Origin of the sequence: Kitasatospora sp. GAS1066B, assembly GCF_041262605.1 — a bacterium.
Classification (GTDB): Bacteria; Actinomycetota; Actinomycetes; order Streptomycetales; family Streptomycetaceae; genus Kitasatospora.
Genome location: NZ_JBGCCO010000009.1, coordinates 1 through 111,892, shown reverse-complemented (window position 1 = coordinate 111,892; position 111,892 = coordinate 1). Strand labels below are relative to the sequence as shown.

Annotated in this window: 113 protein-coding genes (1 of these 113 cut by a window edge); 42 read left to right on the top strand and 71 right to left on the bottom strand. The window is 71.8% G+C overall.

Translation table 11 applies throughout. From position 1 onward, the window contains the following. The 5 genes from ABH937_RS12420 to ABH937_RS12400 all read left to right on the top strand — a co-directional run. A protein-coding gene (locus tag ABH937_RS12420; protein ID WP_280689637.1) for an AAA family ATPase crosses the window boundary here: on the top strand, nt 1-519 show its 3' portion. The gene continues 96 nt to the left of window position 1, outside the view; only the last 519 of its 615 coding nucleotides appear in the window; its start codon lies beyond the left edge, outside the window; its stop codon occupies nt 517-519. A gap of 28 nt (nt 520-547) precedes the next feature. Beyond that, a complete protein-coding gene (locus ABH937_RS12415) occupies nt 548-985 on the top strand; it encodes an NUDIX domain-containing protein (protein WP_280689638.1) in 438 nt (145 codons plus the stop codon). A 68-nt stretch (nt 986-1,053) separates the two neighbouring features. Then, nucleotides 1,054-1,599, top strand: a complete 546-nt coding sequence (locus tag ABH937_RS12410; RefSeq protein WP_280689639.1) for an NUDIX hydrolase — start codon at nt 1,054-1,056, stop codon at nt 1,597-1,599. A gap of 204 nt (nt 1,600-1,803) precedes the next feature. Beyond that, nucleotides 1,804-2,685, top strand: a complete 882-nt coding sequence (locus tag ABH937_RS12405) for a hypothetical protein (protein ID WP_280689640.1) — start codon at nt 1,804-1,806, stop codon at nt 2,683-2,685. Between the two features lie 50 nt (nt 2,686-2,735). Beyond that, on the top strand, nt 2,736-3,290 hold the full coding sequence (locus tag ABH937_RS12400) for a Uma2 family endonuclease (protein ID WP_280689641.1): 555 nt from the start codon (nt 2,736-2,738) through the stop codon (nt 3,288-3,290). Between the two features lie 8 nt (nt 3,291-3,298). Here the strand turns inward: ABH937_RS12400 and ABH937_RS12395 are convergent, their stop codons facing one another. After that, nucleotides 3,299-5,935 (bottom strand): bifunctional FO biosynthesis protein CofGH, encoded by a 2,637-nt coding sequence (locus tag ABH937_RS12395; RefSeq protein WP_280689642.1) that lies wholly within the window; start codon nt 5,933-5,935, stop codon nt 3,299-3,301. Nucleotides 5,936-6,121: 186 nt separating this feature from the next. Here ABH937_RS12395 and ABH937_RS12390 point away from each other — a divergent pair, with 186 nt between their 5' ends. The 3 genes from ABH937_RS12390 to ABH937_RS12380 are packed head-to-tail and all read left to right on the top strand — an operon-like array spanning nt 6,122 to nt 9,346. Beyond that, nucleotides 6,122-7,438 (top strand): outer membrane lipoprotein carrier protein LolA, encoded by a 1,317-nt coding sequence (locus ABH937_RS12390; RefSeq protein WP_370218208.1) that lies wholly within the window; start codon nt 6,122-6,124, stop codon nt 7,436-7,438. Nucleotides 7,439-7,440: 2 nt separating this feature from the next. Next, the gene (locus tag ABH937_RS12385) at nt 7,441-8,463 is read left to right on the top strand and encodes an ABC transporter ATP-binding protein (RefSeq protein ID WP_280689644.1); all 1,023 of its coding nucleotides are present in this window, start codon (nt 7,441-7,443) and stop codon (nt 8,461-8,463) included. After that, the gene (locus ABH937_RS12380; protein WP_280689645.1) at nt 8,450-9,346 is read left to right on the top strand and encodes an ABC transporter permease; all 897 of its coding nucleotides are present in this window, start codon (nt 8,450-8,452) and stop codon (nt 9,344-9,346) included. Before ABH937_RS12385 ends, ABH937_RS12380 begins: the two co-directional genes overlap by 14 nt. Nucleotides 9,347-9,401: 55 nt before the next feature. On the opposite strand, the gene rarD is transcribed toward ABH937_RS12380, so the two are convergent. The 22 genes from rarD to ABH937_RS12270 all read right to left on the bottom strand — a co-directional run bounded on the left by rarD (nt 9,402) and on the right by ABH937_RS12270 (nt 35,073). Beyond that, nucleotides 9,402-10,370: an EamA family transporter RarD gene (gene rarD, locus ABH937_RS12375; RefSeq protein ID WP_280689646.1), complete on the bottom strand. Its 969-nt coding sequence runs from the start codon at nt 10,368-10,370 to the stop codon at nt 9,402-9,404. A gap of 124 nt (nt 10,371-10,494) precedes the next feature. Next, nucleotides 10,495-11,508 (bottom strand): hypothetical protein, encoded by a 1,014-nt coding sequence (locus ABH937_RS12370; RefSeq protein ID WP_280689647.1) that lies wholly within the window; start codon nt 11,506-11,508, stop codon nt 10,495-10,497. Between the two features lie 47 nt (nt 11,509-11,555). Beyond that, nucleotides 11,556-12,479, bottom strand: coding sequence for an RNA polymerase sigma-70 factor (locus ABH937_RS12365; RefSeq protein WP_370218207.1), 924 nt, complete (start codon nt 12,477-12,479; stop codon nt 11,556-11,558). A gap of 77 nt (nt 12,480-12,556) precedes the next feature. After that, on the bottom strand, nt 12,557-13,600 hold the full coding sequence (locus ABH937_RS12360; RefSeq protein ID WP_370218206.1) for a 2-oxoacid:ferredoxin oxidoreductase subunit beta: 1,044 nt from the start codon (nt 13,598-13,600) through the stop codon (nt 12,557-12,559). Further along, nucleotides 13,593-15,542, bottom strand: coding sequence for a 2-oxoacid:acceptor oxidoreductase subunit alpha (locus ABH937_RS12355; protein ID WP_280689650.1), 1,950 nt, complete (start codon nt 15,540-15,542; stop codon nt 13,593-13,595). Before ABH937_RS12355 ends, ABH937_RS12360 begins: the two co-directional genes overlap by 8 nt. 204 nt (nt 15,543-15,746) lie before the next feature. Then, on the bottom strand, nt 15,747-16,406 hold the full coding sequence (locus ABH937_RS12350; RefSeq protein WP_280689878.1) for a response regulator transcription factor: 660 nt from the start codon (nt 16,404-16,406) through the stop codon (nt 15,747-15,749). Nucleotides 16,407-16,444: 38 nt separating this feature from the next. Continuing rightward, a complete protein-coding gene (locus tag ABH937_RS12345) occupies nt 16,445-17,455 on the bottom strand; it encodes a polyprenyl synthetase family protein (RefSeq protein WP_280689651.1) in 1,011 nt (336 codons plus the stop codon). A gap of 187 nt (nt 17,456-17,642) precedes the next feature. Further along, a complete protein-coding gene (gene nuoN, locus ABH937_RS12340; RefSeq protein WP_280689879.1) occupies nt 17,643-19,262 on the bottom strand; it encodes an NADH-quinone oxidoreductase subunit NuoN in 1,620 nt (539 codons plus the stop codon). Nucleotides 19,263-19,306: 44 nt separating this feature from the next. Beyond that, nucleotides 19,307-20,923, bottom strand: coding sequence for an NADH-quinone oxidoreductase subunit M (locus ABH937_RS12335; protein ID WP_370218205.1), 1,617 nt, complete (start codon nt 20,921-20,923; stop codon nt 19,307-19,309). Nucleotides 20,924-20,954: 31 nt separating this feature from the next. After that, nucleotides 20,955-22,850 carry an NADH-quinone oxidoreductase subunit L gene (gene nuoL, locus ABH937_RS12330; RefSeq protein ID WP_370218204.1) on the bottom strand — a complete coding sequence of 632 codons (1,896 nt, stop codon included), beginning with the start codon at nt 22,848-22,850 and terminating at the stop codon, nt 20,955-20,957. Between the two features lie 9 nt (nt 22,851-22,859). Then, nucleotides 22,860-23,159 carry an NADH-quinone oxidoreductase subunit NuoK gene (gene nuoK / locus ABH937_RS12325; RefSeq protein ID WP_280689654.1) on the bottom strand — a complete coding sequence of 100 codons (300 nt, stop codon included), beginning with the start codon at nt 23,157-23,159 and terminating at the stop codon, nt 22,860-22,862. Next, nucleotides 23,156-24,037 (bottom strand): NADH-quinone oxidoreductase subunit J, encoded by an 882-nt coding sequence (locus tag ABH937_RS12320; RefSeq protein WP_280689655.1) that lies wholly within the window; start codon nt 24,035-24,037, stop codon nt 23,156-23,158. Before ABH937_RS12320 ends, nuoK begins: the two co-directional genes overlap by 4 nt. Then, nucleotides 24,034-24,609 (bottom strand): NADH-quinone oxidoreductase subunit NuoI, encoded by a 576-nt coding sequence (nuoI, locus tag ABH937_RS12315; protein WP_280689656.1) that lies wholly within the window; start codon nt 24,607-24,609, stop codon nt 24,034-24,036. Before nuoI ends, ABH937_RS12320 begins: the two co-directional genes overlap by 4 nt. A 6-nt stretch (nt 24,610-24,615) precedes the next feature. Further along, a complete protein-coding gene (nuoH, locus tag ABH937_RS12310; RefSeq protein WP_280689657.1) occupies nt 24,616-26,019 on the bottom strand; it encodes an NADH-quinone oxidoreductase subunit NuoH in 1,404 nt (467 codons plus the stop codon). Continuing rightward, nucleotides 26,016-28,493: an NADH-quinone oxidoreductase subunit G gene (locus ABH937_RS12305; protein ID WP_280689658.1), complete on the bottom strand. Its 2,478-nt coding sequence runs from the start codon at nt 28,491-28,493 to the stop codon at nt 26,016-26,018. The genes nuoH and ABH937_RS12305 overlap by 4 nt, the downstream gene beginning before the upstream one ends. After that, complete coding sequence (gene nuoF / locus ABH937_RS12300; RefSeq protein WP_280689659.1) at nt 28,490-29,854, bottom strand: NADH-quinone oxidoreductase subunit NuoF; 1,365 nt, start codon at nt 29,852-29,854, stop codon at nt 28,490-28,492. The genes ABH937_RS12305 and nuoF overlap by 4 nt, the downstream gene beginning before the upstream one ends. Then, nucleotides 29,854-30,594 (bottom strand): NADH-quinone oxidoreductase subunit NuoE, encoded by a 741-nt coding sequence (gene nuoE / locus ABH937_RS12295; protein WP_280689660.1) that lies wholly within the window; start codon nt 30,592-30,594, stop codon nt 29,854-29,856. The genes nuoF and nuoE overlap by 1 nt, the downstream gene beginning before the upstream one ends. Next, nucleotides 30,591-31,937 (bottom strand): NADH-quinone oxidoreductase subunit D, encoded by a 1,347-nt coding sequence (locus ABH937_RS12290; RefSeq protein WP_280689661.1) that lies wholly within the window; start codon nt 31,935-31,937, stop codon nt 30,591-30,593. Before ABH937_RS12290 ends, nuoE begins: the two co-directional genes overlap by 4 nt. Further along, nucleotides 31,937-32,686 (bottom strand): NADH-quinone oxidoreductase subunit C, encoded by a 750-nt coding sequence (locus ABH937_RS12285; RefSeq protein ID WP_370218203.1) that lies wholly within the window; start codon nt 32,684-32,686, stop codon nt 31,937-31,939. The genes ABH937_RS12290 and ABH937_RS12285 overlap by 1 nt, the downstream gene beginning before the upstream one ends. Beyond that, a complete protein-coding gene (locus ABH937_RS12280; RefSeq protein WP_280689663.1) occupies nt 32,683-33,237 on the bottom strand; it encodes an NADH-quinone oxidoreductase subunit B family protein in 555 nt (184 codons plus the stop codon). Before ABH937_RS12280 ends, ABH937_RS12285 begins: the two co-directional genes overlap by 4 nt. A 67-nt stretch (nt 33,238-33,304) precedes the next feature. Further along, a complete protein-coding gene (locus ABH937_RS12275) occupies nt 33,305-33,664 on the bottom strand; it encodes an NADH-quinone oxidoreductase subunit A (RefSeq protein WP_280689664.1) in 360 nt (119 codons plus the stop codon). Between the two features lie 473 nt (nt 33,665-34,137). Next, a complete protein-coding gene (locus ABH937_RS12270) occupies nt 34,138-35,073 on the bottom strand; it encodes a DMT family transporter (RefSeq protein ID WP_370218201.1) in 936 nt (311 codons plus the stop codon). Nucleotides 35,074-35,318: 245 nt separating this feature from the next. Between ABH937_RS12270 and ABH937_RS12265 the strand changes: the two genes are divergently transcribed. Beyond that, complete coding sequence (locus tag ABH937_RS12265; protein ID WP_348533647.1) at nt 35,319-35,873, top strand: Uma2 family endonuclease; 555 nt, start codon at nt 35,319-35,321, stop codon at nt 35,871-35,873. A gap of 350 nt (nt 35,874-36,223) precedes the next feature. Beyond that, nucleotides 36,224-36,733 (top strand): DinB family protein, encoded by a 510-nt coding sequence (locus tag ABH937_RS12260; protein ID WP_280689667.1) that lies wholly within the window; start codon nt 36,224-36,226, stop codon nt 36,731-36,733. A gap of 39 nt (nt 36,734-36,772) precedes the next feature. On the opposite strand, the gene ABH937_RS12255 is transcribed toward ABH937_RS12260, so the two are convergent. Beyond that, the gene (locus ABH937_RS12255; RefSeq protein ID WP_280689669.1) at nt 36,773-36,985 is read right to left on the bottom strand and encodes a DUF397 domain-containing protein; all 213 of its coding nucleotides are present in this window, start codon (nt 36,983-36,985) and stop codon (nt 36,773-36,775) included. Next, nucleotides 36,961-37,803, bottom strand: coding sequence for a helix-turn-helix transcriptional regulator (locus tag ABH937_RS12250; RefSeq protein WP_280689670.1), 843 nt, complete (start codon nt 37,801-37,803; stop codon nt 36,961-36,963). The genes ABH937_RS12255 and ABH937_RS12250 overlap by 25 nt, the downstream gene beginning before the upstream one ends. A 125-nt stretch (nt 37,804-37,928) precedes the next feature. On the opposite strand from ABH937_RS12250, the gene ABH937_RS12245 reads away from it, so the two are divergent. The 4 genes from ABH937_RS12245 (at nt 37,929) to ABH937_RS12230 (ending at nt 40,578) form a co-directional block, all read left to right on the top strand. Next, nucleotides 37,929-38,252 carry a hypothetical protein gene (locus tag ABH937_RS12245; RefSeq protein WP_280689671.1) on the top strand — a complete coding sequence of 108 codons (324 nt, stop codon included), beginning with the start codon at nt 37,929-37,931 and terminating at the stop codon, nt 38,250-38,252. Next, the gene (locus ABH937_RS12240; RefSeq protein ID WP_280689672.1) at nt 38,249-38,455 is read left to right on the top strand and encodes a hypothetical protein; all 207 of its coding nucleotides are present in this window, start codon (nt 38,249-38,251) and stop codon (nt 38,453-38,455) included. The genes ABH937_RS12245 and ABH937_RS12240 overlap by 4 nt, the downstream gene beginning before the upstream one ends. A 173-nt stretch (nt 38,456-38,628) precedes the next feature. Then, a complete protein-coding gene (locus ABH937_RS12235) occupies nt 38,629-39,513 on the top strand; it encodes a helix-turn-helix transcriptional regulator (protein ID WP_280689673.1) in 885 nt (294 codons plus the stop codon). Between the two features lie 81 nt (nt 39,514-39,594). Then, complete coding sequence (locus ABH937_RS12230; protein WP_280689674.1) at nt 39,595-40,578, top strand: hypothetical protein; 984 nt, start codon at nt 39,595-39,597, stop codon at nt 40,576-40,578. 26 nt (nt 40,579-40,604) lie between these two features. On the opposite strand, the gene ABH937_RS12225 is transcribed toward ABH937_RS12230, so the two are convergent. Beyond that, nucleotides 40,605-40,877 (bottom strand): hypothetical protein, encoded by a 273-nt coding sequence (locus tag ABH937_RS12225; RefSeq protein WP_370218200.1) that lies wholly within the window; start codon nt 40,875-40,877, stop codon nt 40,605-40,607. Between the two features lie 117 nt (nt 40,878-40,994). On the opposite strand from ABH937_RS12225, the gene ABH937_RS12220 reads away from it, so the two are divergent. After that, nucleotides 40,995-41,690, top strand: coding sequence for a peptidylprolyl isomerase (locus tag ABH937_RS12220; protein WP_280689676.1), 696 nt, complete (start codon nt 40,995-40,997; stop codon nt 41,688-41,690). Nucleotides 41,691-41,769: 79 nt separating this feature from the next. On the opposite strand, the gene ABH937_RS12215 is transcribed toward ABH937_RS12220, so the two are convergent. From ABH937_RS12215 to ABH937_RS12185, 7 genes are all read right to left on the bottom strand, one after another. Beyond that, on the bottom strand, nt 41,770-43,053 hold the full coding sequence (locus tag ABH937_RS12215; RefSeq protein ID WP_280689677.1) for a geranylgeranyl reductase family protein: 1,284 nt from the start codon (nt 43,051-43,053) through the stop codon (nt 41,770-41,772). A 74-nt stretch (nt 43,054-43,127) separates the two neighbouring features. Beyond that, on the bottom strand, nt 43,128-44,105 hold the full coding sequence (locus ABH937_RS12210; RefSeq protein ID WP_280689678.1) for a DUF6879 family protein: 978 nt from the start codon (nt 44,103-44,105) through the stop codon (nt 43,128-43,130). A gap of 75 nt (nt 44,106-44,180) precedes the next feature. Next, nucleotides 44,181-45,116: an SCO2521 family protein gene (locus ABH937_RS12205; protein WP_280689679.1), complete on the bottom strand. Its 936-nt coding sequence runs from the start codon at nt 45,114-45,116 to the stop codon at nt 44,181-44,183. 53 nt (nt 45,117-45,169) lie between these two features. After that, a complete protein-coding gene (locus ABH937_RS12200) occupies nt 45,170-46,126 on the bottom strand; it encodes an SCO2522 family protein (RefSeq protein WP_370218199.1) in 957 nt (318 codons plus the stop codon). Nucleotides 46,127-46,139: 13 nt separating this feature from the next. After that, nucleotides 46,140-47,060: an SCO2523 family variant P-loop protein gene (locus tag ABH937_RS12195; RefSeq protein WP_280689681.1), complete on the bottom strand. Its 921-nt coding sequence runs from the start codon at nt 47,058-47,060 to the stop codon at nt 46,140-46,142. A 3-nt stretch (nt 47,061-47,063) separates the two neighbouring features. Next, on the bottom strand, nt 47,064-48,905 hold the full coding sequence (locus ABH937_RS12190; RefSeq protein ID WP_370218198.1) for an SCO2524 family protein: 1,842 nt from the start codon (nt 48,903-48,905) through the stop codon (nt 47,064-47,066). Between the two features lie 45 nt (nt 48,906-48,950). Beyond that, complete coding sequence (locus ABH937_RS12185) at nt 48,951-49,718, bottom strand: SCO2525 family SAM-dependent methyltransferase (protein WP_280689683.1); 768 nt, start codon at nt 49,716-49,718, stop codon at nt 48,951-48,953. 228 nt (nt 49,719-49,946) lie between these two features. Between ABH937_RS12185 and ABH937_RS12180 the strand changes: the two genes are divergently transcribed. Then, nucleotides 49,947-50,387: a GNAT family N-acetyltransferase gene (locus ABH937_RS12180; RefSeq protein ID WP_280689684.1), complete on the top strand. Its 441-nt coding sequence runs from the start codon at nt 49,947-49,949 to the stop codon at nt 50,385-50,387. 12 nt (nt 50,388-50,399) lie between these two features. Here the strand turns inward: ABH937_RS12180 and ABH937_RS12175 are convergent, their stop codons facing one another. The 5 genes from ABH937_RS12175 to ABH937_RS12155 form a co-directional block, all read right to left on the bottom strand. Then, nucleotides 50,400-51,092, bottom strand: a complete 693-nt coding sequence (locus ABH937_RS12175) for a demethylmenaquinone methyltransferase (protein ID WP_280689685.1) — start codon at nt 51,090-51,092, stop codon at nt 50,400-50,402. A gap of 43 nt (nt 51,093-51,135) precedes the next feature. Further along, nucleotides 51,136-51,714 (bottom strand): hypothetical protein, encoded by a 579-nt coding sequence (locus ABH937_RS12170; protein ID WP_280689686.1) that lies wholly within the window; start codon nt 51,712-51,714, stop codon nt 51,136-51,138. 192 nt (nt 51,715-51,906) lie between these two features. Then, the gene (locus ABH937_RS12165; protein WP_280689687.1) at nt 51,907-52,494 is read right to left on the bottom strand and encodes a hypothetical protein; all 588 of its coding nucleotides are present in this window, start codon (nt 52,492-52,494) and stop codon (nt 51,907-51,909) included. Nucleotides 52,495-52,498: 4 nt separating this feature from the next. Next, entirely contained in the window at nt 52,499-53,719 is a 1,221-nt protein-coding gene (gene mqnC, locus ABH937_RS12160; RefSeq protein WP_280689688.1) for a cyclic dehypoxanthinyl futalosine synthase, read from the bottom strand. Nucleotides 53,720-53,888: 169 nt separating this feature from the next. Next, nucleotides 53,889-54,788: a menaquinone biosynthesis protein gene (locus ABH937_RS12155; RefSeq protein WP_280689880.1), complete on the bottom strand. Its 900-nt coding sequence runs from the start codon at nt 54,786-54,788 to the stop codon at nt 53,889-53,891. Between the two features lie 370 nt (nt 54,789-55,158). On the opposite strand from ABH937_RS12155, the gene ABH937_RS12150 reads away from it, so the two are divergent. Next, nucleotides 55,159-55,362, top strand: coding sequence for a cold-shock protein (locus tag ABH937_RS12150; protein WP_030235313.1), 204 nt, complete (start codon nt 55,159-55,161; stop codon nt 55,360-55,362). 281 nt (nt 55,363-55,643) lie between these two features. Continuing rightward, nucleotides 55,644-56,882, top strand: a complete 1,239-nt coding sequence (locus tag ABH937_RS12145) for an IS701 family transposase (RefSeq protein ID WP_370218197.1) — start codon at nt 55,644-55,646, stop codon at nt 56,880-56,882. Nucleotides 56,883-56,954: 72 nt separating this feature from the next. Here the strand turns inward: ABH937_RS12145 and ABH937_RS12140 are convergent, their stop codons facing one another. The 3 genes from ABH937_RS12140 to ABH937_RS12130 form a co-directional block, all read right to left on the bottom strand. Further along, nucleotides 56,955-57,710, bottom strand: a complete 756-nt coding sequence (locus ABH937_RS12140) for an SDR family NAD(P)-dependent oxidoreductase (protein WP_370218196.1) — start codon at nt 57,708-57,710, stop codon at nt 56,955-56,957. A 4-nt stretch (nt 57,711-57,714) separates the two neighbouring features. Further along, nucleotides 57,715-58,428 carry an HAD family phosphatase gene (locus ABH937_RS12135; RefSeq protein ID WP_280689691.1) on the bottom strand — a complete coding sequence of 238 codons (714 nt, stop codon included), beginning with the start codon at nt 58,426-58,428 and terminating at the stop codon, nt 57,715-57,717. A gap of 83 nt (nt 58,429-58,511) precedes the next feature. Then, a complete protein-coding gene (locus ABH937_RS12130; protein ID WP_280689692.1) occupies nt 58,512-59,144 on the bottom strand; it encodes a ScbR family autoregulator-binding transcription factor in 633 nt (210 codons plus the stop codon). Between the two features lie 132 nt (nt 59,145-59,276). Between ABH937_RS12130 and ABH937_RS12125 the strand changes: the two genes are divergently transcribed. Then, a complete protein-coding gene (locus ABH937_RS12125; RefSeq protein ID WP_280689693.1) occupies nt 59,277-60,248 on the top strand; it encodes a ScbA/BarX family gamma-butyrolactone biosynthesis protein in 972 nt (323 codons plus the stop codon). 132 nt (nt 60,249-60,380) lie between these two features. On the opposite strand, the gene ABH937_RS12120 is transcribed toward ABH937_RS12125, so the two are convergent. Continuing rightward, a complete protein-coding gene (locus ABH937_RS12120; protein ID WP_280689694.1) occupies nt 60,381-61,169 on the bottom strand; it encodes an amidohydrolase family protein in 789 nt (262 codons plus the stop codon). A 66-nt stretch (nt 61,170-61,235) separates the two neighbouring features. Here ABH937_RS12120 and ABH937_RS12115 point away from each other — a divergent pair, with 66 nt between their 5' ends. Beyond that, a complete protein-coding gene (locus ABH937_RS12115; protein ID WP_280689695.1) occupies nt 61,236-61,676 on the top strand; it encodes a MerR family transcriptional regulator in 441 nt (146 codons plus the stop codon). Nucleotides 61,677-62,139: 463 nt separating this feature from the next. Here the strand turns inward: ABH937_RS12115 and ABH937_RS12110 are convergent, their stop codons facing one another. Then, nucleotides 62,140-62,349 (bottom strand): NUDIX domain-containing protein, encoded by a 210-nt coding sequence (locus ABH937_RS12110; protein ID WP_280689696.1) that lies wholly within the window; start codon nt 62,347-62,349, stop codon nt 62,140-62,142. Between the two features lie 87 nt (nt 62,350-62,436). Between ABH937_RS12110 and ABH937_RS12105 the strand changes: the two genes are divergently transcribed. Beyond that, nucleotides 62,437-62,856 (top strand): hypothetical protein, encoded by a 420-nt coding sequence (locus tag ABH937_RS12105; RefSeq protein ID WP_280689697.1) that lies wholly within the window; start codon nt 62,437-62,439, stop codon nt 62,854-62,856. A 187-nt stretch (nt 62,857-63,043) separates the two neighbouring features. On the opposite strand, the gene ABH937_RS12100 is transcribed toward ABH937_RS12105, so the two are convergent. Then, nucleotides 63,044-63,391 carry a hypothetical protein gene (locus ABH937_RS12100; RefSeq protein WP_280689698.1) on the bottom strand — a complete coding sequence of 116 codons (348 nt, stop codon included), beginning with the start codon at nt 63,389-63,391 and terminating at the stop codon, nt 63,044-63,046. Between the two features lie 619 nt (nt 63,392-64,010). Here ABH937_RS12100 and ABH937_RS12095 point away from each other — a divergent pair. Together ABH937_RS12095 and ABH937_RS12090 are read left to right on the top strand one after the other, a co-directional pair. Continuing rightward, entirely contained in the window at nt 64,011-64,838 is an 828-nt protein-coding gene (locus tag ABH937_RS12095) for a helix-turn-helix transcriptional regulator (protein ID WP_280689700.1), read from the top strand. A gap of 2 nt (nt 64,839-64,840) precedes the next feature. Beyond that, on the top strand, nt 64,841-65,041 hold the full coding sequence (locus ABH937_RS12090) for a DUF397 domain-containing protein (protein ID WP_280689701.1): 201 nt from the start codon (nt 64,841-64,843) through the stop codon (nt 65,039-65,041). A 326-nt stretch (nt 65,042-65,367) separates the two neighbouring features. On the opposite strand, the gene ABH937_RS12085 is transcribed toward ABH937_RS12090, so the two are convergent. Next, a complete protein-coding gene (locus ABH937_RS12085; RefSeq protein ID WP_280689702.1) occupies nt 65,368-66,180 on the bottom strand; it encodes a hypothetical protein in 813 nt (270 codons plus the stop codon). Next, the gene (locus ABH937_RS12080) at nt 66,177-66,839 is read right to left on the bottom strand and encodes an RNA polymerase sigma factor (RefSeq protein ID WP_370218194.1); all 663 of its coding nucleotides are present in this window, start codon (nt 66,837-66,839) and stop codon (nt 66,177-66,179) included. The genes ABH937_RS12085 and ABH937_RS12080 overlap by 4 nt, the downstream gene beginning before the upstream one ends. Before the next feature lie 399 nt (nt 66,840-67,238). Here ABH937_RS12080 and ABH937_RS12075 point away from each other — a divergent pair, with 399 nt between their 5' ends. After that, nucleotides 67,239-67,652 (top strand): hypothetical protein, encoded by a 414-nt coding sequence (locus ABH937_RS12075; RefSeq protein WP_370218193.1) that lies wholly within the window; start codon nt 67,239-67,241, stop codon nt 67,650-67,652. 211 nt (nt 67,653-67,863) lie between these two features. Here ABH937_RS12075 and ABH937_RS12070 read toward each other — a convergent pair whose 3' ends face one another. Continuing rightward, nucleotides 67,864-68,289, bottom strand: coding sequence for a nuclear transport factor 2 family protein (locus tag ABH937_RS12070; RefSeq protein ID WP_280689705.1), 426 nt, complete (start codon nt 68,287-68,289; stop codon nt 67,864-67,866). A gap of 227 nt (nt 68,290-68,516) precedes the next feature. On the opposite strand from ABH937_RS12070, the gene ABH937_RS12065 reads away from it, so the two are divergent. Further along, nucleotides 68,517-69,464 (top strand): GlxA family transcriptional regulator, encoded by a 948-nt coding sequence (locus tag ABH937_RS12065; protein ID WP_370218192.1) that lies wholly within the window; start codon nt 68,517-68,519, stop codon nt 69,462-69,464. A 219-nt stretch (nt 69,465-69,683) separates the two neighbouring features. Here ABH937_RS12065 and ABH937_RS12060 read toward each other — a convergent pair whose 3' ends face one another. Beyond that, nucleotides 69,684-71,030: a dicarboxylate/amino acid:cation symporter gene (locus ABH937_RS12060; RefSeq protein WP_370218191.1), complete on the bottom strand. Its 1,347-nt coding sequence runs from the start codon at nt 71,028-71,030 to the stop codon at nt 69,684-69,686. Between the two features lie 440 nt (nt 71,031-71,470). On the opposite strand from ABH937_RS12060, the gene ABH937_RS12055 reads away from it, so the two are divergent. After that, the gene (locus tag ABH937_RS12055; RefSeq protein ID WP_370218190.1) at nt 71,471-72,688 is read left to right on the top strand and encodes an MFS transporter; all 1,218 of its coding nucleotides are present in this window, start codon (nt 71,471-71,473) and stop codon (nt 72,686-72,688) included. A 111-nt stretch (nt 72,689-72,799) separates the two neighbouring features. On the opposite strand, the gene ABH937_RS12050 is transcribed toward ABH937_RS12055, so the two are convergent. Next, nucleotides 72,800-73,213: a PIN domain-containing protein gene (locus tag ABH937_RS12050; RefSeq protein WP_280689709.1), complete on the bottom strand. Its 414-nt coding sequence runs from the start codon at nt 73,211-73,213 to the stop codon at nt 72,800-72,802. Continuing rightward, nucleotides 73,195-73,398: a hypothetical protein gene (locus ABH937_RS12045; protein WP_370218266.1), complete on the bottom strand. Its 204-nt coding sequence runs from the start codon at nt 73,396-73,398 to the stop codon at nt 73,195-73,197. The genes ABH937_RS12050 and ABH937_RS12045 overlap by 19 nt, the downstream gene beginning before the upstream one ends. A 173-nt stretch (nt 73,399-73,571) precedes the next feature. Between ABH937_RS12045 and ABH937_RS12040 the strand changes: the two genes are divergently transcribed. Next, nucleotides 73,572-74,414 carry an alpha/beta fold hydrolase gene (locus ABH937_RS12040; protein ID WP_370218188.1) on the top strand — a complete coding sequence of 281 codons (843 nt, stop codon included), beginning with the start codon at nt 73,572-73,574 and terminating at the stop codon, nt 74,412-74,414. 1 nt (nt 74,415) lies between these two features. Here the strand turns inward: ABH937_RS12040 and ABH937_RS12035 are convergent, their stop codons facing one another. The 4 genes from ABH937_RS12035 to ABH937_RS12020 all read right to left on the bottom strand — a co-directional run bounded on the left by ABH937_RS12035 (nt 74,416) and on the right by ABH937_RS12020 (nt 77,869). Then, a complete protein-coding gene (locus ABH937_RS12035) occupies nt 74,416-75,444 on the bottom strand; it encodes a LacI family DNA-binding transcriptional regulator (protein WP_280689712.1) in 1,029 nt (342 codons plus the stop codon). Nucleotides 75,445-75,449: 5 nt separating this feature from the next. Beyond that, a complete protein-coding gene (locus tag ABH937_RS12030) occupies nt 75,450-75,854 on the bottom strand; it encodes a DUF4229 domain-containing protein (protein ID WP_280689713.1) in 405 nt (134 codons plus the stop codon). 93 nt (nt 75,855-75,947) lie between these two features. Continuing rightward, on the bottom strand, nt 75,948-76,487 hold the full coding sequence (locus ABH937_RS12025; RefSeq protein ID WP_370218187.1) for a GNAT family N-acetyltransferase: 540 nt from the start codon (nt 76,485-76,487) through the stop codon (nt 75,948-75,950). An 11-nt stretch (nt 76,488-76,498) separates the two neighbouring features. Then, the gene (locus tag ABH937_RS12020) at nt 76,499-77,869 is read right to left on the bottom strand and encodes an MFS transporter (RefSeq protein WP_370145494.1); all 1,371 of its coding nucleotides are present in this window, start codon (nt 77,867-77,869) and stop codon (nt 76,499-76,501) included. Nucleotides 77,870-77,972: 103 nt separating this feature from the next. Between ABH937_RS12020 and ABH937_RS12015 the strand changes: the two genes are divergently transcribed. Next, entirely contained in the window at nt 77,973-78,953 is a 981-nt protein-coding gene (locus ABH937_RS12015; protein ID WP_280689715.1) for a GlxA family transcriptional regulator, read from the top strand. A gap of 339 nt (nt 78,954-79,292) precedes the next feature. Here ABH937_RS12015 and ABH937_RS12010 read toward each other — a convergent pair whose 3' ends face one another. After that, nucleotides 79,293-79,742: an ATP-binding protein gene (locus ABH937_RS12010; protein WP_280689716.1), complete on the bottom strand. Its 450-nt coding sequence runs from the start codon at nt 79,740-79,742 to the stop codon at nt 79,293-79,295. A gap of 222 nt (nt 79,743-79,964) precedes the next feature. On the opposite strand from ABH937_RS12010, the gene ABH937_RS12005 reads away from it, so the two are divergent. After that, nucleotides 79,965-80,462, top strand: a complete 498-nt coding sequence (locus tag ABH937_RS12005; RefSeq protein WP_370218185.1) for a sigma-70 family RNA polymerase sigma factor — start codon at nt 79,965-79,967, stop codon at nt 80,460-80,462. Between the two features lie 68 nt (nt 80,463-80,530). Then, nucleotides 80,531-81,700 carry a maleylpyruvate isomerase N-terminal domain-containing protein gene (locus ABH937_RS12000; RefSeq protein ID WP_370218184.1) on the top strand — a complete coding sequence of 390 codons (1,170 nt, stop codon included), beginning with the start codon at nt 80,531-80,533 and terminating at the stop codon, nt 81,698-81,700. 13 nt (nt 81,701-81,713) lie between these two features. Here the strand turns inward: ABH937_RS12000 and purU are convergent, their stop codons facing one another. Together purU and ABH937_RS11990 are read right to left on the bottom strand one after the other, a co-directional pair. After that, nucleotides 81,714-82,592, bottom strand: coding sequence for a formyltetrahydrofolate deformylase (purU, locus tag ABH937_RS11995; protein ID WP_280689719.1), 879 nt, complete (start codon nt 82,590-82,592; stop codon nt 81,714-81,716). 91 nt (nt 82,593-82,683) lie between these two features. Further along, nucleotides 82,684-83,202 (bottom strand): hypothetical protein, encoded by a 519-nt coding sequence (locus ABH937_RS11990; RefSeq protein ID WP_280689720.1) that lies wholly within the window; start codon nt 83,200-83,202, stop codon nt 82,684-82,686. 157 nt (nt 83,203-83,359) lie between these two features. On the opposite strand from ABH937_RS11990, the gene ABH937_RS11985 reads away from it, so the two are divergent. After that, nucleotides 83,360-84,673, top strand: coding sequence for an ABC transporter substrate-binding protein (locus ABH937_RS11985; RefSeq protein WP_280689721.1), 1,314 nt, complete (start codon nt 83,360-83,362; stop codon nt 84,671-84,673). Nucleotides 84,674-84,741: 68 nt separating this feature from the next. On the opposite strand, the gene ABH937_RS11980 is transcribed toward ABH937_RS11985, so the two are convergent. Beyond that, nucleotides 84,742-86,088, bottom strand: a complete 1,347-nt coding sequence (locus tag ABH937_RS11980; protein ID WP_370218265.1) for a tetratricopeptide repeat protein — start codon at nt 86,086-86,088, stop codon at nt 84,742-84,744. 140 nt (nt 86,089-86,228) lie between these two features. Here ABH937_RS11980 and ABH937_RS11975 point away from each other — a divergent pair, with 140 nt between their 5' ends. After that, nucleotides 86,229-87,050, top strand: coding sequence for a neprosin family prolyl endopeptidase (locus tag ABH937_RS11975; protein WP_370218183.1), 822 nt, complete (start codon nt 86,229-86,231; stop codon nt 87,048-87,050). Nucleotides 87,051-87,062: 12 nt separating this feature from the next. On the opposite strand, the gene ABH937_RS11970 is transcribed toward ABH937_RS11975, so the two are convergent. Continuing rightward, nucleotides 87,063-88,214 (bottom strand): hypothetical protein, encoded by a 1,152-nt coding sequence (locus tag ABH937_RS11970; RefSeq protein ID WP_370218182.1) that lies wholly within the window; start codon nt 88,212-88,214, stop codon nt 87,063-87,065. Nucleotides 88,215-88,504: 290 nt separating this feature from the next. Further along, a complete protein-coding gene (locus ABH937_RS11965; RefSeq protein ID WP_280689724.1) occupies nt 88,505-89,881 on the bottom strand; it encodes a transcriptional regulator in 1,377 nt (458 codons plus the stop codon). Between the two features lie 450 nt (nt 89,882-90,331). Between ABH937_RS11965 and ABH937_RS11960 the strand changes: the two genes are divergently transcribed. Then, a complete protein-coding gene (locus ABH937_RS11960; protein ID WP_370218181.1) occupies nt 90,332-91,072 on the top strand; it encodes a bifunctional DNA primase/polymerase in 741 nt (246 codons plus the stop codon). A 384-nt stretch (nt 91,073-91,456) separates the two neighbouring features. Here ABH937_RS11960 and ABH937_RS11955 read toward each other — a convergent pair whose 3' ends face one another. Then, nucleotides 91,457-92,149: a metal-dependent transcriptional regulator gene (locus ABH937_RS11955; protein WP_280689726.1), complete on the bottom strand. Its 693-nt coding sequence runs from the start codon at nt 92,147-92,149 to the stop codon at nt 91,457-91,459. 174 nt (nt 92,150-92,323) lie between these two features. On the opposite strand from ABH937_RS11955, the gene ABH937_RS11950 reads away from it, so the two are divergent. The 3 genes from ABH937_RS11950 to ABH937_RS11940 all read left to right on the top strand — a co-directional run bounded on the left by ABH937_RS11950 (nt 92,324) and on the right by ABH937_RS11940 (nt 95,100). Next, nucleotides 92,324-93,088: an SIS domain-containing protein gene (locus ABH937_RS11950; protein ID WP_280689727.1), complete on the top strand. Its 765-nt coding sequence runs from the start codon at nt 92,324-92,326 to the stop codon at nt 93,086-93,088. Nucleotides 93,089-93,256: 168 nt separating this feature from the next. Next, complete coding sequence (locus ABH937_RS11945) at nt 93,257-94,183, top strand: DUF4231 domain-containing protein (RefSeq protein ID WP_370218180.1); 927 nt, start codon at nt 93,257-93,259, stop codon at nt 94,181-94,183. 38 nt (nt 94,184-94,221) lie between these two features. Beyond that, nucleotides 94,222-95,100: an alpha/beta fold hydrolase gene (locus tag ABH937_RS11940; protein WP_280689729.1), complete on the top strand. Its 879-nt coding sequence runs from the start codon at nt 94,222-94,224 to the stop codon at nt 95,098-95,100. Between the two features lie 3 nt (nt 95,101-95,103). On the opposite strand, the gene fxsT is transcribed toward ABH937_RS11940, so the two are convergent. The 6 genes from fxsT to pdxH form a co-directional block, all read right to left on the bottom strand. Further along, nucleotides 95,104-99,177 carry an FxSxx-COOH system tetratricopeptide repeat protein gene (gene fxsT / locus ABH937_RS11935; RefSeq protein ID WP_370145485.1) on the bottom strand — a complete coding sequence of 1,358 codons (4,074 nt, stop codon included), beginning with the start codon at nt 99,175-99,177 and terminating at the stop codon, nt 95,104-95,106. After that, a complete protein-coding gene (locus ABH937_RS11930) occupies nt 99,167-100,525 on the bottom strand; it encodes a TIR-like protein FxsC (protein ID WP_280689730.1) in 1,359 nt (452 codons plus the stop codon). The genes fxsT and ABH937_RS11930 overlap by 11 nt, the downstream gene beginning before the upstream one ends. Before the next feature lie 122 nt (nt 100,526-100,647). Then, nucleotides 100,648-101,484: an AAC(3) family N-acetyltransferase gene (locus ABH937_RS11925; RefSeq protein ID WP_280689731.1), complete on the bottom strand. Its 837-nt coding sequence runs from the start codon at nt 101,482-101,484 to the stop codon at nt 100,648-100,650. A 1-nt stretch (nt 101,485) separates the two neighbouring features. Continuing rightward, nucleotides 101,486-103,921, bottom strand: a complete 2,436-nt coding sequence (locus ABH937_RS11920) for an FxsB family cyclophane-forming radical SAM/SPASM peptide maturase (protein ID WP_370218179.1) — start codon at nt 103,919-103,921, stop codon at nt 101,486-101,488. 63 nt (nt 103,922-103,984) lie between these two features. Continuing rightward, nucleotides 103,985-104,167 (bottom strand): hypothetical protein, encoded by a 183-nt coding sequence (locus tag ABH937_RS11915; RefSeq protein ID WP_280689733.1) that lies wholly within the window; start codon nt 104,165-104,167, stop codon nt 103,985-103,987. Nucleotides 104,168-104,434: 267 nt separating this feature from the next. After that, complete coding sequence (gene pdxH, locus ABH937_RS11910) at nt 104,435-105,058, bottom strand: pyridoxamine 5'-phosphate oxidase (RefSeq protein ID WP_370218263.1); 624 nt, start codon at nt 105,056-105,058, stop codon at nt 104,435-104,437. Nucleotides 105,059-105,443: 385 nt separating this feature from the next. Between pdxH and ABH937_RS11905 the strand changes: the two genes are divergently transcribed. Both ABH937_RS11905 and serC read left to right on the top strand, forming a co-directional pair. Next, nucleotides 105,444-106,544, top strand: coding sequence for a citrate synthase 2 (locus ABH937_RS11905; protein ID WP_280689734.1), 1,101 nt, complete (start codon nt 105,444-105,446; stop codon nt 106,542-106,544). A 117-nt stretch (nt 106,545-106,661) separates the two neighbouring features. Further along, nucleotides 106,662-107,783, top strand: a complete 1,122-nt coding sequence (serC, locus tag ABH937_RS11900; RefSeq protein WP_280689735.1) for a phosphoserine transaminase — start codon at nt 106,662-106,664, stop codon at nt 107,781-107,783. Nucleotides 107,784-107,972: 189 nt separating this feature from the next. Here the strand turns inward: serC and ABH937_RS11895 are convergent, their stop codons facing one another. Beyond that, a complete protein-coding gene (locus ABH937_RS11895; protein WP_280689736.1) occupies nt 107,973-108,737 on the bottom strand; it encodes an SDR family NAD(P)-dependent oxidoreductase in 765 nt (254 codons plus the stop codon). A gap of 79 nt (nt 108,738-108,816) precedes the next feature. On the opposite strand from ABH937_RS11895, the gene ABH937_RS11890 reads away from it, so the two are divergent. Beyond that, nucleotides 108,817-109,425 (top strand): TetR/AcrR family transcriptional regulator, encoded by a 609-nt coding sequence (locus tag ABH937_RS11890; protein ID WP_280689737.1) that lies wholly within the window; start codon nt 108,817-108,819, stop codon nt 109,423-109,425. Here the strand turns inward: ABH937_RS11890 and thpR are convergent. From thpR to ABH937_RS11875, 3 genes are read right to left on the bottom strand one after another with little or no spacing between them, the layout of a single operon-like run. Continuing rightward, nucleotides 109,412-109,987: an RNA 2',3'-cyclic phosphodiesterase gene (thpR, locus tag ABH937_RS11885; RefSeq protein ID WP_370218178.1), complete on the bottom strand. Its 576-nt coding sequence runs from the start codon at nt 109,985-109,987 to the stop codon at nt 109,412-109,414. The two genes, ABH937_RS11890 and thpR, sit on opposite strands and share 14 nt — an antisense overlap. A gap of 3 nt (nt 109,988-109,990) precedes the next feature. Beyond that, nucleotides 109,991-110,176, bottom strand: a complete 186-nt coding sequence (locus tag ABH937_RS11880) for a DUF397 domain-containing protein (protein WP_370218262.1) — start codon at nt 110,174-110,176, stop codon at nt 109,991-109,993. Then, nucleotides 110,088-111,038 carry a helix-turn-helix transcriptional regulator gene (locus tag ABH937_RS11875; RefSeq protein WP_280689739.1) on the bottom strand — a complete coding sequence of 317 codons (951 nt, stop codon included), beginning with the start codon at nt 111,036-111,038 and terminating at the stop codon, nt 110,088-110,090. The genes ABH937_RS11880 and ABH937_RS11875 overlap by 89 nt, the downstream gene beginning before the upstream one ends. 149 nt (nt 111,039-111,187) lie before the next feature. Between ABH937_RS11875 and ABH937_RS11870 the strand changes: the two genes are divergently transcribed. The 3 genes from ABH937_RS11870 to ABH937_RS11860 form a co-directional block, all read left to right on the top strand. Then, complete coding sequence (locus ABH937_RS11870) at nt 111,188-111,514, top strand: hypothetical protein (RefSeq protein WP_370218177.1); 327 nt, start codon at nt 111,188-111,190, stop codon at nt 111,512-111,514. Continuing rightward, the gene (locus ABH937_RS11865; RefSeq protein ID WP_370218176.1) at nt 111,511-111,714 is read left to right on the top strand and encodes a hypothetical protein; all 204 of its coding nucleotides are present in this window, start codon (nt 111,511-111,513) and stop codon (nt 111,712-111,714) included. Before ABH937_RS11870 ends, ABH937_RS11865 begins: the two co-directional genes overlap by 4 nt. Continuing rightward, nucleotides 111,711-111,892, top strand: a 182-nt coding sequence (locus ABH937_RS11860; RefSeq protein ID WP_370218175.1) for a hypothetical protein, incomplete at its 3' end; no start/stop codon positions are given. The genes ABH937_RS11865 and ABH937_RS11860, both read left to right, overlap by 4 nt.

Below are 111,892 nucleotides of genomic sequence, written 5' to 3'. Positions count from 1 at the left end.
TTGGGCATCCACGTGGAGTGCACCGGTGAGCCCGCACGGGTCAGTCCGTTCCTTGAAGCCATCACCCTGCACCACGACGGCGAATTCGACCTCACGGCGGAACTCGACCTGTTCGCCGCCCAGCTGACCGCCGCCCTGCGCGCGACCCGCAACCACCGGCTGCTGATCTGCGACAAGACCCCTGCCAACGTTCTGGCCTACGCCCGCCTCGTGCTCGACCAGTCCGATCCCCAAGTCACTCAAGTCCTGGAAGCCATCGAGGCGTTGTGCCGCGCCTGGATGCCGAACGCCTACGACGCGGTGGTCTACTGCCGCGACCGCTTCGACCAGCAGGCCGGCGGGGACCACTACCGAGACAAGGTCCTGCACCTTCAGGCGCAGGTCGATGACGCGGTCTACGATGCCCTGACGCAGACCGGGGTGAAGCTCCTCGACCTGCCCAGTGGCATCGACACGACCTCCCGGGTCCGCTGGATCGCCGACCGCGTTACCGACTTGGGCCTGCTCATCGCCAGCTGAACCTGCGAGGCCCGGAAGGGCCTGCATCATGACCACCCAACGCCCCGTCATCGACGTCATGCTGATCCTGGAGCGTGCCGACGGCAGGATCCTGCTCGCCGAACGCGCCAACACCGGCTACGCCGACGGCCAACTCAACCTCCCCTCTGGGAAGGTCGACCACGGCGAGAGCGTGGCCGAGGCGGTCATCCGCGAAGCGGCCGAGGAGATCGGCATCAAACTCGACCGGGACGACCTGCGCACCGTCCACGTCGTCCACTTCCGCAACCCCGAAGGCCAACCTCGCGTCGGCTGGTTCTTCGCCGCCAGCCGCTGGGACGGAGAGCCCGTCAACACCGAACCGCACAAGTGTGCGGGGCTCCTCTGGGTGTGCCCGGAGCAGCTCCCCGAGAACACCGTCCCCTACAACGCCGGCGGTATCGCCGCCTACCTGGACGGCCGGCCTCACGCCATTGAGGGCTGGTGAGCTGCGGAGCGCCGTCCAGGCCAACAGCAGCCCGCACCCGCAGCGCTACCGCGAGGAGAACCATCCCGATGAGCACCGACCAAGAGCCCACATCCGAGGAGCCGTTCAGCAGGATCAAGGTCCGCGTCACCGGCCTGGTCTTCTGCGGTGACGACGTCGCGCTGCTGCGCCGCGACCGCGCCGACTCCGTGCACTACAGCACCATCGGCGGCAATGTGGAGCCCGGTGAGGACTTCCGCGAGGCGGTGGTGCGCGAGTTGGCGGAGGAGCTCGGCCTGGGCGCCGAACAGGCCGACACGGTCCAGCTGATCGGGACGATGGATGCCCGGGTCACCCGGCCCGGGTCGACGCCCTCGCCCCGGAAGATCCACCTGATCTATCGGACATTCGTCACGCCCGAGGTTCGTGCCGGCCTCGCGACTCAGGAGTTCGACGAGCTGCCGGACGGCAGCCACGAGGTCGGCAGCGTCGAATGGATCGACTTCCGCGCCGTCGGCAACCTGCCGCTGTTCCCGCCGATCGGCAAGGTTCTCGCTCAACTTCCCTCGCCGGACGCACCGCTGCCGGAGTTCGAGCTGGAGCCGGTCACCGACTGGAACTACACCTGGATCTGAGCGGGCGGCCTTCCTGGGGCGTGAGCGCGCCGAGCCGGCGCGACTGGGCTGTCGCACGCCCCCAATGGCCGCCCGTTCGAGTGAATGCGCGGTAGCGCAAGGTGGTTGGCGTGTTACGTTCCGTGCGAAAGGTCAACACAACACAGTTGACCCCGGCGGTGCGCCAACACCCCGGGGCCCGACACCCGGAGAGAACAGCTCCCGATGCACATTCACCTTAGCGCGCACTCACGCGACTTCACGGTTGTCTCCAACCGTGTGGCGCAGAACCGCCGTCTCACCTACACCGCTCGCGGCCTGCTCCTCGACATGCTCTCCCGCCCGCCCGGGTGGCGTGAGGACGGGCGCCACATGGCCGACTCCAGCCCGCAGGGGCGGGTCGCGACCTACAAGGCCCTCAAAGAGCTGCGGGATGCCGGCTACTACTGGGTCCTGACGCTACGAATGCCCGACGGGACGCTCCGGACCGAGGTGCACGTCTTCGACACCCCTCAGCTGGTGGCTCCGACTCCCAGCATTCTGGGACCCGGTGAGGCGAGTACCGGATCCCGTGTCATCCAAAAGAGAAAGAACCGGGAGAAAGAACCAACCCCCCGCCCCACCCGCGAGGTCGACCCGGTTCTGCGCGAGGCTGTGGCCGCGCTGTACCGGGTGATCCGGCCCGAGCGGCGCCTTCGCCTCGGCGAGGCCGAGGCGCTGCAGCTGGCGCCGCTGGTGGCGAGCTGGCTGGCGCGCGGCAGCACGCTCGCCGACCTCGCCCAGGCGCTACTACCGGGCCTGCCCGAGGTGCTGGCATCGCCACTGGGCCTGCTGCGCAACCGGCTGCAGCGCAAGATGCCGCCGGAACCGGGCGCAGGCGCCGTGGCCGAGCGGCCCGGACACGCCGACCGCTCGGAGTGCGTGGAGTGCCGCGATCCGGTGCCCCGGCCGGGCCGATGCCACGTCTGCGCCGGGCGCGGCGCACCGGCGATCGGGATCGGCGGCGGCTACGCCGCGACGGCCACCGGTGCCGCGAACGCCCGGGCGGCGCTACGGGCGACGAAGGAGGGACTGAGCGGCGCGGAGCGGGAGCCCGCAGCGGCGTGACGGCTCGGCGTCGGCAGCGTGGGAACCGGAGGGGTGAAGGGGCGGCGAGTGTGAGCGCACAGCCCATCGCGTACGGGGACGTGGATCACGAGGCAGCGCTGAAGTACGCAGTCCAACTCATCGACCACCCCTGGGCCCAGGTCGTCGAGGGGCGGATCGTCCTGGCATCACCGGACTGGGACCACGAGAAGGTGGCCGCCGGGATCAGCCGCCAGCTCGATGCCAAAGCGGACGAGCTCGGCTGCATCATCGGCTCGGGCAACCTCGACCTGCCCGGCTCGCCGAACTGGTACATCCCCGACCTCGCCGTCATGCCGGAGGAGCTGGCCACCGGGGCCGGTGCCCTGCTCCCCCACCAGACCCTCCTGGTGGTCGAGGTGACGTCGGAGTCCAACGGCGACACCGACCGGGTCGTCAAGCGCAAGCGCTACGCCCAGTACGGCGCGCCGCTCTACCTCCTGGCTGACCGTCAGAACCGCATGTGCACCCTGTTCTCCGAGCCGAACGACCTCGGTTATGCGGTGGTCGACGGCCCGCATCCGTTCGGCACCCCGCTGCACCTTCCCGAGCCGTTCGGCCTCACCCTGGACACCTCGGGCTTCTGAGCCGCCCCCTACTCCACCACCGGCAGCAGCACCGGCAGATGCCCGTCCGAGGCCAGCGCCACCGCGCGCCGCTCCTCGCTCACCTCGCCGTACAACGTGGTGCGCTGGCGCGACGGACGGCCGGCGGCGGTGGCGATCGCCTCCAGGTCGCGGATGGACTTGTAGCTGCCGTAGGCGGAGCCCGCCATCCGGGAGATGGTCTCCTCCATCAGCGTGCCGCCCAGGTCGTTGGCGCCGGAGCGGAGCATCTCGGCCGCGCCCTCGGCGCCCAGTTTGACCCAGCTGGTCTGGATGTTGGGGATGTGTGGGTGCAGCAGCAGCCGGGCCATCGCGACGACGGCGCGGTTGTCCCGGTGGGTGGGGCCGGGGCGGGCGATGCCGGCCAGGTAGACCGGGGCGTTGGTGTGGATGAACGGGAGGGTGACGAACTCGGTGAAGCCACCGGTCTTTTGCTGGATGGCGGCGAGCAGGCGCAGGTGGCCGAGCCAGTGGGCGGGGGTGTCGACGTGGCCGTACATCATCGTCGAGGAGGAGCGGATGCCCAGTTCGTGCGCGGTGGTGACGACCTCGACCCAGGTGTCGGCCGGGAGCTTGCCCTTGGTGAGGACCCAGCGGACCTCGTCGTCCAGGATCTCGGCGGCGGTGCCGGGGATGGTGTCCAGGCCGGCCTCGCGCGCGGCCGTGAGCCAGTCGCGGATCGAAAGGCCGGTCCGGGTGGCGCCGTTGACCACCTCCATCGGCGAGAAGGCGTGTACGTGGATGCCGGGCACCCGGTCCTTCACGGCCCGGGCGATGTCGAAGTAGGCGGTGCCCGGCAGGTCGGGGTGGATGCCGCCCTGCATGCAGACCTCGGTGGCGCCCACCTCCCAGGCCTGGGCGGCACGGTCGGCGACCTGGTCGAGCGAGAGGCTGTAGGCGTCGGCGTCGGTGCGGCGCTGGGCGAAGGCGCAGAAGCGGCAGCCGGTGTAGCAGACGTTGGTGAAGTTGATGTTCCGGGTGACGCAGTAGGTGACGGTGTCGCCGACCGTCGAGCGGCGGACGTCGTCGGCGATCCGGCAGAGCGCGTCCAGTCCCGGGCCGTCGGCCTGGAAGAGGGCGAGCGCCTGGTCGTCCGTCAGGCGGGTCGGGTCGTCGGCGGCCACGGCGAGCGCGGCGCGCACGTCACCGGGCAGGCGGGCGGGCGATGCGGCGGGCAGGGCGGCGGCCTGCTCGCGCAGCGCGCCCCAGTCCCCGTACACGTCGTCGAAGTCGCCGCGCCGGTCGCCGGTGCGCCCGTCGGTGTCGATCTCGCGGTGCAGGTCGGTGCGGCCGGCCGAACCCAGGTCCTCGGGCTCCTGCCAGGGCCGTCCGAGCACCGGCGCGTCCTCGCGGGCCAGCCCGGTCTCCGGCTCCAGCAGGCCCTCCACGTGCGGCCGGATCCGCGGGTCCAGCCAGGGCTCGCCGCGGCCGAGGAACTCCGGATAGACCGTCAGCCGCTCGCGCAGCCGGTAGCCCTGCTCGGCGGTGCGGGCGGCCAGTTCGGCGATCTGCGGCCAGGGGGCCTCGGGGTTCACGTGGTCCGGGGTGAGCGGCGAGACGCCGCCCCAGTCGTCGATGCCCGCACCGATGATCAGCTGGTACTCCCCCGCCAGCAGGTTCGGCGGCGCCTGCAGCCGCATGCTCGGGCCCAGCACCACCCGGGCGACCGCGATGCAGGCGGCGATCTCCTGCAGTTCCGCGTTCGGCATGCCGCGCATCGCGGTGTCCGGCTTGGCACGGAAGTTCTGGATGATCACCTCCTGGATGCCGTGGTACTGACGGGAGATGCCGCGGATCGCGAAGAGCGAGTCGGCCCGCTCCTCGAAGGTCTCGCCGATGCCGATCAGCAGGCCGGTGGTGAACGGGACGGCGCTGCGCCCCGCGTCCTCCAGGGCGCGCAGCCGGACGGCGGGCTCCTTGTCGGGCGAGCCGTAGTGCGGGCCGTCGGGCTCGGACCACAGGCGGGTGGCGGTGGTCTCCAGCATCATGCCCATGCTGCCGGAGACCGGCTTCAGGCGCTGGAAGTCGGTCCAGCTGCAGACGCCCGGGTTGAGGTGCGGCAGCAGGCCGGTCTCTTCCAGGACCCGGATCGAGATCGCCCGCAGGTAGGAGATGGTGTCGTCGTAGCCGTGCGCGTCCAGCCACTCACGGGCCTCGGGCCAGCGGTCCTCGGGGCGGTCGCCGAGCGTGAACAGGGCCTCCTTGCAACCCATCGCGGCGCCCTGGCGGCAGATCTCCAGGACCTCGTCGGGCGACAGGAACATCCCCTGCCCCGCGCGGCGCAGCTTGCCGGGGACGGTGACGAAGGTGCAGTAGCGGCAGCGGTCCCGGCAGAGCCGGGTGAGCGGGACGAAGACCTTCTTGGAGTAGGTGATGACGCCCTCGCGCCCGACCGCCGCCAGGCCCTGGTCGCGCAGCCGGGCGGCCGTGGCGCACAGGTCGGCCAGGTCCTCGTCCCGGGCCTGGAGCAGCACCGCCGCCTCGCCTCTGTCCAGCGCCACACCGTCGCGGGCGCGGCGCAGCGCCCGGCGCATCGCGCTCGCGGTCACCGTCGTGGTCGGCTTCAACGTCACAGGCGGCTGCGCGGTCGACTGCGCGGTCGGCGCTGGGAGGGGCGTGGCGTCCATGGGCCGACCCTACGCCAGCAGGAGGACCCCGGGTCCCCGACAACCCTGATAAGGACTCAGGGTTGCTTGCACCACGGGATGTACGGCGGATTACCTCTGCGGGGCGATGTGGCAGCGGCCTCATAGGTCTCTAATGGATGTCATGACGGCAGGCACAACTCGGAGTGCTACGGAGGGGCTGACACCATGACGACCAAGTACGCGGGTTTCGAGGAGCCGGAGCCGGCCGGCGGTGACGAGCCGATCGGCGTGCCCTACCGGGGCCGACGCCGCACCGCGGCGCGGGTGCTGGTGCCGGTGGCGATCGCGGCCGTCGCGGCGGCCGGCGTGGCCGTGGTGCCGGCGCTGGCCAGCCCGGGCACCCCGACGCTGCCTCAGGTCACGGCCCAGCAGCTGGTCACCAAGGTGCTGGCCAACCGGACCACCGCGCTGAGCGGCACCGTGCAGGTCTCCACCGACCTCGGCATCCCGAGCCAGGTGCTGGACATGGCGAGCCAGGGCGCGGTGGCCGGGGTGACCGGCGCCGCGGGGGCGGCCGGGGGCAGCGGCCAGGCCAAGGAGGGCGCCGCCAACGCGGCGAGCGCCGGTCCACAGGCCAAGCTGACCACCCTGCTGGCCGGTGACCACACGCTGCGCGTCGCGGCGGACGGCCCGGACAAGCAGCGGGTCGCGCTGGTCGAGCCGCTGGCCGAGTACGACCTGATCCACAACGGCGACCAGGCCTGGGCCTGGGACAGCGCGAGCAACCAGGCCGTGCACCTGAGCGACGGCACGGGCGGCGCTGCCGCGAAGGACGCGAAGGAGCAGCCGAAGACCCCGCTCGACGGCGTGCCGACCACCCCGCAGCAGGCCGCCCAGCAGTTCCTGGCCGGCAGCGCGAGCAGCTCGGACGTCAGCGTGGCCGGCACCGTCTCGGTGGCCGGGCGGGACGCCTACCAGCTGAGCGTCAAGCCCAAGCAGTCCGGCTCGACGATCCGCGAGGTGAAGATCGCGGTGGACTCCGCGACCGGCACCCCGCTCGCGGTGGTGGCGACTTCGACCTCCGGCAGCACCGTGCTGGACGTGCACTTCAGCGATGTCTCCTTCGCCGTGCCGAGCGCGAGCACCTTCGACTTCACCCCGCCGAAGGGCGCCACGGTGGTCCAGCCGGCGCAGCAGCGGAAGTGGGACAACGGCATCCAGCCGCAGCCGGAGGCGTCGAAGGCCGGCTCGAAGGTGACCGGCACCGACTGGACGGCGGTGGTCTCCTTCACGCTGCCCACCCAGAGCGGCTCCACCCAGACCGGCTCCACACAGACCGGCGGCGGCAAGGCCGCGAGCGGCCACCACCGCAAGCAGGCGCTGCCCGACTCCACCACGCTGATCAAGTCGCTCGGCAAGCCGGTGGCCGGCGGCACCCTGATCAGCACCAAGGTGATCAACGTCCTGATCACCGACGACAACCACGTCTACGCCGGCGCGGTGACCCTGCCGGTGCTCCAGGCAGCGGCGGGAGTGAAGTAACGATGACGCAGTCTCCGACCGTGGACACGGCGGAGACCACCGAGGGGGGCCGGACCGCCGAGGCGGCCGCGGCCCCTGTCGGCGGTCCGCCGGTGATCCGGACGCAGGGCCTGACCAAGCGCTTCGCCGGCGGCCAACTGGCCGTGGACGGACTGGACCTGACCGTGCCGCGGGGCAGCGTCTTCGGGTTCCTCGGCCCGAACGGCTCGGGCAAGACCACCACGATCCGGATGCTGATGGGCCTGATCGCCCCGACCTCCGGCGTGGCCACGGTGCTCGGCGCGCCGATGCCGCAGTCGGTGGGCAGGGTGCTGCCCCGGGTCGGCGCACTGATCGAGGGGCCCGCGCTGTACGGGTTCCTCTCCGGGCGGGACAACCTGATCCGCTACGACTCGGCGGACCCCACCGCCGACCCGGGCACCCGCAAGCAGCGCGTGGCGCAGGCGCTGGACCGGGTCGGGCTGGCCGCCGCGGCGGGCAAGAAGGCGCGGGCCTACTCCCTGGGCATGAAGCAGCGGCTCGGGCTGGCCGCCGCGCTGCTGCAGCCGCGCGAGCTGCTGGTGCTGGACGAGCCGACCAACGGCCTGGACCCGCAGGGCATGCGGGAGATCCGCGCGCTGGTGCGCGAGGTCGCGGCGGAAGGGACCACCGTCTTCCTCTCCTCCCACCTGCTGGACGAGATCGAACAGGTCTGCACGCACGCCGCCGTGATGTCCAAGGGCCGGCTGGTGGTGCAGGGCACGGTGGCCGAGCTGGCCGCCCGGGCGCAGGGCCGGCTGGTGGTCCGGACGGCGGACACCGAGGCGGCGCTGGCCGTGCTGACCGAGCATCAGGTGACCGATCTGCGGGTCGGCGAGGGCCAGGTGGACGGCGAGTCGACCGCGCTGTCCGAGGACGCGCTGCCCAGGCTGTGCGCGGCGCTGGTCGAGGCCGGCGTGCGGGTGCGCGGGTTCGGGGTCGAGCGGGGCACGCTGGAGGACGCCTTCGTGGCGCTGACCGGGGAGGGATTCGATGTCGCGGGTTGAGACTGTGCCGGTCACGGCGGCCGGACCGGGGGCGGTGGCCGGGCCGAGGCCGCAGACGGTGCCCGGGTTCCTGGCGCTGTTCCGCAGCGAGCTGACGCTGACCTTCCGCCGGGCCCGCACGCTGGCGCTGCTGGGTGTGCTGGCCGTGGTGCCGATCCTGATCGGCGTGGTGGTGAAGATCGAGACGGGCAACATGCACGGCGGTGACGGCGGACCGGCGTTCATCACCCAGGTCACCCAGAACGGCGTCTTCCTGACCTTCACCGCGCTGGCCACCTCGCTGCCGATCTTCCTGCCGATGACGGTGGGCGTGGTGGCGGGCGACTCGGTGGCCGGTGAGGCCGCCACCGGCACGCTGCGCTACCTGCTGGTCGCGCCGGCCGGGCGGAGCAGGCTGCTGGCGGCCAAGTTCACCGCGGCCATGGCGTTCTGCCTGGCGGCGACGCTGGCGGTCGCGGTCTCCGGGCTGCTCATCGGGTCGATCCTCTTCCCGGTCGGCGATGTCACGTTGCTCTCCGGGGACACCATCGGGCTGGGCGCGGCGCTGCTGCGGGTGGTGCTGATCTCGGGCGTGGTGGCGCTCTCGCTGGCCGGGCTGGCGGCGGTCGGACTCTTCATCTCCACCCTGACCGGCAGCGGGATCGCCGCGATGGCCAGCACGGTCGGCCTGGTGATCATCGTCCAGGTGCTGGACAGCTTCCCGCAGTTGCACGCGATCCAGCCGTGGCTGCTCACCCACTACTGGCTCTCGTTCGGCGACCTGCTGCGGCAGCCGATGTACTGGCACGCGGTCTGGCAGGACCTGGGCCTACAGGCGCTCTACGTGGCGGTCTTCGGCTCGGCGGCCTGGGCGCGGTTCACCACCCGCGACATCACCGCCTGAGGCCGCCGGGTCCGCGAGGGTGAGGCCCGGCCCGGCCCGCGAGGGTGAGGCCGGGTCAGCTGGTGACGCTGGGGGCGGGCGCCGGCACGGCCGCGGGGACCGGCACCGACCCGAGCCGGTCCACCCGCAGCTGGCGCAACGCGTCCCAGGTGAGCACCGCCAGCGCCGCCCAGACCAGTGCGAAGCCGGCCCAGCGCTCGGGCGGCATCGTCTCGTGGAAGTAGAGGACGCCGCAGAGGAACTGGAAGACCGGCGCCAGGTACTGCAGCAGGCCCATGGAGGAGAGCGGGATCCGGATCGCGGCGGCGCCGAACATGAGCAGCGGCACCGCGGTGATCGGGCCGGTCAGCAGCAGCAGCGTGAAGTGGCCCGCGTCGTGGCCGAAGACGGCGTGGCCGGTGGTCGAGCGGTAGACCAGGTACCCCACGGCGAACGGGAAGATGAACGCCGTCTCCAGCGCGAAGCTCTCCAGCCCGCCGAGCGCGATCTTCTTCTTCAGCAGCCCGTAGACGGCGAAGCTGAACGCCAGGGTGAGCGCGATCCACGGCAGCCGCCCGTACCCGGCGGTCAGCACCAGCACCGCGAGCGCGCCGACCCCCACCGCCACCCACTGCGCGCGGCGCAGCCGTTCCCGCAGCAGCAGCACGCCGAAGGCGATGGTGACCAGCGGGTTGATGAAGTACCCGAGGCTGCCCTCCACCACGTGCCCGGAGTTCACGGCCCAGATGTAGACGCCCCAGTTGACCGAGATCGCGACCGCCGCCAGCGCCGAGAGGGCCAGCCGGCGCGGCTGGCGCAGCAGCGGGGGCAGCCAGCCCCAGTGCCGACGGACGGTGAGGACGGCGATCACGACCACCAGCGACCAGGCCATCCGGTTGGCCAGGATGTCACCGGAGGCGGTGGGCTCCAGCAGCGGCCAGTAGAGCGGGAAGAGCCCCCAGATGCCATAGGCGGCGGCACCGAGCCACACACCGCGACCGGCCTCGGAGTGGAGTTCCTGGCCGCCCGGGGTTTCTGCTGCCATGGCAGGGCTCTCCTCAGCTCAGTACACGTGTGTCGTGGTGACCGTAGCGGTCGGAGAGGTGGGTTGTCATCTCCGTTCTCGCATTTTGGTCATGACATCGGGCGGGCGTCGACGGGACGCGGGCTCAGTCCTCGTACAACTCGGAGTTGACGTCGCGGATGCGCAGGTGCCAAGGGTCGGTGTCCTCGTGCATCTTGACCACCAGCAGACCCGGGCGCAGGACGGTGAGCACCTCGATGGCCTCGTAGGAGGCGCTCACCGTCCTGGCGACATAGCCGAGCTCCCGCCCCGTCGTGCAGGCGCACTCGTCGCCCGCCCAGCAGCCGCAGACGAACTCGATGCTCCAGGACGAGGAGGACTTGGCGTGTACCACCACCTCGACCGGCGTCTGCGGGCGCACCGCCAGGATCGGGCTGCCGGTGCCCCGGCGCTCGTCCACCAGCTCGTCCAGCTCCGAGGGGGCGAGCAGGCGTACCGACCAGGTCGCGCCGCCCTTTTCCGACTGCACCTTGAGATGGGTCATGTCCGGCGTCAGCACACCACGCGTCCGGACCTGACCCTCGTAGTCGAACACGTAGGCGAGCTTGCTGTGGGTGTGGACCCGGGTGCGGGTGCGGGTCATCGGGACGATGGTCAGCTGCTTCGCCTCGGCCGCGACCTCGGCGATCGCGACGGCACCGGGCTCGGGCCACTCGATCGGGTACTCCTCCTCGCTCGCGGCGGTGAGGACACCGGAGTAGTGGAAGCGCTCATCGGCCTGGCGCTGGGGGACGGGGCCGGCGGAGTCGCGCGGGCCACCGGCGGGGGTGAGCCGCGCGAGGCCGTCGCCGCCGCTGGGGGCCGGGGCGGGCACCACGTCCTGCGGCACGGCATCCACCGGCGCCGCCCGCAGCTCACTCGCCGCGCGCCGGCCCAGCACCTGCACCAACTCGCTGTGCAGCACCGCGAGTTGCTGCTGTCGCCCCGGCAGCGGCGCCTTCGTGAGCGAGACCACGGCCGCTGCCCGGATCGCCTTGATCTCCGCCAGTGCCGCCGCCGCCTCGGCCGCCGACTGCGCCGCCCGCCGCTCGGACTTCGCCACCCGCGTCCCGTGCGCGATCACCCCGACTACCGCGCAGCCCAGCAGAAATGTGTCCACGCCGACCATGGCTCCCCCGAATGACGCGCTCCCGTATCGCCCAGAGGCTACGCGCCCCGCGCCGGCACCCGCTCCCAGGGGGCCGGGGCGCGCAGGCCGGCCAGCTTCTCGGGGTTGAGCTGGGCCCGCAGGGCGTGCACCCGGCCGTCGAGCAGTTCGAGGCTGAGCGCGCCCAGGGTGACCCCGTCCTTGTGGAAGACCAGCGCCTGCTCGCCGTTGAGCCAGACGACCTCGGGCACCATGCCGACCGCGTCCGGCTTGGCCAGCACCCCGAGCAGCCAGCGCGCCACGTGGTCGGGCCCGTGCAGCGGGCGCCGGGCGGCGCGCACCACGCCGCCGCCGTCCGACCAGGCGGTCACGTCGGGCGCCAGCAGCTCCATCACGTTCGCCGCGTCGCCGCTCGCGCAGGCGGCCAGGAAGCGCTCGGTGACCTGGCGGCGCTCGCCCGGGTCGGTGTCGAACCGGGGCTGCCGGGCCGCCACGTGGGCCTTGGCCCGGTGCGCGGTCTGCCGCACGGCGGCCTCGGACCGCTCCAGCGCCTCGGCGATCTCGGCGGTGGAGTAGCTGAAGACCTCGCGCAGCACGAAGACCGCGCGCTCCAGCGGGCTGAGCGTCTCCAGCACCACCAGCATGGCCAGCGAGACGGAGTCGGCCAGTTCAGCGGTCACCGAGGCGTCCGGCGCGGCCAGTCGCGGGTCGGTCAGCAGCGGCTCGGGCAGCCAGGGGCCGACGTAGGCCTCGCGCCGGGCCCGGGCCGAGGTGAGCCTGTTGAGCGCCAGGTTGGTGACGGTCCGCACCAGGTACGCCTTCGGGTGGTTGACCGTGGCGCGGTCCACCGCGGCCCACTTGAGCCAGGCGTCCTGCAAGGTGTCCTCGGCATCGGCCACGCTGCCCAGCAGTTGGTAGGCGGTGCCGAAGAGCAGCCGCCGGTGTTCGAGGAACGGGTCGTCCAACGCGGAGTCGATCACCACTCCAGGCTGCCAGTCGCCCCGGCCCCGGACAAGCACCGGGGTCGGGGCGAAGAAGGCTCAAGACGGCCCAAGACGGCTCAGACGACCGTCCAGGTGTCCTTCCCCGACAGCAGGTCGGCCAGCTCGCCCGCGCCGTGCTGCTCGACGGCGGTGGCCAGCTGATCGGCCATCAGCGTGTCGTAGACCGGCCGCTCGACGCTGCGCAGCACGCCGATCGGGGTGTGGTGCAGCGTGTCGTTGTCGGCCAGGCGGGAGAGCGCGAACGCGGTGACGGGGCTGGCCGCGTGGGCATCGTGCACCAGCACGTCGGCCTGGTTGGTCTCGGTGACCTGGGCGACGGTCAGCTCGCCGCTGGCCGGGTCGCGGAAGACGCCCTGGTCGGCGAAGGTGATCGGCTGTCCGTGCACCAGCCGGATCAGCGCCCGGTCGGCGCCCGCCGGGTCCTTGAGCGCGTCGAAGGCGCCGTCGTTGAAGATGTTGCAGTTCTGGTAGATCTCCACCAGCGCGGTGCCCTGGTGCTCGGCGGCCGCGCGCAGCACCGAGGTGAGGTGCTTGCGGTCGGAGTCGAGGGTGCGGGCGACGAAGGTGGCCTCGGCGCCGAGCGCGAGCGAGACGGGGTTGAACGGCGCGTCCAGCGAGCCCATCGGGGTGGACTTGGTGATCTTGCCGACCTCCGAGGTCGGCGAGTACTGGCCCTTCGTCAGGCCGTAGATCCGGTTGTTGAAGAGCAGGATCTTCAGGTTGACGTTGCGGCGCAGCGCGTGGATCAGGTGGTTGCCGCCGATCGAGAGCGCGTCGCCGTCGCCGGTGACCACCCAGACGCTCAGGTCGCGCCGGGTGGCGGCAAGGCCGGTGGCGATCGCGGGGGCCCGGCCGTGGATCGAGTGCACCCCGTAGGTGTTCATGTAGTACGGGAACCGCGAGGAGCAGCCGATCCCGGAGACGAAGACGGTGTTCTCCCGCCGGATGCCCAGCTCCGGCATGAAGGACTGCACGGCCGCCAGGATCGCGTAGTCCCCGCAGCCGGGGCACCAGCGCACCTCCTGGTCGGTCTTGAAGTCCTTGGCGCTCTGCAGGGCGTCCGCCTTCGGCACCAGAGACAAGGACCTGAACTCACTCATCGTCGTCGCTCCCGTCCAACGTCCCGATCGCCGCCCACAACACGTCCGCCAACTGCGCCGCCTTGAACGGCAGTCCGCGCACCTGGTTGTAGGACTGGGCGTCCACCAGGTACTTGGCCCGCAGCAGCAGGGCGAGCTGGCCGAGGTTCATCTCCGGCACGATGACCTTGTCGTAACTCCCCAGCACCGTGCCCAGGTTGGCCGGGAAGGGGTTGAGATTGCGCAGGTGCGCCTGGGCGACCTTGCCACCGTCCGCCCGCACCCGGCGCACCGCCGCGGTGATCGGGCCATAGGTGGAACCCCAGCCGATCACCAGCACCTCGGCCTCGCCGTCCGGGTCGTCGACCTCGATCGGGCGCACCTCGATGCCGTCCACCTTGGCCTGCCGGGTGCGGACCATCAGGTCGTGGTTGGCCGGGTCGTAGGAGATGTTGCCGGTGCCGTCCTGCTTCTCGATGCCGCCGATCCGGTGTTCCAGGCCCGCCGTGCCGGGCACCGCCCAGGGGCGGGCCAGGGTCTGCGGATCGCGCTTGTAGGGCCAGAACTCGCCCTCGGGGGTGTTCGGGCCGGTGGCGAAGTCGGGCTCGATGACCGGGAGTTCGGCTACCTGCGGGATCCGCCAGGGCTCCGAGCCGTTGGCCAGGTAGCCGTCCGAGAGCAGCAGCACCGGGGTCCGGTAGGTGACCGCGATCCTGGCCGCCTCCAGCGCCGCCTCGAAGCACTCGGCCGGGGTCGCCGGAGCCACGATCGGCACCGGGGCCTCGCCGTTGCGCCCGAACATCGCCTGCAGCAGGTCGGCCTGCTCGGTCTTGGTGGGCAGCCCGGTGGACGGGCCGCCGCGCTGGATGTCCACCACCAGCAGCGGCAGTTCGAGCGAGACCGCGAGACCGATGGTCTCCGACTTCAGTGCCACGCCCGGGCCCGAGGTGGTGGTGACGCCCAGCGAGCCGCCGAACGCCGCGCCCAGCGCGGCCCCGATGCCGGCGATCTCGTCCTCGGCCTGGAAGGTGCGCACGCCGAAGTTCTTGTGCTTGGACAGCTCGTGCAGGATGTCGGAGGCCGGGGTGATCGGGTAGGAGCCGAGGAAGAGCGGCAGGCCCGAACGCTGCGAGGCGGCGATCAGGCCGTAGGAGAGCGCCAGGTTGCCGGAGATGTTGCGGTAGGTGCCGGGCGGCAGCTTGGCCGGCGGCACCTCGTAGGAGACCGCGAAGTCCTCGGTGGTCTCACCGAAGTTCCACCCCGCCTTGAACGCCAGCACGTTGGCCTCGGCGATCGCCGGCTTCTTGGCGAACTTGGTGCGCAGGAACGATTCGGTCCCCTTGGTGGGGCGGTGGTACATCCAGGAGAGCAGCCCGAGCGCGAACATGTTCTTGGCCCGCTCGGCGTCCTTGCGGGCCAGCCCGCTCTCCTTGAGCGCCTCCAGGGTCAGCGTGGTCAGCGGCACCTTGTGCAGGTGGAAGCCGTCGAGCGAGCCGTCGCCGAGCGGGTCTGCGGCGTAACCCACCTTGGCCAGCGCCCGCTTGGTGAACTCGTCGGTGTCGACGATGATCTCCGCGCCCTTCGGCAGGTCGGGCAGGTTCGCCTTGAGCGCGGCCGGGTTCATCGCGACCAGCACGTTCGGCGCGTCGCCCGGGGTGAGGATGTCGTGGTCGGCGAAGTGCAGTTGGAAGCTGGAGACGCCCGGCAGGGTGCCCTGTGGGGCCCGGATCTCGGCTGGGAAGTTCGGCAGCGTGGAGAGGTCGTTGCCGAAGGAGGCGGTCTCGGACGTGAAGCGGTCCCCGGTGAGCTGCATGCCGTCACCGGAGTCGCCGGCGAACCGGATGATCACCCGGTCCACCCGCCGGATCGGCTTGACGCGCCGGGGTGCGCCTGGCGCTGGTCGGCCGTTCGGCGCGTCCGGGCCACCGCTCGCTGTCTCTGCCTGATCGACCTCGCTGGTCACTGCCGCGAACCTCCCTCAGGGGTACCAGCCGCGGGCGTGAGCCGTGTGCCCCGTCCGCCTGGTGCACCGATCGCATCCTATGCGGGTCGCGAATCCCTAGGCTGGAACTAAAGCAATCCGGCGCCACGGTGTATTCCGTACACACCCGGGCGGTCGATACCCACCCGACCCACCCGGGCGCCGGGAGTGCCCTGGGGTGACCGGTCAGGAGTTCAGGTAGGTGAGCACCGCGAGCACCCGGCGGTGGTCCTCCGGGCCGGCCGCCAGGCCCAGCTTGAGGAAGATGTTGCTGATGTGCTTCTCCACCGCGCCGTGCGAGACCACCAGCTGCTTGGCCACCGCGGCGTTGGTCCGGCCCTCGGCCATCAGGGCGAGCACCTCGCGCTCGCGCGGGGTCAGCCCGGCCAGCACGTCGCCCTTGCGGCTGCGGCTGAGCAGCTGCTGCACCACCTCGGGGTCCAGCGCGGTGCCGCCGCCGGCCACCCGGACCACCGCGTCCACGAACTCGCGCACCTCGGCGACCCGGTCCTTGAGCAGGTAGCCCACTCCCCGGGTGGAGCCGGCCAGCAGCTCGGCTGCGTACTGCTGCTCGACGTGCTGGGAGAGCACCAGCACCCCGAGGTCCGGGAAGCTCGCCCGCAGCTCCACGCAGGCCCGCACGCCCTCGTCGGTGTGGGTCGGCGGCATCCGCACGTCGGCCACCACCACGTCCGGCAGCGCACCGGCGCCGGCCAGCTCGTGGATGGTGCGGATCAGCGCCTCGCCGTCACCCACCCCGGCGACCACCTCCAGGCCGCGGTCGGTGAGCAGCCGGATCAGGCCTTCCCTGAGCAGGACCGAGTCCTCGGCGATGACGACGCGCAGCATGGAGCTTCTCCCCCGGAGCAGTGGGCAACGACCGCTCACATGGTACGGATCGCCACCGCGTCGCAGAGCCCCTGCAGGGCCGCCTTGGCCGGTCCGTCCGGCAGCGGGGCGAGCAGCGCGCGGGCCTCCTCGGCGTAGCGCAGCGTCTCGCGGCGGGCGCGCTCCAGGGCGGGGTGACGGCGCAGCAGGCGCAGCGCCTCGGCGTGCGCCTGATCGTCCGTCAGGTCCTGCTGGAGCAGCTCGCGCAGCCGGGCGTCCTCGGGGTCGCTCTCGTCCAGCGGCATCGACTGCAGCAGCAGCACCGGCAGCGTGGGCACGCCCTCGCGCAGGTCGGTGCCGGGGGTCTTGCCGGACTCGTGGCCGTCGCTGGCGATGTCCAGCACGTCGTCGGCCAGCTGGAAGGCGATGCCCATCTTCTCGCCGTACTCGGTGAGGATCTCCACCACGTGCGGCTCGGCGCCGGCCATCAGCGCGCCGAACCGGCCCGAGACGGCGATCAGCGCGCCGGTCTTGCCGGCCAGCACCTCCAGGTAGTGGGCCAGCGGGTCGTCCTCGAGGCCCGGCCCTGCGGTCTCCAGGATCTGGCCGGTGACCAGCCGCTCGAAGGCGTCGGCCTGGATCCGGACCGCCTCGGGGCCGAGGTCGGAGAGCACCTGGGAGGCCTTGGAGAAGAGGAAGTCGCCGGTCAGGATGGCCACCGAGTTGTCCCAGCGGGCGTTCACCGTGGGCACGCCGCGGCGCACCGGGGCCTCGTCCATCACGTCGTCGTGGTACAGGGTGGCCAGGTGGGTCAGCTCGACCACCACGGCGGCCGGCACCACGCCGGGCGCGGTCGGGTCGCCGAACTGCGCGGCCAGCATCACCAGCAGCGGGCGGAAGCGCTTGCCGCCGGCCTTGATCAGGTGGCTCGCGGTGATGGCGATCAGCGGCCGGTCGCTCTGCACGGCCTCGGCCATCGCGGCCTCCACCGCCTCGAGTCCGGCCTGGACGTCACGGGTCAGATCGCGGTCCTGCACGCTGAGCCCGAAGGGTTCCACGACGGTCACGAAGACCACTCCTGTCGCCGGTCGATCATGCGGTCCGGTCCCTGTTGCGGCCGCTGCCATCCCCAGCAGCGTATCCGGTCACGAGTGGATCACTGTACGGGCGTGCGGGTAGCGCGGCGAAGATGGCGCCGGGCCCCGGGCGATCAACGCCCGGAACCCGGCGCACGAGCCGGTGAACTGCGCTGTCTCAGTGGGTGAACTGCGCCGCCTTGGACGCCAGGTCCAGGAAGTACTGCGGCAGCAGGCCCAGGCCCAGCGTGACGATCACGCCGAACGAGATGGCCATCGTGGTGAAGACGCTGGGGATCGCCACCGCCGGGCCGTTCGGCTGCGGGTCGGAGAAGAACATCAGCACGATCACCCGGATGTAGAAGAACGCGGCCACCGCCGAACTCAGCACACCGACGATCACCAGCGGGGTCGCACCGCCCGCCGCCGCGGCCTGGAAGACTGCGAACTTACCGGTGAATCCGCTGGTCAGCGGGATCCCGGCGAAGGCCAGCAGGAAGAGCGCGAAGACCGCCGCGAGCAGCGGCGAGCGGCGCCCGAGCCCGGCCCAGCTGGACAGGTGGGTCGCCTCGCCCTTGGAGTCGCGCACCAGGGTGACCACCGCGAAGGCGCCCAGGGTGACGAAGGAGTAGGCCAGCAGGTAGAAGAGGACCGCACCGAGGCCCTGCCGGTTGGTGGCGATCACGCCGGTCAGGATGAACCCGGCGTGCGCGATCGAGGAGTACGCCAGCAGCCGCTTCACGTCCTGCTGGGTCACCGCGAGGATCGCGCCGACCACCATGGTGAGGATCGCCACCGCCCACATCACCGGGCGCCAGTCCCAGCGCAGCCCGGGCAGCGCGACGTAGAACAGGCGCAGCAGCGCGCCGAAGGCGGCGACCTTGGTGGCGGCGGCCATGAAGCCGGTGACCGGGGTCGGCGCGCCCTGGTAGACGTCCGGGGTCCAGGCGTGGAACGGGACGGCGCCGACCTTGAAGAGCAGGCCGACCGCCACCAGCGCCAGGCCGATCAGCAGCAGCGCGTCGTTGTGGGTGCTGATCGCGAGCCCCGCGGTGGTGGTGGCGGTGCCGTTGACCGCGTCGGCGATCTCCGGCAGCCGGAAGCTGCCCGCGTACCCGTACAGCAGCGCGCTGCCGAACAGGAAGAAGGCCGAGGCGAAGGAGCCGAGCAGGAAGTACTTGACCGCCGCCTCCTGCGAGAGCAACCGGCGCCGGCGGGCCAGCGCGCAGAGCAGGTAGAGCGGCAGCGAGAAGACCTCGAGGGCCACGAACATGGTCAGCAGGTCGTTGGCGGCCGGGAAGAGCAGCATGCCGCCGACCGCGAACAGGGTGAGCGGGTAGACCTCGGTGGAGGCGAAGCCCGCCCGGGTGGCCTGCCGCTCCTGCTCGCCGCCGGGGGTGGCGGAGCCCTGCGGGGTGAAGGCGTCGCGCGGCCCGCCCTCGGTGCGCGGGTCCAGGCCGCGCTCGGCGTAGAGCAGCACGGCGACCACGGCGGCCAGCAGGATCACGCCCTGCAGGAAGAGCGCGGGGCCGTCCTCGGCCACCGAACCCATCGCGATCAGCCCGCTCTTGGTCGAGCCGTAGCCCTGCGAGGCGAGCACGATCAGCGCGATGAAGGCACCGGCCAGGCCGGTCAGTGCCAGGCCGACCTGGGTGGTGTAGCGGGCCCGGCGCGGCACGAAGGCCTCGGCCAGGATGCCCGCGACGGCCGCGCCGAAGACGATCAGCATCGGGGAGAGCTGGCCGTACTCGAGCTGCGGCGCCGGGATGCTCGGTGTGTTGCCGCCGGCCGCCGCCATCCACACGCTGTGGACGGACCCCGCGCCGTGGAGAAGGGGGACGCTCACTGCTGCTCACCTCCGGCAGGGATGGCCACCGGGTGGGCCGGGGCCGGGTCGGTCCGGTGGACCTGGGAGAGGGTGTCGGCCACCGCCGGGTTCACCAGGTCGGTGAGCGGCTTGGGGTAGACCCCGAGGACCACGGTCAGCGCGATCAGCGGGGCGGCCACCAGCAGTTCTCGCGCCTTCAGGTCGGGCATCTTGCTGACGCTCTCCTTGACCGGCCCGGTCATGGTGCGCTGGTAGAGCACCAGGACGTAGAGCGCGGCCAGCACGATGCCCAGGGTGGCGATCACGCCGAGCGCCGGGTAGCGGCTGAAGGTGCCGACCAGCACCAGGAACTCGCTGACGAACGGGGCGAGTCCGGGCAGCGACAGGGTGGCCAGGCCGCCGATCAGGAAGGTGCCGGCCAGCACCGGGGCGACCTTCTGCACGCCGCCGAAGTCGGCGATCAGGCGCGAGCCGCGCCGCGAGATCAGGAAGCCGGCGATCAGCATCAGCAGGGCGGTCGAGATGCCGTGGTTGACCATGTAGAGGGTGGCACCGCTCTGGCCCTGGCTGGTCATCGCGAAGATGCCCAGGATGATGAAGCCGAAGTGCGAGATCGAGGCGTAGGCGACCAGCCGCTTGATGTCCTTCTGACCCACCGCCAGCAGCGCGCCGTAGATGATCCCGATCACCGAGAGCACCAGGATCGCGGGAGCGAAGAACTTCGAGGCGTCCGGGAAGAGGCCCAGGCAGAACCGCAGCATCGCGAAGGTGCCGACCTTGTCCACCACGGCGGTGATCAGCACGGCGGTGCCGGCCGTGGCCTCGCCCATCGCGTTCGGCAGCCAGGTGTGCAGCGGCCAGAGCGGGGCCTTGACGGCGAAGGCGAAGAAGAAGCCGAGGAAGAGCGCCCGTTCGGCGGTCGGGTTGATCACCAGCTTGCCGTCGGCCACCGCCGAGGTGAGCGTCTGCAGGTCGAAGGTGCCCTGGCCCTGGTCCTGCGCGATCACGTACAGGCCGATCACGGCGGCCAGCATGACCAGGCCGCCGAGCAGGTTGTAGAGCAGGAACTTGACGGCCGCGTACGAGCGTTGGCGGGACGCCTCGGGGCCGCCGGCCCGGTCGCCGAAGCCGCCGATCAGGAAGTACATCGGGATCAGCATGGCTTCGAAGAAGACGTAGAAGAGGAAGACGTCGGTGGCCAGGAAGGAGACGATCACCATTGCCTCGACGGCCAGGATCAGGGCGAAGAAGCCCTGGGTGCGGCGCCTGTTCTCGAAAGTGCCGTCCGGGCTGGGGGCCGGGTCCGCGTCGTGCCAGGAGGCAAGCATCACCAGCGGCACCAGCACCGAGGTGAGCAGCACCAGCACGGCGGCGATGCCGTCCACCCCGAGCGAGAAGTTGATCCCGAAGGAGCGGATCCAGCTGTGCGACTCGGTGAGCTGGTAGCGCGCCCCGCCGGGCTTGAAGTCGGCGGCGATCAGCGCGGTGAGCGCGAGGGTGACCACCGAGACGCCGAGCGCGATGGCCTTGGTGGTGCGCCGCCTGGCCTCGTTGGTGCCGGCGGGCAGCGCGGCGGTCAGGATCGCCCCGGCGGCGGGGACGGCGCAGGTGACGGCCAGCAGGTAGCTCATGGCCTTGCCTCCTGACGATGCGTCATGTCTTTCATACCGACCTCATCAGGAGAGTCGTGGCGACCAGGACCAGCGTGCCGCCGAACATGGAGAGGGCATAGGAGCGGACGTAACCGTTCTGCACCCGGCGCAGCCGACCGGAGATGCCCCCGATGCTCGCGGCCAGGCCGTTGACGAAGCCGTCGAGCCCCTTGCTGTCGAAGAAGACCAGCGCCGCGGTGAGCGCGGAGCCGGGGCGCACCAGGACGGCGTGGTTGAAGTCGTCCTGCAGCAGGTCGCGGCGGGCCGCCCGGGTGAGCGCCGAGCCGACCGGCGGGACGGCCGGGACCGGCGAGCGCCCGTACACCACGTAGGCGAGCCCGGCGCCGGCCAGCATGCAGGCGATGCTGAGCGCCATGACCACGCCGGACGACAGCGGGGAGTTGCCCTCGCTGAACCCGGTGACCGGCTCCAGCCAGTGCTGGAAGTTGTTGTTCAGGACGAAGAGCCCGCCCGCGAAGACCGAGCCGAAGGCCAGCAGGATCATCGGGACGGTCATCGACTTGGGCGACTCGTGCGGGTGCGGCTCGTGGCCCTCGGCGTCGGGCTGCCAGCGCTTCTCGCCGAAGAAGGTCATGATCATCACCCGGGTCATGTAGAACGCGGTGACCGCCGCGCCGATCAGGGTGACCGCGCCGAGGATCCAGCCCTCGGTGCCGCCCTTGGCGAAGGCGGCCTCGATGATCCGGTCCTTGGACCAGAAGCCGGACGGGCCGGGGAACCCGATGATCGCCAGGTAGCCGAGCCCGAAGGTGACGTAGGTGATCGGCATGTACTTGCGCAGGCCGCCGTAGTGACGCATGTTCACCTCGTCGTTCATGCCGTGCATGACCGAGCCGGCGCCGAGGAAGAGCCCCGCCTTGAAGAAGCCGTGGGTGACCAGGTGCATGATCGCGAAGACGTAGCCGATCGGCCCCAGGCCGGCGGCCAGGATCATGTAGCCGATCTGCGACATGGTCGAGCCGGCCAGCGCCTTCTTGATGTCGTCCTTGGCGCAACCGACGATCGCACCGAAGATCAGCGTCACGGCGCCGACGCAGACCACCGCGAGCTGCGCGGTCGGCGCCAGGTCGAAGATGGCGTTCGACCGGGTGATCAGGTAGACGCCGGCGGTCACCATGGTGGCCGCGTGGATCAGCGCGGAGACCGGGGTCGGGCCCTCCATCGCGTCGCCGAGCCAGCTCTGCAGCGGCACCTGGGCCGACTTGCCGCAGGCGGCGAGCAGCAGCAGCAGGCCGATCGCGGTGAGCCGGCCCTGGCTCGCCTGGTGCGCGGTGGCGAAGACCGGCCCGAAGGCGAAGCTGCCGAACTGGGTGAACATCAGCATGATCGCGATGGACAGGCCCATGTCGCCGACCCGGTTGACGATGAACGCCTTCTTGGCGGCGGTGGCCGCGGCCGGCTTGTGCTGCCAGAAGCCGATCAGCAGGTACGAGGCGAGCCCGACGCCCTCCCAACCGACGTACAGCAGCAGGTAGTTGTCCGCCAGCACCAGCAGCAGCATGGCGGCCAGGAACAGGTTGAGGTACCCGAAGAAGCGGCGGCGGCGCTCGTCGTGCGCCATGTAGCCGACCGAGTAGACGTGGATCAGCGTGCCGACGCCGGTGATCAGCAGCACGAAGGTCATCGAGAGCTGGTCGAGCTGGAAGGAGACGTCGGCCTGGAAGGTGCCCACCGAGATCCAGCTGAACAGGTGCTCGTGGACCGGGCGTTGGTCGACGCTGCGGCCGAGCATGCTGCTGAACAGCAGCAGCGCGAAGACGAAGGAGAGCAGCGACGCGAACGTGCCCAGCCAGTGGCCGAACCGGTCCAGCGCGCGGCCGCCGAGCAGCAGCAGGGCAGCCCCGACCAGCGGCGCTGCGATGAGCAGCGGAATAAGAGAGTTCACCCTGGGCCCCTACAGCTTCATCAGGTTGCTGTCGTCGACCGAAGCCGAGTGCCTGGTACGGAAGATGCTCACGATGATCGCCAGGCCCACCACGACCTCGGCCGCCGCGACCACCATGGTGAAGAAGGCCAGGATCTGGCCGTCCAGGTTGTCGTGCAGCCGGGAGAAGGTGACCAGGGCCAGGTTGGAGGCGTTGAGCATCAGCTCCACGCACATGAACAGGACGATCGCGTTGCGCCGGATCAGCACCCCGGAGGCTCCGATGGTGAACAACAGGGCTGCGAGATAGAGGTAGTTGACCGGGTTCACTCGCCCTCCTCCTGGCGCTTCGCGGCGTCGTCCGTGGTCTTCTGGTGGTTCGGCACCGGCTCCAGCTCGGGGCGCGGTTGGCTGGGGAGCGCCGGCCGCTCGGAGGACGGGCGGCCCAGCCACTCGGCCGTGCTGTTCTCCAACTCGGCCATCCGGCGCAGCATGTCCTGGCTGACGTCGCGCATCTGGCCGCGCTCGCGCAGGGTGTTCATCACCGAGTCCTCGGCGATGGTGCCGTCCGGCAGCAGGCCCGCGATGTCCACCGCGTTGTGCCGGGCGTAGACGCCGGGCGCCGGCAGCGGCGGGACCTGCTTGTTCTCCCGGATCCGCTGGGCCGCCAGCTCCCGCTGGGTGCTGGGCGCCGTCACGTGCTCGCGGTGGGTCAGCACCATCGCGCCGACCGCCGCGGTGATCAGCAGCGCGCCGGTGACCTCGAAGGCCCAGACGTACTTGGTGAAGATCAGCCGGGCCAGGCCCTGCACGTTGCCCTCGGCGTTGGCCTCGGCCAGGCCGGGGAAGTGGCCCAGCTTCGCGTGCGCGATGCCGGCGATCAGCAGCACGCCGAAGCCCAGGCCGCAGAGCACCGCGGCCACCCGCTGGCCCTTGAGCTGCTCCTTGAGCGAGTCCTCGGAGGTGACGCCGACCAGCATCACCACGAAGAGGAAGAGCATCATGATCGCGCCGGTGTAGACCACGATCTGCACCACGCCGAGGAAGACCGCGCCCTGGGCCAGGTAGCAGATCGCCAGCGCGATCATGGTGGCGGCCAGGCAGAGCGCGCTGTGCACCGCCTTGCGCATCAGCAGCATGCCGAGCGCGCCGCCGACCGCGATCACCGCGAGTACCCAGAACTGGACCGCTTCGCCGGTGGAGGTCATGAACTCGCCTCCTTCTCGTGCTGCTCCTGGGTGAGGGTCCCGGGCGCGGCGTGGGTGACCTCGCCGCGGTAGTAGGCGCCCTCCTCGGTGCCCGGGTACATCGCATGCGGCGGCGCGACCATGCCCTCGGTCAGCCCGGAGAGCAGCTGCTCCTTGGTGAAGATCAGGTCGGCCCGCGAGGAGTCGGCCAGCTCGTACTCGTTGGTCATGGTCAGCGCGCGGGTCGGGCAGGCCTCGATGCACAGCCCGCAGAGGATGCAGCGCGCGTAGTTGATCTGGTAGACCGCGCCGTACCGCTCGCCCGGGGAGTAACGCTCCTCCTCGGTGTTGTCGGCGCCCTCCACGTAGATCGCGTCCGCCGGGCAGGCCCAGGCGCACAGCTCGCAGCCGACGCACTTCTCCAGGCCGTCGGGGTGACGGTTGAGCTGGTGGCGGCCGTGGAACCGGGGGGCGGTGGGCTTCTTCTGCTCCGGGTACTGCTCGGTCAGCCGCTTCTTGAACATGGCCGTGAAGGTCACGCCGAAGCCTGCGGCCGGGCCCAGCAGCGACGGCTTGTCGTCGGACTCTGGCATCTCGGTTCAGCTCCCTTCGGACTGGTTGGCGCCGCTGTTCGCACTGCCGTTGGCGCCGTTCAGCGCGTCTTCCAACTGCTGCTGCGGCGCAGTTGCCTGGGGCACCCGGCTGCGCCGACGCGGCACCGGGGGCAGTTGCTGGCCCGGCAGCGGCGGGACGGGGTAGCCGCCCGCCATCGGGTCGAACTCACCCTCGGGCGGGGTGCCTTGCGCTGCCACGGCGCCGCCCTGCGGCTCCTCCTTGGACCGGAACGCGTCCCAGAGCAGCGAGAGCAGCAGCACCGCGGCCACCGGCGCGCCCACGTAGAGCACCACCCGGCCGAAGCCCTCGCCCTCGTTGCGCAGCGCCCGGACGCTGGCCACCATCACCAGCCAGACCAGCGAGACCGGGATCAGCACCTTCCAGCCGAGCTTCATGAACTGGTCGTAGCGCAGCCGGGGCAGCGTGCCGCGCAGCCAGATGAAGAAGAAGAGCAGCAGCTGGATCTTGATGATGATCCAGAGCATCGGCCACCAGCCGTGGTTGGCGCCGGCCCAGAAGGTGGAGATCGGCCACGGGGCCCGCCAGCCGCCCAGGAAGAGCGTGCTGGCGACCGCCGAGACGGTGACCATGTTGACGTACTCGGCCAGCATGAACATCGCGAACTTCAGCGAGCTGTACTCGGTGTTGAAGCCGCCGACCAGCTCGCCCTCGGCCTCCGGCAGGTCGAACGGCGCCCGGTTGGTCTCGCCGACCATCGCGATGATGTAGACGATGAACGAGACCGGCAGCAACACCGCGAACCAGGTGGGCTGTTGCGAGTCGACGATCTGCGAGGTCGACATCGAGCCGGAGTAGATGAAGACCGCCGCGAACGAGAGCCCCATCGCGATCTCGTAGGAGATCATCTGGGCCGCCGACCGGACGCCGCCGAGCAGCGGGTAGGTCGAGCCGGAGGACCAGCCGGCCAGCACGATGCCGTAGATCCCGATCGAGGCGGTGGCCAGGATGTAGAGCAGCGCCACCGGCAGGTCGGTGAGCTGCATCGGGGTACGGGTGCCGAAGATCGAGATCTCGTCGTTGGCCGGGCCGAACGGGATCACCGCGATCGCCATGAAGGCCGGGATCGCGCAGATCACCGGGGCCAGGATGTAGACCACCTTGTCCGCCCCGGAGACCACCAGGTCCTCCTTGAGGGCGAGCTTCACACCGTCGGCCAGCGACTGCAGCAGGCCCCAGGGGCCATGCCGGTTGGGGCCGATCCGCAGCTGCATCCAGGCGACGACCTTGCGCTCCCAGACGATCGCGACCAGCACGGTGATCAGCAGGAAGGCGAAGCAGAAGACCGCCTTGATGACGACCAGCCACCACGGGTCCCGCCCGAAAAAGCCGAGCGTCTGGTAGCCGGCGGCCAATGTCCAGTGCGTCATTGCTCCTCCCCTCCTGCCGGGGCGATGGTGACCAGGTGGCCGACCGTGGTGCCGAGCGTGCGGTGCACGCCCTGGTCGGTGGAGTTGAGCGGCAGCCAGACGGTGCGCTCCGGCATCTCCGCGGTGATCTCCAGCGGCAGCACCAGCGAGCCCGCCGGGCCGCTGACCCGCAGCCGGCCCCCGCTCGCGCCGATCTCGGCGGCGGTGCCGGGCGAGAGCCGGGCGACGGCGGCGTGCCGGGTGCCGGCCAGGTGCTCGTCGCCCTGCTGGAGGGTGCCGCGGTCCAGCAGCAGCCGCCAACCGGCCAGCACCGCCTGCCCGGTGGCGGGCCTGGGCAGCGGGGCCGGGTGACCGGCCGGCGCGGCCGGGCGGTCACCGGTCCACGGGGTGAAGGCGTCCAGCTCGCGCCGCGCGGCCCGCAGGTCGGGCAGTGCGAGCCGGTGGCCGAGTGCGTCCGCCAGCATGTTCAGCACCCGGACGTCCGACTGGAGATGACGGCCCATCTGCTGATCCGGCTTCAGCGCGGCCTCGAAGAGCCGGACCCGGCCCTCCCAGTCCAGGAAGGTGCCGGCCTTCTCGGCGACGGCGGCCACCGGCAGCACCACGTCGGCGTGTTCGGTGACGGCCGAGGGCCGCAGCTCCAGCGAGACCACGAAGCCGACCCGGGTCAGGGCCTCCTCGGCGAGCTGCGGGTCGGGCAGGTCGTCGGGGTCGACGCCGCCGATCAGCAGCGCGTCCAGATCGCCGTGCGCGGCGGCGGCCAGGATCTGGCCGGTGTCGCGGCCCAGCCGGGCGGGCAGTTCGGCCACACCCCAGGCGGCGGCGGTCTCGGCCCGCGCGGCCGGGACGCCGACCGGACGGCCGCCCGGCAGCAGGCCGGGCAGCGCACCGGCCTCCAGCGCGCCGCGCTCGCCGGCCCGGCGCGGGATCCAGGCAAGCTTGGCGCCGGTGGCGTGCGCCAGGCGCAGCGCCGAGGTCAGCGCGCCGGCCGTCTGGGCGAGGCGCTCGCCGAGCAGGATCACCGCGCCGGGCTGCCGCAGCAGTTCGGCGGCCCGTCCGGCCTCGTCGCTCAGCGGCTCCTCGGCCGCCAGCGCGCCGAGCCACTCGGCCTCGGTGCCGGGGGCGGCCGGCAGCAGCGCGCCGCCGAGCTTGCCCAGGCCCCGCGAGTGGTGGTCGGCGATCGCGAAGACCTTCAGGCCCTTGCGGCTCGCCTTGCGCAGCCGCAGGAAGACGATCGGCGACTCCTCCTCGGGCTCGAAGCCCGCGAGCAGCACGCCCGGAGCCGCTTCCAGCGCCGCGTACGTGACACCGCTGCCGTCCAGATCGACGCCGCGCCCGGCAACGGCGACGGCCAGGAAGTCCGCCTCCTCACCGCTGTGCGGGCGGGCCCGGAAGTCCACGTCGTTGGTGCCGAGCACCACCCGGGCGAACTTGGCGTAGCCGTAGGCGTCCTCGACCGTCACCCGGCCGCCGGTCAGCACGGCGGCGCGGGCGCCGGTCAGGCCCTCGGCGGCGGCGGCCAGCGCCTGCGGCCAGGAGGTGGCCACCAGCTCACCGGTGGCCTGGTCGCGGACCAGCGGGCTGGTCAGCCGGTCGCGCTGCTGGGCGTAGCGGAAGGCGAACCGGCCCTTGTCGCAGTTCCACTCCTCGTTGACGTCCGGGTCCTCGCCGGCCAGCCGGCGCAGCACCTTGCCGCGCCGGTGGTCGGTGCGCTGCGCGCAGCCCGAGGAGCAGTGCTCGCAGACGCTGGGCGAGGAGACCAGGTCGAAGGGGCGGGAGCGGAACCGGTAGGCGGCCGAGGTGAGGGCGCCGACCGGGCAGATCTGGATGGTGTTGCCGGAGAAGTACGACTCGAAGTCGTCGCCCGCGCCGATGCCCACCTGCTGGAGGGCGCCGCGCTCCAGCATCTCGACGAACGGGTCGCCGGCGATCTGCTCGGAGAAGCGGGTGCAGCGGGCACAGAGCACGCAGCGCTCGCGGTCCAGCAGCACCTGGCTGCTGATCGGGATCGGCTTCTCGTAGGTCCGCTTCATGCCCTCGAAGCGGGAGTCGGCCGAGCCGGTGGACATCGCCTGGTTCTGCAGCGGGCATTCGCCGCCCTTGTCGCAGACCGGGCAGTCCAGCGGGTGGTTGATCAGCAGCAGCTCCATCACGCCGCGCTGCGCCTTCTCGGCGACCGGCGAGCTGACCTGGGTGCGGACCACCATGCCCTCGGCGACCGGGATGGTGCAGGAAGCGACCGGCTTGCGCTGGCCCTCGATCTCCACGATGCACTGCCGGCAGGCGCCGGCCGGATCGAGCAGCGGGTGGTCGCAGAACCGCGGCACCTGGGTGCCGATCTGCTCGGCCGCCCGGATCACCAACGTGCCCTTGGGGACCTGGACTTCGACGCCGTCGATGGTGAGCGTGACGAGCTCGACCGAAGTCTTCGGACCCGCGGCGGAGCCGCTGATGTCACCAGTCGTGATGGTCACGCGTGCACCTCCCTCTCGGTGGCGGGCTGGGGGGCCTTGGCCTGCTTGGCGTCGGCCCAGACGGTGGCGGCGGCCGGGTCGAACGGGCAGCGGCGCTCGGCCAGGTGCTGCTCGTACTCGGCGCGGAAGTACTGCAGCGAGGAGGAGATCGGGCTGGCCGCGCCGTCGCCGAGCGCGCAGAAGGACTTGCCGTTGATGTTGTCGGCGATGTCCAGCAGCTTCTCCAGGTCGCCCGCCTCGCCGGCGCCGGCCTCGATCCGCTTGAGCAACTGGACCAGCCAGTAGGTGCCTTCGCGGCACGGGGTGCACTTGCCGCAGGACTCGTGGGCGTAGAACTCGGTCCACCGGGTGACCGCGCGCACCACGCAGGTGGTCTCGTCGAAGATCTGCAACGCCTTGGTGCCGAGCATCGAGCCGGCCGCGCCCACGCCTTCGTAGTCGAGCGGGACGTCGAGGTGCTCGTCGGTGAACATCGGGGTGGAACTGCCGCCCGGGGTCCAGAACTTGAGCCGGTGACCGGACCGCACCCCGCCGCTGATGTCCAGCAGTTGACGGAGCGTCACGCCCAGTGGCGCCTCGTACTGCCCGGGGTTGGTGACGTGCCCGGAGAGCGAGTAGAGGGTGAATCCGGGCGACTTCTCGGTGCCCAGCGAGGTGAACCACTCCTTGCCGCGGGCCAGGATCGACGGCACCGAGGCGATCGACTCCACGTTGTTGACCACGGTCGGGCAGGCGTACAGGCCCGCGATCGCCGGGAACGGCGGGCGCAGCCGCGGTTGGCCGCGCCGGCCCTCCAGCGAGTCGAGCAGCGCCGTCTCCTCGCCGCAGATGTAGGCGCCGGCGCCCGCGTGCACGGTGATGTCGAGGTCGACGCCGGAGCCGAGGATGTCCCGGCCCAGGTAGCCCGCCTGGTACGCCTCGGCGACGGCCGCGTGCAGCCGGCGCAGCACCGGCACCACCTCGCCGCGCAGGTAGATGAAGGCGTGCTCGCAGCGGATCGCGTAGGAGGCGATCACCATGCCCTCGATCAGCGCGTGCGGATTGGCGAAGAGCAGCGGGATGTCCTTGCAGGTCCCGGGCTCCGACTCGTCCGCGTTGACCACCAGGTAGTGCGGCTTGCCGTCGTTCTGCGGGATGAACTGCCACTTCAGCCCGGTCGGGAACCCGGCGCCGCCGCGACCGCGCAGGCCGGACTCCTTGACCAGGGCGATCAGCGCGTCGGGGTCCATCGCCAGCGCCTTGCGCAGGCCCTGGTAGCCCTCGTGGCGGTGGTAGGTCTCCAGCGACCACGGGCGGTGGTCGTCCCAGGAGGCGGAGAGCACGGGGCTGAGCAGCTTCTCGGCCGGCTCGGTGGCGGTCATCACGCCTCCGTCCCTTCGGCTCGGGGGGAGACCACGCGGGCGCCCGGGGCGCCCGGCAGCGACTCGCCCTTGGCGAGGCGCAGACCGGCCAGCGACGGGGCGCCGCCCGCGCCGGACTCCTCGTTGGCGCCCTCCCGGGTGTCGGGGAAGCCCGACAGGATCCGGGCCGTCTGCTTGAACGAGCAGAGCTTGGCGCCACGGGTGGGACGCACCTCGGCGCCCGCCCGCAGGTCGTCGACCAGCTGCTTGGCGCTCTGCGGCGTCTGGTTGTCGAAGAACTCCCAGTTGACCATCACCACCGGCGCGTAGTCGCAGGCCGCGTTGCACTCGATGTGCTCGATCGAGAGCTTGCCGTCCTCGGTGGTCTCGTTGTTGCCGATCCCGAGGTGCTCCTGGAGTTCCTCGAAGATCTGGTCGCCGCCGAGCACCGCGCAGAGCGTGTTGGTGCAGACCCCCACGTGGTACTCCCCGGCGGGCCGGCGCCGGTACATGGTGTAGAAGGTGGCGACCGCCGTGGCCTCGGCCGTGGTGAGCTCCAACTGCTCGGCGCAGAACCGGATCCCGGTCGCGCTGACGAAGCCCTCCTCGGCCTGGACCAGGTGCAGCAGCGGCAACAGCGCGGAGCGGGCCTGCGGATAGCGGGCGATCAGCTCCTTCGCGTCCACGGCGAGGCGCGCGTGCACCTCCGGTGGATACGGCTTGGCCGGCAGCGCCGGCAGGCCGAGGTCAGTGCTGTTCAACGGTCCACGCCTCCCATCACCGGGTCGATCCCGGCCACCGCCACGATCACGTCGGCCACCTGGCCGCCCTCGCACATCGCCGCCATCGACTGCAGGTTGGTGAACGACGGGTCCCGGAAGTGCACCCGGTACGGGCGGGTCCCGCCGTCGCTCACCACGTGCACGCCGAGTTCGCCCTTCGGCGACTCGACCGCCACGTACGCCTGGCCGACCGGGACCCGGAAGCCCTCGGTGACCAGCTTGAAGTGGTGGATCAGGGCCTCCATCGAGGTGCCCATGATCTTCCGGATGTGGTCCAACGAGTTCCCCAGGCCGTCCGGCCCGAGGGCCAGTTGGGCCGGCCAGGCGATCTTCTTGTCGGCCACCATGACCGGCCCCGGGCGCAGCCGCTCCAGGCACTGCTCGACGATCCGCAGCGACTGCTTCATCTCCTCCAGGCGGATCAGGAACCGCCCGAAGGAGTCCGCGGTGTCCGCCACCGCGACGTCGAAGTCATAGGACTCGTAACCGCAGTAGGGCTCCGACTTGCGCAGGTCGTGCGGCAGGCCGGTGGCCCGCAGGATCGGCCCGGTGGCGCCGAGCGCCAGGCAGCCGGCCAGGTCCAGGTGGCCGACGTCGACCAGCCGGGCCTTGAAGATCGGGTTGCCGGTGGCCAGCTTGTCGTACTCGTGCATCCGGGAGCGGAAGAGCTTCACGGCCTCGCGGATCTGGTCGACCGCGCCCGGGGGCAGGTCCTGGGCCAGGCCGCCGGGGCGCACGTAGGCATGGTTCATCCGCAGCCCGGTGACCAACTCGAAGATGTCCAGGATGAGTTCGCGGTCCCGGAAGCCGTAGATCATCAGCGTGGTGGAGCCGATCTCCATGCCGCCGGTGGCCAGGCAGACCAGGTGCGAGGAGATCCGGTTCAGCTCCATCATCAGCACCCGGATCACGGTGGCGCGGTCCGGGACCTGGTCGGTGATGCCGAGCAGCTTCTCCACCGCCAGGCAGTACGCGGTCTCGTTGAAGAGCGGGGTGAGGTAATCCATCCGGGTGACGAAGGTGGTGCCCTGCACCCAGGAGCGGAACTCCATGTTCTTCTCGATACCGGTGTGCAAGTAGCCGATGCCGCACCGGGCTTCGGTCACCGTCTCGCCGTCGATCTCCAGGATCAGCCGCAACACCCCGTGGGTGGAGGGGTGTTGCGGACCCATGTTGACGATGATGCGCTCGTCGTCGGCCCGCGCGACGGCGTCGACCACCTCGCCCCAGTCGCCACCGGTGACGGTGAAGACCCGGCCCTCGGTGGTCTCGCGCGCTCCCGCTTCGTATTCGGCCGTCTTGTTCTCAGAAGACTTGGGCATCAGGAGTACGACCTCCGCTGGTCGGGTGCCGGGATCTGGGCGCCCTTGTACTCGACGGGAATCCCGCCGAGCGGGTAGTCCTTGCGCTGCGGGTGGCCCAGCCAGTCGTCCGGCATCATGATCCGGGTCAGCGCCGGGTGGCCCTCGAAGACGATGCCGAAGAAGTCGTAGGTCTCGCGCTCGTGCCAGTCGTTGGTCGGGTAGACGCTCACCACCGACGGGATCCGCGGGTCGGCGTCCGGCGCGGTGACCTCGATCCGGATCAGCCGGGTGTGGGTGATCGACCGCAGGTGGTAGACGGCGTGCAGCTCGCGCCCCGTCTCGCTCGGGTAGTGCACGCCGCTGACGCCCAGGCAGAGTTCGAAGCGCAGCGCCGGGTCGTCGCGCAGGATCCGGACGGTCTGCAGGAGGTGCTCGCGGGCGATCTGGAAGGTCAGCTCGCCACGGTCGACCACGGTCTTCTCGATCACCGCGGCCGGCACCAGGTCCTGCTCCTCCAGCGCCCCCTCCAGCTCGTCGGCCACCTCGTCGAACCAGCCTCCGTACGGGCGTTCGGCCGGTGCGGGCAGCACGATGGCAGCCGCCAGGCCGCCGAAGCCGGAGGTGTCGCCGCTGCCCTGGGCGCCGAACATGCCCTGGCGCTTGCCGATCACCTCGACGGGGAGTTCGGCGCGACCGTTCGGGATCGGGACCTCGGGGGTGTTGTCAGGGGTCTTGTCGGGGGTCTTGTCGGGGGTGTTGCCGCTCATCGCTGCTGCCACCCCATCTCGCTGGTCGGCATCGCGTGCAGCGCGAGTTCCTCGGCCTCGTCCTGCGCCCGCCGCTTGTTCACGCCGAGCGGCTCGTGCTGGATCTTCTGGTGCAGCTTGAGGATCGCGTCCATCAGCATCTCCGGACGGGGCGGGCACCCCGGCAGGTAGATGTCCACGGGAACGATGTGGTCGACGCCCTGGACGATCGCGTAGTTGTTGAACATCCCGCCCGAGGACGCGCAGACGCCCATCGAGATGACCCACTTCGGATTCGCCATCTGGTCGTAGACCTGGCGCAGCACCGGAGCCATCTTCTGGCTCACCCGCCCCGCCACGATCATCAGATCGGCCTGCCGGGGCGAACCGCGGAAGACCTCCATGCCGAACCGGGCCAGGTCGTAGCGGCCGGCCCCGGTGGTCATCATCTCGATGGCGCAGCAGGCCAGCCCGAAGGTGGCCGGGAAGACCGAGGCCTTTCGCACCCAGCCCGCGGCACTCTCCACCGTGGTGAGCAGAAAGCCGCTCGGCAGCTTCTCCTCGATTCCCATCTACCCATCCCTCTCAGTGGCCTCAAATCCAGCTGATCGCGGCGCTGTTGGTGCCGTCAGTACCGCGCTAGTCCCACTCCAGGCCGCCGCGCCGCCACACGTACGCGTAGGCGACGAAGACGGTGGCGATGAACAGGAGCATCTCGACCAGCCCGAAGATCCCCAGGGCGTCGAAGCTGACCGCCCACGGGTAGAGGAAGACGATCTCGATGTCGAAGACGATGAAGAGCATCGCCGTCAGGTAGTACTTGATCGGGAACCGCCCGCCGCCCAGTGGCTGCGGGGTCGGTTCGATACCGCACTCGTAGGCTTCCAACTTGGCCCGGTTGTAGCGCTTCGGGCCGGTCAGCGAAGCCATCACGACGGAGCCGATCGCGAACGCCGCCGCGATGGCACCGAGTACGAGGATCGGCGCGTAGGCATTCATCCGCCCTCGCTCCCTCCGTCCAGTCGTCCTTGACTGCAGATCGGAATCACCGGGTCACCGTGGGGTGATCCAGCCGTCCGGTTCCCGAGATCCACCCCATGTGAGGCAGTTCACAAAGCCCGGATCGAGCGCATCCTATGCCCGTCGGCTTGTGATCTGCGACACGCGTTCCGAGGTGATCTTTGTGATCTACGACACCTCGCAGACCGGTAGCCATGGCGACAAGTCGCGAGATATGAACGCAACGGACCCAGATGGTCGCAAACTGTCATATTCCTTGGCCAAGCCGCTGGTCAAAGCGACTTGCCTATATCAACTATGCGGCGATCATGGCAAATTTCCAGGCCTCATGTTGACGTGATAGAGCCCCTCCCTCGCAGGGGTGACGAGGGAGGGGCACGCGCTTGACCCTTGGTTCACAAGCGCACGAATGGCGGGCAGGATGGGCTCGGCGGAGCGCCCACCCCAGGAGATCAAGCCGGCTCGGCCACCAGGCCGCTCGCCGGCAGGACCGCGCGGCGGCCCGCTTCGGTGCCGGCCAGGACCAGCAGGCCGCCGAGCAGGGCCGGGGCGCCGAGGCGGTCGCCGCCCAGCGCGATGCCGAAGACGGCGGCCCAGAGGGGTTCGGTGCCCAGCAGCAGGCTGACCCGGGAGGGAGAGGTGGCGCGCACGGCCCGCATCTGGACGAAGAACGCGAAGAGCGTGCAGAACAGCGAGAGGTAGAGCAGCAGGCTCCACTGACCGAGCGACCAACCGGCCGCCACCCGCCAGGGCGCGGGGCCGCCGAACGGCGCGGCGATGGCGAACACCACTGCGGCGGCTGCTAGTTGCACCCAGGTCAGGGCGAGTGAGTCGATCCCGCGCAGCGCCCGGCTGCGCGACATCGCCAGCACGTGCACGGTCCGCGTCAGCGCCGCGCCGAGCACCAGCAGGTCCCCGAACGAGGGCGCCTGAAGACCCGCGCCCTCGGTCAGCAGCCCGACGCCGAGCAGCGAGAGAGCGGCGGCACCGAGGAACGCACGCGGTATCGCGGTGCGGCTCAGCAGGCTCTCGGCGAGCGGGGTGAGGATCATCGTCAGGCTGATGATCAGCCCGGCATTGGTGGCCGAGGTGTGCACCACCCCGTAGCTCTCCAGCAGGAAGATCCCGCCCAGGATCACCCCGAGCAGCGCCGCCCCCCGCCACTGCGCCGCCCCCAGCGTGCGCAACCCGCGCCAGGCGAACACCCCGAAGACCGGCAGCACCACCGTGAACCGCAGCACCAGCATCGGCAGCACGGTGTGGGCGTCGGTCAGTTGCTTGACGGCGAGGTAACTGGACCCCCAGACCACCGCCACCGCGAGCAGCGGCAGATCGGCGAGCAGCGAACGGGAAGCGGCCAGGTCGGCTGCTTGTGAAGCGCTTCGCATGGGGGTCCGTCCGTCGGGGGGCGTAGATCGGATCATCGTTTCGCGGCTACGCCTTGGTGATCAACGGCTTTTGGCCATTAGGCTGCCGCTCGCCGGCGGCGGTGCGGCGGCGAACGCCCGGGCCGCACGCGGGCCCGGCCCGGCTCAGCCCTGGGCCCCTCGGCAAACAACCCGAGTGTCGGTACCGCCTCAGTGCCCTGCCGGACACCATGGCAGTACCGAAGGAGGTGAGAGGAACCGTGAGCGTGGCCACCACTGAGCACAGCGGGCCCTGGACCGTGGAAGACGTCCTGACTCTGCCCGAAGACACCCACCACCGGATCGAACTGGTCGGGGGTGCGCTGCTGATGAGCCCGAACCCCGGCGTCCCCCACCAGCGGGCCAGCTCCCGGCTCGCCGTGCTCCTGGGTGCCGCCATCGAGGCCTGCGGAGCCCCGTTCGAGGTCCTGGAGGCGGTCAACGTCATCGTCCCCGACGGCCTGCTCATCCCCGACCTGGTGATCGCCGACGCCGACGCTGCCGCCGAGGCCGGCACCACGCTGAGCGCACACAACATCGTCGTGGCCGTCGAGATCGCCTCGCCCTCCACCCGTGTCACGGACAAGAAGATGAAGCCCGCCCTGTACGCGGCGGCTGGCATCCCCCACTACTGGCGACTCGAGCTCGAGCCCGCACCCCGCCTCTACCTCGGCCAACTTGAGCGCGGCGCCTACGTCGACCGCCTGGTTCAGGTCGGCGAGACCACCGCTCTGACCGAGCCTTTCCCACTCGACCTCGACCCCACCGCGCTCCGCCGGTAGACCAGGCCGATCCGGAACACCGAACGGCCTCGGCCATCACGGCCGGCACCAGCGCCGCACAGAGGAAGCCGGCATCGTCGACTTCACCGGACGCCTGCTCACGGACCTGGCGCGAGCCGGACACGTCGAAGCGCTGCGCCAAGCGTCGAGTTGGCGCGGGCCTCGGAGCCCTTGGCCGATCTCGCGCCACTCGCGCTACTCCTCACCCAGTGGCGGCACAGCGCCGAGGTTTCATCCGGGCCGAAGTGAACAGGGAATCCGTCGAGACTCGCTGGCATTGAGGACAGCATCTGACCTCATTGCCTCGTAACGTCATCCGTACCGGACAACGACGAGGGAAGGCCGAGACCATGACCACCACCGAGAACCCCATCACCGGCGAGCACGCGGACCTGCTGGCCACCCTGGACAAGCACCGCAACTTCCTTCGCCACACCACGAAGGGGCTGACCGACGAGCAGGCCGCACTCACGCCGACCGTGAGCGCGCTCTGTCTGGGCGGGCTGATCAAGCACGTGACGCAGGTCGAGCGGCGGTGGTTCGACTTCACGCAGCGCGGCGCCGAGGCCATGTCCGGCGGGTTCGAGGAGCACATGGCCGGCTTCCGCATGGAGCCCGGTGAGACGCTGGCCGGTCTGCTGGCCGCGTACGACGACGCGGCGAAGCGGACCGACGCCATGCTGACCTCGCTGGCGGACCTGAACGAGAGCCACCCGCTGCCCAAGGCCCCGTGGTTCGAGCCCGGCGCCAGCTGGTCGGTGCGGCGCGTGATGCTGCACGTCATCGCCGAGACCTCGCAGCACGCGGGCCACGCCGACATCATCCGCGAGGCCATCGACGGTCAGAAGACGATGGGCTGACCGTCCTTCAGGAGCGCGGCTCCGCCGGTGCTGCGGTCCTCATGTCAGATCGCCGCGCCTGACACCGGTGATGAAGGCGGCGAAGGAGGGGGCGGGGAAGACGAGTGCGGGGCCGGCGGGGTCCTTGGAGTCACGGACGGGGGTGACGCCCGGGAAGCCGTCGGCGACCTCGATGCAGTTGTTCTGCGAGGAGTTGCTGTGGCTGGACTTCCGCCACACGGCAGCGCTCAGGCCAGGGGCGGCAGGTCCCATGCGTACCGTTCCTCCATCACGTTCCGGATGAAGGCAGCCGACATCTCGGGATCGAGCGCAGCAGCCTGGATCCGATCGTAAACGAGGGTAAACCGAGCGACCTTCTCCGCGTCCTCGAAGAACCGGCCGGTGTGAAGCCCCTCGGTGTACGCCGCCCGGGAACCGTCAGGCATCGTGAGCAGGCACAGCGATCCACCCAGCGCATTGAGATCGAGCGCACCGAACGGGACCACCTGGATTTCGACCCGGGGCCGCTTGCCGAGTTCCAACAGGTGGAGCAGCTCCGCGCCCATCACCGCCCGCCCGCCGACGTTCCGGTAGAGAGCCGACTCATCCAACGTGAGCCGGTACCACGGCGGATCCTCGCGGTCGAAGATCCGCTGTCGAGCGAGCCGAATCGGAAGCTTTCCTGCCACGGGCGGCTCCCCAACAGCCTCCCCAGCTGTGAACATCGCTCGCACGTAGTCCTCGGTCTGCACCAGCCCAGGGATCACCAGGCCGTACTCCTGGATGATCCTGGCCTGCCCTTGCCGCATCAGGAAGAGCCGAGCGTAGTCGTCAACCCTCTCGAGCCCGAGGTGACCCCAGAGTTCAATCAGGTCTCCCTGCGCATCCAGCGCCGCATCCAGCAGCACGATCAGATGCGGCCCCGGCGGATCCGTCGCCAACTCGATCTGGGCGATCCGGTTGTGCGACACGAAGATCATCTGCCCGAGCTGCTTCTGCGTCAGCCCCTTCGCCTCCCGCCGCTTCCGCACCTGGTTCCCCAGATAGTGCTCCAGCGAGATGGTGGGATCAAGTTCCTTCGGAGCCGGCATGACCACTCCCTCGTTCACAACATGGCCGGTTGAAGACTCCCCCTCTGGCGATGCTAACTCCACAGCGCCACGCTAGGTACACGGATCGTGAGATTCGGCCCCAGCAAGCGCACGGAGAGTCAGATATGACTGATCATCAGACTTACCCACCCCCGCCCCCCACCTTCGACCGCAGCCTCCCCTCGTGCGAGTGCCCGGCCGACTGCGGAGGTCGCCCCGAGGCGCTGCTCCGGCTGGCTCCCGCCTACCCCACGGTCCGCGACGACGGCACCGCCAAGCCGCCCGAGCACCCCCACTCCCCCACCAAGCGCGGCGAGTTGGTCCACGACACGCTCAACCAGCGCACCGGCGTCTTCATGGACCGCGTCGGCCAGCTCGTCTACCTGCGCCCCGCTCGCGGTGGCCCGGAGTGGGAGGTCGACGCCAAGTGGCTGGTGAGCGACCGGTGAACCTCCGTGCGCACCGCCAAGCCGCCTCCGCGCTGGACGAGTTGACCACCGCACTCGACGACGCGGAAGTCGATATCCCCGACCTTTCGGCCGGCTGGCGCATCACGCCCGCCGGGACCGTCCTGGTCCAGTTCCGTCCCCTGCTCCCCATCGAGGTACTCCGCCTCGCCCAGGCCATCCGCCCGCCGGACGCCCGGACGTGACGGGAGCCGTCAGCCTCAGCTGACGTCTCCAACTGGCGTGTTGTCGCTCGCTGACGCCAGGCGACAACACGCCTGCCACACCGGAGGCACCCACCGTCCGACCACCACTCCCGCCGTTGCCTATCCGCGGCAGGGAGAGGCAGCGCCACGCACCTTCGGCCAATACTCGACTCATGGACACGACGGTGCGGCTCGGCGACTTCCTGCAGGCGCGGCGCTCCCGGCTGCGGCCCGAGGACGCCGGGGTGCCCACCTACGGAGAGCGCCGGCGGGTGCCCGGGCTGCGGCGCGAGGAGCTGGCGATGCTGGCGGGTGTGAGTGCCTCGTACTACGCCCGGCTGGAGCAGGGGCATTCGCTGAACGCCTCGCCCCAGGTACTGGACGCGATCGCCCGGGCGCTGCGGCTGGATGAGTCCGAGCGGCTGCACCTGCACGACCTGGCCCGGGCGCACCAGCCCCGCGGCCGGGGCCGGTGGCCCGCACCGGAGCGGCTGAGCGAAGCGGCTCGGCAGTTGCTGGACGCGCTGCCGGACGCCCCGGCGGTCGTGGTCGGCCGCCGCAGTGACGTCCTGGCATGGAACCCGCTGGGACACGCGCTGTTCGCCGGGCACCTGGACCCGGCTGCCCCGGACCGGGCGGCCGAACGCCCCAACATGGCCAGGCTGGTGTTCCTCGACCAGCACACCCGCGAGCTGTACGCGGACTGGACGAGCAAGGCCAAGGCGGCGGTCGGGACGCTGCGCCTGCGGGCGGGGCAGTACCCGGACGACCCGGCGCTGCACGCGCTGATCGGTGAACTGAGCGCGAGGAGCGCCGAGTTCGCCACCATGTGGGCCGACCACCGGGTCAAGGCCGGCCACATCGCGAGCTACGAGATGCGGCACCCGCTGATCGGGACGCTGACCGTCACCCAGCAGACCCTGAGCCACGGGCCCGGCCCGAACATCCTGGTCGGCACGGTGGCGGCGGGCTCGCCTTCGCGGGCCGCGCTCTCGCTGCTCGCCCGAGCCATCGCCCCGGTCGAGACCCCGAACAACAACCGGGTCAGCACCCGCTGACCCCAGCCTTCCCCCTCTCACCCCAATCACCCCTGTGCGTCGGCGGATCGCTGCCGCATGCCCGAAAACCGTGAAGGAACCATGTTCAAGAAACTCTCCAAGGCCGCTGTTTCGGCTGCCGTGCTGGTCGCGGCCGCTGTCACGACGCTCACCCCGGCCTCCGCGTCGGCGTCGGCCTCCACCGCCTCCGCGTCCGCCCCGCTGAGCGATGCGCGGATCGCCGCGCACTTCGACCTGACCAAGGGGCAGACGCCGGAGAACGTCGCCCTGGCGCCGGACGGCTCCGCGTACGTCACCTTCGCCAAGGGCCGTCAGGTGGCCGAGGTCTCCCCGACCGGCGCGGTCCGGATCCTGGCCACCCTGCCTGCGCCCGCCGACGGCGGCGTCCACACCCCGGCGCTGGGCTTCCCGCTCACCCTCGGCATCGTCCGCGCCCAGGACGGCACCCTGTACTTCCTCTACGCCACCGGCACCGCCGACCTCACCGGCGTGTGGCGCCTGCGCCCGGGCGGCCAGCCGCAGCGGATCGCCGCGCTGCCCGCGAACGGCCTGCCCAACGGCCTGGCCCTGGACCCGTGCAGCCACACGCTCTACGTCACCGACTCCGTCCTCGGCACCATCTGGAGCGTGCCCACCGGCGGCGGCACCGCCACCGCCTGGTCCACCGCCCCCGAGCTGGCCGCCACCGGCTTTCTGGGCGCCAACGGCCTGAAGATCCACAACGGGGCCGTCTGGGCCACCAACCTCGACCAGGGCACCGTCCTGCGCATCCCCGTCCTGCGAGGCGGCCGGGCCGGCACGGTCCACACAGAGGCCACCGGCCTGGCCGGGATCGACGACTTCGCCTTCACCGGCCACGGCGACCAGCTGCTCGCCGCCCTCAACGGCCCGGGCGAGGTCGCACTGGTCCAGCCCGACGGCAGCCACTCCCTCGTGCTGACCTCGGCCGACGGCCTGCAGAACCCCACCTCGATCGCCCTGCGCGGCGACACCGTCTACGTCCTGAGCGCCGCCTACCTCACCGCCCAGGACCCCAACCTGATCCTCGCCCACCTCAACGAGTAGCCCCGGGGCCGCAACCGCCGTGCCGGTCAGCCCGCTTCGAGCACCGGCACGGCGGGCGCACGGCCCACGCGCTCCCGCAGCCCCAGCACCGCGTACACCCCGCCCGCCACCACCAGCAGCGCCGAGCCGGTGAGCACGGTGTCGTAGCCGCCCACGTGCAGACCGGCGACCTGGCCGTGGAAGCCGTGCAGCACGGTGCCGACCCAGAGGGTCAGCGTGGTGTCGAAGACGTAGTCACCCGTCTGCGACACCGACTGGCCGGCCCAGAGCAGGGTGAAGTCGCAGTTGATGAGGCGCACGGGTGCACAGCCTGACATGAACGTTCGTTCGTGTCAGTGGTTTCGAAGGAACGACTCCGGGGCAGTTGGGCATGACGTTGTGCGCATGACATGCCGTCATCTCCCGAGAGGCCTCACATGACCCGCCGCACCCGCCTCGCCGCCACCGCAGCCGCCGCCACCCTGGTGCTCTGCGCGACCAGCGCCGCCTCCGCCGCCACCACCGTGACGCCGAACGCCAAGGCAGGCACCACCCGGACGCCGTCGGCCGCGCCGAACTGCGGCTTCACCAAAGCCGTGCCGGCCGACCGGTTCAAGGGCATTCCGGTGTTCGACGCGACCGAGGCCGCCAAGCCGTACCACGCGACGCTGCGCACCACCCAGGGCGCGATCACGTTCCAGGCGCTGACCGCGGCCGCGCCGTGCACCACCTTCTCGTTCCGGTTCCTGGCGGAGCACGACTACTTCAACCGGACCCACTGCCACCGCCTCACCACCCAGGGCATCTTCGTGCTGCAGTGCGGGGACCCGACCGGCACCGGCAGCGGCGGGCCCGGCTACTCGTTCAACGACGAGAACCTGACCGGCGCCACCTACCCGGCCGGCACGGTGGCGATGGCCAACGCCGGCCCGAACACCAACGGCAGCCAGTTCTTCTTCGTCTGGAAGGACACCAAGCTGCCTGCGGCCTACACCCCGTTCGGCACGGTGACCGGCGGCCTGGACGTGCTGCAGAAGATCGCCGCCGCCGGTGAGGACGACCAGAACGGCGCCGGGGACGGCTTCCCGACCCTGCCGGTGGACATCAAGTCGGTGAAGATCAGCGACCGTTGACCGCGTCGGGGGCCGGCGCCGCGACCGGCGCCGGCCCCCGCACGGTTGCGACGGGACGACGGCGACCGGGTAGGGCGCGTCAGGCGTTGGGCGCCACCCGGGCCAGCCCGTTGATGATCCGGTCCATCGCGTCCCCGCCCTGCGGGTCCGTCAGGTTCGCCAGCAGCTTCAGGGTGAACTTCATCAGCATCGGGTGGGTCAGCCCGCGCTGGGTGGCGATCTGCATGATCTTCGGGTTGCCGATCAGCTTCACGAACGCCCGGCCCAGCGTGTAGTAGCCGCCGTAGACGTCCTTGAGCGTCGCCGGGTAGGCCTGCAGCGCCCGCTCACGGCCGCCGTCGGTGACCCGGGCCTGGGCCTGCACGATGGTGCGCGCGGCGATCTGGCCCGACTCCATCGCGTAGGCGATGCCCTCGCCGTTGAACGGGTTGACCAGGCCGCCCGCGTCGCCGACCAGCAGCAGGCCGCGGGTGTAGTGCGGCTGCCGGTTGAAGGCCATCGGCAGCGCGGCGCCGCGGATCGGGTCGGTCATGTTCTCGGGGGTGTAGCCCCACTCCGCCGGCATGCTCGCGCACCAGGACTTGAGCACCTCGCGCCAGTCCAGCTCGCCGAAGGCGGGCGAGGAGTCGAGGATGCCCAGGCCCACGTTGGAGGTGCCGTCGCCCATGCCGAAGATCCAGCCGTAGCCGGGCAGCAGCTTCTTCTCGTGGCCGCGGGTGTCCCACAGCTCCAGCCAGGACTCCAGGTAGTCGTCCGAGCCGCGCGGGGAGGTGAAGTACGTCCGGTAGGCCACGCCCATCGGGCGGTCCTCGCGCCGGTGCAGGCCCATGGCCAGCGAGAGCCGAGTGGAGTTGCCGTCGGCGGCCACCACCAGCGGGGCGCGGAAGGTGACTTCGCGCTTCTCGGCGCCCAGCTTGGCCGTCACGCCGGTGATCCGGCCGGTGCGCTCGTCCAGGACCGGACCGCTGACGTTGCACCGCTCGTACAGCTTGGCGCCGGCCCTCTCGGCCTGGCGGGCGAGCAGTTCGTCGAAGTCGGCCCGCTTGCGGACCAGCCCGTAGTCCGGGAACGAGGCGAGCTCCGGCCAGTCCAGCTCCAGCCGGACCCCGCCGCCGATGATCCGCAGGCCCTTGTTGTGCAGCCAGCCGTTGCCGGTGGAGACGTCGATCCCCATGTCCACCAGCTGCTTGGTGGCCCGCGGGGTCAGCCCGTCGCCGCACACCTTCTCGCGCGGGAACGCCGTCTTCTCCAGCAGCAGCACGTCCAGCCCGGCCTGGGCCAGGTAGTACGCGGTGGTCGAGCCCGCCGGGCCGGCCCCGACCACGATGACGTCAGCGGAGCTCTCTACGGCGGTCTCGGTCACGACGGGCACACTCCTGAGCACTGCTGCGGGGCACCGGCTCGAGCTGGACTGGCCGGCCGAAGGTCCCCAGCAGTCTAAACGGTGTGCTCTCCAGGGGGCCGAGCGACTGCCCAGAGGTCCTCGAAACGCTGGATCCGTTTCACCACCGTGTCGTGGTTGAGCACCAGCAGGGTGCGGGCGATCACCGGCGCCGCCTGCGGCCCCTCGCCCTCGTCGGTGTTCTGTTCGTAGCTGATCGCCCCGTCGAAGACGATGAAGTCGGACATCGGGCGGCGGGCCCAGGGCGCGAGTTCCTCCATCGCCACCGTCCGGACGTTGATGCCGAGCATCGCCTGGGCGCCGGCCACCTTCAGCGTCTCGTCGGGGGTCTCCTGATCGGGCTTGCGCAGCACGAAGACCCGGCGCACCGGCACCCCGCGGCGCACCGCCGAACGCTGCGCGTCGAGGTAGCGCCGGCCCAGTCCGCTGCCCCAGAAGCCGCTGTCCATCGAGGTGCTGATCGCGTCGATGGAGACCGTGGCGCTGTGCGTGAGGGTGAGCAGCCAGTCCTGGTCCTCGCCGTCGTAGGCGGCCTGGCCGGCCTGCAGCTCCTTCATCATGTCGGAGAGCCGGCGGATCTCGCGCTGCGCGAAGTCCCGCACGATCGGCGTGCCGTCCTCCCCCAGTTCCGAGGCGTTGTGGACCAGTTCGCCCATCAGGCCGTTCCCCAGCCGGCCCGTCTCCATCAGCTGGAACAGCCGAGTCGCCTCGCTGACCCGGGTGAAGCCGGCCTCCACCAGGTCCTGCGCCTTCTGGGTGTGGCCCTCCATCAGCTGCTGCACGACCCCCGTGTGCTCAGCCAGTACCTCCTCGACGCCGACCAGCCGCGCGTCGAACTCCAGCAGGAACTCGACCAGCAGGGCGACGCCGCCCACCAGGACCGAGAGGTTGACGCTCTCGACGATCGACTGTCTGGTCAGCAGCGTGATCATCAGGGTGGTGCCACCCGAGACCGTGGTGGTGATGATCTTGCGAAGCAGTGGCGATATCCCGTGTTCCCGTTCCGTTGCCATACGGGCCCCCGTACTCGGTGTTGGCGAAGGTGCCGGTCGGTGGTGCCGGTCGGTGGTGCCGGTCAGTGGCGCCGGTCAGTCCCCTTGGTAGGAGTGCGCCGGCAGGCCGATGGCCTGCAGCGCCAGGTGGTCGCGGATGCGCTGGACGGTGGCCGCCCACTGGCGGGTGAAGCCGGGTCGGGTCTCCAGGCCCGCCCAGATCGGGGCGAGCGCCCGGTCCACCCGGGCGCCGGGCATCCACAGGTGCAGCAGGTGGTCGACGGCCGGCCGCAGCCGCAGCAGCGGCTCGGGGCCGGGCGCCGAACCGAGGCCGCTGCGCTCGACCAGCTGGACCAGGGTGGTCAGCAGCCAGTCGTGCAGCGCCAGGTCCTCGCAGAAGGCGGCAACTGCCACCGGGTCCACCCGCTCCAGGGTGAGCCGCAACGTGCGCAGCGTGCCGTCCTCGATGGTGAAGAGCGCGCCCGGCCCGTCGCCGCCCGGCTCGGCGCGGGTGGCCGTCCAGAGCAGCCGGGTGCGCCGGGATCTGAACGGCGCCCGGCGGTCCAGCACCCGCCGGCCCTGGAGGTCCGTCAGCAGCCGCTCGGCGATCGCCCCGAGGTCCAGGGCGCCGCCGGGCAGGCGGTCGGCCGACAGGTGGCCGTCGACCAGATCCGCGCCGGCCAGCCGCCCTGACGGCTCCACAGTGCCCGGGCGGGCCAGGTAGTGGCCCCAGGGCAGCCGCAGGCTCCCGCCGGTGGCGGCGATCCGCACCCGGACCGAGGCCTGCAGCAGCCGGCCCTCGGTGAGCACCGCGCGCGAGGTTGCCGTCCCGACCCCGCGCACCGCCCGGCCCGAGGCGGTCGGCAGCGGGCAGTCCACGCCGGTCAGCAGGTCGGGCGAGACGGCCTGGCCCGAGGGGCGCTCCGAGGTCCGCACCCGCTCGCCGTGCCGCAGTTGCAGCAGCTGGCCGGCGGCGGCGCGGGGCAGCGCCACCGAGTGCTGCAGCAGGGCGGTCCTGACCTCACCGATCAACAGGTCCGGGCCAGCTGGCGGGCCGACAGTCGAGAAAGGCTCCGAGGGGCGCGTCATGACGGCGCGTGGAAGACGTAGTTGATCCGGTCGGTGACGTCGTCCGGCATGGTCAGCCCCTCCCGCTCGGCCCGCTCGGCGATCTGCCGGAGCACCGACTCCTCGGGCGACCACTGGGCGAGGATCACCCGCACGGCGTGCTCGATCGGCAGGAACCGCGACGCCAGCACCGAGCAGGTCCGGTAGGCCGCGAACGGGTCGGCGGCCGGGTTGAGCCGGACCAGCGGCGGCAGGCTGTCCCAGGAGGCGGGAAACGTCTCCTCGCGCGGGACCGGCGCCAGCACCTCCTGCCCCTGGTCGCGCAGCAGGCCCAGGCGCAGCAACTGCCAGACGGCGGCCAGGAACGGGCAGGACCAGGTGCGCCGCCCCTCGTGCTCGTCCCAGAGCTCGACGTCCAGGAAGACCGAGTGCCGGCGCGCCTCGATCTCGCGCGGCGGTTGCCAGCCGGCGGCCGCCTGCATCGCCTCGCCCGGCTGGTCAGAAGGCGAGCGTTCGCCGTTGCTCAGCCAGCCGACCTCGGTGGCCGGCGGGCGCGAACCGTTGCTGCCCAGCGGCGGCGACTGCACCAGCCGAGCCTCCGCCAACCGGGCCGGCCGCACCGCGCCCACCTCGGCGCAGGCCGACTCGCGGGCCAGGTAGTCGATCACCAGGCCGCACTCGGCCGCCTCGGCGAGCACCTGGGGCAGCACCTCGGCGGGCGAGGAGAACCGGGTGAAGTAGTCGTCGATCAGGAAGCAGGTGCTGATCCGGGGCCGCCGCCCGCCGGTCCTGGTGGCGGCCGCCCGCGCCGCGTCCGCCCACGGCTTGACCCGGGCGAACTGCTCGCGCAGTCGCCCGGGGCCGGCCGCGAAGTCGTCCATGTAGAGGTGGCCCAGCTCCAGGGACAGGTGCGAGAGCGGGAGTTGTGTGGTGCGCGGATCCGAGGAGACCTCCCGGAACGTGGTATCCATCAAGCCCCCCTCAGGCTCACAGCGGCGACTGCCAGCGTCTGTCGTCGGTGAGCGCCGCGGCCAGGTCCGCGAACGCCTGCGCCGTCTCCAGGTTGGCCACCTGGCTCGACAGCACGTCCTCGTCGGTGATGAGTTGCTCGCGCCACTGCAGCACCGGATCGAGCGGGACGGTGCCCAGGGTCAGCATCGGCCCCAGCTTGTGTTCGGAGGCGAGCCGGGTGAGGTCCTCGTCGCAGATGCTCAGCCAGAGTGCCTGGGCCGGCCGCAGTTCGGCGAACATCGGCGAGGACGGGCTGGGCACCGCGGCCCGGACGAACCGCACCGAGTCCCGCAGCCGGTCGCGCTCGTGCCCGCGCGAGGCGCCGGTGGCCATGATGCCCCGGTCGCCGTAGACCAGGCCGGCGGCGGCGATGATGTGCTGCCTGGTCCACCGGTGGAAGACCAGCCAGCGCGCCGTCACGCTGCTCAACTCGGGCAGCGCGGTGGCCTCCAGGACCAGCTGGGCGGCGTAGGAGCGGCCCGCGCTGAGGTCCACCAGGGTGATCTCGAACTCCTCCTCCAGGCGCAGGAAGAGGTCGGCGCAGCGCCGCACGGTGTCGCTGCCCAGCACGAACTCGCCGCCGCCGCGGTCGCCGGGCAGCAGCACCAGCTGGCCGGCCTGCGCCGGGCGGGGCCGCAGGCCCGCGCTCTCGGTCTCCGCCCAGATGTCGATCCGCTGCGGTTCGGCCACCTCGCCGCGCAGGTAGGAGTGCAGGCCGGCCTGCTCGGTGCCGCGCAGCGCCGAGGGCACGTCGAAGACGGCGGCGCTGGTGGGCGAGCCGAAGTCGAAGTCGAGGTAGCAGACATCGGCCCCGGGCAGGGCGCGGCGGTAGGCGATGTTGGCGCTGGTGACGGACCGTCCGGTGCCGCCCTTGTCGGAGATCGCGAAGATCAGCACGGCTCAGGACCCCCAGGCTGTGGTGCGCCGCGCCGCGGCGAGCTCCTCCAGGGAGGTGAGGACCTGCAAGGCCAGCGCGCATGCCGTGCCGGGCCGGTCGCGCACCAGCCGGCGGGCCTGCTGCAGCCGCACCTCGGCCTGGCGGAGCATGTTGTGCACCGAGACGAAGTTGCCGCCGGAGCCGTTCATCATCTCCTTGTCGAGCAGGTGGTCGGCCTCGCTCAGCAGGTCGGTGGCGAGCTCGATCAGCCGGGTGCTGCGGATCGGGGTCTCGCGGACCATGCTGGCGGCGGCGACCAGGCTCTCCACGATGCGCTCGGTGAAGCTCCAGGAGAGCGGCGAGCCCGGCTCGTCCAGCTGCGGGTAGACCCCGCTCAGGTCGTCCCAGAGCCTGGCCCCGACCCCGACCCCGGCGCCGATCCGGCGCTCCCAGAGGTGGTCCATCACCGACTCGGCCAGCCGCAGCAGCCGCTCGTGCGCGCCGATGTTCCGGGACAGGCCGCGCAGTTGAACGCTGCGCTTGAGCAGCTGGGCGGAGAAGTCGGTGACCGACCAGCGCATCAGCGGACCGAGCCGCTCGCTGCCCAGCAGGGTCAGCTGGACGCCCGGATTGTGCAGCCGCAGCGACGTGTCGTCGGGCACCAGCCGCCGGATGGTCTTGGAGCGGATCGCCAGCTCCTCCAGCACGTTGACGGTCCGCGCCAGGTCGTCGTCGGTGGCCCGGCGGCGGACCAGGTCCTGCACCAGGATGGAGGTGACCAGGAGGCTGAAGTAGAGCGACTCCTGGCGGTCGGTGGTCCGCCAGGGGATGTCCTCCAACGGCCAGGAGTGGTCGTCGAAGCGGGCCAGCGCGGACCAGTACTGCTGGGTCAGCTCCCAGCGCAGGCGCAGCGCCTGGGCCAGCCGCTGCTGCTCCTCGTTGAGCAGGCCCAGGGTCAGCGTGCGCTCCGAGAAGAGGTCGGCGATGCCGTCCAGCGCGATCACGGTGAAGTACAGGTACGGGGCGTCCTGGGCCACGCCTTCGGGCTGCTCGCCGATCGGCTCGTCGGTGTCGATCGGCGGGGCGTTCTCGATGATGCCCCAGGACCAGCCGACCTCGAAGAGCAGGTTGTCGTTCGCCAGGTCGTCGGTGCCGGCCAGACCGAGCGAGAAGCGGTCACGGATGGTGGCGCGCAGCGGATCCAGCCGGCGCTGCAGCCGCTGGACGACCGCGCGGTTCGGCTCGCCGGCCCGGTTGATCATGTCGCAGAGCGAGCGCCCCTGGTCCGACTCGATCCGGAAGGCGCTCACCGAGAACGAGCGCAGCAGGCAGACCATCGCGGCCGACAGCCGCCGGCTGGTGGCCGCCTCCAACTCGGCGGCCGTGCGCTTCAGGTCGGCGCGGGTGAGGCCGGGGCCGAAGTACTTCAGGAAGCCGAGGGTGGCGAGCGCGAGGGTGATCGACAGCGAGTAGGCGTCGACCACGCCGAGCTCGCGCTGTTCGGGCGTCAACTCCACATCGGGGTCGTCCGGGTCGAAGTAGTCCCCGCCCGAGAAGCTCGGCGCACCGTCCACGCTGTGCCGGTCCATGAAGCCGGTCAGGCCGTCCAGCAGCGCCCGGGGGATCTCCACGGCGTCGCCGATCCGGCGCAGCGCGGCCAGCACGTCCTCGGCGGTCTGGTCCGGCACCTCCAGGCGCAGCGCGGGCACCTCGGTGGCGGGATAGAGCAGGCAGAGCAGCTGTTCGGCGTCACTGACGCTGTTGCGGTAGGCGCCCTCGGAGCCCTGCCAGAGCCGGCCGTGCTGGCCCTGGGCGGCCACCGCCTCCCAGATCTCCAGCAGTTGCTGGCGTGGTTTGATCCGCACGTGTCACCCCTGTTTCCGTCCGCCCCCACCCCCGGGCCCGCAGGCTCAGGGCCGCAGCCGCCCGAGTGCCAGCAGCATGCCGGTGTAGCCGTTGCGCAGTTTGGGTCCGTCCTCGATCCGGGTGACCCGCAGGTCGTCCGCCGCGTGGCCGCGCAGGCAGTCGACGACGTCGTTGGTGACGATCTTGTAGGCCGGGAAGACCAGCTCACCGACCTCGTAGCCCTCCGAGTTCTCCATCAGCGCCACCGCGAACGGAGCGCCTGGGCGCAGCGCCTTGGCGAAGATGTCGACCGCGCTGACGAACTCCTCCGCCTCGGTGGAGAGCGACTCCGCGACGAAGAACATGGTGCCCAGGTCGGCGACCCGCTGCGGCAGTTCGGTGAAGAGGTCGCCCTGGACCACGTCGGCGGCCTGCGCCAGCCGCAACCGCGGGTCGGCGACGCCCTGGTAGGCCGGGAGTTCGGTCAGCACCTGCCAGAACTCGTCCCAGTTCTCCCCGTACCGGCCGACCTCCTCGCGCAGCCACGCGACATTGCCCGCGGCCCGCTCGAAGAGCGTGATGCGCGAGCACCAGGGGAGCATCGCCAGCGACGGGTAGAGATTGGTCCCGGCGCCGACGTCGAGGCCGCGCAGCTCACCGCCGTTGTGTCCGAGGTGGGCGCCGAAGTGGTCGCGCACGGCGGTCAGGATCCGCCGGTCGTCCTCACGCAGCGAACGGTAGTTGTGCTCGAAGTAGTCGCGCGAATCGAACGAGTCCCACGGAGCTTGGCTGTTCTTCAGCCCTCCCGGTGGCACCAGGGGCAGGAGTTCCATGGGCATGGCCTATCGCCTCCGGAGCGCTACGGTCCACTTGAGAGTTGCTGAATGACAGTCAGAGTATCGCACTGGCAAGGGTCTTGGGTTTATGACGCCGCAGTCGGACAATCGACTCCAGCGTCCCACCAGGACCCCACCGAAGCACCTGTACGCCATGCAACCTTTGTCAACTCGACGGAAGGTCAAGCTGTGCGAGAGTCCACTCGAAAGAATGACGCCGCGACCGTGCGATGCGCGACGGAACGGGACCTGGACCAGCTCCACAGCATCGATCAGGTGATCTTCCTCGACGACGCCTATCAGTTCTTCGTCCTACGTCAGCTGTTCGAGGTCCACGGCGAGCGCTTCCTGGTCCTGGAGCACGAGCGCGAACTCGCCGGCTACGCCATCCTCGCCACCACCCCCGACGACCGGCGGCACAGCTGGGTGCTCGGGCTCGGCGTCGTCCCGCGGGACCGGGGCAGGGGGTACGGGCGGCTGCTGATGCGCGAGGCGATCGAGCGGCTCACCGCCGACGAGGTCGCCGAGGTGCGCCTCAGCGTCGAGCCGAACAACGAGATCGCCCTCAACCTCTACCGGTCGATGCGGTTCGAGACCATCGACCGGCGGCAGGCGTACTTCGGCCCGGGCCACGACCGGCTCATCATGGCCCGCAAACTCGGCTGACCTCTGTGCGGGTCAGGCCCGGGTCCCCCGGTGCAGGGCGACGATCCCGCCGGTGAGGTTGCGCCAGGCCACCTTGGTCCAGCCGGCCTGCTGCAGCTTGGCGGCGAGCTCCGGCTGGTCGGGCCAGGAGCGGATCGACTCGGCGAGGTAGACGTACGCGTCGGGGTTGCTGCTGACCTTGCTGGCCACCGGCGGCAGCGCGCGCATCAGGTACTCGGTGTAGACGGTGCGCAGCGGGGTCCAGGTGGGGGTGGAGAACTCGCAGATCACCACGCGGCCGCCGGGCTTGGTGACCCGGTGCATCTCGCGCAGCGCGGCGTCGGTGTCGTGCACGTTGCGCAGCGCGAAGGAGATGGTGACCGCGTCGAAGGAGGCGTCGGCGAAGGGCAGCCGGGTGGCGTCGCCGGCGGTCAGCGGCAGTTCGGGGTGGCGGCGCTTGCCCTCGGCGAGCATGCCGGTCGAGAAGTCGCAGGGGACGACCTTGGCGCCCGCGTCCAGGAAGGGCAGCGAGGAGGTGCCGGTCCCGGCCCCGAGGTCCAGCACCAGGTCACCGGGCCCGGCGCCGACCGCCTCGGCCACCGCGCGGCGCCAGGCCCGGGCCTGGCCGAGCGAGAGGACGTCGTTGGTCCGGTCGTACTTGGCCGCGACGTCGTCGAACATGGCGGCGACTTCGTTCGGCTGCTTGTCCAGGTTGGCTCGGGTCACGGCCCCATTCTTCACCCTGACACCGACCGGCCCCGCGCCGGGCTCACCTCAGCGCGCGGCGCCCACCCTTGCGGCGCCGTCGCGAGCGCTTGCCCTGGGTGATCGCCGGCATCCCTTCGGCCAGCGCCTCGGTGGCCAGCGCCACCGTGGTGACCACCCGGGCCCGCCGGACTCGCACGCCCAGACTGCGCCGGTGCCGGGTGATCCGCAGCACGCAGAGCAGGCAGAGCAGCAACGCGACGGGCACGCTGATCTGGGCCAGCCGGACCCCCGCCTGCTGCGGATAGTGCTGGTCGCAGACCCGGACCGCGCCGGGGTCGTTCGCGGCGTGCTCCAGGCAGATCTGGTCGCCGACCTTGGCCTGCGCCGGCAACGTCAGGTCGGTGGCACTGCGCTGCTGGCCGTCCGCCTGGTACCGGACGCCGCTGTAGGTGGCGCTGCCGCCCGGGAGTTGGGTGATCACGCCCTGGACCCGGACCGGGTGCGCGCCGATCTTGTCGGCCAACTCGGTCTGCCGCCAGCCCAGCAGGCACATGCCCAGGGCCAGCACGGCACTCAGCACCGCCGCGAGGTACCAGCCACGGCCGATCCTGGGGGCGGCGGTCACGGACGGGGATCGCATGGGCTGGGCCGACCTTGGCTTTCCTGGACATCTGCTGGCACGGCCGCGGCAAGGAGCACGAGAAGTACCGGGACCAACCGGGATCGTAACCGCTGGCGGTGCCTCAGGTCACGGCGAGGGGGAATCAGCACACCATCCCCACACCGGAGTTCGTCGACTGACGATCCGCTCCCCGCCTGCCCTGGAGCAGGCTCAGCGACTGCGGTACACCAGGCTACCGGCGAGTACCGTACCCAGGCACTCCTCGGCTTCCGGACCGAAGATGGCGAAATCCGCCCGCCCGTCTACGGCCAGCGCTCCGTACGGAACCCCTTCGAAGGCAAGGGTGTTCAGCGCCCGCGGCACCTCGAACGGGGCTGCCACCCGCAGCCCCGAGCGGCTCACCGCCGCCCGCACCTCGGGCCGCTCGAACGGGCCGGCCAGCGCCGTCGTGCCGTGGCGCAGCATCCGTTGCAGGCCCCGCCGGGCGCTGCCGCCCAGCCCGCCGTACTGCGCCGGCTCGAAGCCGAGCGGCAGCGGCCGGGGTTCGACGCCCAGCCCCTCACGCGGGTCGGGGTGGTAGTGCCGCTCCAGCAGCAGCGCGCCGTACGGCTGGGCCAGCCCCGGGGTGAGCACCGCTCCGGGCCACTCGCGCAGCCGCGCGTCCGGGTGGGCCGCCGCCAGCTCCGCGTACCGGCCGAGCGCGGCGATCGCGGCACCGCGTACCAGCACCGCCCCGTCGGTGATCGACGGGGCGGTGCCGGACGGGCGCAGCTCGGCGGCCCGGTGCAGGGTCAGCAACGCGTCAGCTGGTGGACAGGATGGTCAGCTCCGGGTGCGCCGTGCCGCCCTCGATCGCGGTGGAGGCGATGTGCGAGGCGACCCGGGGGTCGACCGGGTCGTTGGCCGGGTCGTCCAGCACCCGCAGGTGCTGGTAGGTGGTGGAGCGCTGCGCCGGCACCCGCCCGGCGGTGCGGATCAGGTGGATCAGTTCGGTCAGGTTGGAGCGGTGCTTGGCCCCGGCCATCGAGACCACGTTCTCCTCCAGCATGACCGAGCCCAGGTCGTCCGCGCCGTAGTGCAGCGAGAGCTGGCCGGCCTCCTTGCCGGTGGTCAGCCAGGAGCCCTGGATGTGCGCGATGTTGTCCAGGAAGAGCCTGGCGATCGCGATCATCCGCAGGTACTCGAAGACGGTCGCCTGGGTCGAGCCCTTCAGGTGGTTGTTCTGCGGCTGGTAGGTATAGGGGATGAAGGCGCGGAAGCCGCCGGTGCGGTCCTGCGCCTCGCGGATCATCCGCAGGTGCTCGATCCGCTCGGCGTTGGTCTCGCCGGTGCCCATCAGCATGGTGGAGGTGGACTCCACACCCAGCCGGTGCGCGGTCTCCATGATCTCCAGCCAGCGCTCGCCCGACTCCTTGAGCGGGGCGATCGCCTTGCGCGGGCGCTCCGGCAGCAGTTCGGCGCCGGCGCCGGCGAAGGAGTCCAGGCCCGCGGCGTGGATCCGAGTGATCGCCTCCTCGACGGAGACCTTCGAGATCCGGGCCATGTGCTCGACCTCGGAGGCGCCCAGCGAGTGGATCACCAGCTGCGGGAAGTCCGCCTTGATCGCCGAGAACGCGCGCTCGTAGTACTCCACGCCGTAGTCCGGGTGGTGGCCGCCCTGGAACATGATCTGGGTGCCGCCCAGCTCGACGGTCTCCGCGCAGCGGCGCAGGATCTCGTCCAGATCGCGCGACCAGCCCTTGTCGCTCTTCGGCGCCACGTAGAAGGCGCAGAACTTGCAGGCCGTCACGCAGACGTTGGTGTAGTTGATGTTGCGCTCGATGATGTACGTCGCGATGTGCTCGACACCCGCGTACCGCCGCCGGCGGGCCGCGTCGGCCGCGGCGCCCAGGGCGTGCAGCGGCGCGGAGCGGTAGAGCTCCAGCGCCTCCTCGGCCGAGATCCGGCCGCCGGCCGCCGCCCGGTCGAGGACCGCCTGCAGGTCGGTGCTGGGCGCGTCGAGAGTCGCTGCGGGCTCGGACACCTGGCGGCCTTCTTTCTCTCCAGGGTTGGCCGGGAAAGAGCTGGCGGCTCGGCCCCGGCGGCATGACCGGACCAGCCTACGCCAGGGGTCGAGACCGCCGGCTCCCCCGGGCGGGGGGGAGTCGGCGGCGGGTTGCCGCCCAGCTCAGCGGGCCGGGCGCCGGTGAGTGTCAGACCAGCGGGGCGGGTTCCAGCAGACGGACCGTCACGTCGGGGGCGAAGCCGCTGTCGTGGGCCACCCGGCGGGCGAACTCCGCGATGCCGGCCAGCTGCCGCTCGCCGAGCGAGAAGTCCAGCGCCTGGCTGAAGTACCGCTCCAGCACCGCCGCGTCGAACGGCTCCCAGCGCGCCGACTGCGCGGCCACCTGGTCGGCCTCGGCCAGCGAGAGGTCCCGGGACTCCAGGAACGCCCGGTGCACGGCCGCCACCAGCTCAGGGCGCTGGTCGACGAACTCGCGCCGGGCCGCCCAGAGGGCGAAGACGAACGGCAGCCCGGTCCACTCCTTCCACATCTCCCCGAGGTCGTGCACGGTGTACCCGCTGTCCGGCCGCGCCTCCAGGGTGGCCCGCAGCGCCGGGTCGCCGATCAGCACGGCGGCGTCCGCCGTGGCGAGCATCGCGTCCAGGTCGGGCGGGCAGCTGTGGTACTCGGGGTGGACGCCCTCGCGCTCGGCGAGCAGCAGCTGGGCGAGGCGGACCGACGTCCGACTGGTGGAACCCAGCGCGACGCTCTTACCGTCCAGTTCGCTCAGCGGAAGTTTGCTGACGATCACACAGGACATCACCGGGCCGTCGCTGCCGACCGCGATGTCCGGGAGAACCACCAATTCGTCCGCATGCCGCAGGTACTCCACGCAGGTGATCGGGCCGACGTCGAGCGCGCCGTTCACCAGCAGGTCGCTGAGCTTCTCGGGGGTGTCCTTGGTCAGCTCGAAGTCGAGCAGGCTGCCGGTGCGGGCCAGCCCCCAGTAGAGGGGAACGCAATTGAGGAACTGGATGTGGCCGACCCGCGGCCGGGTGAGCGGGGCACTTCCGGCCCCGCCCGAACCGCTGCCGACACCGGTTCCCACTGCCTCTTCGACCAGATCAGCCACCGCGTGCTCCTTTGCCCGTTCGTCCGGTCTTCGCAGGGTATGCCCGGGCGCTCGGTGGGCCCGCGCGACCCCCGTCCGACACACTTCAAGCCAACTCCGACACGCCCCTCTGGTACCGCGAGACACCTCTGGTCGAGCCCGCGCCTCCGTGCTACGGTTTCTGCCAGTTGCAGTTTGATTCCCCTTGCAGTACTTGAAGCCTGCGGAGCATGTAACCGCGGGCTTTTTGTAGTTTTTCAGCATTGTGCGAAAAACTCCGGGCCCACTCCGGAGGCGGGGCGATCAGCGCAGCGGACCGGATGCCACACGGTGTGGTATCCAACACGTCCCTCGCAAGGAGAACGGCATGGCCACGGGAACCGTCAAGTGGTTCAACGCTGAGAAGGGCTTCGGCTTCATCGCCCAGGAGGGCGGCGGCCCCGACGTCTTCGTCCACTACTCCGCCATCAACGCGAACGGCTTCCGCTCGCTGGAGGAGAACCAGGCGGTCAGCTTCGACGTCACCCAGGGCCCGAAGGGCCCGCAGGCGGAGAACGTCACCGCGATCTGATCGCCTTCTCGGCGCGATCGGAACACCTTCCGGCTTGATCGCTCAGGACCCTGCCCCGAGCCGGGTCCACCGCCGGCCCTCCCGTGGGCCGCACGAGCACGACTAGCACTACCAAGGGGGCCCGCCACGCGGGCCCCCTGCCGTTTTTCAGCGCCGGGTCCGGTTCGGGCGGCCTGCTCCTGTTGGTGGACTTGACGAAGTCGCACGACCTTTGGCACAAAAAAATATAACGTTCGTTATTCTTCCGGAAGCAGGTCGGTGCGACGCGGGAGGGAAGCGACATGGTGGAGCAGCAGACGCAGCGACCCCTCACACGGGAGCCCGGCCCCGGGGTCTGCGCGTTCACCGAGGCACTCTTCGGCCATCTGAGCCGGGCCGACCAGCGCCGCTGGGCCCGGATCTACCTCCAGGGCCTGCTCACCACCCCTGGCCGCAAATCGGTGCGGCGGCTGGCCGCGGCCGCCGGCGGCTCCGACGCCACCGCCCAATCGCTGCAGCAGTTCGTCAACGCCAGCCCGTGGGACTGGGCGCCGGCCCGGCACGAGCTGACCCGGCTGACCGAGCGGCACACCCTGCCCCGGGCCTGGACCATCGGCAGCGCCGTGCTGCCCAAGCGCGGTGAGCACTCCTGCGGCGTGCACCGGCGCTTCGTCCCGAGCGTCGGACGGACCATCAACTGCCAGCTGGGAGTCGGCCTCTTCGTCTCCTCGGGTGAGGAACACATCCCGGTCGACTGGCAGTTGCTGCTGCCCGAGCGCTGGGGCGGGGCCCCGGAACTGCGCGAACGCGCCCGGATCCCGGCCACCGTGCGCCACCAGCCGCTCTGGGCGCTGACCCTGCAGCTGGTGGACGCGATGGCCGCCCGCACCTCGCTGGCCCGGGTCCCCGTCGTCGCCGACCTGAGCGAACACCCCGACGCCGACCGGCTGGTGGACGGCCTGAGCCGGCGCGGCCACGAGTTCGTCCTCGCGGTGCCGGCGACCCTGCCGGTGCTCCCCACCATCTGGTCGCCGAGCCGCGGCTACCAGTACGCCGCCACCGGCGGACACGGCCCGGTCGGCGCCCGGGCCTACCTCCACCAGCACAACACCCGGCACTCGCCCGCCGCCACCCTGCTGACCGACGACCGCCGGCACCGGCATGTCCGGATGCTCGCCGGGCAGGTCACCCTGCCCGGCGTCCGCCAGAACTACCGCCTGTTCAGCGAGTGGCGCGCGGCGGGCGAGCGGCCCGCGCGGGTGTGGCTCACCAACCTGACCGACCACTCGCTGGACCAGCTGACGGCCCTGGCAGCGCTGGAGGGCGGGACCACCGGCGCGCTCGACGAACTGGCCCGGGACTTCGGCCTGCTCGACTTCGAGGGCCGCTCGTTCCCCGGCTGGCACCACCACATGACCCTGGTCTCGGCCGCCTACGGATACCGCCGGCTGACCCCGCCGGGAGACGGTGACACCACCACCGAGGGCCTGTACGCCGCCGACCGGCTGGCCGAACTCACCTGTGCCGCCGCCGGTGTGTGACGCCGGCGGCGGCACGGGTCCTCACCTGATCAACCGCCGAACTGCTCTGGTCAGCGAGCAGTCAGCCAGCAGTCAGCGAGCGGTCCAGCCGCCGTCCACCGGCATCGCCACGCCGGTGACGAAGGAGGAGCGGGCGCTGCACAGCCAGGCGGCGGCCTGGGCGATCTCTATCGGCTCCGCGATCCGCTTCTGCATCGAGCGGGAGGTGAACGAGTCGGCCAACTCCGGTGTCTCCTCCAGCACTTCCTCCATCAGCTCGGTGCGCGTGCTGCCCACCACCAGGGCGTTGACCCGGATCCCGCGCTGCCCGTACTCGTCGGCCGCGGCCCTGGTCAGGCCGATCACCGCATGCTTGGCCGCGATGTAGGAGGCGGTGGTACCGGTCGCCATCACCCCCGCGACGCTGGCGGTGTTGACGATCGAGCCGTCGCCGCCGGCCGCCAGCATGGCGCGGATCTGGTACTTCAGGCAGTTCCAGACGCCGCGCACGTTCACGTCGATGACCTGGCCGAAGACCGCGTCGTCCGTCTCGTGCAACGGGGTCCCGGCGGTGGCCCAACCCGCGTTGTTGAAGGCGCCGTCCAGCCGTCCGTAGGTCTGCACCGCGAGGGCCACGGCCCGTTCCACGTCCCGGGGCTCGGTGACGTCGCCGGCCGCCACCGTGGCGCGCCCGCCGGCCTCGGCTATCTCCTCGGCCAGCCGGGCCAGCCGGTCGGCCCGGCGCGCCATCAGCACCACCGCGGCCCCCTCGGCCGCGAACAGCCGGGCGGCGGCGGCGCCGATCCCGCTGGACGAGCCGGTGATCATGATCGTCCTGCCATCGAGCATGGTGCTACTCCCCCGCTGCCAGGTCGGCCCACACGCTGCCGGCCGCCGCCTCGGCGTCGATCCGGCGCAGCAGCGGCTCGTCGATCGACCAGAGCGAGTCGACCAGGTGGCGCACGCCCGCGACGCGCATCAACTCCCGCTGGTGGCTGTGCTCGAAGGTGCTGGGGTGGCCGATGAACGGCACCTGGAGCGCCCTGGCCCCCGTCGCGACCCGGGCCACGTCGTCGACGAACACCACCTGGTCGTAGCCCAGGCCGAACACCTCGGTGGTGATCTCCCGGATGCCCGGGCGGAAGTCGTTGGTGCAGACGTAGCCGGGACCGTCGAAGAGTTCGGCGTACTCACCGAGGAACGCGTCGAAATGGTCCTTGGCCAGCCCCCCGTAGCAGACCGTGGCCAGCCCCAGCGAACGCAGCCGCTTCAGCAACTCGACCGCGCCGTCGACCAGTTCGATCGGATGCCGGGCCAGATAGGCGTCCCGCTCGCCGAAGTAGAGCTCCAGCGCCCGCTCCCCGCTCACCGCCAGGCCGGCGGCGGCGGCCAGTTCCACGCCGGCGATCCGGCGCGGCTGGGAGAAGATCCGCTGCTCCACCTCGGCGCTGTACTGCCCGCCGCGGCTGGTGATGAAGTGGTGGATGACCGGGCTGAAGGTGTCGTTCAGCAGGACGCCGTCGATGTTGAGCGCGGCAAGACGCAGCCGTTGGAAGGCCTGGGACACGGAAGTCCCCCCTTGATTCTCGAAAACTGGTGCTGGTGGTACTGACCGGGCGGACGGTCGGGACATGAAACGTCCGGGGACCGTCACGGCACCAGTGTGTACGCCCGCTTCACGCCGACCTTCATCGCCTTGGCCGCCGCCTCGGTGGCGAGGGCCGGCAGCAGCAGCCGCCACATGCTGACGGTGCGTTCGGACAGGTCGGCCCGGCCGGTGGCGATCTGGGCGTACATCTGCATCCCGGTGCAGGCGGAGACCACGAACTCGGCCGTCTCGTGCACGTCGATGCCGGCCAGCAACTCCCCGTCCCGCTCGGCCGTCCGCAGGCAGTCCTGCATGATCTCCACCCACACCCGGTAGGGCTCGACCTCGCTCAGCCCGAATCCGGTCTGCTCCCCGGTGAGCCGCACGCCGGCCCGCAGCACCGGATCGATCTGCAGCTGACGCGACCAGACCAGGGTCAGGTCCACCAGTCGCTGCAGCCCCTGCGAGGCGAGCCTGGGCATGATCGTGGGGGTCTGAGCGGTCATCACCGCGCGGGCCAGCGCCTCCTTGTTGGGGAAGTGGAAGTACACCGCGCCGAGGGTGACCCCAGCCCGCTTGATGATCTCCCGCATGCTGGCGCCGTGGTAGCCGTGCTCGTCGAACACCTGGGCCGCGGCTTGGAGGATCTCGTCACGCGTCCTGACGGCACGCTCCTGCTTCGGCTCCGGCGACAAGCCACTGACCTCTCTGGGCGAACAAAATCTCGACAAACAAAACGAACACACGTTATGTTACAACTCTCGGGCCCGGCCCGCCAGGCTCCGAGCGATCAACGTCGCCCCAGCCGTCGTTACGGGAGAGCTCTGATGACCGTCACCATCCAGACCGCGCAGCTCCACCCCTGCACCACAGCTCCCGTGCCGACCAAGCCCGCGCCAGGCCGATGCACCGCCGGCGGTCCCGCACTCCAACAGTACGTCCACAAACTCGCCGCCGACGAAGTGCTGTTGACCCGCTGGCGACGCACCGGCCCCGACGCCTTCGCCGTCGGCGCGCGCTGGCCCCGCCAACACGCCTTCTACCAGAGCGACAACGGCGACTTCGACCCGCTGCTGTTCGCCGAGACCGTGCGGCAGAACATCCCGCTGATCTCGCACGTGGCCTACGACGTCCCGGTCGGACACCAGCTGATCTGGCAGGACTTCAGCTACCGGGTCGACCCGGCGGCGCTGCGGATCGAGGACGGCCCGGCCGAGCTCGAACTGCGGATCACCTGCTCCGACGTGGTCCGCCGGCGCGCCCGGCTGGCCTCGCTGACCATGTCCGTGGTCGCCCTGCGGGCCGGCCGCCGGGCGGCCACCGCGGTCGCCCGCTTCACCAGCAACCCGCCGGCCGTCTACCAGCGCCTGCGCGGCGAGCGCGCCGACGCCCAGCGGGCGATGGCCGCCGCCACGCCGCTCACTCCGCCGATACCCGCCGCCCTCGTGGGCCGCCGCCGGGCCGCCGACGTGGTCCTCGCCGACTCCCGCTTCCCGCAGCGCTGGCAGCTGCGCAACGACACCTCGCACCCGATCCTCTTCGACCACCCCGTCGACCACTCCCCCGGCATGCTGCTCCTGGAGGCGGCCCGCCAGGCCGCCCACGCCCAACTGGGCTCCACCGAGCGGATACCGGTGGGGTTCGACGCCAAGTTCTACCGCTACATCGAACTCGACGAGCCCTGCTGGATCGCCGCCGAGACGGTGCGCGATCAGGATGCGGTCGAGGTTGTCGCCCTGCAGGGCGGCCGGATCGGCTTCTCCTGCACGGTGACCACGGCACCCGCCACCAGTGCCTGACGGGCCGTCACTCAGCGCGCCCTATCGATCCTGCGCGGTGCGGGTGGTGCGGGTGGTGCGGGTGGTGCGGGTGGTGCGGGTGGTGCGGGCAGTGCGGGTGGACCGGGCGGTGCGGGCGGACCGGGTGCAAGGTCAGCCTCCGGCCAGCAGGCGGGCCGCGTTGCCGCCGAGAACCAGGTCGCGGACCGCCGGATCGGCAACGGCGGCCTCGACGGTGTGCCGCGCCGCGACCACGTCGCCGTAGGGCGTGTTCGACCCGAACAGGCACCGCTCGGGAAGCTCGCGGACCGCGGCCCGGACAGCGAACACCTGGAGCGCGCTGGAGAGTTCGATGTGCAGGTTCGGCGTCTCCCGGGCCAGGTCGACCAACTCCAGCCAGTTGAGCCCGCCAAACGCACCGACGACCACCGGGACCGAGCGATGGCGCGCGGCCAGCGAAGCGTACGTCCGCAGATCGTCGGCGGTGTTCGGCGCGAAGCCGTGGACCAGGACCGGCACGCCGCCGTGGTCGGCGCTGACCGCGAGCGCCGGCTCGATGAGGCGCGCCTGGCCGGGGGCGGGGGTCAGTTCGCCGATTCCGACGATGCCGGGGCGGGCCAGCATGTGGTCCAGCCAGGCCCGGGTCCGGTCGGCGGTCATGTTCAGGCGGACACCGGCCAGGCCCACGGTCTCGTCCGGGTGGGTGTCGAGAGCAGCGCAGAGCTCGTCCACCGCCGCGCGGAACTCCTCCTCTGGGCTGATCTCACCACCGATCACCGCGACCAGCCGGGCGAACTCCGCACGCAGGCCGTCCAACGTCGTCGGTGCCTCGGGGTGAATGCGGGTGGACTGCAGAACCGTGCGGCCGACACCGGCCTCTCGGGCCCGGGCCAGCTGGGCCGGGAGGTCGACGGTGACGTGGGCGTGGAAGTCGATGATCACGGCTCGACGTTAAACTTTGCCACCGGCGTCAAGGTCAAGCCCGCGAGGTGGAGAGGTGGAATCGTCATGCGCGTCAGCGAACTCGCCCAGCGGACCGGGGCCAGCCCTCGGGCCCTGCGGCACTACGACGCGAACGGGCTCCTGCCGTCGCAACGCCTGGCGAACGGCTACCGCGACTTCCCCGAGCAGGCGATCGAGCGAGTTCGTCGGATCAGACTCCTGCTGGCCATCGGGCTGGACCTCGAGGACGTCGCACAGTTGCTCCCCTGCTTCGCCGAGACCGGCGAACTCACGCCGTGCGACCGGGCCCAGGAGCGCCTTCGCGGGCAGATCGCGGACATCGACGCCAAGATGTCCGCGCTGCGGGCGACCCGGCGGATGCTGGCCGGGGAACTCCGGCAGTGGGCTGGCCCACCGGCCGAACGTGACCCTGCCCGCAGCCCCGACCGTCCACCAGCGGAACACGCTGAAGGACCTCGAGAAGAGCGCCGGCACGAAGAGCTGTGACGCGGACTGACTGAACGCCGAGAAGGCTCTGAACTGGGGAAACGCGAAGTCTGACGCCGCCTGGTGTCAGCTGGGCAGTTCCCAGCCCGGACCGTCCTCGTCACCGATCCAGACCCGCTGGCCGGCCTCGGTGATGGTGATCCCGAATGCTTCTTGACGTACCGGCCGGCCCGCTCGAACAGGTTCGGCGATATCTGACGCACCGACGACGAACCCCCGGCCGTGAGTAGCGAGCCGCGGGGCGGGTGGTGTCGGTGGTACTCCGTTCGGTCACGGTGGGGTCCTCCTGGGGTGGGCGGGTGAGCTGGGGTGCCGTCGCCTGTTCGCCCGCCGTCGCCCGAGGAGTTATAGGAGCCGGAGGCAGTCCAGGGCGAGGTAGGCGGCGGCGGTGTCGGTCATCTCGCCCCTGCGGAGCACGGTGGTACGGAACTCGGACAGGGGGAGGGTGACGACGTCGATGAACTCAGTGCACTCCGGGGTCGGCTCGGCGACCTTGGTGCAGTTGGTGGCGAAGAAGGCGAACCGCTGGGCGTTGGAGTAGGCGTCGTGCCAGTACGGTCCGGCGGCGTGGACCTCGCCCTGGTAGACCGGTCTCCTCCAGCAGTTCCCGGGCGATGGCCTCCGCCGCCTGCTCGCCGGGTTCGATGAAGCCGCCGGGGAGTTCGTACAACACGCGGTCGGGGCCGGGCGGTACTGGCGAGCGAGGATGACGTGCTGGTCGGCGGTGAGAGCGAGCACCGCGCCGGCCGGGCGCTCGCGCTTGAGGAAGAACTCCTCCTTCCTGCCGTCGGGCAGTTCGAAGTCGACGCGATCCACCGACCGGCCGAACTTGCTGAAGACGGTGGTGCGTTCGATCTCGCGCCACGACGCGCTGGTGTCGGTCATGGCCAGGACTGTACGGCCCCGGGCCGGGCCGGAGCGCCCGTTCCGCCGCCTGCTGACCGCCGGCCACCTGAGGCCCCAGGTCGTCGCCGATCTTCGCCGGGCCGCCGAGGGCGACACCGCCCAGACCCGGGTGCGGGCGATGGCAACTGCCCGCCTGTCCACCGTGCTCTACCGGCAGGGCGACCGCACCGAGGCCGACCACCACGCCGCCCAGGCCACCTCGCTCGCGGCCACCGTCGGCTCCGCCCGCCTGGCCTCCGCCCTCTGCGACATGCGCCACGCCGCCCTCCGGTGACCGCCTGCGTCGCTGAGCTCGAGGAGGGTGCCGAGCACCCCCGCTTCCTTCATGTCGTTGGGCCGAGTAGCGGCCCGCCCCGGCTAACCGGCGCGCGCTGCTGCGGCAGGGGCGGGCAGCCGGCGAGCGTCCTCCCCAGGACTCGGCTGCGCGGGGGTCCAGGTCTCGTCGGTCGAGCCGACTGGGCTCACCCGACGAGTAGCCGACGAAGCGCCTTCGGGCGGCGGACGGCCGACTCGGTGGCGATCCGCGTGTGCACCAACCGCATCACGCCGAGCGTCGCGTCGAGCATGGCCGTGCTCGCGCCCGCCTTCGCCTGGTCGTCAAGGTGCCGGCCGAGCAAGCGCAGGTCGGCCTCGGCAGCGGTGTGGTCGTAGGGCCGCGCCAGGCTGTCACCGGGCTGGCGAATGGTCGCGATCGTGCTCACGGGCTGTTCCTTCATCTTGGTGTGTCGTCCGCGCCCCACCGCGGAGCCGGTGAGCGGTGGCGGATCCAGCAAGACGCGGCTGCCGTCCGCCCGCTCCAGCCGGCTCACGCGAGTGCCCTTCCCAGGTCATAGAGGGCGGCTCGCAGTTGGGCGCGTCGGGTGTACCGGGCGGCCCGCTCGAAGCCCACCAGGCAGTAGGGGAGAGTGACTTCTCTACCCTCGTCCGTGTGGATCTGCGGACCGGGGGCAACGACGGTCTGGCGGTCGCAGCACACACACCGACCCCACCGCCACATGTGGCGGGGCGGCAGCGAGATCGGGCTGCCGGCGAAGTCCGCAGCGCGGCCAGCTCGGGGCTTCACAGCTCGGTCCTGTGCTGCGGCCGGCTACGGACCCCGGACTGCCGGACTGGCTCCAACTCGCCTGCGACAGGCACTAGTTCAACCTCGCTGGCCGGAACCTCCCACTCCACTCCGCCGCCCTCCGGCCGGAGGAACACCGTGGGGTACTTGCCGTACCCGGGGCACTGGTACACCCCGGTCCGGCCGGTCCTGGCGTCCCGCACCACCTCGCCAACGCGGGGCGTGTACAGCTCCTTTGGGGGCTTGGGCGATCTGCTTGCACCCATCGTCGCTCCTCTCCGTAGTGATTCCACTACTAGGACGACTCACTGTCCCGTACAGTCAAGAAGCCTTCAACCGCGCCAGATCTGGAGGGAGAGTAGATCTTGAATCGCTCAGAGCTGGACCCGGATGCGTCGCCGCGCGCCCGCTTCGGCGCTCAGATCCGCAGCGCACGCGAGGAGCGCGGGTGGACGCAGGAGGAGCTCGGCGAACGCATGGGCTACTCGGCAGTGCACATCTCGGCGGTAGAAATTGGCCGCAAGTCTCCAACTCTCCGATTTGCCACCGCAGCTGACGTAGCGTTCGGAACAGGAACACTGTGGGTTGATCGGCACGGCGAGGTTCGACGCGCCTCACTGCTTGACGGCTTCGAGGGGTACGCCGCGAAGGAGGCGAAGGCACGAGAGATTCGAGTCTTCGAGATCGGAGTGATACCGGGCCTGCTTCAAACGGTGGAGTACACCGGAGCGCTCGTGGACGCCCAGGTACAGCGAGGAACCATCAGCCGGGAAGAGGCCGACGAGTGGTGCGCACGCCTGCTTACCCGCCAACAGGGCCTCACCGCGTTTGATGCACCCCTACTTCACGCCGTTCTCGATGAAAGCTGCATCCGTCGGCTTGTTGGCGGACGGGCAGTGATGGCCAGGCAACTCGTCGCGCTGGAAGAGCGCGCCCAGAGTCCAGGGACGATCATCCAGGTAGCCCCCTACTCCATGGGCGCGGATCGTCCGTTCGCACTCCCCGTGCATCTGCTGACACTCGCTGACCGAAGCTTGATCGGGTACTCGGAGTCCGAAGGTCAAGGCCACGTTCAACGCGATCCCAGAGCCCTTACCACCTGGGATAGGAACTACCATCGTCTTCAGGTGGGCGCACTTTCCGAGACTGCATCCATCGAGCTGATCCGCGCTGTTCGAGAGGACCTTGGGTGAGTATGGACATATCTCAGGCCAGTTGGCGAAAGTCGACCTACAGCCAGCAACAGGGCGCGTGCGTAGAGGTCGCCGACAACTTTCGCAGCGTGGTCCCCGTCCGCGACTCCAAGAACCCCAACGCCCCCGCCCTGCTCTTCTCCCCCGAGGGCTTCACTGCCTTCGTAGCGGGCGTGAAGGGTGGCGAGTTCGGCGACGTGTGAGCCGTCCTCGGGACCCACAGAGAGCGAACCCGCGACCAAACCGGTCGAGGGTTCGCTGCGTTCTGCGCCCACTCAGACCGTGGCAGGCACCTTCGCCGCAGCCTCGTTCACCGCAGACGCCGGCTCGGCATACAGCTCCCCAACCGTCGGGCTGTTGTAGGCAACCAGGTCGAGCGTCTTCTCGCGTGCGTGTGGCTACCGGGTCGGCAGATCAGACCTCGACCACGAACGCGGCCAGCTCGTCGCGGAGTTGCTCGATCCCCCCAAGTGCCCCGCCGCCGGACCTCCGAGCGGAGGCAAGTCCGGTGACGGGGCATCGACAGAGGTCAGTGCGTCGGCGCCGGTGTCGGGTACAGGCTGGCCAGTGGGTTGACGTAGGTCTTGGCGGGCATGCAGTTGGGGGCGGGGCTCTGCATCAGACCGGCCTGGAGTTCGCGGGAGCTGTGCGCCGGGTCGGTCTTGGCCAGCGGCAGGTAGATGAAGAGTTGCAGGTCGGCCGGGATGGCACTGGGGCGGATGGTGAGGACCTGCCGGCCGCCGTCCTGGCTGGCTTCCTCTTCCATGTCCCAGCCGTAGGCCGCCAGCCGGCCCTGTCCGCCGTCCTGGTTTCCCTTGGCCTCGGTCTCCGGCGGGTAGGAGGCCATCGTCGGGTCGGGGGCGTGGCAGCCGGGTTCGCCGGCGTAGACGCGGCTGCGGACGCCGGCCCGGTCCAGGTCGCGCTGCAGCTGGGTCGCGTCGACCGGCTTGTAGCCGTCCAGGATGGTGAGTTTGACGAGGTCGTCGCTGCCGCTCTGCAGGGTGTACGCGGCGTTGGTGACGTTCCCCAGCGGCTGGCTCCCGGCGCTGGCGCCGCCGCCGGCAACGACCGGGGCGGGTGCGGGGGAGCGGCCGACCCCGGTGGTGAGGGTGACCCCGGCGACGGCGACGGCGGCGGCCAGGCCCATCGGGAGCGCCACCCGCAGGGCCAGGGTCCGGCGCTTGGCAGCGCTACGGGAGTGCTCGGTCACGGCGTCCATCAGGTGCTCCTTCAGCAGGAAGTGGCGGTGAGGGGAGAGCTCCGGTACGGCCGCGGCCGGCAGCAGCCGGGCCAGCTCCTCCCGCTCGGTCTGCTGGGACCGGCCTCGGGGGGTGGCGTTCATCGGATCGTCTCCTTGGTCGACCGGACCGCGAGCGCGCGGTCTCCTGCTACCTGTCCGCAGATGCCGGTGCGTTGCGTACTTTCCGGGGGGTGCGTGCTTCTTGCGGAGCGGGCTGCGGCCAGCTCCTTGGCGGTGAGTTCCCGCAATCGGCTGCGGGCGCGTGACAGCCGCGAGCGGACCGTTCCGACCGGTTTGCCGAGCGCCTCAGCGGCGGCCGCGTGGTCGAGGCCCTCCCACACGCACAGCGCGAACACCTCCCGCTCGGCCGGGCGCAGCTGCTCCAGCGCGGCCTTCGCGGCGGCGAGCTGCTCGGCGTCGGCGATACGGCCGGTCAGCTCGGCGGCGAAGTCGGGCACGGCCTCGCGCGGCGGCAGTTTGGCGAGTGCCTGCTGGTGACGGCGCGCGGCCCGGCGGGTGTTGCGGATGACGTTGGTGGCGATGCCCAGCAGCCAGGGCCGCAGGCTCTCCCCCTCGGGGTCGACCCGCGCACGCAGGCGCCAGGCCTCCAGGAAGGTCAGTGAGACCACGTCCTCGGCGACGGCCCGGTCCCCGGTCATCCGGACGGCATAGCGGTGCACCGCGCGGGCGTGATCCTCGAAGATCTGCCCGAACGCCACTGAATCCCCGGCTCGCACCCGGGCGCGAATCGATTTGTCCACACCCGTACCTGTCCGACCGCACCCGGCCGTTGCCGTGATCCACGCCACATGCCCGGGTGGGGCCCGGCGGCCCTCCTGCCTGGCGGGCCGGCCGGAGCCGGGACTGAACGAGCCGCGCAACCAGCGGCCACAGACGGTCGCACGGTAGCGCGGCACCTAGTACTACAGCCTGGGATGGCGACATTTGCAGCACCTGCTCGACCCCCGCAGCGACCAAGAGGGGAACTGAGGAGTGGATCTCCACAAGCTTCTGAAATCCGATGCCGAGACCCTGGCGAAGGAGTTCGAGGGGCATGATCCGGTCGCGTTCACGCGCCTCCTCTCGGAGCGCATCATCGACAACGACGGGACCTGCGCCACCTGTGTTCGAACGTCGCCGACGAGGCCTCGGTCGGCGAGATGGCGCGCTTCCTGGAATTCCTGGACACCGTGGGCGCCACCGCCTTCGGCTGCCTCCTCTACGGGTTGGGCCGGGAGACCGAGGCCGAGCTGTGGTGGGGAGTGGCCGCAGGCGCCGAGGACACGCTGGCCGTCCACTACGCCGCCACCGGCCGCACCGCCCGCGCCCAGGCAGTGCGCGACAACCTGGAGGAGGTCGAACCGGAGCGGCTGCCCCCGCCACGCCCTGGTCGAAGAACTCGACGCCCGCCCGGCCGGGAAAGCCCTGCGCGGCTTCGTCGAAGAGGCGCTGGAATCGGCACCCCCGGGCGCCGCCGCGCGCAGAGTGCTCCGGCGCGCCCCCCGGCGCCGCACCTCGCCGGTGCGCCGCCGATGACGCTCCCAGCCCGGCCAGCCAGTGGCCCCAGGCCGTAGCTGTCTCACGACCGCTGGTGGGTCTGACGGTCCATCAGGCCCAGACGGCGGAGAATCAGGATCCGCGAGCACCTCTCATCCTCACCGGGTCAGATGATCACAGATCGGGTACTACTGGCTACGCCGAAGCCCTGGGAACTGTGGGACTAGAGAAAGCCGGAAGAAACAGGCACCCGGGTGGTGGCAGTGCTGTCCAGGCGGGGCCGGGTGGTCAGCCGGCCCCGGGGGCCAGCCGCCGCTCGTCCGCGCCGATCAGCAGGTCGTTGATGCTCGCGTAGCGGCGGCGCATCAGGCCGTTCGCGTCGAACTCCCATTGCTCGTTGCCATAGCTGCGCCACCACTGCCCGGACGCGTCATGCCACTCGTACTCGAAGCGTACCGAGATCCGGTTGTCGGTGTAGGCCCACAGCTCCTTGCGCAGGCGGTAGTTCAGCTCGCGCTCCCACTTGGCGTGCAGGAACGCGACGATCTCCTGGCGGCCGTGCAGGAACACGTCGCGGTTACGCCACTCGGAGTCTTCCGTGTAGGCGAGGGCGACTCGTTCGGGATCGCGGGTGTTCCAGGTGTCCTCGGCGGCCTGGACCTTCAGTAGTGCGGTGGCCTCGGTGAACGGGGGGACGGGTGGCCGGTGGGTCATGACGCTCCTCGCTTCGGTGCGCTCGGGGCACGGTGCACCCGAGAGGTCGGGGCACTCGTTGGTGTCCGCAGAGCGGGGCGCCGGTGGGTGCCCGGGAGGCCGGGCCGGGGCGTTCGGCGCGGCCGGTGGCCTCCCCTTCACTCTGGCCCGACCGGGCAGCTCACGGCCATGTCTGGTCGGACACCTCACCCACAGATCCGGCCGTCGAGGCGCCGTATGCTCGATGGATGTCATTCCCGCGCAGCCGCCGAATCGCCGTGCTCGCGTACGACGGCGTCCGGTTGTTGGACGTCGCGGCACCGCTGGAGGTCTTCAGCACCGCAGGGGCGTATGAGGTCGTGCTCTGCTCCCCCGGCGGCGCGACCGTCACCGCCTCGACCGGGACCGTGCTGCCCGTGGGCGCCGACGCCTTCGCCGTCCACGCGGACACCGTCGTCGTGCCCGGCTCGCTGACCCTCCCCGACGGGCCCGTGCCCGACGGCCTGGTCGCCGCCGCCGCCCTGCTGGCCGCCTCGGCGAGCCGCGTCACGTCCGTGTGCACAGGCGCGTTCGTGCTCGCCGAGGCCGGACTGCTGGACGGCCGCCGGGCCACGACGCACTGGCGGCACGCGGTGGCATTGAGCCGCCGCTACCCGCGCGTCACGGTCGAGCCGGACTCGATCTACGTCCGCGACGGCCACCTGCTGACCTCGGCCGGTGTCAGCGCCGGCATCGACCTCGCCCTCGCGCTGGTCGAGGACGACCTCGGCCCGCAGGCCGCCCGCGAGGTGGCTCGCGACCTGGTGGTTTTCATGCAGCGGGCCGGCGGGCAGTCGCAGTTCTCGGTGCCAGCGCGGATGCCGCGCCCACGCCACGACGCCCTGCGTGCCGCACTCGACGCGGTCGCGGCCGACCCGGCGACTGACCATTCGGCGGTGGCGCTCAGCGGGCGGGTCGGCCTGAGCTCCCGTCAGCTGAGCCGGCTGTTCCGGGCGCAGCTCGACACCACGCCGTCGGCGTACGTCGAACAGGTGCGACTGGAGGTGGCGCGTGGCCTGCTGGAAGCTGGGGAGTCGGTGACCGGCGCGGCCCGCCGTTCGGGCCTGGGAAGCGACGAGACGCTGCGCCGGGTCTTCCTTCGGCACCTCGGCGTTCCACCGTCGACGTACGTGGCCCGGTTCCGCAGCACCCGGTGATTCAGTCGGGTCATGAGGAGGTCGGGGACCCGCAAATTGCCTGACGCCCAGTCGAAGACGGCGAACTCCCTGTTCGCCGTCGAGGCGGCCTTCCCGCCGGCCCCGCGCACCGCCCAGAATCGCCAAGATCTGATTACCTGTCAGAGATTGCTGGAGCCAGGGCCGGAGCATGAGCCGGCCCCCTTCCGGAGGAAGACGGGAAGGGGGCCGGGCGCATGGTCACGCAGCAGCAGGGAGCCTGTCCGGACCAGTGACCCCGCTCTCGACAGCCGAACTCCGCCCCTCGTACAGGTCACCGGTCGGGTCGTTGTAGGCGCCGCGATCGAGGATTCCCTCCCGGGCCGACACCAGCAACGGCACCACGACCTGCCCCGCCACGTTCGTCGCCGTCCTCATCATGTCCAGGATCGGGTCGATCGCCAGCAGCAGGCCCACGCCCTCCAGCGGCAGACCGAGCGTGGAGAGGGTCAGCGTCAGCATCACGATCGCGCCCGTGAGGCCGGCCGTCGCAGCGGAGCCGATCACCGAGACGAACGCGATCAGCAGGTAGTCGCCGACGCCCAGGTGGATGCCGTAGACCTGCGCGACGAAGATCGCGGCGATCGACGGGTAGATCGCGGCGCAGCCGTCCATCTTCGTGGTCGCGCCGAACGGGACGGCGAACGAGGCGTACTCGCTCGGGACGCCCAGGCGTTCGGTGACCCGGCGGGTGACCGGCAGGGTGCCGACCGAGGAGCGGGAGACGAAGGCCAACTGGATGGCCGGCCAGGCGCCCTGGAAGAAGCGCAGCGGGTTGAGGCCACCGACGAAGCGCAGCAGCAACGAGTAGACGACGAGAAGCACCAGCGCGCAGCCGACGTAGATGTCGAGCGTGAACGTGGCGAGCGGGCGCAGCAGGTCCCAGCCGTACTCGGCGACGGACTTGCCGATCAGGCCGAGTGTGCCGAGCGGGGCGAGCCGGATCACCCACCAGAGCGCGGTCTGCACGAGCTCCAGCAGTGACTCGCTCAACTTCAGTACCGGCGCGGCCTTTTCGCCGGCCTTCAGGATCGCGGCGCCGGCCACGACCGCGAGGAAGACGATCTGCAGCACGTTCACCTTGAGGAACGCGTCGGCGATGTTGGTCGGGATGATGCCGGTCAGGAAGTCGACCCAGGAGCCGGCGTCGGCCGGGGCCTTGAGGCCGCTGGTGGCGAAGTGGGTGCCGTGGCCCGGGTCGGTGGCCAGGCCGATCGCCAGCCCGATGGAGACCGCGATGAGGCTGGTGATGCCGAACCAGAGCAGGGTCCGCACGGCCAGCCGGGCGGCGTTGGTGACGTTGCGCAGGTTGGCGATCGAGACCACGATCGCGGTGAAGACCAGCGGCGGGACGGCCAGCTTGAGCAGCTGGACGAAGGTCTTGCCGACCGTGTCCAGCGTGGTGGTCAGCCAGGAGACGTCGTTCTGGCGGGCGACGAAGCCCAACACGACGCCGAGCACCAGGCCGGCGACGATCTGCACCCAGAACGGGGTGCGGCGCAGGCGGGCCAGGCCCGACGGCGCGGGGGCGGGGGTGGCAGTGGACATGGGGGTGCGGCTCCGGGGCAGGACGGGGGAAAGCGCGGGCAACGGCAGGGGCGGGCGGCGCACGGGAGGTGTCCGGGCCGGATCAGCCGGGCAGCCGATCAGCCGGACGGTTCGTAGCGAGGGGTACGCCGCCTAGCTACAGCTCGGAAAGCGACACGAGCGGCCTGCACCCGGCAGGCACGGCGACAGCGGCAGCGCGCACGGCATGAGCGCGTCGCTCATGTCCTGCTGCCGGAGTGCGCCTGGGATGGTCATGGGCGACACACTAACAGTAAATATTTGAGATGTTCAAAGTACTTCTTTGATATGCGAGCAGGGCGGCATGTGCGAGGCCGCCACACCAAGCGCCGGTCCGATCAACGGGCAGTCAGATTGACGGCCCATGGTTATACGAATAACTTGAGGAGCCATCCGCCACCACCAACGCCCGGGAGACCCCCGTGGGCTACCTCGCCCTGCTCCGTGCCCCGGACGTGACCCGACTGCTGCTCGGCACCCTGCTCGGCCGCCTCCCGGCCGGCATGACCGCGCTCGTCGTCGCGCTCGCGCTGCGCGAGGCGGGCGCGCCGTACAGCAGGATCGGGCTGGCCACGGCCGCCTACGCGATCTCGGCGGCGATCGGCGGCCCGGTGCTCGGGCGGCTCGTCGACCGCACCGGGCAGCCCAAGGTGCTGCTCAGCTCCGCCGTGGTCGCCGGGCTCGGCTACGCGCTACTGGCGCTCGCCCCCGGCAACCCGGCGGCCGCGATCGGCGGCGCCGCGCTGGCCGGCCTGTGCATGCCGCCGCTCGAACCCTGCCTGCGCGCACTCTGGCCCGAGGTGGTCGCCGAGGAGCAGCTCGACACCGCCTACGCCTTCGACTCCGCCTCCCAGCAGATCCTCTACGTGGCAGGCCCATTGGCGGTGGCCGGCATCGCCGCGGTCGCCAGCCCGGTCGCCGCGCTGTGGGCCGCCGCCGGCCTCGGCCTGGCCGGCGCCCTGGTGGTCGCCACCGCCGGACCGGCCCGCCGCTGGCAGGCGCCGCCCCGCGAGCACGGCGCCGGACTGCTCGGCCCGCTGCGCTCCCCCGGCCTGGTCCTGCTGTTGATCGGCCTGGCCGGCGCGGGGTGGACGGTCGGCGCGCAGAACGTCCTCTTCATCGCCTACGCCGAGCGCCACCCGCACCAACTGCCGGGCGGCGCCGGGCTGCTGCTCGCCCTGGCGGCCCTGGCCGGGCTGCTCGGCGCGCTCGGCTACGGCGCCATGCGCTGGCGCAGCGACACCGCGACCCGGACCTGGGCGCTGGCCCTGGCGATGGGCGCCTGCTACCTGCCGCTGCTCCTGCTGCCCGGCCCCGGACCGATGGCGGCGCTCGCCTTCGTCTCCGGCCTCGGCCTGGCCCCGCTGCTCGCGGCGGCCTTCGTGCTGGTCGCCGAGCTGGCCCCGACCGGGACGGTCACCGAGGCCTTCGCCTGGCTGATCACCCTCTTCGCCACCGGCAACGCGCTCGGCTACGCGGTCTCCGGCTCGCTGGTGTCCGGCTCGCTCGCGGCGGTGGCCTGGTGCGCGGTCGGCGGGATCAGCCTCGGCGGGGTACTGCTCTTCGTCGCCCGGCGGCAACTGCGGCCGGTGGCTCCGGCGGTGGCAGCGACGGGAGCGCGGCCGGCGCTGGCCGGCTGACGGCTGCGGCCCGTACGCAGGCACGCAGGCACGCAGGCACGCACGCACGCTGACGGTCACTCAGGATCCTGGTGGGGAGTCCTGGGACCATCGCAACGCGGCCGGCGATCACTACACCGCCACCAGTCGGACCTGCTCGCCACAGAGCTTGACCTTGTCGTCCAGGTCAGAGGTCAGCATGACCACCGGCCGCTGCTGCCGCAGCGCCAACTCGGCTACCACCGCGTCGATCGCGTACTTGTGCCCGTGCAGGCCGGCAGCGATCAGCAGTGCGGAGGCGGCCCGAGCCTCTTCGTCGCCGACATGGACGATCCGCACCCCGGACAGCAGCCGGCGGAGCCGGGCCTGGTCCGTGCGCCCGTGGACGGCCTCGATGATGGTCAGTGCGCTGATCACCACCTCCATACCGCGTTTGCGGGCTTCGGCGACCAGCGCGACGGTCGGCTCGTGGTCGTGGACCAGCTTCGACAGCCCCTCGGAGTCGAGCACCAACGTGCCCTGCTGGCTCAGCTTGCGGCGGGCCATCCGCCCTCCTCGGCGAAGACCTCGTCGAACACCTGCTGGGCGCGCGCCTGTTCCGGCGGGGAGACCGGGCCCTTGCGGCGCTCGTAGTCGGCGAGGTACTCGTCCAGGAGCTGCCCGCGCAGCTCCCGCTCCACCGCCGAGGCGATGAAGGCGGAGAACTCACGCTTCCCGACCCGGGTTCGGATCGCCTCGGCGGTGCCCTAGGGCAGCGAGAGGCTCACCCGCGTCGCGGGACCCTCGCCGATGCTGTAGGGAGTCTCGGTCATGGGGCCAGATTATCAAACGAGTAGGAAGCCCACTGGGCTCCCACGCCACAAACCCGTTGCCCGCGACCTCGCGCCCTGCCAAGCTCCCCGCCATGCCCACCTTCAGCGCGCCCGACGGCACCGTCCTCGCCTACCACCTCCATGGCGAGGGAGCCCCGCTGGTCTGCCTGCCCGGCGGTCCGATGCGGGACCCCGGATACCTGGGCGACCTCGGCGGCCTCGCCGCGCACCGGCAGCTGATCGTGCTGCACCTGCGGGGCACCGGCGACTCCGCGGTGCCCGAGGACGCGGAGTCGTACCGCTGCGACCGCCTGGTCGGCGACGTCGAGGCGCTGCGCGAGCACCTGGGCCTGGAGCGGATCGACCTGCTCGGCCACTCCGCCGGCGCCAACCTCGCGGTGCGGTACGCCGAGCGGCACCCGGGGCGGATCGGCCGGCTCGCGCTGATCACCCCGAGCACCCGGGCCGTCGGCATCCCGGTGACCGGCGAGACCAGGCGCACGGCGGCGTTGCTGCGCAAGGACGAGCCGTGGTTCGCGGCGGCCTACGCCGGCTTCGAGGCGATCGAGGCCGGGGCGGACACGGACGCCAGTTGGCTGGCCATCGCCCCGTTCCACTACGGCCGTTGGGACGCGGCGGTGCAGGCATTCGACGCGTCCGGGGAGGAGCAGCAGAACGACGACGCCGCCGACCGCTTCCTGGCGGACGGCGCGTTCGACCCGGACGCCACCCGCGCCGCGCTCGCCGTCCTCCCGGCGCCGGTGCTGCTGGTGGCCGGCGAGCTGGACTGGAGCACCACGCCGGCCCACGCGAGAGAGTTCGCCGCCCTGTTCCCGAACGCCCGGCTCGCCGTGCAGCCGGGTGCGGGGCACTTCCCGTGGCTGGACGACGCCGGGTGGCTCACGACGGCGGTCGCGACGTTCCTGGGGCGGTAGCTCAGGCCGGCGCCGTCGAGGACCTGACGATCAGTGAGGTCGCCAGCGGCGCCACCGGCTGCGCCGCGCGGCCGTCCAGCCGGGCCACCAGCGCCGCGACGCCGACCTCGCCCAGGTGTTCGCCGGGCAGGTCGACGGTGGTCAGCGGCGGGGTGAGCAGGGCGGCGACGGAGACGTTGTCGATGCCGACCACCGAGAGGTCGTGCGGGATCCGCAGGCCCAGGTCGGCGGCGGCCTGGTAGACGCCGGAGGCGACCACGTCGTCGTCGCAGAGCACGGCGTGCGGGCGGTCGGGGCGGCTGAGCAGCTCGGTGGCGGCGGCCCGGGCGGCGGATTCGCCGCGGTTGAGCGGCACGCCGAGCTCCAGCACGGCCAGGCCCTGGGCGGCGGCCTCGAAGGCGGCCTGGCGGACCCGGAAGGTGTGCGCGCTGTGGGTGGAGCGGAGCCGGCCCAGGCGGCGGTGGCCGAGGGCGAGCAGGTGGCCGACGGCGGCCGCCATGCCGCCCGCGAGGTCCAACTCGACGGTGGGGGCGCCGCCGGCCGCGGCCGGGTCGGCGTCCAGGAAGACCGCCGGGGTGCCCGCGGGCAGCTCGCCGAGCTGGCTGTCGTCCGGGGAGCAGATCAGCAGCCCGTCGAAACGGCTGGTGGTGGCGGCCTCGGCGAGGGTGGTGGCGCTCCAGCCGGAGCTGACCACGACGTCGAGACCGTGCCGGGCGGCCTCCTCGTGCACGCCGGCCAGCACCCGGCCGAAGAACGGGCCTTGCAGGTTGGGGACGGCGAGCAGCACCAGGCCGCTGCGGCCCAGCCGCAGCTGGCGGCCGGCCGCCTGCGGGCGGTAGCCGAGCCCGCGGGCCGCGTCCAGCACCCGCTGGCGGGTGGCGGCGGAGACCCGGTGGCCGGCCTCGGCGCCGGAGAAGACCAGCGAGACGGTCGCCTGCGAGACGCCGGCCAGCTGGGCCACGTCGCGGCCGGTGGGGCGCCGGGTCGGGGTACCGGGCCCGGGGTGCCCGGACTCGGCGGGCGTCGGCACGGCGGTCAGGACTGCTGGGACGCGCCGGCCTCGGCGCCGGCCTCGGCACTGGCCTCGGCAGCGGCACCAGCGCCGGCCGCGGCGCCCGTCGACGCGGCGCGCGCGGCGTCGACGGCCGCGTCCTCCTCGGCGTTCTGCGCGGCGATCCGCTGGCCGGTGCGCGAGCGGATGGTGTTGACCTTGTTCACGACCTGCTCGGACATCTCGTCGCGCTGCTTGCTCAGCACCACGTAGCTGATCGGCGCCGAGATCAGGCCGGCCAGCAGCACCAGGAAGACGAGGCCGGTGGCGCCCACCACCGGGATGATCTGGAAATGGCCCAGCAGCGTGGTGACCAGCAGGCAGGCGAGGAAGATGCTGGCCCGCAGGGACGTGTATCGAAGCGTGGCGTGCGACTTGCTGCTGCTCACGGGTGGATTCCTCCGGGACGGGCGGTACGGCGGGTGGGGCAGTCTCCCAGTGAAGCATGCCGAACCGGGCGCCCGGCGCCCGGCCGTCCGGCGCTACGCCTGCGGACGCAGATCGCGCCAGAAGGTGATGTCGTCCCGCTCGTCCCCCGGCGCCACCCGGATCGCGCCCGGCACCCGGCCGACCTCGGTGTACCCGCAGCGCCCGTAGAACTTCTCCAGGCCCATCCCGCCGCGCGCCGTGAGCCGCAGCCCGGCCAGGCCCCAGTCGCGGCCGATCCGCTCCGCCTCGGCCATCAACTCGACGCCGTAGCCGCGCCCCTGCAGCGAGGGCGCCACCATGACCCGCTTCAGCAACCGCCAGTGGTCCATCAGGTCGAAGCGCATCGACTCGAAGAAGAGCACCCCGGCGAGCACGTCCCCGGACCTGGCTATCAGCAGCCGGTCGGCGCCCGGGTCGCCCTCCTTGCCGATGCCGGCGAACTGCTTGCGCGCCGTCGGCCAGACCCGGTCCTCGGTCGCCGGCGGGACGAAGCCCACCGCACCGCCCGCGTTGGTGGCGTCGGTCCAGAGCGTGACGATCTCCGCGCGCAGCTCGGGCGTCAGTTCGGGGTCGAGGGCGAAGTGCAAGGTCATGCTCATCGATGCTACTGGGCGGGTGCGACAGCCGGCCCGACCCCTGCCCCGGCCCGCCCCGGTCGGCCGCGCAGCGCCAGGCAGAGCAGCACCGCCAGCGCGCACAGCCCGCCCGCGCCGTACCAGGCCAGGTCGTAGTTGCCGTACCGGTCGCGCAGCACCCCGGCCGCCGTGGCGGCGATCGAACCGCCGATCTGGTGGCACGCCAGCACCCAGCCGAAGACGATCGGCGCGTCCTCGCCGAAGTGCCGCCGGCAGAGCGCGACGGTGGGCGGCACGGTGGCCACCCAGTCCAGGCCGTAGAAGACCACGAACGCCAGGAACGGCGGCTTCACCGACCCCGCGAAGAGCTGCGGCAGCAGCACCAGCGACAGGCCGCGCAGCGCGTAGTAGACGACCAGCAGGCGGCGCGAGTCGACCCGGTCGGTCAGCCAGCCGCTGGCCACGGTGCCGAACACGTCGAAGACGCCGATCAGCGCGAGCAGGCTCGCCGCCGTGGTCTCCGGCATCCCGTGGTCGTGCGCGGCGGGGATGAAGTGAGTGCCGACCAGGCCCACCGTGGTGGCCCCGCAGATCGCGAACGAGCCTGCCAGCAGCCAGAACTGACGCACCTTCAGGCAGTGCCGCAGCACCCGCAGGGTGCGCGACAGGGCCCGCCCACCGGCCGCGGCCGGCACCACCTCGCCGGGCCGCGCGCCGTACGGCAGCAATCCCAGGTCGGCGGGCCGCTCGCGCATCAGCAGCAGCACCGGGACGGCGACGGCGGTGGCGCAGAGCGAGACCACCATGACGGCCATCTTCCAACCCTCGTGCTGCACCAGCCAGGAGAGCACCGGCAGGAAGATCAGGTTGCCGGTCGCCCCGCCCGCCGTCAGCACGCCGAGCACCAGGCCCTGCCGGGCGTGGAACCAGCGCCCGCTGATCGTGGTGGCGAAGGCGCCGGCCATGCTGCCGCTGCCCAGGCCCACCAGGAACCCCCAGCAGAGGACCAACTGCCAGGCCTGGGTCATCAGCACGGTCAGCCCGGAGCCGACCGAGATGGTGAGCAGCGCGCAGACCGCCACCAGGCGCACCCCGAAGCGGTCCATCAGCGCGGCGGCGAACGGGGCGGTCAGGCCGTAGAGGGTGAGGTTGACCGAGACGGCGATCCCGATGGTGGCGTGCGACCAGCCGAACTGGCTGTTCCAGGCGTCCATCATCAGGCCGGGCGCGGAGCGGAAGCCGGCCGAGCCGACCAGCACCAGCAGCGAGACGGCGGCCACGATCCAGGCGTAGTGCAGGCCGGCGGCGGGACGGCGGCCGGTCGGGCGCCGGCCGGGGCCGTCGGGCTGGTCCAGGCGGTCGGGGCGGTCGGCGGCGGAAGGGGTCAGCTCGGTGGTCACCCGACCGAGTCTCGCGAGCGCCCGGCGGCACGACGAGTGGCCCGACTGCCAGCTTCCGTCAAAATCGGGCCATCGGCCGGGTGGTGCAGCCAGAATGGGGCGCATGACGACGGCACCACACCGCGTGGCGGTCCTGGCCCTGGACCGCGTGATCGCCTTCGAACTCGGCATACCCTCCCGCATCTTCGAGTCCGCGACAGCCGCGGACGGCAGCCCGCTCTACCAGGTCGCCACCTGCACGGTGGACGGCCGCCCGGTGGCCACCAGCAGCGACTTCACGATCAGCGTCGACCACGGTCCCGAACTCCTGGAGCAGGCCGACACGGTACTGATCCCGGCCGCCCGCGACCTCGGACCGAGCTTCCTGTGCGGCGGGTTGGACGAGCCGCTGGCCGCCGCGCTGGCCCGGATCCGCCCCGGCGCCAGGATCGCCTCGATCTGCACCGGCGCCTTCGTGCTGGCCGCCGCCGGGCTGCTGGACGGGCGCCCGGCCACCACCCACTGGCGCTACACCGAGCGCTTCGCCCAGCTCTTCCCACGGGTGCGGCTGGACCCCGACGTGCTCTACGTGGACGACGGCGATGTGCTCACCTCCGGCGGGGTGGCCGCCGGGGTGGACCTCTGCCTGCACATGGTGCGCCGCGACCACGGCAGCGCGGTGGCCAACCAGGTGGCCCGCACCTGCCTGGTACCGCCGTGGCGCGACGGCGGGCAGCGGCAGTACGTCGACCTGCCCACCCCGAGCGGCAACACCGGCGACAGCACGGCGGCGGTGCGCGACTGGGCGCTGCGGCACCTGGACGAACCGCTGACGTTGCGTCAACTCGCCGAGCGGGCCCGGATGAGCGTGCGCACCTTCACCCGGCGGTTCCGCGAGGAGACCGGGAGCAGCCCGGGACAGTGGCTGACCGTGCAGCGCACCGCGCTGGCCCGCGAGTTGCTGGAGCGCACCGAACTGAGCATCGACCAGGTGGCCCGGCGGTCCGGCTTCGGCACGGCGGCCTCGTTGCGACTGCAGCTGCGCGAGCGGCTGGACCTGGCGCCGAGCGCCTACCGGCGGACCTTCCGCACACCGGCCGGCTGAGCGGCGCCGGCACGAAGCTCGGTGGAGGGTTCGCCGCAAAGCACGGCGGCCGCGCCGGGCGTTCCTGACCCGGGCGGCCACCGGTACGGGCCCTGACCCGCACGCGGCGCTCCGCACTCGCCAAGGCTGCGGCGACCGACCCGGCCCGAAAGCCCGATCCCCCAAGCCACCTGGTCCTTGGCGTCCCCTCGCGACGGAGAGCTGACCCAAGAGTGATCAGCTGGATACGACACGTCAATGGCTTGTCCGAAATTCGGAATGGTTGCGCTCCGTTTCGGCCGGGGCAACGGCACAATCCGGCCGTCAGGCCGTCAGGTCCCCGACGTCAGGCCGCCGGCGTCAGGCCGTCAACGCCCCGGAGGCGTGCCCCGACTGGACCGACTCTCCGCAGCCCGCCCCGTCCCGGTCGATCTCGCACCAGACCAACTTGCCCGAGCCCTGCGGATACCAGCCCCAGCGCGCGCAGAGCAGCTCGACCAGCTCCAGGCCCCGCCCGTTGGTGGCCGCCGCGCTCGCGTGCCGGGGCGCGGGCGCGGTGCAGCAGGCGTCGGCCACCTCCACCCGCAGCGGCGCCGTGTCCGGCGGCCAGCAGAGCCGCAGCACGGCGGGCCGCCCGGTGTGCACCACCGCGTTGGTCACCAGCTCGGAGACCACCAGCACCAGCGCCTCGGCGAACGACGCGTCCGGGGCCGCCCCGAAGGCGAGCACCTGCGCGCGGACCCATCGGCGGGCCCGGCCGACCTCGACGGGGTCGGGCGCCACCGCCAGCTGTACCTGAAGCACCTGCACCGCTCCACCACCTGCTGCCTGACGAGCTACCGGTAGGACTGTCCTCGACGTCGGTCGGTGTGTGCACCGGCGTGACGAACCTACCGCTCCGGCCCCGGTGACCAGCGGCGGCCACGCGGCGAAACCACCCGTGCGACATATGTCCAGCCGCCCTCGAACACGCCCCACAGCTCTTCGGATAAAAGGCCCTCGGAGCCGCCGGGCCCGCTATACCGTGGAGTCATGACCGCACCGGACTGGGACCAGCAGATGCGGTCGCGGTTGGCCCGTGGCGAGGAGAGCGCCCTCGGCGAGCTCTACGACCAGCTCGCGCCGTTGGTGCACGGCCTGTCCTGGCGGATCCTGGGCGACGAGGCGGCCGCGGCACAGCTCACCCGCGAGGTCTTCGGCCATCTCTGGGAGCACCCGGAGGACTTCGACCCCGAGCTGCGCTCGCTGCGCTCCTGGGTCGGCGAACTCACCCGTCGGCACGCCGTGGAGCGGCTGCGCCGAGCCGACCTGGGCGAGGCCGAGATCGACGACCGGACCGCCGACGCCCAGGTGCAGTACGTGGTGGCCGCGTTGCCGCTGCCGCTGCGCGAGACCCTGGAGACCACCTGGCTGGACGGCCGGACCTACCAGGAGACCGCCCGGCGCCTGGGCATCAGCGAGCAGGCGACCAAGCAGCGCCTGCGCCTGGGCCTGCAGCTGCTGGCCTCGGCACTGGACTCCGGGTCATGATGGCGGGTCATGATGGCGGCAGCTGTGCGGCTGCGGCAGGGGCCGCGGCGATGACGGGAGTTCAGCTCGTGCGGACGGAGCAGGAACACGAGGTGCTGCGCGGCCTGCTCGGCGCCTGGGCGCTGCAGGCCTGCCTGCCCGAGGAGGGTGCCGAGCTGGAGCGGCACCTGGCCGACTGCCCGGACTGCGCCGAGGAGGGCGAACGGCTGCGCCGGGCCGCCGCCCGGCTGCGCGCCGACGACCCGCTGGACCAGCCGGACGGGCTGCGCCAGCAGGTGCTCGACTTCTGCCTGACCCGCCGCGCGGCCGACCGCCCGCTCGCCCCGTGGGCCGCCCCGTACGCGGCGGAGACCGCCAAGCTGGACGCGCTGCTGCGCGACCTGGGCCCGGCCGAGTGGCAGGAGGTGGCCGAACTGCCCTGGCACGGCGGGGTGCTCAGACGCCGCCCGGCCGAGGTGCTCTGCCATCTGGCCGCGGTGGACGGGCTGCTCGCCCAGGCGCTCGGCCTGCCCGATCCGGTGCCGGACGGTGCGCCGCGGGTGCCCGCGCAGGGCGGCGACCGCGCGGAGCCGGCCGATCCGTTCCGCGAACTGCTGGACCGCACCGATCGGCTGACCCGGGCCCAGGCCGGCGCCACCCCGGCGGCGGTGCGCGCGCTCTGGCGGGCGCAGACCCAGGCGGTGCTGCGCGAGATCGGCCCTGCCGCCGCCGAGGCGCTGGTGGACTACGGCTTCGCCCGGTTCGCGGTCCGCGACGCCTTCATCGACCGGGCCTTCGAGACCTGGATCCACGGCGATGACGTGGCCCGCGCGGTCGACTACCCGTACGCCGTCCCGGCCCCGCCGCACCTGCGGCAGATGGTCGACCTGGCCGCCCGGATGCTGCCCGGCGCCCTGGCCGGCCGGCGGCGGCACGCCTACACGGGCCCGGCCCCGAGCGCGGGCGCGGCCCGCACGCTGCGGCTGGTGATCGAGGGCCCGGCCAACGGCGAGTGGCTGATCCCGCTGGACGGCCCGCCGCCGACCGGCACCGTGCGGGCCGACGAAGCGACGGCCGACGAAGGGACGCGCGACGAAGCAATGCGCGACCCGGTCGCCGAACTGGTGATCGACGGCGTGGAATTCTGCCAACTCGCGGCCGCGCACCGGGACCCGGCGCACCTGCCGGTCGGCGAGTACGGCGACCGGGAGGCGATCCGCGAACTGCTGGCGGCGGTACCGCTGCTGTCGCGCCCCTGACCCTGGACAGGGCCTACGCGAAGACGACCGTCCGCGTCCCGTCCAGCAGCACCCGGTGCTCGCTGTGCCACTTCACCGCGCGGGCCAGCGCCTGGCACTCCACGTCCCGGCCGATGGCGACCAGTTGGTCCGGCGTCACGTCGTGCCGCACCCGGGCCACCTCCTGCTCGATGATCGGCCCCTCGTCCAGGTCGGCGGTCACGTAGTGGGCGGTCGCACCGATCAGCTTCACGCCCCGCACGTGCGCCTGGTGGTACGGCTTGGCGCCCTTGAAGCTCGGCAGGAAGGAGTGGTGGATGTTGATCACGCGGCCGGAGAGCGCCTTGCACAGGTCGTCCGAGAGCACCTGCATGTAGCGGGCCAGCACCACCAGCTCGACGCCCTCGGCCTCGACCAGGTCGAGCAGTTGCCGCTCGGCCTGCGCCTTGGTCTCCCGGGTGACCGGCAGGTGCACGAAGCGGACGCCGTAGGAGGCGGTCAGCTCCTCGAAGTCGGTGTGGTTGGAGACCACCGCGACGATCTCCACCGGCAGCGCGCCGATCGAGGTGCGGAACAGCAGGTCGTTCAGGCAGTGCCCGAACTTGCTGACCATCAGCACCACCCGCATCTTCGCCTCGGCCGGGTGGATCTCCCACTCCATCCCGAACGAGGCGCCGATCGCCACGAAGCTGGCCCGCAGGCCCTCCAGGCTCACCGGCTTCTCGGCCGCGAAGTGCACCCGCATGAAGAAGAGCCCGCTGTCGGGGTCCCGGTCGCCGAACTGCTGGCTGTCGATGATGTTGCAGCCGGTCATGAAGAGGTAGCTGGAGACCGCGTGGACGATCCCCTGCCGGTCCGGGCAGGAGATGGTCAGCACGTACTGGATCGGCTCGGTCGCGGTCTGCTGCTCCACCACTTGGTCCTTCGGGGTCGCCCGGCTGTGAGACCGCCCGGGACTCGGGGGGCGGTCCGAATCCGTCAAGGGTGGCACAGCCGGGTGCCGGTCAGCCGATCCGGGTGAGGATCCTCAGCACTTCGAGCGAACGAGGCGGCAGCTGCGGGTCCTCGCCGTCGTTGAGCGCCAGCAGTTCGTGCGCGGCCCAGGCCGCCGCGACCGCGTCCGGCCAGTCAGGATGCCCGAGATAGGCGGCCGCCGGGGCGTCCGCCCCGACCTCGTGCAGGATCCGCAGCACGCGCAGCACGGCGGCGTCCACCAGGGCCGCCTCGGCGGCGTCCCGCACGACGGTGCCCACGTACTTCTCGGCCGACCAGCGGTCCAGCCAGCTGTCCTCGACCAGGCGGTAGACGGCGTCGGTCACATCTCCGTAGCCCGGTCGACCGCCCGCCCAGTAGTCCTGCTGGAACGTGGGGTCGGCGAGCATGTGCAGGGCTGAGCGCAACCGGGCGCGCCAGCGCCACCAGGGCAGATCGTTGAGCGGCATGCCGCCCATGGTGCTCGAGCGGCGCCCCGGACGAGAAGGGTTTCGTGGAGAGCTGTTCGAAGATTCTGTGCTGACCGCCATGGGCAACGATCGTACGTTCCCGTCCGAACGGGATCTACACGCGTTCACAAATCGTGTTCATCTCACGTTTGCCGACTGTACGGATTTCCGCCCTCTGGCCGTGTGAACCCCCATCAAAGCTGTTGGCGTACCCGTCGACGGCAAGGGGAGAGCCACGATGACTCGAACACCTGGGCCGCGGCCCGGCCGGACCACGCGCGGTCGCGCGGTGGGGCTGGCCGCCACCGCGGCGCTGCTCCCCGCGCTGCTCGCCACCTCGGGCTGCGGCGGTTCGGCCGCCGCCGGCACCGACCAGGCCGAACTGACCGTGATGACCTGGGCACCGGCCAACACCGGGTCGACCGACCGGCCCGGGATGACCACGCTGGCCACCGCGATCGGCGACACCGTCAACGCCCAGGGCGGGGTGGCCGGGCACCGGCTCAAGGTGCTGACCTGCAACGAGCACAACACCGCCGACGGTGCCACCGCCTGCGCCGCCCAGGCCGTGGCGGCCGGCGCGGTCGCGGTGATCGGCTCCTACAGCCAGTACGGCGAAGCCTTCATGCCGCAGCTGTCGGCCAAGGGCATCCCGTACATCGGCGGCTACGGCCTCTCCAGCCCCGAGTTCACCAGCCCGATCTCCTACCCCGTGGCCGGCGGCACCCCCGCGCTGATCGCCGGCAGCGGGCGGCAGTTGGTCGCGGCCGGCTGCCGGACGGTGGCCCTGATCCGGCCCGACACCCCGGTCGGCGACACCCTGGTCGGCGCGCTGGCCGCCGCGCTGGCCCCGGACAACGTCAAGCTGACCGACGTCCCGGCCAGGGAGACCTCCTCCGACTTCACCGCCCAGGCCCAGCAGGCGATCGGCGCCGACCGGCCCGGCAACTGCGTCACCGCCGCGCTCAGCCCGGTCCCCACCGTCAACCTGCTGGACGCGCTGCGCCGCCAGCCGCGCCAGAACACCCGGCTCGCCTCGGTGATCGGCAGCTTCCAGCAGTCCGTGGTGGACTCCACCGGCGGCGACAGCGGCCCGCTGGCCGACGCCTACGCGACCGGCTGGTACCCGCCGGAGGTGTCCAAGGTCTGGGACCCGCTGCGCGCGGTGGTGAACGGCCGGGCCGCCGCCGGGCTGGCCAGCATCGACGTCTCCGACCCCGGGGTGGAGACCACCTGGGTCGCCTACCAGGTCTTCCTCCAGTCCGTGCAGCGGCTGGGCGACCAGCCGGTGACCGCGACGGCGCTGCGCGGCGAACTGGACGGCGGCACGCCGATCAACACCGGCGGCGCCACCCCGCCGCTCAGCTGGGGGCTGACCAGCATGCTCGCCAGCGCCGACACACCGCGGCTGGTGAACACCTCGGTCACCTTCCAGCAGGTGAAGAACGGACGGCTGGCCGAGCCGCAGCCGGGCTTCGTGGACGTGCGCTGGGTGCTGACCGGCGGCAAGCCGCCGGCCGGCCCCGGGACGCCCACACCGCTGCCGTCCTGACCTGACCCCGGCCTCGCACCCTGACGGCCTGACGGCCTGACACCCTGACGCCCTGGCGGCCCGGCCGGTCAGAGTGGCGGGGCCGCCGGGGCCGGGCCGAGCGTGGTGGTGCCCGGCGCGGCCTGGTGGCCCAGGCCGCTGCGGTAGACGTCCAGCGCGGCCTCCAGACGCCCGGTGCGGCGTAGCAGGTCGCCCAGCAGGCGGCACAGGTCGGCCAGGTCGGCCGTCGCGCCCGCGCCCTGCAGCAGTTCCAGCGCCGCCCGGTAGTGCGCCTCCGCCGCACCCGGCTCGCCGCGCTCCTCGGCGAGCCGGCCCAGCAGGCGGTGCGCGGCGCCGCCGTGCACCGCGCCGCGCCCCGGGTGCAGCGAGTCGAGCAGGTCGGCCAGCAGCGCCACCGCCTCGTCCGGCCGCCCTGCGCGGCGCAGCACGTCGGCCAGTTCGACGTCGATCTGCTGGAGGTAGAGGGTGGTCCGCCCCTGTACCAGCAGCTCGCGGGCGGTGCGCAGTTCGCGCTCGGCGGCGGCCAACTCGCCGTCCTGGGCCCGCAGGTAGCCGCGCATCCAGTGGCAGTGCGCGAGTTCGGTGCGGATCCGCAGCTGCTGGTAGAGCTCCTGGGCCTTGGCCAGCGAGGCCTCGGCCTCGGCCGCCCGGCCCTCGGCGAGCAGGGTGCGGGCCACGCCCCGGTGCAGCCGGGCCACCAGCGCCGGGTCGTCGACGCGCGGGGCCAGCGCCAGGGCGAGTTCGGCGGCCTGCGCGGCCCGGCGGTGGGCGCCCAGGTCCATGTACGGGGCGATCACCGCGGAGTAGAGCAGCAGCAGCGCCTGCGGGTCGGCCAGGCCGCCGGTGTTGAGCTGGTCGATCGCGCTCTCCAGCAGGTAGCACGAGTACCGCAGGTCGCCCGCGAGCAGGTGGGCCACCGCCCGGCCGCGCAGGGCCGGCACCCGCTGCGGCAGCGGGGCGTCCCGGAGCAGCTCCTCGACCGCCTGGAAGTGCTCGATGGCCTGGTCGAGTTCGCCGGTGTCCAGGGCGCAGTCGCCGCGGCCGAGCAGCGCCGCCGCGTGCTGCTCGGCCAGGCCGTGCCGCTCGGCCTCGGCGGCCAGCGCGGCGAAGCGGACGGCGGCCTCGGCCGGCTCGCCGGCGCAGAGCAGTTGGCGTGCCTCGGCCAGGCGCAGGCCGAGCTCGGCGGCCAGGTGCGGCGGGCGCCCGGTGACGAGCTGCTCGACGCTGACCCCGAGCCGGTCCGCGAGGTGGCGCAGCGCGGTCTCGGACGGGCGGACCTTGCCCGCCTCCAGGGTGGAGATGTACGCGGCGGTGTAGTCGGGCTCCGCCAGGGCGCGCTGGGTCAGGCCCCGCTCGGTGCGCAGCCGCAGCACCCGGGGGCCGATGCCGGCGCGGTCGGTCGGCTCGTCGTTCATGGTCGTCACGCTCGCACAGGGTATTGCGGGGCGGGTCTGGCGGCACTAGCTTAACCGCCAATGTAAGTGGATGTGTAAACACACTTACATCAAGGCTTAACAGCGCGCTCCCCCACTCGCCCGACCGGAACGGAACCCCCATGCGCATACGCCAGGCCCTCATCAGCGGTGCCACCACGCTCGCCGCCGCCCTCAGCCTGCTGGCCGCCGCCCCCACGGCCCAGGCCGCCGCCGCCCCCAGCCCCGCCCCGCTCGGTCCGCCGCTGGTCAGCGGCAGCGGCCCGGTCTGCTGGTTCGGCGCCTGCTACGACTACGTGTCCGGTCGCCAGGTCACCGACACCGCCGGGGCGACCGTGCGGATGCTCCAGGCCGCGCCCGCGATCAAGCCCGGGGACACCGACTCGCACTCGCTGCAGGAACTGGCGCTGCAGTCCGGCGACCAGAAGTCCACCGTGGAGATCGGCTGGACCGTGGACTTCGGGCTGAACGGCGACGTGCTGCCGCACCTGTTCGTCTACCACTGGGTGGACGGCGCGACCAGCTGCTACAACGGCTGCGGCTTCGTCCAGGTCTCCCGGACCGCCAAGGCGGGCATGGCGCTGCGGCCGGGCACACCCGCCCGGTTCAGCATCCAGAACGTGGGCGGCGACTGGTGGGTCTTCTACAACGAGAAGGCGGTCGGCTACTTCCCCGGCTCGCTCTGGAACGGGACCTACACCCGGGCGCAGATGGTCACCGCGTTCGGCGAGGTGGCGCACGCCAGTGGCAGCACCTGCGAGCAGATGGGCGACGGCCGCTTCCCCGCCTCGCACGGCTCGGGCTGGATCTCCGACTTCCACCTGCTCGGCGCCACCGACCGCGCCAAGCTCACGGTCACCGCGACCAGCCCGGCCCTGTACGCGGCGGGCCAGGTCACGCCGACCTCGTTCCACCTCGGCGGCCCGGGCACCGGCCCCTGCTGACGGCTACGAGCGCTACAGCTGCGCCGGGCTGAGCGAGGACAGCCCGGCCTGCTGGGCGATGGCGTTCCAGGTGCCGGAGGCCTGCCCCTTGGCGGTGGTGGCGGCGCCGCTGGCCTGGTCACCGCTCTGCAGGTTGGGGTCCTGGCCGACCTTGGTCGGGTCGCAGCTCTGGGCGAAGTCGCCCGCCCAGGCCGCGTACGCGTCGTCCGCGTTGGCCGAGGCCTGCCAGGCCTGGTTGAGCTGGTCGACCAGCTGCTGGCCGGTGGGCAGCTTGTCCACCTTGAGGGCGGCCAGGCTGGTCATCAGCTGCTTGCGCTGGGTCGAGGCCTGGGTCAGCGCGGTCTGGGCGGCGGCCGGGTTGTCGCACTTCTTGACCGCGCCGACCGCGCCGATCACCGCCTGCCGGCTGGCGTTGGCCGTGCCGAGCAGGCTGGACAGCGCCTGGGCCTGGGCCTGCGCCTGCGGGCTCAGCGCGCTGTTGCCGTTCGTGGCGCCGCTCGGGGTGCCGGTCGGGCTCTCGGTGCCCTTGGCCGCCGTGTGCTTGGCCTTCGGCTTGGTCGTGTCGGAACCGCCACCGCTGGCCAGCACGCCGACCAGGATGCCGCCGACCACGCAGGCGGCCACCACGCCGCCGACCACGGCCTTGCGGGAGAACCGGCCGCCCGGCTCGGCCGGACCGCCGCCGGCCCGGCCGAGCCGGGTGGTCTGCTCGTTGGGGGCCGGGTAGGCCGGGGTGTGCGGATACTGCGGGTTCTGCGCAGAGGTGGTGAAGTTCTGCTGCCCACCGAAGCTCTGCTGGTCGCCGTAGCCCTGCTGGCCACCGAACGACTGCTGCTGCCCGCCGAACGACTGCTGGCCACCGAAGCTCTGCCCCGCGGCCGGCTCGCTGGTCGGGTACGGCGGCAGGTACTGCGTCTCACCGGCCGGCTCGGGCGCCGGCTGGGCGCCGTACCCGGTCGGCTGCTCGCCCCAGGGCGCCCCGGGCGCGAGGTACTCGGGCTCGCCGGGGCGGGACTGCGGCCCGGCCTGCTGCGGCGGCTGCGGTTGCTGCTGCTGCGGCGGCACCGGCGGCTGCTGCGCCTGTGTGGGGGCGGCCGGCTCCGGGCGGAACAGATCGTCCAGATTGAAGTCACCGGAGTTGGGGTACGAGCGGCGCTGGCTCAACGCGAATCCTCACCTGTGCACGGCCATGAGCGCACCGGTACGGTCAGCGGCGGCCGGGCGGTCCGTCTGATGGCGAACCGCCCGCACTGTCTGTCCGGTGTGAGCACCCGGGCCTTCCTCGGTTCTGCCGCGCGCTCGGCTGACGGCGGACCACACTTCTACTGGAGTTCCATCGGAACGTCCCGCCCACGCTACCGGTTCACCGCTACGGGTGACCACGCGGGCGGGCGTTACCTTCGCGACTCCTGCCGCATTCGCCTCCCATCCGGTGCGGAGCCGTCAAAATTCACTCACGCCGCCTCCACTTCGGCCCGCTGCTGGAACTCGCGCACCACCCGGTGGTCCCGGTACGGCTCCAGCCGCCGCCGGAAGTCGTCCAGGTACTCCACGCCCCGGTTGGAGCGCAGCCCGTTCAGCAGCCGCATCGCCTGGGCCCCGGTCTCGCAGGCCCGTTCGATGTCGCGCTGCTGCAACTGCGCGGTGGCCAGCAGCACCAGGTCCACCGCACGGCGCCGCACCCGGGTGACCGGGTGCAGGTCGAGGGCGATCCTGGCCTGCCGCTCGGCCTGCTTGGACAGCTCCAGGTCCCGGTAGCAGTGCGCCAACTCGTCGGCCAGGTAGGCCTCGTCGAAGTGCGCGATCCAGTCCGGGTCGTCCTCGGGATTGCGCCGCTCCATCGCCGCGACCGCCTTGGCCGCCACCAACTCGCAGGAGCGGACGTCACCCAGCAGCGCGTGCCCGCGCGCCTCGGCCGCGTAGAACATCGCCATCGCGGTCGGGGTGGCCACCGCGCGGGCGCCCTCCTGTGCGGCCCGGGCGAGTTGGGCGATCTCCCGGGGGTTGCCCAGGGTGGCCGCCAGGTGGCTCATCGAAGCCGCCAGCACGTAGCCGCCGTAGCCGCGGTCGTCGGCGGCCTGGGCCAGGCGCAGCGCCTGGATGTAGTACCGCTGGGCCAGCCCGGGCTGCCCGGTGTCCACCGCCATGTAGCCGGCCAGCTCCGTCAACCGGGCCACCGCGGCGAACAACTGACGCCCGGTCTCCTCCCGGTAGCCGCCGCTGAGCAGCCCGGAGACCACGCTGTTCAGGTAGTGGACCACCACCGGGCGGACGTGCCCGCTGCCGAACCGGTGGTCCAGATCGACCAGCATCTCGGTGGTGGCCCGGATCGCCGAGACGTCCGCCGGGCCCACCCGCGGGCCGCCGGTGCGGGCGACCACCGGGTCCGGCGGGGTGATCAGCCAGTCCCGGCTGGGCTCGACCAGCGCGGAGGCCGCCACCGAGGCGCCGTTGAGGAAGTCGCGGCGGCTGACGTCGCTGCGCCAGAGCTCGCAGACCTGCTCCAGGGCACCGCTCAGGGTGGCGGCGAACTGCAGGCCGACCCCCGAGGTGAGGTTCTTGCCGTCGGCCATGCCGATCTCGTCCACGGTCACCCCGCGGCCGAGCTTGCGGCCCAGCGCCTCGGCGATCACCGCCGGTGCCTGGCCGCGCGGTTGCTGGCCGCGCAGCCAGCGGGCGACCGAGGTCTTGTCATACCGCAGATCGAGCCCGTGTTCGGCACCGCAGAGGTTGACCCGGCGGGCGAGACCCGCGTTGGAGCAGCTCGCCTCCTGGATCAGCGACTGCAGACGCTCGTTGGGCTGTCGTGCGACGAGTTGTCTCGCGGCCATGGGCTTCGCCTCCCCAGCGCCCCCGGGTTCTGGCCGGCGGGCGTCGACTCTGCTGCTCTGGTGCCGACGTGCCGGACGGGCTCCCCGAGGGGTGTCCGATGGCGCAGCCGACTACCCGGCCAGTGAAGGAACTTGAGGCCAGGTTAGCGATCAACGACACCATCGGGATACCCATGCGGACGACCGGATCAGCGTGCGCGCCCTGCTAAATGCTCCTGTGCGCCCCCGTTGCGCCCACCCGGTCGACGGGGGGCGAACGCCATGGCAACGCCGCCCCAACGCCTGCGGAGCGCCAGGTTCCGCGCCAGGGCGCGCCACCTCACCAGACGCATACGCCGCCCACCGCGGCGGCAGCCGGCCCCGCGCCGCCTCTCACCGGTTCGGGTGACATTGCCCGCTCCCGACGACCGACCCCGCGCCACCCCGTAACCCGCTCCACACGGGGCAGTTGTGCTGCATGTGGAAGAGACCCCAGGAGCCCCTGAACAGGGCAGTGACGGAAAGCCGATCTCCCCGCTCTTGATCGAGGCGGTCAGGTACGCGGAGGAGCGGCACTGGGAGATCGTGCCCGGCACCCGCCTGATCGAGGAGGACGGGCCGGCCCGCTGCTCGTGCGGCCTGCCGAACTGCCCGCTGCCGGGGGCGCATCCCACCACCCAGGACTGGCAGCGGCGGGCCAGCGCGGGCCCCGGCGTGGTGCGCCGCTGGTGGACGGAGCAGCCGCAGTCCTCGATCCTGCTGCCGACCGGGCGCTCCTTCGACGCGCTGGACGTCCCCGAGGTGGCCGGCTGCCTGGCGCTGGCCCGGATGGAGCGGTTGCAGCTGCAGCTCGGCCCGGTCGTCTCGGTGCCGGCCGTGGCCGGGCAGCGCGGACGCCGGCTGCTCTTCCTGGTGCTGCCCGGGGCGGTGGCCAAGCTGCCGGAGATGCTCCGCAAACTCGGCTGGGGGCCGGGGCGGCTGGATCTGGCGGTCCACGGCGAGGGCGACTGGATCGTCGCGCCGCCCTCCCGGATCGGGCCGTACAGCTTCGCGCAGTGGGCCAGGCCGCCGTCCGCGCTCAACCGCTGGCTGCCGGACGCCGGCGAGCTGATCAACCCGCTGGCCTACGCCTGCGGCCGGGACGCGCCGGCCGCCCGGGTGGTCCCGCCGCCCAAGGCGCGACCTCAGGCGGCGCCGGTGCGGTCGCGCTGACGCGACGTCAACCACCAGGGCGGGTCCGGACATCGGGCCCGCTCTCCGGCATGCCGCCTACCCGGTGATCAACGGGCCAAGCCGCTCGGACGAGTGACAGGGCCACGGGATTGGCACCGGCCACCCCGGGGATGAATGAGGCAGGCACCGAGAGCACAAACCACAACGAAAGGGACAGCTGGCAGAGAGACACCGGGACCGGGGGCACAGGAACCGGGGGAGCCGGAGGGGACGCCGGGACGGGGAAGCCGGGCGTGGCACGGAGGGGATCGGGGGGGATCAGGGGGATCAGGGTGGGGACCGCGCAGGGCCCGGCACGTGGGGACGTGCCGGGCCCTGCGTCACACGTACGCTGCCGCCGCGAGTCCGGTCAGACGAGTCCGGTCAGACGTGCGCGACGAAGACGTGCGCCGCGATCTCCTTGCCGAGCTCGGCGGCGTCCACACCGCTGCCGACCAGCACGCCCCCGACGGTCGACGAGACCTGGATGGTCGCGCCGGGGCGGACCCCGGCCCGGCGCAGGGTGCGCATCATGTCCTCGTCGGTCTGGATCGGCTCGCCGATCCGTCTGACCACCACGCTGGCGCCCTCGCCCACCGGGCGCAGCGCGTCGAGCGTGACCAGGGCCGCGTCGAAGCCCTCGCCCTCGGCCTTGGTGTCGCCCAGCTCGTCCAGCCCGGGGATCGGGTTGCCGTAGGGCGACTGGGTCGGGTGGCCGAGCATGGTGAGCACCTTGCGCTCGACCGTCTCGCTCATCACGTGCTCCCAGCGGCAGGCCTCCTCGTGCACCTGCTCCCACTCCAGGCCGATCACGTCGACCAGCAGGCACTCGGCGATCCGGTGCTTGCGCATCACCCGCACCGCCAGCCGGCGCCCCTCCTCGGTGAGCTCCAGGTGACGGTCGCCGGCCACCCGCAGCAGGCCGTCACGCTCCATCCGGCCGACCGTCTGGCTGACCGTGGGTCCACTCTGCTCCAACCGCTCGGCGATCCGGGCACGCATCGGAATGATGCCCTCTTCCTCCAGCTCCAGAATGGTGCGGAGGTACATCTCAGTCGTATCGATAAGCCCAGACATCGCCGCCGGCTCCGTTCCTCGGTGTCCTCACCGCCAATTCTGACGTACCGAGGTGACAACCGAGCGCCCCCCGGAGGGCTTCCCGTCCGGTTTCGTCCCTGTTGACAGCGGACCACCACAGGGCCCACCGTGCTCGCCGTAGCTTTCTCCACTGGCGGTTAGGGAAGATCTCTCATGGATGACCTGGTCGGGCAGTACTTCGAGGCCGCTGTGAACCACCTCCAGCGGGTCCGCGCCGAGGAGGGCGAGGCGATCGGCCGGGCCGCCGAACTGCTCGCCGACGCGGTCACCGAGGGCCGGCGGATCTTCGCCTTCGGCGCCGGGCACTCCTCGCTGGCCGCCCAGGACGTGGTCTACCGGGCCGGCGGCCTGGTCCCCTTCAACCTGCTGAACGTGCCGGGGATGGCCGGGGTCACCGTGCTGCCGGCGCCGCTGGGCAGCGCGCTGGAGCGGGTCTCCGGGCTGGCCACCACGACCCTGGACCTGACCCCCGCCACCATCGGCGACCTGCTCTTCGTCATCTCGCTCTCCGGCCGCCAGGTGATGCCGGTGGAGCTGGCCGCGCACGCCCGGGCCCGCGGCCTGCGCGTGGTCGGGGTGACCTCGCTGGCCTATCCGGGCCAGGTCACCGCCAAGCACCCGTCCGGGACCTTCCTGAAGGACCACTGCGACGTGGTCCTGGACAGCAAGATCGCGGTGGGTGACGGCGAGCTGACCCACCCGGGCGCCGACACCGCCTTCGGCCCGGTCTCCACCATCGTGACCAGCGCGCTGATGCAGGCCGTGGTGGTCGGCGCGGTGGGCCTGCTGGCCGAGCGCGCGGTGAACGGTGAGGGCGGCACGCCGCCGCTGTTCCGCTCCGGCAACGTGGACGGCGGCACCGACTGGAACGCCAAGCTGATGGCCGAGCAGGCCGACCGGATCTTCTACAACTTCTGACCGGACTTCCGGCCGGCCCGTCCCGCCGGGCCAGAACGGCGCGTACCAGACCTGTGCGCGACGTGCGGCACCGCTCATACTGGCCCGGGCGAAGGCGTACCCGGGCTCCGCCGTGGGCAGTACGTCAGCGTCCAGCGGGACACCACGCACGTACGGGGGGCGGACTCGATGGCAGCCGGTGCGGGATCCACGGGCCCGGTCCGCGAGGCCGACCTGATGCCGGAGCTGTTCCGGCTCGCCGACTCCGCCTCGCTGCGCCACCAGCAGCGCTCGGTCCAGCTGGTCCGCTGGGAACTGCTGCTGCTCACGGCCGCCGCCGCGGTCGGCTCGGTCGGCGCCCGCCCGTTCGCCTGGGCGGCGGCGCTGGCCTACCTGGGCACCGCCGGCCTGGCGGCCGGGGTCAGCCGGCGCAATCCGCAGGGCCGCTGGTACGACGGCCGGGCGGCCGCCGAGTCGGTCAAGACGCTGGCCTGGAAGTACGCGGTCCGGGCCGACGCCTATCAGCCACCGCCGACCACGCTGCCGGACGCCGAGGGCCTCTACCACCTGCAGCTGCGCGGCATCCTGCGCGGCTTCCGGCACAGCGCGGTGCTGCCGGGCGACGCCGAGCGGCGTGCGGAGGTGACGGTGGCGATGCGCAGCCTGCGCGAACAGCCGCTGGCCGTGCGCCGCGAGGTCTACCTGCGCGAGCGGGTACAGGCCCAGCACCGCTGGTACCGGGCCAAGGCCGCCTACTGCGACCGGGCCGGACGGCTGACCGAACAGCTCGGCATCGCGCTGCCGGCCATGGGCCTGCTGCTGGCGGTGCTGCGCGCCACCGGCTGGTCCCACTACGACGCACCGGGCGCCGTCTCGGCGGTGGCCGTCTCGGTGATCGCCTGGGCCCAGCTGCGCCAGTACCGGCCGCTGGCCGCCGCCTACCGGCTGGCGGCCGACGAACTGCGGATCATCCAGGACCAGTTGACCCAGCTGGACCCGGCCGCCGAGGACTCGGAGGAGCTCTGGGCCAGACTCGCGCGGGACGCCGAGGACGCCGTCTCCCGCGAACACACCACCTGGCAGGCCCGCCGCGAGGTCCGCGGCCCGAGCCTGTGAGGCCCGTCCCCGTCCCCTGAACACTGGAGGTCCCCGGCGTGCAGCCCCGACTGGTGAAGACCGCCGACCACCGCAGGCTGGCGGTGCAGACCTTCGGTGATCCCGAAGGCCGCCCGGTCTTCCTGATGCACGGCACACCCGGCAGCCGACTCGGGCCGATTCCGCGCAGCACCGTGCTCTACAACCTCGGCGTGCACCTGATCTCCTTCGACCGCCCCGGCTACGGCGGCTCGGACCGCCTGATCGGCCGTCAGGTCGCTGCGGCGGCAGTGGACGTGCAGACCATCGCCGACGAGCTGGGACTGGACCGGTTCGCCGTGGTCGGCCGCTCCGGCGGCGGCCCGCACGCGCTGGCCTGCGGCGCGCTGCTGGCGGAGCGGGTGCACCGGGTGGCCGCGCTGGTCAGCCTGGCCCCCTGGAACGCCGAGGGCCTGGACTGGTACGGCGGGATGGCGCCCTCCAACGACCGCGACTACCGGGCCGCCGAGCGCGACCACCAGCGGATCGCCGCCACCATGGCGCAGCGGGCCCGCCGGATCCGGGACGACCCGAACACCCTGCTGGCCGGCCTGCGCAGCGAACTGTCCGGCACCGACCGGGCGGTGGTCTCGGACGCCGGGATCCGCCGGCTGCTGCTGAGCAACTACCGGGAGGCGTTCCGGCAGAACGCCGACGGCTGGATCGACGACGTGCGCGCCTTCACCACCGACTGGGGGTTCAAGGCACAGGACGTCACGGCGCCGACCTGGCTCTGGCACGGCGCCGACGACATGTTCTCCCCGGTCGACCACTCCCGCTGGCTGGCCGCGCACATCCCGGACGCCACGTTCTTCCTGGAGCCGGGCGCGGCCCACCTGGGCTCGCTGCGGGTGATGACCGCCGCCCTGAAGTGGGCGGCGGCCGACGCGACCGCCTGACCGTCAGACCGGCTGGGGCTCCAGGTCGCGGTTGATCCGCTTCCACCCCCTGGCCGAGACGGTGTTGGGGTGCTCCTCCCCCAGCTGCCGGATGAATTCGGCCACCGCGCGCGAGCGCAGTTCGGCGGCCTGGTTCACCTTGCCCTGGGCCCGCAGCGTGACCGCGAGGTTGGCCTGACAGGCCACCGCGTCCGGGTGGCGCGGCTCGTAGCGGTCGCACAGCGACCGGTAGGCGGTCTGCTCCAGCGCCTCGGCCTCGACCAGCCGGCCCGAGTCGCCGTAGACGTTGGCCAGGTTGATCATCGCGTTCAGGGTGTACGGGTGCTCGGGGCCCAGCACCCGGCTGAGCGTCTCCACGGTGACCGCGCCCAGCTCCGCGGCCTCCTCCAGACCGCCGCTGCCGCGCAGGTAGATCACCAGGTTGTTGGCGCAGGCCAGGGTGAACGGGTGCTCGGGGCCGAAGAGCTGCTGATGGCCGACGAAGACCTGGCGGGCCAGGTCGCGGGCCGCGTCCTTGTCGCCGCCGGCGCTGTAGTCGGCGGCCAGGTTGAGCGCGCAGGCCAGCGTGTCGGGCGCGTTCTCGCCGTACCGCTCCAGGTAGCGCTCGTAGGTCTCCTTGGTGAGCCGGCGGGCCTCGGCCTGCCGGCCCGCCTTGCGCAGCGAGACCGCCAGCGACTTGGCGTTGCGCAGGATCTCCGGGACGTCGATGTCCAGCACCTCGGCGTAGGCCTCGACGACCTCCTGGTGGACCGTCACGGACCCTTGGTAGTCGCCCTGTTCCCGCAGGTCGCGGGCGAGCATGGACTTGCTGGAGAGGGTGTAGGGGTGCTTGGGGCCGAGCACCAGGGTGCGCCGGTCCAGCGTGTCCTGGTCCAGTTCCTGGGCCGCCTTGCTGTCGCCGACCAGGCGCAGGTCGATGGCCAGGTTGTTGGCGATCGACAGGGTGCGCGGGTTGTCCTCGCCGAACTGCTCGCGGAACCGGTCCAGGGTCTGCCGGTCCAGTTCGAGCGCCTCGGCGAACTCGCCCAGCGCCCGGTGGTCGGCGCTCAGCGAGCCGGCCGTCATCAGGGTGTACGGGTGGTGCTCGCCGAGCACCTGGCGCTGGCTGCGCAGGGTGGCCTCGTCCAGCGCCATGGCCTCCGCGTACTGGCCCTGCGAGCGCATCACGTTGGCCAGCTGGAAGCGCAGCAGCAGGGTCTGCCGGTCGTCCTGGCCGAGCTTGGCGGTCCAGGCGTCGTCCAGCAGGTGGCCCATCCGGCGGGCCTGGGCGAACTCGCCGCGCTTCCACAGGTAGCGGACCCGGTCGATCATCAGCTGCCGGGTGTCGGACTCGTCGCAGTCGTGCGCCCGGGACGGCGACAGGTGTGGCCAGATCTCCTCGAAGGCCGGCCAGTTCGCCGGGTCGTCGGTGTCGCCGACGACCGGGCGGGCGCCGATCAGGATCCGGTGCACCTCGTGCACGGTGTCGGTCTGCTCCTCCAGGGTCATCTCCGAGCGGATCACCTCCTGGACCAGCCGGTGCACCTGGATGCTGTTGGCCCCCGCGTCCACCTTGGCCAGCGCGTACCGGCCGATCGCCTGGATCACCCGCCCGAGCAGGAACTTGTCGCTCAGCCCCGGGTCGAAGGGGACCAGCGCGCGGATCATCTGGTCGCTGTAGAAGAGGTTCATCGAGATCGGCTCGGGCGCGAAGTAGGCGCACAGCTGCAGCATCCGGGCGGCGGCCGGTGACTGCTCGCGCAGCCGGGCGATGGAGACCCGCCAGGTGGCGCCGACCGTCATCGGGTAGTCCACCGGGCGACCGAGCTCCAGCACCCGGGCCGCCTCGGTGCGCAGCGCCTGGATGTACTCGGCGACCGGCGTGCCGGTGGCCTTCAGCCAGGCGCCGGCCACCTCGACGGCCAGCGGCAGGTCGCCGACCGCCTCGGCCACCGCGTCCGCGTCCGCCCGGTTGAGCGCGCCGGCGGTGCGCCGGGTCAGGTGGTCGATGCTCTCGCCGCGGGTGAAGACGTCCATGGTCAGCGCCTCGGCGTGGGTGGCCCAGGCCTGGTTGCGCGAGGTGACCAGGATGTGGCCGTTGCCGCCGGGGAAGTACCGGCGGATCTCGCCCGGCTCGTCCGCGTTGTCGAAGATCAGCAGCCAGCGCTTGACCCGCTCACCGCGGCGCAGCGCCTCCAGCGCGATCTCGGTGGCGAGCGCCACCGGCTCGTTGGTGGCCCGGCCCATCTTGCGCGCGAGCTCGGCCAGCTGGCCCTGGATCTCGTCCTCCTGCTCGGCCGAGACCCACCAGACCAGGTCGTAGTCGGCCATGAACCGGTGCGCGTACTCCAGCGCCACCTGTGTCTTGCCCACGCCGCCGAGCCCGTAGAGGGTCTGCGGCACCGGCAGCACCGCCGTCGCCCCGCCGCCGAGCTGGTTGCGCAGCCGCTCCAGCACCTCGGCGCGCCCGGTGAAGTAGCTGTTGCGCGGCGGCACGTTCCAGATCTCCGGCTGGGTGCCGGGGAACCGGGGCCCGCTCGCGGTGTCCACGGCCGGCGCCTCCTCCCGGCCCAGCGCCTTGATCAGCGCCACCAGCGCCTGCGGCTCCTTGAGGTTGACCAGGTCCACCGGGTTGCGGCTGCTGAACGGGGCGGCCAGCGGGGTGGCGCCGACCCGGACCGGGATCAGCTGGCGCCGGGTGCCGGACGGGTCCGAGCCGACCACCGACTCCCAGAGCGCGCGGGCCTGCGGGGCGCGCAGGTAGGCCGGGGAGAGCACCGCGACCGTGCGGTAGGCCGCGTCCACCGAGCGCTCGGTCTCGGCCCGCGCGTCCGCCCCGGCGCCCACGTCCCTGGGCAACACCCGGAAGCCGGCCGCGGTCAGCACGTACTCGATCCAGTCGGCCCACATCCGGTCCTCGGGCACGTAGCTGAGGTAGATGTCGGCCGGCACGGTGGGACGGCGGCGGGTGAAGGCCTCGATGTAGCGCAGCCGCACCTCCTCGTCCATCGGCGGCAGCGCGTTCACCCGGCCCTCGGTGATCGTGTCGGCGAGCCGCTCGCAGGCCGACAGCATGCTGGTCGGGGTCCCCACCTGGTCGCCGAAGGTGGCCAGGATCTCCTCGTAGGCGTAGAACGGCCGGTACGGGATCTCCACCGAGCCCCAGTAGTGGACCAGTTGCTCGCCGGACAGGCCCGAGGGCAGCCCGTCGAAGCGGATCCGGGCCAGCGCCCGCCCGGCGTCCGCCTTGTCCTTCTCGAAGTCGTCGATCCGCATCGGGACCGGCAGGATCCGGATCCCGCGGTCCCGGTAGCGGTCCGCGATGTGCTGGGCGATCCGGGAGGCGCCGTCGATGCTCTGGTCGCTCAGGGTGAAGCAGACCACCAGGTCGTCGGGCATCTGCACGGTGCAGATCTCGGCGGTGTCGGAGAGCCCGGTGCGGCTGTCGATCAGCACGTAGTCGTAGCGCTTGCGCATGTCCGCGCGCAGCGCGTCGAAGAACTGCCCGCCGTCGAAGCGCTCGTAGAACAGGTCCCAGTCCAGGCTGCCGAGGGTGCCGGAGTAGTCCCGGTCCTGCCGCCCCGCCGCCAGGAAGTCGATGCTGCCGCCGGCCGGGAAGCCGCCCCAGGAGAGCGGCACCGCGTGCCCGGCCACCTTGGCGAAGTCCAGGTGCCAGCCGGGGTGGTGGCCGATCTCGCGCAGCTCCCGCTGGTAGCGCTCGGGCTCGAGGAGCGCGTCGGCGTGCAGCTCGGTCTCCCGCAGCGCCTCCTCGCGGTAGTCGTTGATCAGCGTCATCACGCCCGGCGCGTCGGCGAGTTCGGCCGCGTCCAGGAACGGGTGGAAGAACTTGGCCAGCCCGGGGGCCTCCAGGTCCCAGTCCACGGTGAGCACCCGGAAGCCGTTGGCGGCCAGGATCCAGGCGGTGTTGGCCAGCGCCATGGTGCGCCCGGTGCCGCCCTTGTAGGAGTAGAACGTGATGATCCGCCCCTGGCGGTCCTCCTCGATGCCGGGGCGGCCCGCGGCGGGTCCGGGGGTGGTCAGCGGCGAGGCCGAACCGCGCCCACCCAGCCGGAGGTTGCGAGTCCGGTCAGACGTCATGATCTCCTCCTTCGTTCTGGTCGTCCTCGGTGGTGCGCGGTTCGAAATAGGCGGTGCGCGGGTCGGGCTCGTGATGGCGGCCGGTGGGCGGCCGCGGGTCCTCGAAGGCGCCGGCCAGCCGCGGCCGGCTCTCGCCGGTGCCGGGTGGCCTGGGCAGCGCCCGTTCCTTGAAGGCCTTCTGCGCGCGGACCGCGGCGTGCTGGAAGGCCAGGCCGAAGTCCGGTGCGGTGGGCACCCCTTCGGGATCGCCGGCATCGCCGGCGGTGGGACGGAAGGACGGCCGGGCGCTGACGGCCCGGCCGAGCACCTGGTTGGTCAGCGTGATCAGTTCGGCGGAGCGCGCCACGCACTGCGGGTCGTCCCGGTTCCACGGCTCCACCACGGCCACCCAGGCCGGGTTGCGCCGGGCGAACTCCCGGACCAGCTCCCGCCGTCGCGGATCCTGCAGCACCCAGCGGTCCAGCAGCACCACGCCCGGGCCCTGCGGCCGCTCCAGCTCCATCAGCCGACCGGCCGCCAGGTCGAACTCGTGCACCGTCGGGTTGAGGTCGCACTGCCGGGCCAGCTGCATCGCCTTCTCGGCCAGCGCCGTCTCGGCGCCGCGCAGATAGGGGTTCCAGTCGGTGCGCCCGGCGCCGTAGTAGCCGCGATCGCGGTGCGCGGGCACCTCGGAGTCCCTGAACGCCAGCACCGCGATGGTGAGTTCGTCGGCGGCCGAACGCCCCGGGAAGGCCGAGGGGTTGGTGGTGAAGTCGACCGGTTCGACCACCGGGACCACGGTCTCCAGCGCCACCTCGACGATCCGCCGGGCGAGCTTGTACACCACCTTCTCGTACAGCCCCTGGTGGTGGCGCTGGGCCATCAGCGCGTACAGCCCGTCCTCGGCGTAGGCGCGCGGAAAGCTGGGATGGTTGTACTGCACGGCGTGCGCCACCGGCGGCAGCGCGCCGTCCTGCATGCCCACCCAGAGCACCGGCACGATCGCGCTGTTCTGCTCCGCTCCGCCGGGCGCGTTGGCCGTGCGCTGGGCGAAGGTGTACCACTCCTGGCCGCACGGCGTGCTGCGGAACAGCCGCGGATGGTAGAGCGGCACGAAGACCCGGCAGGTGGCCAGCGCTTCGGAGATCTTGGCGGCCCAGTTGTCGCCCTGGTGCATGGTCTCGTCCATGAAGCCCACCGGATCGGCGGTGGGCAGCGGGGTCAGCTGCAGCACGGCCTCGCAGAGGTCCTCGTAGAACTGGCTGACCCGGGCGTTGGGATTGCGCGTGCCGACCGGCGGCATGTGCGCGTAGCTGAGGAAGAAGTGTGGCTTCGCCGAGGCCTTCCGCCCGCCTTCAGCGTCGTTCACGCAGCCTCCCCCGCGCCGACCGCCAGTTCCCCGCAGGGACCTCCAGTGTAGGAAGACCGGCCTCCCCGGGGAATACCGCGATCGCCCCACCCCCTGATCATGCGTCAGGGCGCGGTCAACTGTCAGGCCTTTGCGCCGATCTCCCCACCGGTTCCAGCCGCCTCACGGCCGGTCAGCTCGTCCAGCAACCACTCGCGGGCCTCGTCCACCGCGGGCCGCACCGGCATCAGCAGGGCCGCGGTGCCACCCACCGGCCCCGTCCTGGCCCGATCCAACCGGCGCCGGATCCGGGCCAGCATCCGGGGAAAGTGCCGGTCGTCCAGGTCCACCCCCTCGAACCGCTCCCAGCGCGCCGTGCCGTCCGGCCCCTTGACCATGCACCCGTACCGCTTGCGCGGCGGGCTGGGCACCCGGTACTCGGCCAGGTGGAAGGCGGTGCAGGAGGTCAGCGGCGCGCCGAGCATCAGCACCCACGCGCCGGTCCGGTAGAGCTGCCCGACCGGGGACTCCTCGCCGAGGTGGCAGTCGTACGGGTGCTCGGCGACCAGGTGCCCGGCCAGCGGGCCGAGCGCGGCGAACGAGGTCTGCGGGTGCGCGCTGCGCAGCGCGCGGCCGGCGGCGCGTAGCTCCTCGGAGAGCCGGCCCACGGTCGGCGAGCACGGGGTGGTCAGCCGGTCGAACGGAGGCATCGCGGCCAGGTAGGCGGCCCGCTGGACGGGCGAGAGGCCGGCGGTGGCCTCGACGTGCAGTCGCGAGGTCACCGAGTTCTCCGGCGTCGCGGTGTAGGCCACCAGCGTGCCCTCGGGCCCGAGCGCGGCGCGCAGCGCGGCCAGCACCCCCGCCGAACCCCCCGCCACCGGGCCGAGCGAGCGCAGCGCGGCGTGCACCAGCAGCACGCCGGTGTCGGGGCCGACGCCCAGGCCGCGGAGCTGGGCGGTCAGCTGGTCGACCGTCAGCACCTCAGGTACTCGCCACCGGAGCGGTGGTCCACGCCCCCTGCCGGGCGGGGGCCGCCACCTCGGTCTCGGCCTCGGCCTCGGCCTCGCTCTCGGCCTCGAGCGGCGCGGCCGGCCAGGGCGCCACGGTGGCCCGCATGCCGGCCGCGAACCGCTCGCCGAGCGCGGTCAGCGAGCCCGAGTCGAGCAGCGTGTCGATCGCCCGGTCGGTGTGCCCGCGCCAGAGCGCCAGCTGGCCGCGCGCGAACTCGGCCGCCTCGCCGCCCACCCCGTCGTAGGCGGCCACCCGGGTACCCCAGAAGTCGGTCACCGCCAGGTGCGCGTACGTCCCCTGCAACAGGCCCTCCAGCGGGCGCGGGTCCGCGCGCCACGGGGCGTGGTAGCGGCGCTGGTCCGCCGGGTCGTACAGGTCGTGGAAGTCCAGTACCGCGCCCAGCTTGACGTGCTGGAACTCGTGCGCGATCAGCAGCGCCAGGATCGGCGCGGTGGCGGGCCGGGCGATCCCGACCGCGCCGAAGGCCTGCCGGGCCGCCGCGCTGACCTGCTGCCCGGCCGGCCCGGGGCGCAGCGGGGTGATGGTGGTCAGCCCGGCGGCGATCCCGACCGCGTACCCCGGCAGATCACGCAGCGTCAGTTCCCAGGCCTCGCGCAGCGCGCCGGTCCAGCCGGCCAGCGCCTCCTCGGTGAGCCGCTGCTCGACCGGCCACTGGTGGCTGTCCCGCTGCGGATCGGTGTCCTCCAGGGCCACCGACCAGCCGCCCGCGAGGCTCAACCGGCGCACCGGCAGCCAGCGCTCGCCGCCCGGCTGGTCGAACCCGATCAGTTGCTCGGCGCCGCCCGGCGCGCGCACCGCGAAACCGTCCGCACCGGCGCGCACCACCGCCTGCCCCGCGCCGCCGACCAGCACCCGGCCGAGCGTGGGCAACTGCACCGCGCCGCCGCGCACCGGCACCGGCACCGGCAGTTCAGCGGCGTACCCGGCCCGGATCAGCGCGGCGGCGGCGATCTCCGCCAGCCCGCCGAGGTCGGCCCGCGGACCGTCCTGCTCGGTCCGCAGGCAGCGCACCGCCCAGGCCCGGACGTACGGGTGGGCGAGTACCGCGTCCACCGCGTGCGGCGCCTGGTCGTCCAGCTCGGTGAGCAGCTGCCAGGCTTCCCCGGCCGCCGGTCCGACGGCCGCCAGCAGCCGGCGGGTCAGGTCCAACTGCCCGGCGGCGAGCGTGGCCAGGGTGGCGGCGTCCCCGTGGCCGCGGGCCAGCTGGTCGAGTTGACCATCCGTCAGTCGCGCCGGGACGGGCGCGGGCGCCGCAGCGGGGACCGCGGTGGCGATCCGGTCCCGGATGGTGGTGATCAGCCGCATGAGGTCTCCGCAGAAGACGGACGGGTTGTCGAAGCCGGCGCCGGTGCGCCACCGGTGCGCGTACAGCCCGCCGCCGCAGCTGCGGACCACCGGGCAGGCCCGGCACGCCTCGCTCAGCCCGGCCAGACCGGACTGACGAGCCATCATCCCCGGATGGCGGGCGACCTCGTCCAGCGTGTTCGCGAAAATGTCGAAACCGGTCGCCGGTGCGCCGTCATAGGCCGTCTTGAGGCTGTCGGCCTGCTCGAAAGTGCCATCGGTCTCGATCACCACCAGATCCGCCGGGTCCAGACCGAGCGACTCGGTGAGGCTGGAACCGCCGCGCAGGGTCCGGTGGATCGACTCGAAGGTGCGCACCGGCACCGGGCGGCCCAGCTGGAGCCAACGCTGATGGATGGTCAGCAGCCAGTCGGCGTAGGGGTGCTCGCCCAGCGTGGCGGGACGGTTCGGCGGCACGTCCCACGTCGCGTGCGGAAGCAGGAAGTCGATCCGGGGCGGCGCCAGTTCGAGCAGCGCGTCCAGCACCTCGAGCGGGTCGTTCGCCACGTCGATGGTGCAGAGCAGCCCGGCGTACAGCTGCCGGAACTCCGGTGTGCGCAGCAGCTCGACGGCCGCCAGCACCTGCGGATGGCTGCTGCGCCCGTCGGCGAACCGCCGGTGCCGGTCGTTGGCGGCCCGGTCGCCGTCCAGCGAGATGCCCACCTTGATCCCGAGCTCCGCGAACAACTCGCAGAAGGCCCGGTCCAGTCGCACCCCGTTGGTGTGGATCCGCAGGTCGAGCAGGCAGTCGGCGGGCAGCGCGGCCCGCAGGCTCTCGGCCGCCCGCCGCAGCAGCGCGGGGCCGGCCAGCAGCGGCTCCCCGCCGTGCAGCACCACGTGCACGGCGGGCAGCCGGTGGGCGAGCGCGTGCTCGCCGATCCGCCGCGCCGCCTGGTCGAGCACCCGCTCGCTGACGGCCCGGGGGCGGCCGCGCCAGCTGGTGTCCGCGTGTTCGTAGACGTAGCAGTGGTCGCAGGCCAGGTCACAGCGGCTGTGCACCTTGATCACGAACTGCGAGAAGGGCACCAGTGGCTGGGTCATGTCCGCCGCCCGCGGCTTGAGGAACGTCTTGAGGAGCGCGTGGAGTCCGCTGCTGTTCCGCTGCTAGATCGAGGAGTTGAAGGCGGCCACCGCGATCTGGCTCGAATCCGCCCCCGGCAGCGCCCGATAGAGGGCCGCGGTGAGCTCATCGACCCCCAGGGTGGCCAGTTCGTCCAGCGACACGCGGGCACCGGCCGGCAGGTCGGCGTGCTCGGCAAGGGCGGGAGCCAGAGTCGTCGTAGTCATGTCGCGTGGTCCTCTTCGGGGAGCCGCGGTTCAACTGCCGCGGGTGTGGGTAAAAAGTAGCCCCTTGTGGAGTCCATAGCAGGCCAATCGGCACAAGTGGCGTGCGTTGTCCGAGGTCGGGCCGCCGACTACACCGCCCCCGAGCTGCGACGACCTGCTGACTTGCCGTTCGGACTGGTCCGGGCGGCGGAGAAATACCACCCGGGCGGGCTACATCGTTTCGCGTATCGGGGTGCCGTCCGAGCGCAACCGCCGTCTACTCGTGCCTCACGGGCAGAGTCGCCGCACCGCCCACCCGTCCCCGTCCGCCGCGTACACCAGCCGGTCGTGCAGCCGGTTCGGCCGCCCCTGCCAGAACTCCACCGTCTCCGGGACCACTCGGAACCCGCCCCAGAACGGCGGCACCGGCACGCCCTCCCCCTCGGGGTAGCGGGAGGCGAGCTCGGCGTAGCGCCGCTCCAGCACCTCGCGGGAGGCGACCGGGCTGGACTGCTCGCTGGCCCAGGCGCCCAGCTGCGAGCCGTGCGGGCGGGTGCGGAAGTACGCGGCGGTCTCGTCCCGGCCGGTCCGCTCCACGCTGCCGCTGACGATCACCTGACGCTGGATCGGATGCCAGGGGAAGAGCAGCGCGGCGTGCGGATTGGCCGTCAGCTCGGTGCCCTTGCGCGAGCCGTAGTTGGTGAAGAAGACGAATCCGCGCTCGTCGAACCCCTTGAGCAGCACGGTCCGGGCGCTGGGGCGGCCCGCGGCGTCGGCGGTGGAGAGAACCATGGCGTTCGCCTCGGCGATCCCGGCCCGCTCGGCCTGCGCGAACCAGCGGCTGAACTGGGTCACCGGATCGGGAGCCAGCTCGTGCTCGGACAGACCCGCCTCGGCGTACTGGCGGCGCATCCGGGCGAGGTCGGGGGCGGAATGGTGGTGCGCGGCCTGGGCGCTTTCCGGAGTCTGCACGCCAACATCATCCCGTACGACAAGCAGCGGACCACGCTCCACCTATGGAATCTCGACATCAAGAGATATGGTGTCTCGCCAACGCTTCGCCCCCTACGGTCCGGACCGATGTCCGAAACGCGCCGGTTCGCACCGGAAGATCCCCGGTGTCCACCGTGTCGGATGTGAGGTCGAGCGGCCCTTTGGGCAACATCACCGCAGTGGTGTATGGCGCAATGCACCCAGTGCCTGCCACTCTGGCACCGAGTGCCAAACACCAAAACGGTCACTGGCCACGTCGCCCCACCCAGGCGGCCGGCCCGTCACGTCACTGAGGAGCCGCGTGATGTCCGATTTCGTACCCGGGCTTGAGGGAGTCATCGCTTTCGAGAGCGAGATCGCCGAGCCGGACCGCGAGGGCGGTGCGCTGCGCTACCGCGGCGTGGACATCGACGAGCTGGTCGGGCATGTCTCGTTCGGCAACGTCTGGGGTCTGCTGGTCGACGGCAAGTTCAACCCCGGCCTGCCGTCCGCCGAGCCCTTCCCGATCCCGGTGCACTCCGGCGACATCCGGGTCGACGTGCAGTCCGCGCTCGCCATGCTCGCCCCGGTCTGGGGCCTGAAGCCGCTGCTCGACATCTCCGCCGAGCAGGCCCGCGACGACCTCGCCCGCGCGGCGGTCATGGCGCTCTCCTACGTCGCGCAGTCCGCGCGCGGCCAGGGCCTGCCGATGGTCCCGCAGAGCGAGATCGACAAGGCCGAGACGGTCGTCGAGCGCTTCATGATCCGCTGGCGCGGCGAGCCGGACCCCAAGCACGTCAAGGCGATCGACGCCTACTGGACCTCGGCCGCCGAGCACGGCATGAACGCCTCCACCTTCACCGCCCGGGTCATCGCCTCCACCGGCGCCGACGTCGCCGCCGCGCTGTCCGGCGCGGTCGGCGCGATGTCCGGCCCGCTGCACGGCGGCGCCCCCTCGCGGGTGCTCGGCATGATCGAGGAGATCGAGCGCACCGGCGACGCCGCCAAGTGGGTCAAGAACGCCCTCGACAAGGGCGAGCGCCTGATGGGCTTCGGCCACCGCGTCTACCGCGCCGAGGACCCGCGCGCCCGCGTGCTGCGCCGCACCGCCAAGGAGCTCGGCGCGCCGCGCTTCGAGATCGCCGAGGCGCTGGAGAAGGCCGCCCTGGAGGAGCTGCACAACCGCCGCCCCGACCGGGTGCTGGCCACCAACGTGGAGTTCTGGGCCGCCATCATGCTGGACTTCGCCGAGGTCCCGGCGCACATGTTCACCTCGATGTTCACCTGCGCCCGCACCGCCGGCTGGTCGGCGCACATCCTGGAGCAGAAGCGCACCGGCCGCCTGGTCCGCCCCGCCGCCCGCTACATCGGCCCGGCCGCCCGCAGCCCGCGCGAGATCGAGGGCTACGACTCGATCGCGCGCTGACGCCTGAATCGCGCTGACGCCCGATCAGCTGCTCTTCGCCGTCCGGCCGCTGGAGATCACATCTCAGCGGCCGGACGGCGGGCGCTGGGCCCACGGCCCGACCAGTAGGCTGCGCGGGTGGCCCAGATTCAGATCCCCGCTGACCTCAAGCCCGCCGACGGCCGTTTCGGCTGCGGCCCGTCCAAGGTGCGCCCCGAGGCCCTCACCGCCCTCGCCGCCACCGGTACCTCACTGCTCGGCACCTCGCACCGTCAGGCTCCGGTCAAGAGCCTGGTGAAGCGCGTGCGCGAGGGCGTGAGCAGCCTCTTCTCGCTTCCCGAGGGATACGAGGTGGTGCTCGGCAACGGCGGCTCCACCGCCTTCTGGGACATCGCCGCCCTCGGGCTGGTGCGGCAGAAGTCGCAGCACCTGAGCTTCGGCGAGTTCTCCTCGAAGTTCGCCTCCTCGGTCAAGGCCGTGCCGTGGCTGGACGACCCGAGCGTGATCAAGACCGAGCCCGGCACCCACCCGCTGCCGGTCGCCGAGGCCGGCGTGGACGTCTACGCGCTGACCCACAACGAGACCTCCACCGGCGTCGCGATGCCGATCCGCCGCCCGGCGGGCACCGCGGGCGACGGCTCGCTGGTGCTGGTGGACGCCACCTCGGGCGCCGGCGGCCTGCCGGTGGACATCACCGAGACCGACGTCTACTACTTCGCGCCGCAGAAGTCCTTCGCCTCCGAGGGCGGGCTCTGGCTGGCCGCCTTCTCGCCGGCCGCGCTGGCGCGGGCCGCCGAGATCGCCGGCTCCGGCCGCTACGTCCCGCCGTTCTTCGACCTGCCGACCGCGATCGACAACTCCTCGAAGGACCAGACGTACAACACCCCGTCGATCTCCACCCTGTTCCTGCTGGCCGACCAGCTGGAGTGGCTGAACGGCAACGGCGGGCTCGACTGGGCTGTCGCCCGTACGGCTGAATCCTCGGCGCACCTCTACGGCTGGGCCGAGAAGTCCGCGTTCGCCACCCCGTTCGTCGCCGAGCCGGCGCAGCGCTCGCAGGTGGTCGGCACCATCGACTTCGACGACGCGATCGACGCCGCCGCCGTGGCCAAGGCGCTGCGGGCCAACGGCATCGTGGACACCGAGCCGTACCGCAAGCTCGGCCGCAACCAGCTGCGGGTCGCGATGTTCCCGGCGATCGACCCGGCCGACGTGCAGGCGCTGACGGCCTGCATCGACTACGTGGTCGAGCAGCTCTGACCCACTGACGACGGAAGGAAGGGCCGCTGCCGGCGAGGCAGCGGCCCTTCCGCCGTTTGCGGGCGCGCTACTTCTGCAGCAGCGCGCCGATCGCGACCGCCACCAGGATCAGCAGGAAGGCGCCGGAGACGATACGGGTTCGAGTCTTGGGGTCCACTGTTTGAGCGTACCCGGCCGGGATGAGCGCTTTCAGAGGTGGGAGCCCCCGGTGGCGTCCAGCAACTGGCCGGTCACCCAGCGGGCGTCGGCCGAGGCCACGAAGGCGACCACGTCGGCCACGTCGGCGGCGGTGCCGATCCGGTTGAAGGCCGAGGACGCCGCGGCCCCGACCCGGGCCGCGTCGTCGGCCAGCCAGTCGGCATTGATGTCGGTGTCGGTGACTCCCGGCGCCACCGTGTTGACCGTCACACCACGGGCGCCCAGCTGCTGGGCCAGCGTCTTGGTGAACACGTCCAGCGCGCCCTTGGTGGCCGAGTAGGCGATCAGGCCGGGCATGGCTATCCGAGTCACACCGGAGGAGATGTTGACGATCCGGCCACCGTCCCGCAGGCGGTCGAGGCCCTGCTGGATGATGAAGAACGGCGCCTTGACGTTGACCGCGAAGACCTGGTCGTAGTCGGCCTCGGCCACCTCCTCGATGGTCCCCCGGGCCGCGATCCCAGCGTTGTTGACCAGGATGTCGAGACCGGAGGCACCGCTGTGGGCGGCCAGCGCCGCGTCGAACGCGGCCCAGAGCGCCGCCGCGTCGCCCGGCACGCCCAGCTCGGCGCCGAGCGCGAACGCCTGCCCGCCGGCCGCCTCGATCTCGGCCACCGTCTGCTTGGCGGCCGCCTCGTTGCTCCCGTAGTGCACCCCCACCAGCGCGCCCTCGCGCGCCAGCCGCAGCGCGATCCCCTTGCCGATCCCCCGGCTGCCGCCGGTCACCAGGGCTGTCTTCCCCGCAAGCCTGCTCATCGCACCCCACCATTCTGTAGCAGTCGCTATGGAAAGGACCGTAGCACGGTTTCTGTAGCGGGCGATATAGAATTTGGGCATGCCGACTCCCCCGCCCCGTGGCCGCCCCCGGTCCTTCGACCGCGCGGCGGCCCTGGACGCCGCCACCATGCTGTTCTGGGAGCGGGGCTACGAGGCGACCTCGATCGCCGACCTGACCGAGGCGATGGGCATCCGGGCCCCCAGCCTCTACGCGGCCTTCGGCGACAAGCGCTCGCTCTTCGAGGAGGCGGTGGCCGGGTTCCGCCACACCCACGGCGCCTACGTGGCGCGCGCGCTGGCCGAGGAGCCGACGGTGCGGGCGGGGATCGCGCGACTGCTCCGGGACTCAGCAACGGAGTTCACCACGCCAGGCCGGCCGCACGGCTGCCTGGTGATCAGCGCTGGGGTCAACTGCGGCAGCCCGCAGGTGCGGGAGCAGCTGCGGGCGATCCGGGAGGGCAGCGTCGCGGACTTCGAACGCCTGATCGCGGCGGCGGTGGCCAGCGGCGAGGAGCCGCCCGAGACCGACCCGGGCACCCTGGCCCGGCTCACCGCCGCGGTGCTGCAGGGGATGTCGCAGCAGTCCAGGGACGGGGTCGGGCGGGCGGAGCTGGAGCTGCTCGCGGCGGCGGCGATGCGCGCGTGGCCGCCGCTCAGGAGCGAGTGAGCGGCCAGCGGTCCACGACGGTGTAGCGCGAGCCGCCGCTGGCGAAGTCGCTGCGCATCAACTGAAACTCCGTCACCGGCCACTCCACACCCTGGAACTCCTCCAACCGCTCGGCCGCCGTGCGCAGCGCGGCGCGCTCCTCGCGCCCGGGGTGGCCACCGCGCCCGGTGCGGGCGAGGGTGAGGTGGGGGTGGAAGTCGAGTTCGGCGTCCGGCGTTTCGGCGACCTCGGCCATCACCGTGAGCACCGCCCGGGCCAGCGAACGCAACGCCCACGTCTGCCCGGCCAGCCCGACCCAGAGGACGCGGTCACCGAAGTGCCCACCACCAGCGAGGCGGAGGCGGTGCGCTTGGTAGCCGAGCGCGGTCTGCGCGAGGGCCTCGCGGAGGGCCGGGAGTTGGTCGTCGGGCACCGAGCCGAGGAACGCGAGGGTGAGGTGCCAGCCCTCCTCAGCCGTCCAGCGCAGGCGCTCCGCGCCGGGGAGCGTGCGGAGGGGGGTGGTGGCGTCGGCGAGTTCGCGGACCGCTTCGGGGGAGGGGTGGACGGCGACGAAGAGTCTCATGAGCTAGAGCATGGCAAGCGAACCCGTCTTGACGCCCGCAAGGAACGCCGTGAAGGAGGCGACGGGGAAGACGAGGGCGGGGCCCTCGGGGTCCTTGGAGTCACGCACGGGGACGAGGCCTCGGGTAGCGGACTGTGGGGCCCATTCGACGCACGCGCCGCCACTCGCGCCCGAGTAGCTGCTCTTGATCCACGTAATGTTGGTCATCGGCCATTCCCTCCATGACACTTCGGATCAGCTCAGCAGATTCCCTCTGAGACAGGGCCTGCGCGCGCAGCCGATCATACTCATCGACGTACCGACTCACTTGGCGTGCGCTGTCGATGAAGTGTCCCTGATCAAGACTCTCCGAATAGACGCGCTTCTGACCACTCGTCTGTTCAAGAATGAGCATGCCACTCATAGACATTCGCGCAGCGTCGCCTTCCCGCAACGGGAGCACCTGGATGACAGCATCGGCCATCCGCATCATCTTCAGCAGATGGGCATGCTGCGCTCGCATCACAGCCGGACTCCCCACAACACGCCGGAGCACTGCCTCGTCGACCACGGCGACCAGGTGAGGTCTGCCAGATGCGAACCTTCGGCTCTGCCGAGCAAGCCTCTCTCTGACTTTCGCCTCGGTCTCCGCAGGGTTGTAGGAGACGAACAGTGCACGCATGTATTCCTCGGTCTGCAGCAGGCCGGGCATCCGCCCGGTGGCGAGTTCATACAACCGAACTGCTTGCCCCTCCAGCTTCCGATACTCCTCATAGGCGTCCCAGTTCGGATGCGGCCGTGACAAGTACGGCTCCACCAGCTTGAACGCCGCCACCAACAACCCACCCGCCCCCAGCGCCTCATCCAGCCTCCTGGCCCACGATTCGTCTGGCTGGACCTTGCCCAGCTCCAGGTGGCTGATCATCGTCTGATGGGTTGTCAGCAGGTCAGCCAGTTGCGCCTGCGTCAGCCCCTTCTCCTCCCGGAGCATCCGCAGCACCCTGCCCCAAGTCATCGGCCCCTCGTCCGACACCCCACCGTCAAGGACTTCCAGCTCCACGACCATGATCATCCCCTCAACAGTCTTGGCAGCTCTCTTACCCAACCGCTTGTGACGCCATGGTCACACCACGAGACTGAAGTGCGCAGGGAAAACGGCCAAAATCCTCCTCTTTGCCCTGCTCTGCCATGATCTGCCACCAGTCGCGGAGCCCATCTGCCATGACAAGCCATCCCCACCCCACCACTCCCCCTCCCCCGCCCTACATCGAGCGCGGCCTGCCCGAGTGCGAGTGCCCGGCCGACTGCGGCGGCCGCCCCGAACTCTTCCTCCGCCTCACCCCGCCCTACCCCACCGTCGACCCCTACAGCAGCACGCCCCCCGACCACCCCCACGAGCCCCGCAAGCGCGGCGAGTTGGTCTACGACTCGCTCAACCAGCGCCTCGGCATCGTCATGGACCGCACCCGCGACCTCGTCTACCTCCGCCCGGAGCGCGGCGGCCCCGAGTGGGAGGTCGACGCGAAGTGGCTGGTGCAGTCCCCATGACCCACCCCCGCCGCCAAGCGGCCGCCGCCCTGGCCGACTTCACCACCGCCCTCACCGACGCGGACCTCGACCTCCCCGAACCCGGCGACGGCTGGCTCATCACCCACGAGGGCTCCGTCCTGGTCCGCCTCCGCCCGTTCCACCTCACCGAACCCCACCAACTCGCCCGCGCCATCCGCTCCCTGGACGCCAACACGTGACCGTCCGCCTCCTCACCGTCCGCGCCGTCCTCCTCCACCCCGACGACTCCACCGTGCTGCTGCTCGACCTCACCGCCCACCCGTGCCGCCAACTCCCGGGCGGGCTAGCCGATCCGGACGCGCCCGGCCGCGCCGCGCGGCGGGGGCGGGGGCGGGGGGCCGGGCCCGGGGGCGCGGG

Coding starts and splice junctions, on each gene's coding strand:
- ABH937_RS11985 (WP_280689721.1), top strand. CDS start 83,360: ATGACTCGAACACCTGGGCCGCGGCCCGGCCGGACCACGCGCGGTCGC.
- ABH937_RS11990 (WP_280689720.1), bottom strand. CDS start 83,202: ATGGCGGTCAGCACAGAATCTTCGAACAGCTCTCCACGAAACCCTTCT.
- ABH937_RS12005 (WP_370218185.1), top strand. CDS start 79,965: ATGACCGCACCGGACTGGGACCAGCAGATGCGGTCGCGGTTGGCCCGT.
- ABH937_RS12255 (WP_280689669.1), bottom strand. CDS start 36,985: ATGGGACCTGCCGCCCCTGGCCTGAGCGCTGCCGTGTGGCGGAAGTCC.
- ABH937_RS11950 (WP_280689727.1), top strand. CDS start 92,324: ATGGATGACCTGGTCGGGCAGTACTTCGAGGCCGCTGTGAACCACCTC.
- ABH937_RS12040 (WP_370218188.1), top strand. CDS start 73,572: ATGCCCACCTTCAGCGCGCCCGACGGCACCGTCCTCGCCTACCACCTC.
- ABH937_RS12015 (WP_280689715.1), top strand. CDS start 77,973: ATGACGACGGCACCACACCGCGTGGCGGTCCTGGCCCTGGACCGCGTG.
- ABH937_RS12125 (WP_280689693.1), top strand. CDS start 59,277: ATGACCGTCACCATCCAGACCGCGCAGCTCCACCCCTGCACCACAGCT.
- ABH937_RS12270 (WP_370218201.1), bottom strand. CDS start 35,073: ATGCGAAGCGCTTCACAAGCAGCCGACCTGGCCGCTTCCCGTTCGCTG.
- pdxH (WP_370218263.1), bottom strand. CDS start 105,058: ATGCGCCGCCAGTACGCCGAGGCGGGTCTGTCCGAGCACGAGCTGGCT.
- ABH937_RS12230 (WP_280689674.1), top strand. CDS start 39,595: ATGTTCAAGAAACTCTCCAAGGCCGCTGTTTCGGCTGCCGTGCTGGTC.
- ABH937_RS12335 (WP_370218205.1), bottom strand. CDS start 20,923: ATGAGCTACCTGCTGGCCGTCACCTGCGCCGTCCCCGCCGCCGGGGCG.
- ABH937_RS12415 (WP_280689638.1), top strand. CDS start 548: ATGACCACCCAACGCCCCGTCATCGACGTCATGCTGATCCTGGAGCGT.
- ABH937_RS12410 (WP_280689639.1), top strand. CDS start 1,054: ATGAGCACCGACCAAGAGCCCACATCCGAGGAGCCGTTCAGCAGGATC.
- ABH937_RS12380 (WP_280689645.1), top strand. CDS start 8,450: ATGTCGCGGGTTGAGACTGTGCCGGTCACGGCGGCCGGACCGGGGGCG.
- ABH937_RS12170 (WP_280689686.1), bottom strand. CDS start 51,714: ATGCGATCCCCGTCCGTGACCGCCGCCCCCAGGATCGGCCGTGGCTGG.
- ABH937_RS12070 (WP_280689705.1), bottom strand. CDS start 68,289: ATGACCCACCGGCCACCCGTCCCCCCGTTCACCGAGGCCACCGCACTA.
- ABH937_RS11980 (WP_370218265.1), bottom strand. CDS start 86,088: ATGAACGACGAGCCGACCGACCGCGCCGGCATCGGCCCCCGGGTGCTG.
- ABH937_RS12395 (WP_280689642.1), bottom strand. CDS start 5,935: ATGGACGCCACGCCCCTCCCAGCGCCGACCGCGCAGTCGACCGCGCAG.
- rarD (WP_280689646.1), bottom strand. CDS start 10,370: ATGGCAGCAGAAACCCCGGGCGGCCAGGAACTCCACTCCGAGGCCGGT.
- ABH937_RS12250 (WP_280689670.1), bottom strand. CDS start 37,803: ATGCCGGCTCCGAAGGAACTTGATCCCACCATCTCGCTGGAGCACTAT.
- ABH937_RS12085 (WP_280689702.1), bottom strand. CDS start 66,180: ATGAACGCCACCCCCCGAGGCCGGTCCCAGCAGACCGAGCGGGAGGAG.
- ABH937_RS12235 (WP_280689673.1), top strand. CDS start 38,629: ATGGACACGACGGTGCGGCTCGGCGACTTCCTGCAGGCGCGGCGCTCC.
- nuoF (WP_280689659.1), bottom strand. CDS start 29,854: ATGACCGCCACCGAGCCGGCCGAGAAGCTGCTCAGCCCCGTGCTCTCC.
- ABH937_RS12145 (WP_370218197.1), top strand. CDS start 55,644: ATGGTGGAGCAGCAGACGCAGCGACCCCTCACACGGGAGCCCGGCCCC.
- ABH937_RS12275 (WP_280689664.1), bottom strand. CDS start 33,664: ATGAATGCCTACGCGCCGATCCTCGTACTCGGTGCCATCGCGGCGGCG.
- ABH937_RS12140 (WP_370218196.1), bottom strand. CDS start 57,710: ATGCTCGATGGCAGGACGATCATGATCACCGGCTCGTCCAGCGGGATC.
- ABH937_RS12060 (WP_370218191.1), bottom strand. CDS start 71,030: ATGTCCACTGCCACCCCCGCCCCCGCGCCGTCGGGCCTGGCCCGCCTG.
- ABH937_RS12285 (WP_370218203.1), bottom strand. CDS start 32,686: ATGAGCGGCAACACCCCCGACAAGACCCCCGACAAGACCCCTGACAAC.
- fxsT (WP_370145485.1), bottom strand. CDS start 99,177: ATGACGTCTGACCGGACTCGCAACCTCCGGCTGGGTGGGCGCGGTTCG.
- ABH937_RS12075 (WP_370218193.1), top strand. CDS start 67,239: ATGGCGCGCTTCCTGGAATTCCTGGACACCGTGGGCGCCACCGCCTTC.
- ABH937_RS11965 (WP_280689724.1), bottom strand. CDS start 89,881: ATGGCCGCGAGACAACTCGTCGCACGACAGCCCAACGAGCGTCTGCAG.
- ABH937_RS11915 (WP_280689733.1), bottom strand. CDS start 104,167: ATGACTACGACGACTCTGGCTCCCGCCCTTGCCGAGCACGCCGACCTG.
- ABH937_RS12360 (WP_370218206.1), bottom strand. CDS start 13,600: ATGAGTGAGTTCAGGTCCTTGTCTCTGGTGCCGAAGGCGGACGCCCTG.
- ABH937_RS11895 (WP_280689736.1), bottom strand. CDS start 108,737: ATGAGCAGGCTTGCGGGGAAGACAGCCCTGGTGACCGGCGGCAGCCGG.
- ABH937_RS12220 (WP_280689676.1), top strand. CDS start 40,995: ATGACCCGCCGCACCCGCCTCGCCGCCACCGCAGCCGCCGCCACCCTG.
- ABH937_RS12050 (WP_280689709.1), bottom strand. CDS start 73,213: ATGGCCCGCCGCAAGCTGAGCCAGCAGGGCACGTTGGTGCTCGACTCC.
- ABH937_RS12385 (WP_280689644.1), top strand. CDS start 7,441: ATGACGCAGTCTCCGACCGTGGACACGGCGGAGACCACCGAGGGGGGC.
- nuoN (WP_280689879.1), bottom strand. CDS start 19,262: ATGGCGGCGGCCGGCGGCAACACACCGAGCATCCCGGCGCCGCAGCTC.
- ABH937_RS12065 (WP_370218192.1), top strand. CDS start 68,517: ATGTCATTCCCGCGCAGCCGCCGAATCGCCGTGCTCGCGTACGACGGC.
- ABH937_RS11875 (WP_280689739.1), bottom strand. CDS start 111,038: ATGATCATGGTCGTGGAGCTGGAAGTCCTTGACGGTGGGGTGTCGGAC.
- ABH937_RS12150 (WP_030235313.1), top strand. CDS start 55,159: ATGGCCACGGGAACCGTCAAGTGGTTCAACGCTGAGAAGGGCTTCGGC.
- ABH937_RS12115 (WP_280689695.1), top strand. CDS start 61,236: ATGCGCGTCAGCGAACTCGCCCAGCGGACCGGGGCCAGCCCTCGGGCC.
- ABH937_RS11945 (WP_370218180.1), top strand. CDS start 93,257: ATGGCAGCCGGTGCGGGATCCACGGGCCCGGTCCGCGAGGCCGACCTG.
- ABH937_RS12260 (WP_280689667.1), top strand. CDS start 36,224: ATGACCACCACCGAGAACCCCATCACCGGCGAGCACGCGGACCTGCTG.
- ABH937_RS11870 (WP_370218177.1), top strand. CDS start 111,188: ATGACAAGCCATCCCCACCCCACCACTCCCCCTCCCCCGCCCTACATC.
- ABH937_RS11865 (WP_370218176.1), top strand. CDS start 111,511: ATGACCCACCCCCGCCGCCAAGCGGCCGCCGCCCTGGCCGACTTCACC.
- ABH937_RS12390 (WP_370218208.1), top strand. CDS start 6,122: ATGACGACCAAGTACGCGGGTTTCGAGGAGCCGGAGCCGGCCGGCGGT.
- ABH937_RS11975 (WP_370218183.1), top strand. CDS start 86,229: ATGCGCATACGCCAGGCCCTCATCAGCGGTGCCACCACGCTCGCCGCC.
- ABH937_RS11890 (WP_280689737.1), top strand. CDS start 108,817: ATGCCGACTCCCCCGCCCCGTGGCCGCCCCCGGTCCTTCGACCGCGCG.
- ABH937_RS11920 (WP_370218179.1), bottom strand. CDS start 103,921: ATGACCCAGCCACTGGTGCCCTTCTCGCAGTTCGTGATCAAGGTGCAC.
- thpR (WP_370218178.1), bottom strand. CDS start 109,987: ATGAGACTCTTCGTCGCCGTCCACCCCTCCCCCGAAGCGGTCCGCGAA.
- ABH937_RS12280 (WP_280689663.1), bottom strand. CDS start 33,237: ATGGGAATCGAGGAGAAGCTGCCGAGCGGCTTTCTGCTCACCACGGTG.
- ABH937_RS12210 (WP_280689678.1), bottom strand. CDS start 44,105: ATGGCAACGGAACGGGAACACGGGATATCGCCACTGCTTCGCAAGATC.
- nuoH (WP_280689657.1), bottom strand. CDS start 26,019: ATGACGCACTGGACATTGGCCGCCGGCTACCAGACGCTCGGCTTTTTC.
- ABH937_RS12090 (WP_280689701.1), top strand. CDS start 64,841: ATGGACATATCTCAGGCCAGTTGGCGAAAGTCGACCTACAGCCAGCAA.
- ABH937_RS12405 (WP_280689640.1), top strand. CDS start 1,804: ATGCACATTCACCTTAGCGCGCACTCACGCGACTTCACGGTTGTCTCC.
- ABH937_RS11955 (WP_280689726.1), bottom strand. CDS start 92,149: ATGTCTGGGCTTATCGATACGACTGAGATGTACCTCCGCACCATTCTG.
- ABH937_RS12320 (WP_280689655.1), bottom strand. CDS start 24,037: ATGACCTCCACCGGCGAAGCGGTCCAGTTCTGGGTACTCGCGGTGATC.
- nuoI (WP_280689656.1), bottom strand. CDS start 24,609: ATGCCAGAGTCCGACGACAAGCCGTCGCTGCTGGGCCCGGCCGCAGGC.
- ABH937_RS12290 (WP_280689661.1), bottom strand. CDS start 31,937: ATGCCCAAGTCTTCTGAGAACAAGACGGCCGAATACGAAGCGGGAGCG.
- ABH937_RS12185 (WP_280689683.1), bottom strand. CDS start 49,718: ATGGAACTCCTGCCCCTGGTGCCACCGGGAGGGCTGAAGAACAGCCAA.
- ABH937_RS12025 (WP_370218187.1), bottom strand. CDS start 76,487: ATGACCTTGCACTTCGCCCTCGACCCCGAACTGACGCCCGAGCTGCGC.
- ABH937_RS11905 (WP_280689734.1), top strand. CDS start 105,444: ATGTCCGATTTCGTACCCGGGCTTGAGGGAGTCATCGCTTTCGAGAGC.
- ABH937_RS12245 (WP_280689671.1), top strand. CDS start 37,929: ATGACTGATCATCAGACTTACCCACCCCCGCCCCCCACCTTCGACCGC.